This window comes from Chitinophagales bacterium, from assembly GCA_020636495.1.
In the GTDB taxonomy this organism is placed as follows: Bacteria; Bacteroidota; Bacteroidia; order Chitinophagales; family Chitinophagaceae; genus UBA5543.
In genome coordinates this window covers 1-115,343 of sequence record JACJXQ010000009.1, presented here as the reverse complement: position 1 = coordinate 115,343, position 115,343 = coordinate 1, and the positions used below count along the sequence as shown (strand labels likewise).

Annotated in this window: 94 protein-coding genes and 1 tRNA gene (1 of these 95 running past the window's edge); 54 read left to right on the top strand and 41 right to left on the bottom strand. The window is 43.4% G+C overall.

Features of this window, described 5'->3' with window-relative positions; genetic code table 11:
- The 4 genes from H6550_15365 to H6550_15350 all read right to left on the bottom strand — a co-directional run.
- Positions 1 to 538, bottom strand: partial view of a hypothetical protein gene (locus H6550_15365; protein ID MCB9047511.1) — the 5' portion only. It extends 53 nt beyond the left edge of the window; the window shows 538 of its 591 coding nt (coding positions 1-538); its start codon is at positions 536 to 538; its stop codon lies off the left edge, out of view.
- Between the two features lie 122 nt (positions 539 to 660).
- Entirely contained in the window at positions 661 to 1,071 is a 411-nt protein-coding gene (locus H6550_15360; GenBank protein MCB9047510.1) for a hypothetical protein, read from the bottom strand.
- A gap of 8 nt (positions 1,072 to 1,079) precedes the next feature.
- Complete coding sequence (locus tag H6550_15355; protein ID MCB9047509.1) at positions 1,080 to 1,442, bottom strand: hypothetical protein; 363 nt, start codon at positions 1,440 to 1,442, stop codon at positions 1,080 to 1,082.
- A 159-nt stretch (positions 1,443 to 1,601) separates the two neighbouring features.
- A complete protein-coding gene (locus H6550_15350) occupies positions 1,602 to 4,385 on the bottom strand; it encodes a TonB-dependent receptor (GenBank protein MCB9047508.1) in 2,784 nt (927 codons plus the stop codon).
- Positions 4,386 to 4,624: 239 nt separating this feature from the next.
- On the opposite strand from H6550_15350, the gene H6550_15345 reads away from it, so the two are divergent.
- The 3 genes from H6550_15345 to H6550_15335 all read left to right on the top strand — a co-directional run bounded on the left by H6550_15345 (position 4,625) and on the right by H6550_15335 (position 7,836).
- Positions 4,625 to 5,473: an NAD(P)-dependent oxidoreductase gene (locus H6550_15345; GenBank protein ID MCB9047507.1), complete on the top strand. Its 849-nt coding sequence runs from the start codon at positions 4,625 to 4,627 to the stop codon at positions 5,471 to 5,473.
- Between the two features lie 74 nt (positions 5,474 to 5,547).
- Complete coding sequence (locus tag H6550_15340; protein MCB9047506.1) at positions 5,548 to 6,552, top strand: energy transducer TonB; 1,005 nt, start codon at positions 5,548 to 5,550, stop codon at positions 6,550 to 6,552.
- A 651-nt stretch (positions 6,553 to 7,203) separates the two neighbouring features.
- Positions 7,204 to 7,836, top strand: a complete 633-nt coding sequence (locus H6550_15335) for a hypothetical protein (protein MCB9047505.1) — start codon at positions 7,204 to 7,206, stop codon at positions 7,834 to 7,836.
- Positions 7,837 to 7,915: 79 nt separating this feature from the next.
- Here H6550_15335 and H6550_15330 read toward each other — a convergent pair whose 3' ends face one another.
- On the bottom strand, positions 7,916 to 8,503 hold the full coding sequence (locus H6550_15330; protein MCB9047504.1) for a hypothetical protein: 588 nt from the start codon (positions 8,501 to 8,503) through the stop codon (positions 7,916 to 7,918).
- Positions 8,504 to 8,618: 115 nt separating this feature from the next.
- Between H6550_15330 and H6550_15325 the strand changes: the two genes are divergently transcribed.
- From H6550_15325 to H6550_15305, 5 genes are all read left to right on the top strand, one after another.
- A complete protein-coding gene (locus H6550_15325; protein ID MCB9047503.1) occupies positions 8,619 to 9,275 on the top strand; it encodes a hypothetical protein in 657 nt (218 codons plus the stop codon).
- Positions 9,241 to 10,266: a phenylalanine--tRNA ligase subunit alpha gene (gene pheS, locus H6550_15320; GenBank protein MCB9047502.1), complete on the top strand. Its 1,026-nt coding sequence runs from the start codon at positions 9,241 to 9,243 to the stop codon at positions 10,264 to 10,266. The genes H6550_15325 and pheS overlap by 35 nt, the downstream gene beginning before the upstream one ends.
- A 71-nt stretch (positions 10,267 to 10,337) precedes the next feature.
- The gene (locus tag H6550_15315; GenBank protein ID MCB9047501.1) at positions 10,338 to 11,342 is read left to right on the top strand and encodes an NAD-dependent epimerase/dehydratase family protein; all 1,005 of its coding nucleotides are present in this window, start codon (positions 10,338 to 10,340) and stop codon (positions 11,340 to 11,342) included.
- A 208-nt stretch (positions 11,343 to 11,550) separates the two neighbouring features.
- Positions 11,551 to 13,257: a transcription termination factor Rho gene (gene rho, locus H6550_15310; protein ID MCB9047500.1), complete on the top strand. Its 1,707-nt coding sequence runs from the start codon at positions 11,551 to 11,553 to the stop codon at positions 13,255 to 13,257.
- Positions 13,258 to 13,415: 158 nt separating this feature from the next.
- Positions 13,416 to 14,342 (top strand): hypothetical protein, encoded by a 927-nt coding sequence (locus tag H6550_15305; protein MCB9047499.1) that lies wholly within the window; start codon positions 13,416 to 13,418, stop codon positions 14,340 to 14,342.
- A gap of 49 nt (positions 14,343 to 14,391) precedes the next feature.
- On the opposite strand, the gene H6550_15300 is transcribed toward H6550_15305, so the two are convergent.
- Both H6550_15300 and truB read right to left on the bottom strand, forming a co-directional pair.
- A complete protein-coding gene (locus H6550_15300; protein MCB9047498.1) occupies positions 14,392 to 14,847 on the bottom strand; it encodes a nuclear transport factor 2 family protein in 456 nt (151 codons plus the stop codon).
- Positions 14,848 to 15,105: 258 nt separating this feature from the next.
- Positions 15,106 to 15,792, bottom strand: coding sequence for a tRNA pseudouridine(55) synthase TruB (gene truB, locus H6550_15295; GenBank protein ID MCB9047497.1), 687 nt, complete (start codon positions 15,790 to 15,792; stop codon positions 15,106 to 15,108).
- An 86-nt stretch (positions 15,793 to 15,878) separates the two neighbouring features.
- Here truB and H6550_15290 point away from each other — a divergent pair, with 86 nt between their 5' ends.
- Complete coding sequence (locus H6550_15290; GenBank protein ID MCB9047496.1) at positions 15,879 to 16,958, top strand: bifunctional 3-deoxy-7-phosphoheptulonate synthase/chorismate mutase type II; 1,080 nt, start codon at positions 15,879 to 15,881, stop codon at positions 16,956 to 16,958.
- A gap of 29 nt (positions 16,959 to 16,987) precedes the next feature.
- Positions 16,988 to 17,782: a class I SAM-dependent methyltransferase gene (locus tag H6550_15285; protein ID MCB9047495.1), complete on the top strand. Its 795-nt coding sequence runs from the start codon at positions 16,988 to 16,990 to the stop codon at positions 17,780 to 17,782.
- Here the strand turns inward: H6550_15285 and H6550_15280 are convergent.
- Positions 17,777 to 18,514, bottom strand: a complete 738-nt coding sequence (locus tag H6550_15280; protein MCB9047494.1) for a shikimate dehydrogenase — start codon at positions 18,512 to 18,514, stop codon at positions 17,777 to 17,779. The genes H6550_15285 and H6550_15280 overlap by 6 nt on opposite strands.
- Positions 18,515 to 18,570: 56 nt before the next feature.
- Complete coding sequence (locus H6550_15275) at positions 18,571 to 19,332, bottom strand: phosphosulfolactate synthase (protein ID MCB9047493.1); 762 nt, start codon at positions 19,330 to 19,332, stop codon at positions 18,571 to 18,573.
- A gap of 108 nt (positions 19,333 to 19,440) precedes the next feature.
- Between H6550_15275 and H6550_15270 the strand changes: the two genes are divergently transcribed.
- The gene (locus H6550_15270) at positions 19,441 to 19,731 is read left to right on the top strand and encodes a hypothetical protein (GenBank protein ID MCB9047492.1); all 291 of its coding nucleotides are present in this window, start codon (positions 19,441 to 19,443) and stop codon (positions 19,729 to 19,731) included.
- On the top strand, positions 19,732 to 20,835 hold the full coding sequence (gene lpxB, locus H6550_15265; GenBank protein ID MCB9047491.1) for a lipid-A-disaccharide synthase: 1,104 nt from the start codon (positions 19,732 to 19,734) through the stop codon (positions 20,833 to 20,835).
- Here the strand turns inward: lpxB and H6550_15260 are convergent.
- Positions 20,821 to 20,991: a hypothetical protein gene (locus H6550_15260; protein ID MCB9047490.1), complete on the bottom strand. Its 171-nt coding sequence runs from the start codon at positions 20,989 to 20,991 to the stop codon at positions 20,821 to 20,823. The genes lpxB and H6550_15260 overlap by 15 nt on opposite strands.
- A gap of 68 nt (positions 20,992 to 21,059) precedes the next feature.
- Between H6550_15260 and H6550_15255 the strand changes: the two genes are divergently transcribed.
- Positions 21,060 to 21,133, top strand: a tRNA-Ala gene (locus H6550_15255).
- Between the two features lie 103 nt (positions 21,134 to 21,236).
- Here the strand turns inward: H6550_15255 and H6550_15250 are convergent.
- Together H6550_15250 and H6550_15245 are read right to left on the bottom strand one after the other, a co-directional pair.
- On the bottom strand, positions 21,237 to 22,352 hold the full coding sequence (locus H6550_15250; GenBank protein ID MCB9047489.1) for a slipin family protein: 1,116 nt from the start codon (positions 22,350 to 22,352) through the stop codon (positions 21,237 to 21,239).
- A gap of 622 nt (positions 22,353 to 22,974) precedes the next feature.
- On the bottom strand, positions 22,975 to 24,384 hold the full coding sequence (locus H6550_15245) for an RtcB family protein (GenBank protein ID MCB9047488.1): 1,410 nt from the start codon (positions 24,382 to 24,384) through the stop codon (positions 22,975 to 22,977).
- Between the two features lie 100 nt (positions 24,385 to 24,484).
- Between H6550_15245 and H6550_15240 the strand changes: the two genes are divergently transcribed.
- The gene (locus H6550_15240; protein ID MCB9047487.1) at positions 24,485 to 25,522 is read left to right on the top strand and encodes a WYL domain-containing protein; all 1,038 of its coding nucleotides are present in this window, start codon (positions 24,485 to 24,487) and stop codon (positions 25,520 to 25,522) included.
- On the opposite strand, the gene H6550_15235 is transcribed toward H6550_15240, so the two are convergent.
- From H6550_15235 to H6550_15225, 3 genes are all read right to left on the bottom strand, one after another.
- Positions 25,523 to 26,953, bottom strand: coding sequence for a dicarboxylate/amino acid:cation symporter (locus tag H6550_15235; GenBank protein ID MCB9047486.1), 1,431 nt, complete (start codon positions 26,951 to 26,953; stop codon positions 25,523 to 25,525).
- A gap of 146 nt (positions 26,954 to 27,099) precedes the next feature.
- On the bottom strand, positions 27,100 to 27,750 hold the full coding sequence (locus tag H6550_15230) for a PspC domain-containing protein (protein ID MCB9047485.1): 651 nt from the start codon (positions 27,748 to 27,750) through the stop codon (positions 27,100 to 27,102).
- 10 nt (positions 27,751 to 27,760) lie between these two features.
- On the bottom strand, positions 27,761 to 28,093 hold the full coding sequence (locus H6550_15225; GenBank protein ID MCB9047484.1) for a PadR family transcriptional regulator: 333 nt from the start codon (positions 28,091 to 28,093) through the stop codon (positions 27,761 to 27,763).
- 125 nt (positions 28,094 to 28,218) lie between these two features.
- Here H6550_15225 and H6550_15220 point away from each other — a divergent pair, with 125 nt between their 5' ends.
- Together H6550_15220 and H6550_15215 are read left to right on the top strand one after the other, a co-directional pair.
- Positions 28,219 to 29,622 carry an FAD-binding protein gene (locus H6550_15220; protein MCB9047483.1) on the top strand — a complete coding sequence of 468 codons (1,404 nt, stop codon included), beginning with the start codon at positions 28,219 to 28,221 and terminating at the stop codon, positions 29,620 to 29,622.
- Positions 29,623 to 29,727: 105 nt separating this feature from the next.
- Positions 29,728 to 30,381 (top strand): hypothetical protein, encoded by a 654-nt coding sequence (locus tag H6550_15215; GenBank protein MCB9047482.1) that lies wholly within the window; start codon positions 29,728 to 29,730, stop codon positions 30,379 to 30,381.
- Between the two features lie 18 nt (positions 30,382 to 30,399).
- Here the strand turns inward: H6550_15215 and H6550_15210 are convergent, their stop codons facing one another.
- Complete coding sequence (locus tag H6550_15210; protein MCB9047481.1) at positions 30,400 to 30,651, bottom strand: hypothetical protein; 252 nt, start codon at positions 30,649 to 30,651, stop codon at positions 30,400 to 30,402.
- Positions 30,652 to 30,853: 202 nt separating this feature from the next.
- On the opposite strand from H6550_15210, the gene H6550_15205 reads away from it, so the two are divergent.
- From H6550_15205 to H6550_15180, 6 genes are all read left to right on the top strand, one after another.
- Positions 30,854 to 31,465 carry a response regulator transcription factor gene (locus tag H6550_15205; protein MCB9047480.1) on the top strand — a complete coding sequence of 204 codons (612 nt, stop codon included), beginning with the start codon at positions 30,854 to 30,856 and terminating at the stop codon, positions 31,463 to 31,465.
- A gap of 68 nt (positions 31,466 to 31,533) precedes the next feature.
- Positions 31,534 to 32,409, top strand: a complete 876-nt coding sequence (locus H6550_15200; GenBank protein MCB9047479.1) for a HAMP domain-containing histidine kinase — start codon at positions 31,534 to 31,536, stop codon at positions 32,407 to 32,409.
- A 107-nt stretch (positions 32,410 to 32,516) separates the two neighbouring features.
- On the top strand, positions 32,517 to 33,833 hold the full coding sequence (locus tag H6550_15195) for a radical SAM protein (protein MCB9047478.1): 1,317 nt from the start codon (positions 32,517 to 32,519) through the stop codon (positions 33,831 to 33,833).
- 75 nt (positions 33,834 to 33,908) lie between these two features.
- Positions 33,909 to 34,748: a TonB family protein gene (locus H6550_15190; protein MCB9047477.1), complete on the top strand. Its 840-nt coding sequence runs from the start codon at positions 33,909 to 33,911 to the stop codon at positions 34,746 to 34,748.
- A gap of 19 nt (positions 34,749 to 34,767) precedes the next feature.
- Entirely contained in the window at positions 34,768 to 36,105 is a 1,338-nt protein-coding gene (locus H6550_15185) for a bifunctional folylpolyglutamate synthase/dihydrofolate synthase (GenBank protein ID MCB9047476.1), read from the top strand.
- 172 nt (positions 36,106 to 36,277) lie between these two features.
- Positions 36,278 to 37,723: a hypothetical protein gene (locus H6550_15180; protein MCB9047475.1), complete on the top strand. Its 1,446-nt coding sequence runs from the start codon at positions 36,278 to 36,280 to the stop codon at positions 37,721 to 37,723.
- 52 nt (positions 37,724 to 37,775) lie between these two features.
- On the opposite strand, the gene H6550_15175 is transcribed toward H6550_15180, so the two are convergent.
- Genes H6550_15175 through radC form a run of 4 tightly spaced genes read right to left on the bottom strand, consistent with a single transcriptional unit; the run spans position 37,776 to position 41,862 of the window.
- Positions 37,776 to 39,200 (bottom strand): sugar transferase, encoded by a 1,425-nt coding sequence (locus H6550_15175; protein MCB9047474.1) that lies wholly within the window; start codon positions 39,198 to 39,200, stop codon positions 37,776 to 37,778.
- 8 nt (positions 39,201 to 39,208) lie between these two features.
- Entirely contained in the window at positions 39,209 to 40,075 is an 867-nt protein-coding gene (locus H6550_15170; GenBank protein ID MCB9047473.1) for a hypothetical protein, read from the bottom strand.
- Positions 40,076 to 40,134: 59 nt separating this feature from the next.
- Complete coding sequence (locus H6550_15165; GenBank protein ID MCB9047472.1) at positions 40,135 to 41,121, bottom strand: Gfo/Idh/MocA family oxidoreductase; 987 nt, start codon at positions 41,119 to 41,121, stop codon at positions 40,135 to 40,137.
- A gap of 51 nt (positions 41,122 to 41,172) precedes the next feature.
- Positions 41,173 to 41,862 (bottom strand): DNA repair protein RadC, encoded by a 690-nt coding sequence (radC, locus tag H6550_15160; protein ID MCB9047471.1) that lies wholly within the window; start codon positions 41,860 to 41,862, stop codon positions 41,173 to 41,175.
- 419 nt (positions 41,863 to 42,281) lie between these two features.
- Here radC and bshC point away from each other — a divergent pair, with 419 nt between their 5' ends.
- The 5 genes from bshC (at position 42,282) to rsmI (ending at position 46,384) form a co-directional block, all read left to right on the top strand.
- A complete protein-coding gene (gene bshC / locus H6550_15155) occupies positions 42,282 to 43,880 on the top strand; it encodes a bacillithiol biosynthesis cysteine-adding enzyme BshC (GenBank protein ID MCB9047470.1) in 1,599 nt (532 codons plus the stop codon).
- Positions 43,881 to 43,944: 64 nt separating this feature from the next.
- Positions 43,945 to 44,562 (top strand): PorT family protein, encoded by a 618-nt coding sequence (locus H6550_15150; GenBank protein ID MCB9047469.1) that lies wholly within the window; start codon positions 43,945 to 43,947, stop codon positions 44,560 to 44,562.
- A gap of 104 nt (positions 44,563 to 44,666) precedes the next feature.
- Positions 44,667 to 45,431: a CDP-alcohol phosphatidyltransferase family protein gene (locus H6550_15145; GenBank protein MCB9047468.1), complete on the top strand. Its 765-nt coding sequence runs from the start codon at positions 44,667 to 44,669 to the stop codon at positions 45,429 to 45,431.
- A gap of 11 nt (positions 45,432 to 45,442) precedes the next feature.
- Positions 45,443 to 45,694 (top strand): phosphoribosylformylglycinamidine synthase subunit PurS, encoded by a 252-nt coding sequence (gene purS / locus H6550_15140; GenBank protein ID MCB9047467.1) that lies wholly within the window; start codon positions 45,443 to 45,445, stop codon positions 45,692 to 45,694.
- A gap of 21 nt (positions 45,695 to 45,715) precedes the next feature.
- Positions 45,716 to 46,384, top strand: a complete 669-nt coding sequence (gene rsmI / locus H6550_15135) for a 16S rRNA (cytidine(1402)-2'-O)-methyltransferase (GenBank protein MCB9047466.1) — start codon at positions 45,716 to 45,718, stop codon at positions 46,382 to 46,384.
- Between the two features lie 78 nt (positions 46,385 to 46,462).
- Here the strand turns inward: rsmI and H6550_15130 are convergent, their stop codons facing one another.
- Both H6550_15130 and H6550_15125 read right to left on the bottom strand, forming a co-directional pair.
- Positions 46,463 to 46,681, bottom strand: a complete 219-nt coding sequence (locus tag H6550_15130; GenBank protein ID MCB9047465.1) for a hypothetical protein — start codon at positions 46,679 to 46,681, stop codon at positions 46,463 to 46,465.
- Positions 46,682 to 46,882: 201 nt separating this feature from the next.
- A complete protein-coding gene (locus tag H6550_15125; GenBank protein MCB9047464.1) occupies positions 46,883 to 47,131 on the bottom strand; it encodes a hypothetical protein in 249 nt (82 codons plus the stop codon).
- Positions 47,132 to 47,358: 227 nt separating this feature from the next.
- On the opposite strand from H6550_15125, the gene H6550_15120 reads away from it, so the two are divergent.
- The 4 genes from H6550_15120 (at position 47,359) to rpiB (ending at position 50,440) form a co-directional block, all read left to right on the top strand.
- On the top strand, positions 47,359 to 47,931 hold the full coding sequence (locus H6550_15120) for a sigma-70 family RNA polymerase sigma factor (GenBank protein MCB9047463.1): 573 nt from the start codon (positions 47,359 to 47,361) through the stop codon (positions 47,929 to 47,931).
- A gap of 6 nt (positions 47,932 to 47,937) precedes the next feature.
- Entirely contained in the window at positions 47,938 to 49,017 is a 1,080-nt protein-coding gene (locus H6550_15115) for a serine protease (GenBank protein MCB9047462.1), read from the top strand.
- Between the two features lie 168 nt (positions 49,018 to 49,185).
- The gene (gene tatC, locus H6550_15110) at positions 49,186 to 49,974 is read left to right on the top strand and encodes a twin-arginine translocase subunit TatC (protein ID MCB9047461.1); all 789 of its coding nucleotides are present in this window, start codon (positions 49,186 to 49,188) and stop codon (positions 49,972 to 49,974) included.
- A 10-nt stretch (positions 49,975 to 49,984) separates the two neighbouring features.
- Positions 49,985 to 50,440 carry a ribose 5-phosphate isomerase B gene (gene rpiB, locus H6550_15105; GenBank protein ID MCB9047460.1) on the top strand — a complete coding sequence of 152 codons (456 nt, stop codon included), beginning with the start codon at positions 49,985 to 49,987 and terminating at the stop codon, positions 50,438 to 50,440.
- A gap of 9 nt (positions 50,441 to 50,449) precedes the next feature.
- Here the strand turns inward: rpiB and H6550_15100 are convergent, their stop codons facing one another.
- From H6550_15100 to H6550_15090, 3 genes are all read right to left on the bottom strand, one after another.
- Positions 50,450 to 52,714, bottom strand: a complete 2,265-nt coding sequence (locus H6550_15100) for a TonB-dependent receptor (protein MCB9047459.1) — start codon at positions 52,712 to 52,714, stop codon at positions 50,450 to 50,452.
- Positions 52,715 to 52,804: 90 nt separating this feature from the next.
- On the bottom strand, positions 52,805 to 54,163 hold the full coding sequence (locus H6550_15095; GenBank protein MCB9047458.1) for a T9SS type A sorting domain-containing protein: 1,359 nt from the start codon (positions 54,161 to 54,163) through the stop codon (positions 52,805 to 52,807).
- A 106-nt stretch (positions 54,164 to 54,269) separates the two neighbouring features.
- A complete protein-coding gene (locus H6550_15090; GenBank protein MCB9047457.1) occupies positions 54,270 to 55,259 on the bottom strand; it encodes an aspartate-semialdehyde dehydrogenase in 990 nt (329 codons plus the stop codon).
- Between the two features lie 150 nt (positions 55,260 to 55,409).
- Here H6550_15090 and H6550_15085 point away from each other — a divergent pair, with 150 nt between their 5' ends.
- Together H6550_15085 and H6550_15080 are read left to right on the top strand one after the other, a co-directional pair.
- Positions 55,410 to 58,673, top strand: coding sequence for a T9SS type A sorting domain-containing protein (locus H6550_15085; protein ID MCB9047456.1), 3,264 nt, complete (start codon positions 55,410 to 55,412; stop codon positions 58,671 to 58,673).
- 162 nt (positions 58,674 to 58,835) lie between these two features.
- Positions 58,836 to 59,042 carry a DUF2892 domain-containing protein gene (locus tag H6550_15080; GenBank protein MCB9047455.1) on the top strand — a complete coding sequence of 69 codons (207 nt, stop codon included), beginning with the start codon at positions 58,836 to 58,838 and terminating at the stop codon, positions 59,040 to 59,042.
- A 29-nt stretch (positions 59,043 to 59,071) separates the two neighbouring features.
- Here H6550_15080 and gldE read toward each other — a convergent pair whose 3' ends face one another.
- From gldE to mutY, 3 genes are all read right to left on the bottom strand, one after another.
- Positions 59,072 to 60,385: a gliding motility-associated protein GldE gene (gldE, locus tag H6550_15075; protein ID MCB9047454.1), complete on the bottom strand. Its 1,314-nt coding sequence runs from the start codon at positions 60,383 to 60,385 to the stop codon at positions 59,072 to 59,074.
- 134 nt (positions 60,386 to 60,519) lie between these two features.
- Positions 60,520 to 60,951, bottom strand: a complete 432-nt coding sequence (locus tag H6550_15070; GenBank protein ID MCB9047453.1) for a single-stranded DNA-binding protein — start codon at positions 60,949 to 60,951, stop codon at positions 60,520 to 60,522.
- Between the two features lie 45 nt (positions 60,952 to 60,996).
- Entirely contained in the window at positions 60,997 to 62,070 is a 1,074-nt protein-coding gene (gene mutY / locus H6550_15065; GenBank protein ID MCB9047452.1) for an A/G-specific adenine glycosylase, read from the bottom strand.
- Positions 62,071 to 62,170: 100 nt separating this feature from the next.
- On the opposite strand from mutY, the gene H6550_15060 reads away from it, so the two are divergent.
- Positions 62,171 to 63,013, top strand: a complete 843-nt coding sequence (locus H6550_15060) for a transketolase (GenBank protein ID MCB9047451.1) — start codon at positions 62,171 to 62,173, stop codon at positions 63,011 to 63,013.
- 77 nt (positions 63,014 to 63,090) lie between these two features.
- Here H6550_15060 and H6550_15055 read toward each other — a convergent pair whose 3' ends face one another.
- Positions 63,091 to 63,453, bottom strand: coding sequence for a TerB family tellurite resistance protein (locus H6550_15055; GenBank protein MCB9047450.1), 363 nt, complete (start codon positions 63,451 to 63,453; stop codon positions 63,091 to 63,093).
- 16 nt (positions 63,454 to 63,469) lie between these two features.
- Positions 63,470 to 64,681, bottom strand: a complete 1,212-nt coding sequence (locus tag H6550_15050) for an alanine dehydrogenase (protein ID MCB9047449.1) — start codon at positions 64,679 to 64,681, stop codon at positions 63,470 to 63,472.
- Positions 64,682 to 64,968: 287 nt separating this feature from the next.
- Here H6550_15050 and H6550_15045 point away from each other — a divergent pair, with 287 nt between their 5' ends.
- A complete protein-coding gene (locus tag H6550_15045; GenBank protein ID MCB9047448.1) occupies positions 64,969 to 67,038 on the top strand; it encodes a response regulator in 2,070 nt (689 codons plus the stop codon).
- A gap of 307 nt (positions 67,039 to 67,345) precedes the next feature.
- On the opposite strand, the gene H6550_15040 is transcribed toward H6550_15045, so the two are convergent.
- Positions 67,346 to 69,760, bottom strand: a complete 2,415-nt coding sequence (locus tag H6550_15040; GenBank protein MCB9047447.1) for a T9SS type A sorting domain-containing protein — start codon at positions 69,758 to 69,760, stop codon at positions 67,346 to 67,348.
- A gap of 444 nt (positions 69,761 to 70,204) precedes the next feature.
- On the opposite strand from H6550_15040, the gene H6550_15035 reads away from it, so the two are divergent.
- Entirely contained in the window at positions 70,205 to 71,920 is a 1,716-nt protein-coding gene (locus H6550_15035) for a T9SS type A sorting domain-containing protein (GenBank protein ID MCB9047446.1), read from the top strand.
- Positions 71,921 to 72,398: 478 nt separating this feature from the next.
- Here H6550_15035 and H6550_15030 read toward each other — a convergent pair whose 3' ends face one another.
- From H6550_15030 to H6550_15020, 3 genes are read right to left on the bottom strand one after another with little or no spacing between them, the layout of a single operon-like run.
- Complete coding sequence (locus tag H6550_15030) at positions 72,399 to 72,557, bottom strand: hypothetical protein (GenBank protein ID MCB9047445.1); 159 nt, start codon at positions 72,555 to 72,557, stop codon at positions 72,399 to 72,401.
- Positions 72,558 to 72,569: 12 nt separating this feature from the next.
- The gene (locus tag H6550_15025) at positions 72,570 to 72,980 is read right to left on the bottom strand and encodes a hypothetical protein (GenBank protein MCB9047444.1); all 411 of its coding nucleotides are present in this window, start codon (positions 72,978 to 72,980) and stop codon (positions 72,570 to 72,572) included.
- Complete coding sequence (locus tag H6550_15020) at positions 72,980 to 73,666, bottom strand: DUF433 domain-containing protein (GenBank protein MCB9047443.1); 687 nt, start codon at positions 73,664 to 73,666, stop codon at positions 72,980 to 72,982. Before H6550_15020 ends, H6550_15025 begins: the two co-directional genes overlap by 1 nt.
- A gap of 243 nt (positions 73,667 to 73,909) precedes the next feature.
- Between H6550_15020 and H6550_15015 the strand changes: the two genes are divergently transcribed.
- On the top strand, positions 73,910 to 74,833 hold the full coding sequence (locus H6550_15015; protein MCB9047442.1) for an IS1595 family transposase: 924 nt from the start codon (positions 73,910 to 73,912) through the stop codon (positions 74,831 to 74,833).
- A gap of 50 nt (positions 74,834 to 74,883) precedes the next feature.
- On the opposite strand, the gene H6550_15010 is transcribed toward H6550_15015, so the two are convergent.
- On the bottom strand, positions 74,884 to 75,264 hold the full coding sequence (locus H6550_15010) for a hypothetical protein (GenBank protein MCB9047441.1): 381 nt from the start codon (positions 75,262 to 75,264) through the stop codon (positions 74,884 to 74,886).
- A gap of 1,252 nt (positions 75,265 to 76,516) precedes the next feature.
- Between H6550_15010 and H6550_15005 the strand changes: the two genes are divergently transcribed.
- From H6550_15005 to H6550_14990, 4 genes are all read left to right on the top strand, one after another.
- A complete protein-coding gene (locus H6550_15005; protein ID MCB9047440.1) occupies positions 76,517 to 77,089 on the top strand; it encodes a nucleotide exchange factor GrpE in 573 nt (190 codons plus the stop codon).
- A gap of 77 nt (positions 77,090 to 77,166) precedes the next feature.
- Positions 77,167 to 78,333: a molecular chaperone DnaJ gene (dnaJ, locus tag H6550_15000; GenBank protein MCB9047439.1), complete on the top strand. Its 1,167-nt coding sequence runs from the start codon at positions 77,167 to 77,169 to the stop codon at positions 78,331 to 78,333.
- Positions 78,334 to 78,471: 138 nt separating this feature from the next.
- Positions 78,472 to 79,014, top strand: a complete 543-nt coding sequence (locus tag H6550_14995; protein ID MCB9047438.1) for a hypothetical protein — start codon at positions 78,472 to 78,474, stop codon at positions 79,012 to 79,014.
- A 165-nt stretch (positions 79,015 to 79,179) separates the two neighbouring features.
- On the top strand, positions 79,180 to 80,511 hold the full coding sequence (locus H6550_14990; GenBank protein ID MCB9047437.1) for a T9SS type A sorting domain-containing protein: 1,332 nt from the start codon (positions 79,180 to 79,182) through the stop codon (positions 80,509 to 80,511).
- A 263-nt stretch (positions 80,512 to 80,774) separates the two neighbouring features.
- On the opposite strand, the gene H6550_14985 is transcribed toward H6550_14990, so the two are convergent.
- Positions 80,775 to 92,885: a gliding motility-associated C-terminal domain-containing protein gene (locus H6550_14985; GenBank protein MCB9047436.1), complete on the bottom strand. Its 12,111-nt coding sequence runs from the start codon at positions 92,883 to 92,885 to the stop codon at positions 80,775 to 80,777.
- A gap of 271 nt (positions 92,886 to 93,156) precedes the next feature.
- Here H6550_14985 and H6550_14980 point away from each other — a divergent pair, with 271 nt between their 5' ends.
- From H6550_14980 to H6550_14935, 10 genes are all read left to right on the top strand, one after another.
- Positions 93,157 to 94,572: an MBL fold metallo-hydrolase gene (locus H6550_14980; GenBank protein MCB9047435.1), complete on the top strand. Its 1,416-nt coding sequence runs from the start codon at positions 93,157 to 93,159 to the stop codon at positions 94,570 to 94,572.
- Positions 94,573 to 94,749: 177 nt separating this feature from the next.
- Positions 94,750 to 95,295, top strand: a complete 546-nt coding sequence (locus H6550_14975; GenBank protein MCB9047434.1) for a hypothetical protein — start codon at positions 94,750 to 94,752, stop codon at positions 95,293 to 95,295.
- Positions 95,288 to 97,738, top strand: a complete 2,451-nt coding sequence (locus tag H6550_14970; protein MCB9047433.1) for a heavy metal translocating P-type ATPase metal-binding domain-containing protein — start codon at positions 95,288 to 95,290, stop codon at positions 97,736 to 97,738. Before H6550_14975 ends, H6550_14970 begins: the two co-directional genes overlap by 8 nt.
- A gap of 99 nt (positions 97,739 to 97,837) precedes the next feature.
- Positions 97,838 to 98,005 (top strand): cbb3-type cytochrome oxidase assembly protein CcoS, encoded by a 168-nt coding sequence (gene ccoS / locus H6550_14965; protein MCB9047432.1) that lies wholly within the window; start codon positions 97,838 to 97,840, stop codon positions 98,003 to 98,005.
- A gap of 11 nt (positions 98,006 to 98,016) precedes the next feature.
- Positions 98,017 to 100,182 carry a cytochrome-c oxidase, cbb3-type subunit I gene (gene ccoN, locus H6550_14960; GenBank protein MCB9047431.1) on the top strand — a complete coding sequence of 722 codons (2,166 nt, stop codon included), beginning with the start codon at positions 98,017 to 98,019 and terminating at the stop codon, positions 100,180 to 100,182.
- 28 nt (positions 100,183 to 100,210) lie between these two features.
- Positions 100,211 to 100,381, top strand: a complete 171-nt coding sequence (locus H6550_14955; protein ID MCB9047430.1) for a cbb3-type cytochrome c oxidase subunit 3 — start codon at positions 100,211 to 100,213, stop codon at positions 100,379 to 100,381.
- 17 nt (positions 100,382 to 100,398) lie between these two features.
- Positions 100,399 to 101,565 carry a c-type cytochrome gene (locus tag H6550_14950; GenBank protein ID MCB9047429.1) on the top strand — a complete coding sequence of 389 codons (1,167 nt, stop codon included), beginning with the start codon at positions 100,399 to 100,401 and terminating at the stop codon, positions 101,563 to 101,565.
- A gap of 11 nt (positions 101,566 to 101,576) precedes the next feature.
- On the top strand, positions 101,577 to 102,980 hold the full coding sequence (gene ccoG, locus H6550_14945) for a cytochrome c oxidase accessory protein CcoG (GenBank protein MCB9047428.1): 1,404 nt from the start codon (positions 101,577 to 101,579) through the stop codon (positions 102,978 to 102,980).
- 12 nt (positions 102,981 to 102,992) lie between these two features.
- Entirely contained in the window at positions 102,993 to 103,442 is a 450-nt protein-coding gene (locus tag H6550_14940; GenBank protein MCB9047427.1) for a FixH family protein, read from the top strand.
- Between the two features lie 9 nt (positions 103,443 to 103,451).
- Positions 103,452 to 104,159 (top strand): sulfite exporter TauE/SafE family protein, encoded by a 708-nt coding sequence (locus H6550_14935; GenBank protein ID MCB9047426.1) that lies wholly within the window; start codon positions 103,452 to 103,454, stop codon positions 104,157 to 104,159.
- Positions 104,160 to 104,470: 311 nt separating this feature from the next.
- Here the strand turns inward: H6550_14935 and H6550_14930 are convergent, their stop codons facing one another.
- The 3 genes from H6550_14930 to H6550_14920 form a co-directional block, all read right to left on the bottom strand.
- A complete protein-coding gene (locus tag H6550_14930) occupies positions 104,471 to 104,956 on the bottom strand; it encodes a hypothetical protein (protein MCB9047425.1) in 486 nt (161 codons plus the stop codon).
- 443 nt (positions 104,957 to 105,399) lie between these two features.
- The gene (locus H6550_14925; protein MCB9047424.1) at positions 105,400 to 107,175 is read right to left on the bottom strand and encodes a sensor histidine kinase; all 1,776 of its coding nucleotides are present in this window, start codon (positions 107,173 to 107,175) and stop codon (positions 105,400 to 105,402) included.
- Positions 107,168 to 107,872 (bottom strand): response regulator transcription factor, encoded by a 705-nt coding sequence (locus H6550_14920; GenBank protein MCB9047423.1) that lies wholly within the window; start codon positions 107,870 to 107,872, stop codon positions 107,168 to 107,170. The genes H6550_14925 and H6550_14920 overlap by 8 nt, the downstream gene beginning before the upstream one ends.
- Before the next feature lie 341 nt (positions 107,873 to 108,213).
- Between H6550_14920 and H6550_14915 the strand changes: the two genes are divergently transcribed.
- The 3 genes from H6550_14915 (at position 108,214) to H6550_14905 (ending at position 113,255) form a co-directional block, all read left to right on the top strand.
- Positions 108,214 to 110,001, top strand: a complete 1,788-nt coding sequence (locus H6550_14915) for a T9SS type A sorting domain-containing protein (protein MCB9047422.1) — start codon at positions 108,214 to 108,216, stop codon at positions 109,999 to 110,001.
- A gap of 84 nt (positions 110,002 to 110,085) precedes the next feature.
- Positions 110,086 to 110,655 carry an RICIN domain-containing protein gene (locus tag H6550_14910; protein MCB9047421.1) on the top strand — a complete coding sequence of 190 codons (570 nt, stop codon included), beginning with the start codon at positions 110,086 to 110,088 and terminating at the stop codon, positions 110,653 to 110,655.
- A gap of 245 nt (positions 110,656 to 110,900) precedes the next feature.
- The gene (locus H6550_14905; GenBank protein MCB9047420.1) at positions 110,901 to 113,255 is read left to right on the top strand and encodes a T9SS type A sorting domain-containing protein; all 2,355 of its coding nucleotides are present in this window, start codon (positions 110,901 to 110,903) and stop codon (positions 113,253 to 113,255) included.
- Positions 113,256 to 113,612: 357 nt separating this feature from the next.
- On the opposite strand, the gene H6550_14900 is transcribed toward H6550_14905, so the two are convergent.
- Positions 113,613 to 113,960, bottom strand: a complete 348-nt coding sequence (locus tag H6550_14900) for a YrdB family protein (GenBank protein MCB9047419.1) — start codon at positions 113,958 to 113,960, stop codon at positions 113,613 to 113,615.
- A 5-nt stretch (positions 113,961 to 113,965) separates the two neighbouring features.
- Positions 113,966 to 114,625, bottom strand: a complete 660-nt coding sequence (locus H6550_14895) for a hypothetical protein (protein MCB9047418.1) — start codon at positions 114,623 to 114,625, stop codon at positions 113,966 to 113,968.
- Between the last annotated feature and the right edge of the window lie 718 nt (positions 114,626 to 115,343).

Genomic DNA, 115,343 nt, shown 5'->3' with positions numbered 1-115,343 from the left:
AGCATTTTACTGATTGTGCGAATAGCTTGTAACCTTCCTCGTTCATATGGATACCGTCCGGCATAACATATTCCTGTTTCATATAGCCATCGGCAGAAACAAGCCTGTTCAGGTCTATAGTAGGAATACCAAGGCTGTCGATGTATGTATTTACACGAGCCACCATCATGTTGAAGGTATCGGAGCGGGGATAATCTTTACCTACATAGGGCACTTTCACTGCTATCGGGCTACATAAAAGGCTCATGGTATCTATCAGTCGCCTGTAATCTCTTGTTATTTGTGCATAACCTGAATCCCAGTGAATGTCATTTGCACTGCACTCTATAAAACAGGTAGTAGGTTTATACATCCTCACCCTGTCTGCCTGTTTTATAACACCAGCTATCTTTTCTCCGCCAACGCCAAAATTATACGCATGTACACCCAGGCTGTCCCATTGCCCGTGTTTCATATGAGAGTCGCCCAACATGCCAATGTCTCGGTGGTCGCGGTTGCAACCCGCAAATAGTAATATGGCCAGGATGAGTAGTCTCATTGTAATAACAGGATGAAGGTAATAATAAAGGAAGAAAGAGGATAGTTATAGCACACTCAAAAAGCAACAAGCGCCACCCGGAAGGGCGACGCCTGTGCAACAATTAATGAAACAACTATTAACTACTCTTCGTTATTCCTGCCTCCCATACGTGCCTGCATGATCTGCATATCCATGCGCCTTTGTTTGGCTACCCTTTTGCCTCTGAAGAACATATAGAGGTTGAAGAACAACATAATACCCAGGTAAATGCTGAAGCCGCCTATTTTATAACTCAGGGCTTCGATAGTGCTTTGTGTGTCATCTAAGTAGTTGTGTATTTTCAGTATGTACAAGGCAAAGCCCAGGTTCAACAGGTAGAACCCTATTTTGAACAGGCTGTTGGTAGCAACGGCTATTTCCTCGCGGCCGTTGAATATATCGCGCATAAAGACCAGCCCGTTTTTGAACAGTGTATAAGCCACGTACCATGTCAGTACTAAAACAATGGGCAGATATATGAAATAAGCGGTTACAACAAATTGATTAGCCATGATTGAAACTATTTATGTGTGAATGATAAAGATTGTCTTTTTGATAAGTAGTAGATAAGCAGCATGTTGAAGTAGTGGGTCACTGCCAGTATCAGTGTCAGCACTCCTATGTTGGTTCCCAAACTCGATACCAGTATATCAATGTTGGTCACTTCGGTCCAGAAACTCAGCTTCACAAATGCATACCCGATGTTGAAGAGGTAATACGCCAGCAGCAGGATATTGTTCAGGTTATCGGTTTGTGCGGTGTGGCCGTTAAAAAGGTTAAGAATGAACACCCTCCCGTTCTTGTGAAACAATCTGCCGACATAGACAATGATGAACACCATGATGGCCAGGTAGATTCCGTATGCGGGGATATTGTAGTTCATGATCAGAAAACTTTTAGTTCTTTATGATCTCCCTTATTTCCTTTGCTCAACATAAAGGTAAGATGAATGTTTTAAACTTTCAAAATTTTCTGAAAGTTTATTTTAAAAAGAAAGGAAGGCAAAAAACCCTCCTTATTATGTTGTTGAAAAAATACAGTTTTAGTCCCTGCGATGTGGTGGATGCATAGGCATACCCGGTGGCCTGTTGTCGACAGGCATTTCGCCTTTCACAAAGTTCTTTAGAGTATATGTCAGCGTCACCATGAAGTAGCGTTGCAGTACAGTGCTTTGGTTGTCCTGTGTATAGGTAGCGTTCACGGTACGGCTGATGTTGGTGTTCTGTTTCAGTATGTCGAAAACAGATAGCTTGGCTTCCAGTTGCTTTTGTTTCAGGAATTTGTAACCGACGTACGCATTCCATAACTGGTATCCCTGGTTGTAGCTATCTGTCAGCCCGGCGTAAACAGTATAGTTGTAGCTGCTGTTCAGTACTATCCTGTTGCCGAGTATAAAGTTCACGTTGGCGCTGGCCGTGTGTGTGAAGTAGTTATTGTCCGATTGTTTTTGCAAACTATTCTTCACTATGTTGTAGGTGCCGGAATAGCTCAGGTTGAAATCTGCTTTCTCGCTGATGTTACTGCCCAGGTAGGTCCTCAGGCTGAAGGCGGTATTATTTGATATGTTTTCCTGGTCGTTGATGATAGTAGGCGTACGTGTATAGTTCACACCACCACTCAGGTTAATATTTGATTTAAGCAATGATATGGGCGTACCATATACCATAAAAGTATTCAGGCTGTAATAGCCGTTCATATTCACCGGCATCACCATCTGGCTGCCCTTGTTCACCTGTACGTTATTGATGATAGTGTCAGCAGTAGGTATGATGGTCTGAGATGAGATATAGTTGCTGGTATACTTACCCCTGGCCATACTGAAGAAGGTCCTCGATGTTTTAGTGTCCACCGTACGGTAAAATATCATCAGGTTGTGATCGTAACTCTGGTTAAGGTTGGGGTTACCTGTGCTCAGTAATAATGGGTTAGAATAGTCCACCACGTTTTGCAGGTCGGTAATAGCCGGTGCGTTGGTGTTGGTACGATACATCACACGCAGCGATTGCTCTTTGCTTTTCCTGTATGTGAACATAGCCGTAGGCAATACATTCAGAAAGTTCCTGTCCACCTGCCCTGCCGATGGGTATATCAGTTCTCCCTGCAGGTCGGCCGATTGCACGTCCGCACCTATCGAGTAGCTGGTTTTGCCCACGTTCACCCTGTAGGTGGCTCCGCCCCTTTGTGTAGTATAGTTGTTGTTGTATTTGTTGGATAGTATCTTGTTCAGTTGTGTGTAGTCCCCCGTCACACTGTCTTTATCATTGGTTGTCTTATCCGCTACACTTTTTTGTATTGATGGATTGTAGCTGATCATCACCTGCCCCTTTTTGCCCACAGGCTCTGTATAGGTCAGGTTGGCCGAATAGCTGTTCACGTTGTTGTTGTTAGTATATTCCTGGTCCAGCAGTTTATTACCTACCTGGCTTTTATATTCAGTCAGCGAATAGTAGTTGCCCGTACCATCCTGTGTGGTGTTTTTCGACGACAGATCCAGCGATAAGGTCCTGCCGCGTTTGTTGAACTTGTGCCTCAGCAACAGGTTGTTGTTGATATTGTAGCTGGTATTATCAGAATACTGGTTGTTCTGCGTACTGCTGGTCAGGCCATCGCTGGTAGTATTATATACACCATTCAGCGAGGTGCTGTATTTATTTTGTTGTGTGGTGAAGGTAGGCGTGTATATAATAGAGTTCTTATTGTCAATTGCGTATTCAACACGCAGGCTGGCCCTGTGGTTGATATTCTTTGTTTCTGTCAGGCTCTTTTCATTATACAGCAATTGGTCGGCTGTAAAATAGTTACGCACAATGCTTGCCTCATTCACATTATCTGTCGAGTTGAAAAAATAACTACCTGTCAGTTTTACTTTTTTGCCTAACTGGTCAGTATAGTTGATGCCTCCTGCATTTGTGGTGGTATTACCATTGCTGGTTCCTCCATTCACTAAGCTGCGTACATCCAGGCCGCCGCTGTTGCCGCCACCCCCTGGTCCGCGCCTCGGCCCACCACTGCCCATCAGCCCCATTACGTCACTTGTACTGAAGTTCTGTTGATTGATGTTGTTAGACATGCCTAGGATAGAGATACGCTGATCATCATTGAAAAAGTTCAGCGACAATCCCGCATTATATCGCTGGTTCGTACCATATCCTACGTATGCCCTGCCAAACTGCCCTTTGGCCATACCGTCTTTGGTAATAAAGTTCAGCGCCGCATCGGTAGTCCCATCCGAAAAACCTGTAAAGCTTGCCTGGTCGCTCATGTTGTCAAACACCTGCACCTTGCTGATGATATCTGCGGGCAGGTTCTTCATCGCTGCGTTAGGGTCGCTGCCAAAGAATTCTTTACCGTCTACCAATACCTTTTTTACCGTTTCCCCGTTTACCTGCACGCCATTGGGGCCCACTACCACACCGGGCATTTTCTTCACCAGGTCTTCAGCAGTAGCATCGGGGTTGGTCTTGAAAGCGTCTGCGTTAAACTGTACGGTATCTCCTTTTATTTCGGCCCTTGCACGTACGTCTTTCACCACTACTTCTTTCAGCTGGTTCTTGTCCGTACTCATTTGTAAGTCGTCTACAGTAACATCTTTATTGGTCACTTCTATGGTCTTTGTTACCTCCCGGTAGCCAAGGTACCTGTAGCTTATTTTGTATTGCCCGCGTGGCAGGTCTGCAATGGTATAATGACCATCTATATCCGTTATGGCTGCTTTGTCTTTGTCCTGCAGCGTGGTTTTCACGGTCACCCCTACCATAGGCGACTTGTCTTTCCCATCCAGCACACGCCCTTTTATGGTATATAACTGTGCATCAGCCGTTTGCATAAAGCCGACACAAGCGAAAAGAAATATGTATATGTGTAATTTAACTAAGTAGTTGAAGCTCATTATTGTATAGATATACTATGCATTTTGTTGCACACACAACATAGACTGTCCGGCATGCCTTTGGTTTAATCTTTGTTTGGCTTTTTTATTGCGGTGCCGGCAAAGATACATGCCTTGTTAGTATATACGTTCTTGCCGGGGTAAAATGCTAATTTTAGAAGTATAAAACACAGACTATGATAGCATTTTTAGGAACAGGACATTTAGGAGGTAATTTCACGAGGGCGCTTCTGGCAAAAGGAGAGACCGTGCATGTATGGAACAGGACCATAGAAAAAGCGAAAGCACTGGAAGAACATGGTGCTAAGGTGTTTGATAGCCCCGGTGAGGCGGTGAAAGGAGTACACAGGGTGCACATTGTGGTGTCTGATGATGATGCTGTGAACGAAGTACTGGCCCTGGCAGAAGCCAACCTGGAGCCGGGCAGCATAATAATCGACCATACAACCACTACGGTAGAAGGTGCCATCGAACGTACCGTGCAGTGGGCGGCAAAAGGGCATACTTATGTACACGTACCTGTATTTATGGGGCCGTCCAACGCACTGGACAGTACCGGCTATATGCTGATATCTGATAATGGCGATATAGCACAGAAGATCATGCCCTGGCTGGAGACCATGACGGGCAAAGTGCTGAACTTTGGCAATGTTACAGGTAAGGCGGCAGGAGTAAAGCTGATAGGCAACCAGTTCTTACTGGCGCTGACAGCGGGCATATCAGACATGCTTTCCCTGGCCAAAGCGGTAGACGTAACGGGCGAAGACATATTCACCCTGCTCAGCGAGTGGAACCCCGGAGCCTCAACACCGCAAAGGCTGAGGAGGGTGTTGAACGGGCAGTTCGACACGCCATCATGGGAACTGCAGATGGCCCGCAAAGACGCACGCCTGATGATAGAAGAAGCCGCAAGGGGTGGCAGGGAAGTGCCCGGCACCACAGCCACCGCTCAGCAAATGGACAAATGGATAGCCGCAGGCAACGCCAAAAAAGATTGGATGATCATTGCTTCGGGGGAGTTGTAGACATGTGGTATGTACCCTGCGTTTTGCAAGACGGGTAGTTTTGTGTTTTTTTGCACCGAATCCAAGTTCAACTCATGAAGAAACTATTATTCCTGTTAGCCTTTTCGCTATACGCATACAACGCAGACGCTCAATATACAGATACTGTCAGGCAGTACTTGTTAAATAACGTTGATGCTAATGGCCAGATCACAGGCTATAGAGTAGTAAACCCTGACAGCTCGGATTTTACATATTACAGGATCGCAAAAAAGACAGAGCAGGGGGCGTGGCATGTGCAGATTTTTTATGCGGATTCAAAATCGTTGCAATCAGAAGGTATGTACCTGGATGACAGCATGACCGTAAAAGATGGCAAGTTCTATGAATACTACGATAATGGCAAATTAGCAAGTGAACATACTTATTATCAAAACAACCCTGTTGGATTATCCAGGGCATATTATAAAAATGGTGTGTTAGCTGATTCTTCGAGGTATAAATCTACAGGAATGCCCTTTCATAAATCATTCTATTGGGATGAGGAGGGACACTTAGTGCAATATGGTGATTATGATATGAAAGGCACCGGAGCAGGATATTTGACATCATATTATGAGGATAGCTCAGTGTCGGAATATGGCAAATTTGCCGCTGGTCATATTAAAGATAGTGTATGGACTTATTATCATAAAAACCGTAAAGTGAGTTTTACCGGCAATTATGATAGTGGAAAGTTGGCCGATTGCTCATGCTATGACATGAATGGAGAGCAAATTACAATGTCAAAATGTGATTCTGGTCAGGTTGCTCCCCGGCCTACTTACAATCCTTATGAATATTTAGCGAAAAATTGCAAAATGCCTGATGAAGCTAAAGATAAAGGTCTGTGGGGCAGGCATGTTGTAATGGTAAAATTTACGATCAACACTGACGGTAAAATTTGCTGTCCTGAAATTGCAAAAGGAAGTGGTTACAAGTGCTTTGATGATGAAAGCCTTAGGGTAATAGGATTGTTGCCGGCATGGAAACCGGCTAAGTATCGCAATCGCCCGATAAGGGAATATTATGTGTTGCCGGTTAGTTTCATTTTGGAATAATAGCACCTCTTTACTGGTCCTCGTTTGCAACGAGGACCCAACTGTACAGCGTTTGCAACCGATAATACTACACATTTATTACCGCAATAAAATGTAGCAATCCTCAGGCTTGGCAGTGCAGTAGTAATGTCGTCTCATCAAGGCAACTTCCGAAACCATTGGAGCTTATGGTTTCGGCCTCTTTTTCTTTGGTTCGTTTCTTTTGGAGGGGCAACAAGCAATGCGACTCATTGAGGTAATTGAAACGACATGATGCGCGAAATAAAAGAAATGAACGGCAGCTAAATAGAGCTGTAAATGATTGATTAATATTGATTGGCTTAATAGTGATTCATATTAGTAACACGTGAGGATTGTACCTTTACTGGTCCTCGTTCGCATCGAGGATCCAAAGGCATAGTCCTGTGAAGTATCACCAACAATAAATCATGCTGCTAAAAAACGAGTGTTAAGCTATATTTAAGCTTTTTTTGACATAGAAAAACAGGCTTACATCACCCCCCCCCCAAAAAAAAAAATAAAAATACAATAACGACGAATTGAATAAAATAATAATTCAAAATTCTTTTTACCAGGTTCCACAATTCATTTGAGCGATTATATTTGTTTATCAATTTACCAGAAACTCAACTACAGGTAATAAAATAACATATGAATTTTCGTGTTCAAGTATTGTTAATGTTATTGTGTCCAGTGTTCACATTTTCTCAAAGCCATGACTTGACTTCATGTTACTTGTTTAAAATTGAACACTATAATAAAGATCATCCAGAATACTATTCTACAGCACATGCAATTGTTCCAGTAGATAGTTTCGGCTCTTTGATTGATTCAGGGTTTGATTATTCAAATCCGCCATACTTACTCTTAAGATTAACACAAATTGGTGGGCATTTTTTAGCGAATTTTCAGCATATGTCGGCTACATATTCTTGTATGAAATATCATGATGTCACTAAGGCACATGAATTAACGAAAGAAGAGCAGTCAGAGGCTAAAGAGGAGCAATATTTTACTGGCGTGATCGATAGTTTTCTAAGGGGTATGAGAATTTTGAAAATGAAATATTCTTTCAGTAAGTCAGGGTATATTATATCATGCTATAAGGTAAAGGCTATTTATTATGTTTGTAACTATTATATGGGACAGCCAACGCAACCATATGAAAAGAGAGAAGGGGCATTTATTAAAATAATAATACCACAAAAGCAGGTTAAAAAAGACGAAGCTAAAAGAATAAAAGATAAGTTGTCATCTTTTTTCGAATTAGCTACGGGAGAGTAACCCCTGTTAATAACAAGATAACTTCACTGGTCCTCGTTTGTAACTAGGACCCAAAGGCACAGCGTTTGCAACGCAAATATCAAAACCTGTACACATAACCAACACCATTGCCGGTAAAGCTGATACCGCTGACTAATTTCGCCCATTTTTTGTTCTGTGATTGGTGCAGCCCGAACATGGTGCAGTCGAATACCAACAGGGCAATGCCCTGAATAATGAACGACTCGCTGATACCCACAAGATAACTGGGGCGGGATTCGTGCGTAACAATGCCGTATTTGATAAATGCCCCCGTACCTATATACAATACATCCAGCCCTGCATTTACCAGGTACAACCTTTTGTTCGACCGGTATCTTTTTTCCGCGTTTTCAGCATCAAAGTTCATACTGCTTTCTTTCAATGCGCCGCGGTAGCCCATATAACCTATCAGGCCATTCGTTGCGCCCCATATCACATTCATACCGTGGAAATACTTGCGCTCTATGTTGTCGTTAACAAAATATCCTGTTGCACCCGCAACCACATTAGCCGCACCCCAGCCCGTGAGTACCAGCAGCCCTGTTTTATTGGTGTTGATGCGTTGGTTATTCAGGGTCATTATATCCTGCGCGTGAGACAGTGGTACCAGTAGTATAAAGAGTAATATGGTAAGTATCGTTTTCATCGTCCCCGTTTTTCTATTACGAATATACGAATGTATAACGACTCGCAACGCGTATCATTAAAATTGAATTATTGACAATAAATGCGTATATTTGTTATTGAAAATTGCTTATGCCATGACACCTTTATCCCCGCACCATACAGCCCCGGATATCAGCCCCCGTTCTGCCGGATTGTTAAGTATCGAGACCTTCCGCTGTTACTTAACAACTGAGCTTGCGAACTCGTTAAGGCCAAAAATCATCATTCACTTAACAACTGAGCTTGCGAACTCGTTAAGGCCAAAAATCATCATTCACTTAACAACTGAGCTTGCGAACTCGTTAAGGCCAAAAATCATCATTCACTTAACAATACTTAACAATTTGCCACAATTGGATGAAAACCATTGTTTTAAGTATAGTAAATGCCCGTTTTTTGATTGTCGGTTGCTTATTTTACTTAACAAAACACAACAAAATGCACAGATTCCCCTCCTGTTACTAGGAGAGCTTGTCCCGCCTTGGCGGGAGGATATCGGCAAAAGTGCCTACGGCACCAATTTGCCGATCGGGGTGGTTGACTCGCGAAAACGGAACAAATCACTCTTTGGCACTACAAATATGTCCCCCGCCGGCGGGGGTGGAACACTCGCAAATAACACAACAAAACGTAACACATCATCAATAACCTTCAATTATCTAAAATCCAATATCAACTATCTGAAATCCTATTTCCAAACCATTATCTTTGCCCCCTATGCAGTCGTTACAGGAGAAAATACAGGCATTTGAAGCAGAAATAGCAGCTACGCAGCCCCAAAACGCGGCTGAACTGGAGGCTTACCGGATAAAATTCCTCGGTACCAAGGGTATCGTCAAGGATATATTCGGGGAGATGAAGAATGTGCCCAAAGAGCAGAAAAAAGATGCCGGCCAGATGTTGAACAGCTTCAAGCAAATGGCTGAGGCTAAATACGAGGAATACAAGCACCTGCAAGGCGCGGGCAGTAATAAGAACGAGGGCCGGGATATAACCCTGCCCGGTACGCCGTTGCCGGCTGGTACCCGCCACCCTTTAAGGATGGTAGAGAACCAGGTAGTTTCTATATTCGAGAAGATAGGCTTTAGTGTGGCTACCGGCCCTGAGATAGAGGACGACTGGCACAATTTCACATCGCTGAATATGCCGGAAAACCATACGGCCCGCGATATGCAGGATACATTCTACGTATCGCAGAATCCTGATTGGGTGCTGCGAACGCATACATCATCCGTACAGGCAAGGGTACTGGAGCAAAATGAACTGCCTGTTCGCATCATCTGCCCGGGCCGTGTTTACCGTAACGAAACCATTTCTGCCCGCGCGCACTGCTTTTTCCACCAGTGCGAAGGATTGTATGTAGATAAGAATGTTTCTTTTGCCGACCTGAAGCAGACACTGTACTATTTCGTAACAGAGATGTTTGGCGAGGGTACTAAAGTGCGTTTCCGCCCATCCTATTTCCCATTCACAGAGCCGAGTGCAGAGATGGATATCTCATGTACCGTTTGCGGCGGTAGCGGTTGCAGCCTCTGTAAGCATACTGGCTGGGTAGAGATACTGGGCTGTGGTATGGTACACCCTAATATGCTCCGCAATTTCGGTATCGATCCTGAAGTGTACACGGGTTTTGCCTTCGGTATGGGGGTAGAGCGTATCACGCAGATCAAATACCAGGTAAACGACCTGAGGTTATATTCGCAGAATGATGTCCGGTTTCTTAAACAGTTTCAGTCGCTATAAAAATGCAAAGTTCAAAAGGCAAAACTCAAAGAATACATGAAAACCGACTTTTTACTTTTTACTTTTGAATTTTGACTTCTGTCCCAAATATCGTTTTAGTTACCGGTGCCAGCGGATTTGTTGGTAATCACCTGGTAAAACTCCTGTCAGCCAGGGGCGAAACAGTAAAGGCACTCTACAACAGTCGTCCCCCCAAAGAGGACATGCAGAACCTCCCCGGTGTAAGCTGGATTAAATGTGACCTGCTGGATGTGTATGATGTAGAAGAAGTAATGCAGGATGTAACTGAAGTGTACCACTGCGCTGCCGTTGTCTCATTCAAAAAAGAGGATAAACAGCAGCTCTTACATTTCAACACGGAAAGTACTGCCAATGTGGTGAATGAAGCCCTGGAGCGCGGTGTACGTAAAATGGTGTATGTCAGCTCAATAGCTGCGCTGGGTAGGAGTAAAGAAGGGGCGGAGATTACTGAAGAGGAGCAATGGGAGGAGAGTAAATACAACTCGGTATATGCTGAAAGCAAACACCTTGCCGAGCAGGAAGTATGGCGCGGCCAGGGCGAGGGGCTGGAAGCGGTAGTTGTTAATCCCGGCATAATCATAGGTGAGGGCGATTGGGATACCGGTTCCACCAACCTGGTAAAGATCGTGTACAAAGAGTTCCCCTACTATACGGGAGGTATTAATGCCTGGGTTGATGTAGTAGATGTGGTTAGCGCCATGTACATGCTGATGAAAAGTGAAGTAGAAGGAGAAAGGTTTATTTTGAGTGCGGGCAACTTTTCTTACAAAGATGTGTTTACTATGATGGCGCATGCCATGAATAAGAAGCCGCCGCATAAGTTGGCGGGTAGTTTTCTGAGTGGTATCGTCTGGCGGGTAAGTGTATTGAAAAGTATGCTAACGGGCAGCGCCGCGACCATAACTCGCGAAACTGCGAGAACAGCTCAAAGAAAGGCCCTGTACAGTAATGCAAAATTGCTGAAAGCCTTTCCTGGTTTCGCGTATACACCCTTTGAAGAGACGGTAAAAAGGATAGCAAAAGCCTTTTTAAGTGAAGAAAATCTAAAATCTTAAAAAAATATTTGGATTATAATGCAAAACATTTGTAATCTTGCAACAGAGGAATATCCTTATTCCTAATATTAACTAATCAGTTTACTGAGTATTTCCCATTTCTTACTATTTGATCTACGAACATGAAAGCCTTGTTCGAAGCAGATAAATAAGGTCAGGCAAAACAGTACAAACTAAAAATTCTTGTAGAGAAAAATAACTCGCTCGTATGCCATACGATATTTTACAACTTAACGATATGCTCGTTCCCGAGCTGGTAGACATTGCTAATGAGCTGAAGATCAAAGACACTAAATCTTTAGACAAACAAAAGCTAATTTATAAGATACTGGATCAGCAGGCACTGAACGAAAGTGGAGATACTGCTGCAGATGAGAAAAAAACGCGTACCCGCAGAACTAAAAAGGAAGCGGCTCCGAAAAAAGAAGCTCCCGCAGAAAAAGAAGTTGCTGCAAAAAAAGAGACTGTTGAAGATGCTCCGGCAGCAAAAGAAGATTCAGATAAAAAAGAACGTAACCGCAAACCTAAAAAAGATGCTGCTCGCAAAGAGAGGCCGGTTGAAAAGAAAGAACCTGCAGATATTGAAGATGAGGAGGAAGACGATGAGTCTGGTATCATAATGCCTACATCAGATGATGATGCAGAAGGTGAAGAACAAAAGGCTCAGCCGGAAAGCACGGATGATGACGAGCAGGCAGACAATAATGAAAACAATGATCACAGGGGCGACAGAAGAAAACACCAGGTAAGATTCCCGAGTGAGAGAAAGCCCCAACGTAATAATAATTTCAATGTAGAGTTTGATGCAGCCGTAACCAGCGAAGGTGTATTGGAAATGATGCAGGACGGATATGGTTTCCTGCGTAGCAGCGATTATAACTATTTAAGTTCACCGGATGATATTTATGTATCTCCGTCGCAGATAAAACTGTTCGGTCTGAAAACAGGTGATACCGTAAAAGGTACTGTTCGTCCGCCGAAAGAAGGAGAAAAATATTTCGCACTGCTGAAGGTAGAGACCATCAATGGCAAACTTCCTGACGAGATCCGTGACCGCGTTCCTTTTGATTACCTGACGCCTTTATTCCCTTACGAGAAACTGAACCTGTATACAACAGCCGGTAATCTTGGTACACGTATCATGGACTTGTTTACACCGATAGGTAAAGGTCAACGCGGACTGATAGTAGCGCAGCCGAAGACAGGTAAGACCATGCTGTTGAAGGAAGTAGCGAATGCAATTGCAGCTAACCATCCTGAGTGTTACCTGATGATCGTACTGGTAGATGAGCGTCCTGAAGAGGTAACGGATATGATGCGAAGTGTAAATGCAGAGGTTATTGCCTCTACTTTCGATGAGCCTGCTGATAAACACGTAAAAGTGTCTACTATAGCACTGCAAAAAGCCAAACGCCTGGTAGAGGTGGGTCACGACGTGGTGATATTGCTTGACTCGATCACACGCCTGGCACGTGCGCACAATACCGTAGCGCCGGCATCCGGTAAGGTATTAAGTGGTGGTGTAGAAGCAAACGCAATGCAGAAGCCTAAGCAGTTCTTTGGTGCTGCACGTAAAATAGAGAATGGAGGTTCGCTGACCATACTGGCTACCGCGCTGATAGATACTGGTAGTAAAATGGATGAGGTGATATTTGAAGAGTTCAAAGGTACTGGTAATATGGAACTGCAGCTTGACCGTAAACTGGCCAACAAGCGTATTTACCCTGCTATCAATATCACGTCTTCATCTACACGCCGCGACGATCTGCTGTTGGGTAAAGAAGTGATGAACAAAATGTGGATCATCCGCAATCATATTGCCGATATGCATACAGATGAGGCAATGAACTTCTTGATGGGACAGATAAAAGGAACGAAGAATAACGAGGAGTTCCTGATGCAGATGGGACGGTAATTATATAAGACATGTTATAGTCAGTAAAGGCTGCTTCTGAACGGAGGCAGCCTTTATTTATTGTGCTTGTTTCTTTTCTGATAATGAAAACTGATTTTCCGAATCTGAAAATCATTGACTGTTATTTACTGTTGCTTTGTCATCAAATTGTAATACACATGAAAGGGAAATACATCATAAACGGGTTGATAATGCTGGCAGCAACAACCGTAAATGCACAGGAAAAAGGTGCTGAAACAATAAAGAAATTATGCGGATGTTACGATGTAACATTTACGTATGCCGAAACATTTTCGCCGGATAGTAATTATGAATTCCATAAAAGAGAAACCTCGCATGCACGGGAATTGATAACTCCTATAGAAGTTTCGGAAAAGAAAGTTGTGTTGCAACATATGCTTTTGGTGAATGAACATTATATTATCAAACACTGGCGCGAAGACTGGACCTACGAAAATCCGATGCTGCTTACGTATAATGGTAATAATACCTGGATCAAAGAAAAACAACCAACTGAAAAGGTTGTGGGTAAATGGACACAAACCGTATGGCAGGTAGACGATATGCCACGTTACCAGGGCTATAGCTCATGGATAAACAATGACGGGAAAACTTATTGGGAGAGTACTGTATATGCGCCATTGCCCCGCCGAGAGTACACAACGCGTGATGATTATAACCTGATGAAACGTACCAATCGCATCGTACCGGGAACAGATGGTTGGCTGCATGAACAGGATAATGATAAGATCATCAGAACTGATAATGGCGACAAATTGCTGGTACAGGAAAAGGGTATGAATACTTACCATAAAATTGAAGAAAGTAAATGCGCTGCTGCATTAAAAAACTGGGAAGAAAGTAAAGAGTTTTGGGTTGTGGTAAGAAAAGAGTGGGACCATTATATTGATAAACAAGCTGTATTGGTGGTGAAAGATAAGGTAGATGACGAAATGCTATTTCAGCACCTGTATGCCGTAGAGGCTGACTGGAAAGACAAGAAGCTAAACGACAAACAACTGTCCAAAGCAATAAAGGAACTGTTTGCAAAATTCGTTTTTGAAGATGCTACGGTATTGAACTAAACTGTATGAATGAATATGGCGGTGGTACATTATTTGTACCACCGCCTTTTTATGAGCTGTGGTCTGCAATGATCACCCACTTGTCATTAACCTTCCTGAATAGCAACGTGAAGTAGCCATGGGGGTTGTCTTTTTCCCTGGTCAGGCTCCATGCGCCTGTTACATAGTAATATTCATTTGATAATCGTTTGTATTGCAATGATGAGAAATGGAGTTCTCCCATAGCAGCTTTATCAGGGTATGATCTTTGGTAATTTTCCAGGGTTGTTTGGTAGCCGTATTTAGGCCCTTTACTACCTATAAATTGCAGACTGTCATTGTTCCAGTATCCCTGCATATAAGTTGTTATATCGCCGTTATTCCAGGCTGCTACCTGTTCGTTCATCACTTTAGTGATCTCTGCTACATCATTTCCGATGTTATTACTACATGCCTGGAATAGAATGATTATCGTGAAAAGTATGATTATATTTCTCATAGCCCTAAAATAAAAAAAGGTAACCATATACACAGTTACCTCAGTTTACAGGGGCTGATCTGAAGACCAGCTAATTGTTGCGACAGGGTTTAAAAGTGGGTTTACAGGTCGTTTATAGGTTATGATGTAAAGTAACTTATAAAGCACTTAGTTAGAGTAAGCATTGAACGAATAGCATATTTCGTTCGACGAAGGACCATTTTGGTTTGACGAACAGATATTGTGAATCAACGTATATGTGATTCTTAATTTCTAAGCGGAATTGTTATTTGCAGGAATGTTGGCTTATTCAACAGTCTGCCAGTATGCCACCAGTTCAGCAGGACTATGTGCATTGTCTGCACTGAAATCACCAATTTTTGTACGTCTCAATGCCTGCAGGTAAGCACCGCAACCCAATACCTGCCCAAAATCATGCGCCAGTGAGCGTATGTACGTACCTGTGCTGCATGCTACCCTGAAATGTACTTCAGGCAGTTTGATAGCGGTTATCTCAAATTCAGTTATCTGTACCGGGCGAGCATCCAGTTTTATCTCTTTGCCTGCACGTGCATATTCATAGGCTCTTTTGCCATCCTTTTTTATGGCAGAGTGTATGGGAGGTAATTGTTCTATATTTCCGGTAAATTGTGTAGTAGCATTCCTGATATCATCGTCAGACAACCCTTCGTATGATGCAAATCGCTCCGGTTCACTCTCAAGGTCGTAAGTTGGTGTTACAGCACCCAGGTGAAAGATGCCAGTGTATTCTTTTGGTTGTTTTTGGTATTCGGTGATCTTTTTGGTGAATTTGCCTGTGCAGCATATCAAAAGACCCGTAGCTAACGGGTCCAGCGTACCGGCATGTCCTATTTTTACTTTCAGTTGTTTACGCAGTCTGTTCACAACGTCAAAAGATGTCCATTCGTATGGTTTATCTACCAGTATCACACCGCCTTCTTTCAGGTCGGCAAGCAGGGGTAGTTGCTTCATGTCTGCAAAGATACCTTCAATACACGGAATAGTACTATAAATAATTAGTTGTCGTCGGTTCAGCAAATCACGTTTATCTTTGCATTATGTCATTTTTTCAACAAAAAGGCAAACCATTTTTAATTGCAGGCCCCTGCAGCGCAGAATCATATGAGCAGGTTTCGGGTATTGCTTCGGCTTTGCAACAGTTGCCAGTACACCTTTTTCGGGCTGGTGTGTGGAAACCCCGCACACGACCCGGTTCTTTCGAAGGAATGGGAGAAGAAGCCCTACAATGGCTTAGGGATGTAAAAGTGCAATATAGTTTACCTGTGACCATAGAAGTGGCTAGTCCCCAGCATGTGGAGCTGGCATTGAAATATGGTATTGATGTGCTGTGGATAGGTGCCCGAACAACCGTGAACCCTTTCCAGGTACAACGTATTGCAGATGTTCTTAAGGGGGTGGACATACCTGTCATGGTCAAAAACCCTGTTAATCCGGATGTTGACCTGTGGCAGGGTGCTATCGAACGGGTGGCTGCGGCTGGTATTACTGATATTGCAGCTATACATCGTGGTTTTTCTTCCTATAATGCTGCGTCAGTTTACCGTAATCAGCCCAACTGGCCCATACCTATTGAGCTTAAACGCAGGATGCCTGATATGCCTATCATCTGCGACCCCAGCCATATAACAGGAAATCGTAAGCTGGTAGCTGATATTGCACAAAAGGCGATGAATATGGGATTTGAGGGTTTGATGATTGAAACCCATACCGACCCGGATAATGCACTGAGCGATGCCGCACAACAGGTTACCCCGGCTACACTGGCAGATATACTCGATAAACTCGTAGTGCGTGATAATACCGATGCAGGTCAGGCTGAAGGTGTAGAGATGGAATATCTGCGCCAGGTAATGGATGGGGTAGATGCTGAGATAATAGACCTGATAGCCCGTAGAATGGAACTGAGTGAGAAAATCGGCCACCTGAAAAAAGAATATAACATGACGGCCTACCAGCCGGAACGCTGGAGCGACATAGTAAATACCCGCGGTACGCGCGCTGAGCAACTAGGGCTGTCCAAGGAGTTTATTGTTGAATTATATGAAAAAATTCACCACCATAGCATCAGTAAACAATTAGAGATATTGCAAGGTTTGATAAAACAGGTAAAAAGTTAACTTTACTCTCCCTAAACATAAAAGATACATTGGCACTAAAACAACACAAAGACGAAGGCATACGCTACGAGCAGCAAGTAGATAATTCCCGCTCTTATGTATTGCCCTTTATCGCACAAACCAAACCATTGGGTAAGGGCGTAAATGTGCTGGAAATAGGCTGTGGGGAAGGTGGGGTATTAGTCCCATTTGCTGAAATGGGCTGCAATTGTGTAGGAGTAGACCTGAATTGCCTCAGAACAGACCTGGCCAAACAATTCCTGTCAGGGTATGTAAAGACAGGTAAAGCTGAGTTTTTGTGCCAGAATGTTTATGATGACGATTTCCTGCACAGGTTCAAGAATCATTTTGATGTGATCATACTAAAGGACGCTATAGAACATATTCCTGACCAGGAGTTGTTCATTCCGTATCTCAAGAACCTCATAAAAAGGGATGGACAGATATTTTTCGGATTTCCGCCGTGGTATATGCCGTTTGGCGGACACCAGCAGATAGCAACCAGGAAGATAGCCATGATGCCATATTATCATATCTTGCCCAAGAAATTATATAAGCGTGTATTGAAGGCCTTTGGAGAAGACAAAGGTGTTATCACTGAATTGATGGAAATACATGATACGCAGATAAGTATCGAACGTTTTGAACGTATATTGAAGAAGAGTGGGTTACAGACCATGAACAAACAACATTACTTGTTGAACCCGATCTATAAATATAAATTCGGATGGAAACCTATTAAGCAATCCCGGTTGATCTCTGCCATGCCTTACCTGCGTAATTTCCTTACAACCTGTGTGTATTATACCGTAGGCATATCATAAGTTCCATATGGTCCATGATGCCTCCGCCTGAAGCTGCAACATCTCTTTGCCGTTTTTTATCATAGCGCCATGTTTTGCACCTGATTGCAGGAATAGGGTAGCTTCTGGGTTATATATCAAATCGAATAATAAGTGACGGTTGGTAAGGGCTTCATAAGGTATACCCGGACGATCATTGATAGTGGGATACATACCCAATGGAGTTGTGTTGACGATAAGTGTATTTTCGGTTATCATGCGGGCATCCACATCTTTATATGTAATATATCCTGTATTCTTGGTTCTGGACACTACATTGTAGTCTATACCCAGTTGTTGTAATACGAATTTAACCGCTTTTGAAGCTCCCCCGGAGCCTAATACCAGAGCGTGCGTCATATAGGGTTGCAGCAACGGGGACAGGCTGTTCCGGAAGCCAATAACATCTGTGTTGTAGCCTGTTTTTTTACCCCCAGCAAAGCTGATACAGTTGACAGCTCCGATAACTGCTGCATCAGGGTCTAATGCATCCAAAAAAGATAATACAGTTTCTTTATAGGGTATAGTTACGTTTAGTCCTTTCAGGCGAGGGTATTGCTGTAGCAAAATAGGTAAATCCTCAATTGCAGAAATAGGGAACGTCCTATATTCCGCATTGAGGTTTTCAAGCCTGAACTTATCACTGAAATAAGCAGGAGAAAAACTATGCTCTAACGGATAGCCAATCAGACCGTATAAGGCTTTGCTGCTCATTCTGCAAATATGAGGAAATAAAAAGGGTATGCATCGCATACCCTTTTTTAGAAAAATTATTTATCCAGGAACATATGGAAAGTATCTCCCCTCAATCCATTACGCATGGCCTCGAGTGGCAGTACTTCTGATGGTGGAATGTTACCAAGGTTCACATTAGCACCAAGCAATTCCATAAAGTACACCTGTTGTGCTTTCAGCGGAGCTTCCCATATTATTTTTTCCGCCGGGATCTGTGTCAGAATTTCCTGTACCAGCCCTTCACGAACCTCGCCTGATCCACGGTATATGCCTACATTACCAGACTCTCTTGCCTCTGCAATAACATATGAGGCACCTGCACCCAGCTCTGCTTTCATCAACTCGATCCACTTATAAGGCGGAATAATATGAGCAGCGTCTTTTGACCCCACTTCAGAAAGAACTGTTACGTGTTTAGCCAGTTCTGATATATATTCACATTTTTGTTCATGTGGAATAGTAATAGACCCGTCAGATACTTCAACATACTGTAACCCATAATCTTTGATCACTGCCAGGTAGTCGTCAAACTGGTCACGAATAGCAAATGCTTCAAACAACGTGCCTCCGAAGTATACCGGCATGTTGTTTTCTTTGTATATGTTTATTTTCTCGCGCAGGTTATTGGTTACAAATGCAGTACCAAAGCCGAACTTTACTATATCAACGAACGGAGAAGCAACAGACATGAAATTTCGTACATCATCCAGTCCCATTCCCTTATCCATAGCCATTGTCAGCCCGTAAGTGCGTGGCTGTTGGGTACGTTCAGGTATATTTTTTAAAAAGAAGTTCATGTAAACGGTTTTATCAATCTGGATGCAAAGGTAATTCTTTCAACATTGACAGACCAACGTTAGCAAAATGATTTTTTGACTTGTATATTAGCGGTATATTTAACGGCTATGAAACGTAATATATCGATATTAGGCTTGATAATTGGTTTGATCGTACCTATGCTTGGGATGATGATCATGTACCTGGTGAAGTTTGGCGGGCAGTCTTTTAATGCCTTTGTCCAGACCATGACGCATAATTTTGATATGGCAGCATTGGTGCTTAGTTTCAGTATCCTGGCCAACATCATACCGTTCATCTATTATACCAACAGGCGGCTTGACCTCACGGCCAGGGGCATCCTTATTGCAACGGTATTGTATGCTGTGCTTATTGTCTTACTTAAGTTTGTCTGGTAAATGCGCTATTACGTCATAGCGGGTGAGGCGAGTGGAGACCTGCATGGCGGTAACCTCATAACAGCTTTACATAAAAAAGATGCTGCCGCAGACGTAAGATGCTGGGGTGGTGATAAAATGCAGGCTGCCGGCAGTGTGCTGGTAAAACATTACAGGGACCTTGCTTTTATGGGCTTTGTAGAGGTATTGGCCAATCTGGGTACAATTCTTAATAACATAAACTTTTGTAAAAGGGACATCATAGCTTACAAGCCTGATGTGCTGGTGCTGATAGACTATCCTGGATTTAACCTGCGTATAGCCGAATGGGCAAAAAAACAGGGGTTGAAGGTTGTATATTATATTTCTCCGCAAGTGTGGGCATGGAAAGCTAATCGTGTAAAGAAAATAAAGCGCGATGTAGACAAAATGTTAGTCATATTACCATTTGAGGTAGATTATTATAAAGACAAATGGGATTATGATGTGACCTATGTAGGACACCCGCTTACAGAGGCCATTCAGAATGAGAAGGATAATGTGCCTGTGCAAAAGCTGGGTGATAAACCTGTGATAGCCCTGTTGCCAGGTAGCCGGAAGCAAGAAATACTTGTGAAGCTACCTGTAATGCTGGAAATGGTAGAGAAATTCCCGGACTACCAATTTGTAGTAGCACAGGCACCGGCACAACCGGATAGTTTATATCATGGACTTATAGGTGACAAAAATGTACTGATAGCTAATAATCAGACCTATAACCTGTTGAAACAGGCACGTGCAGCTTTGGTGACCAGTGGTACAGCTACATTGGAAACTGCATTGTTTGGTGTGCCTGAAGTGGTGTGTTATAAAGGAAACCCTGTTTCGTTCTGGCTGGCTACAAAGCTTGTTGACGTGAAATATATATCACTTGTGAACCTGATCATGGATAAGGAAGTAATAAAGGAACTGATACAGGAAGATTTCAACCCGGCAATGTTGTATGTTGAGCTGACTAAAATACTGGAAAACGAAAGCTACATTGAAGAACTGAAGGCTGATTACGCCGAACTGTGGGATAAACTGGGTACTTACAGTACGTCGGAACTAGCTGCTGATGAAATTCTGACCTTACTTGGTAATTAATCTTACTATCATAACAATGATGGCTATAAGGAACATGAGTATGGATATGCGGTTCATGCCATGCATGAACTTAAGGTCAATACTCTTAGGTTCGTTGGGGTCGCGTTTACGTATGTAGAGGTATGTTAGTATCTGTTTCCACATAATATTTACCATTGCGTATAATTAAAGTTAGTCAAATTTGGATAAAAACCGGAATGCTGAGTATATTTGCCGTCCCGAACGGGGGGTTAGCTCAGCTGGCTAGAGCGCTTGCATGGCATGCAAGAGGTCACCGGTTCGACTCCGGTACTCTCCACATTCATAAGTCGTCCTTAGGGGCGACTTTTTTTATAAAATACCTTCTGTTTTAATGTGCAAAAATTAATAACCCGCCCTGCGGCTGCAGGGCGGGGCCGCTCCTATTTATTTGTACCTGATTTCGTGGGTACAAATATTTTGCTTAATTGTCCTATCAGGTCACCTGTACCGGAAACGGAGATGCCATTGATCTTCTCTGCTATCTTTTCAACGTATTCCATTTCTTTCAAACGGAACAACATCTCGTTCTCTTCCATCAGCTTTGCGGTGTTCAGCATGCTCCTGGTACCGGCAGTCTCCTCTCTGCGGGTGATAACATTTGCCTGCGCCCTTTTTTCAGCTATCAATACCTGGTTCATGATGTCTTTCATATCGCCGGGTAATATGATGTCCTTTATTCCACAGTCTGTTATGTCTACACCCATGCGTGTTGCTTTGTTACGGATAGTTTCCAGCACTAAACCAGCTATCTCGTTCTTTTTTTCCAGCAATTCATCCAGCGTATATCCGCCTATGTATTCCCGTATGGCCAATTGCAGTATGGTATACAGTTGTCCATTCATGTCACGGTTGTCTACCAATGCCTTCATTATATCTGTCACACGGTATTGTGCGTAGAAGTTTACGCGCAATACTGCTTTGTCTTTGGTCAGTATTTCCTGTCCGTTCACATCGGTCTGTTGCAGGCGCATATCTACCTTCTGTATTAATACAGGAGTTTCATTTTTTATGAAGTAGTACACGCCTGATTCCATCACTTTATCAAACTGACCATTGATGTACAATATCCCTTTTTCATAAGGCTCTATTGTATGTACAGTAACGATACGGGATATCTCAGACTTCATCAGTACTGCCTTGTCTACACCTTCAGGCAGATATACCTTGTTCAGGTCTATACGTACCATTGTATAGTTCACAAATGCGTTCCATAATATGTATTTGCCGGGTTGCAGTATCTGTTTGTACAGTCCGTTGGCATACAGGATGACACGTTCGTTATCCGCAACCTCTGCGATCGTTGCTGCGGCCGCAAAGTCCGTATCCTGCAGCAATACATTAATGTTGTCAGGAGCTACGTATATTTTCGCCTGGTCGTAGGTTACCACCTGTTCATTTGCATACTGCCAGTAAGTACCCTCGTTCAGCATTTTTATATACCGCCCGTTTTTGTATTTCATGCCTATCCAGTAGGCTTTTACTCTTACGCGTTGCATAATTATTCGGTTTAAGTGTTCATGTTTTTAATCTGTTTCAAAAAGAAAGCAACTGTAGCGGCAACCACTGTACACGGAAATAAGCTTGAGTATATCTGCTATCGCAATGGTTATTGTACACCTGTCATCTATCGATATTCTGTAAATGATCCCTGTACGCAAAGCATGGCAATGCACACAAACGGTATTTGCTTATTCCTGGCATATAGCAGTTGTTTTATCAATGTTCTGAGAACCGTTTTAAAACCTGCCGCTACAGGGCTTTCTTTATCGCATATTTCAGAAGCTGCCACTTCATAATCACCGGAACCTGAATCCGTTGCTTTCGTCCACTAAGCTATTCCCTCAAGGGGAAGCAGGATTCGAACCTGCGTTGGTCAACTACTCTACCTGATTGAGCTACTCCGGCAAGCCGGAGGGAGGATTCGAACCTCCAACACGTTGGATCGTGGATGTTGATGTATTAACCCAGCAGCATATTGCCATACCAGTGGCATGCAATACTATGTGGCTATACAGAAACCATTATCGGGTCTGACGCAAACACAAGAGCAACACCTTCTTTTCCTTTTGTCAAAGGAGTCTTTTATATTCAAAGAACATTTTCGTTTTAAACAGCCGCTTAGTCTTCCCGGCTTCCATCGTCTGCCATCCTTACCATTTTAGGCAGGAACCTTGCCAGTACATCTACAAGGTCGGTTTGAGCGGCCATTACGGTATTGATGTCTTTATAGGCACCAGGTGCCTCATCCAGTCCACCTCCTATCAGCATCACATCCTTTTCTCTCAGCAATGTTTTCAACGATTGCCTGTTGAATGTTTTGTTAGCTTGTGTACGGCTCATCTGCCGCCCTGCGCCATGTGATGCTGAGTTGATAGAAGAGGCTTGTCCACGTCCCCTCACCAGGTATCCAGGTTCCGTCATCGATCCCGGTATGATACCCATGACACCCTTACCCGCAGGAGTAGCACCTTTTCTATGTACGATCACATCCTGCCCATTCCACTGCTCTTTCCAGGCAAAGTTGTGGTGATTCTCCACCCTTGCCAGTACCTGTCCACCGGTTGCCAATGCTAGTTTGTCGTGTATCACTTCGTGACAAGCACTGGCATATTTCCCGGCCAGGTTCATAGCCTTCCAGTACTCCTGTCCTTCATGGCTGTCAAGATCAAAATAGGCCAGATTCTGTACCTCTTTAGGTAGTTTGCTCAGGCTTTTTGCCAGTTTGGTATAGTGGTTAGCGATTGTTGCCCCCAAACCCCTGGAACCGGAATGTGTCAGTAGCGCCAAATACTTTCCCATTGGCAGATTATAGCCATTATCTTCTGACAATATCTCTATGATGCCATACTCTGCAAAGTGATTGCCACCACCTGATGTACCTAGTTGAGAGTATGCCTTGTCTTTCAGACTCTTCACCAGGGTATTCATATTGAATGCAGCATCATCCAACACAGCATGCTCACTTTTATATTGTCCATGGAAACCTGCTCCGGCACCAAATTTTGTATGAGCTATCAGGTCCCTTTTATATTGCATGATATTGTCTTTGAAATGTTGCTCCGGTATATCATATATACTCAGGCACATTCTGCAGCCTATATCCACACCTACGCCATATGGTATGATGGCATTGTTTGTAGCCAGCACGCCACCTATCGGCAATCCGTAACCCTGGTGCGCATCAGGCATTAAAGCACCCGCTATGCTGATGGGTAGCCTTGTGGCCAGTTCCATTTGCCTGTGCGCTCCATCTTCAATATGTTCTGCACCATATACAGCGTATTCCAACTGTTCCTGCAGCACAATGTTGTCGTCTTTCACTATCAGTTTACCTGCTAATGCTCCCAGTGCCTCATCTTCAATAAAAGATTCGGGATTGCTCAACACTTTGGCCAGTTGCGTTAACGCAACTTCCTTTTCTTCCTCATTATATCTTTCAGCAGCAAAGGTGATAGCAAAAGCTATAGCTTCCGATTCAGGATACCCCATTGCCAGTAATTCTTTTCCCTTCAGTGTTAATGGTTTCATTTTGGTCTTGTTTTTAAACTTGATGATACAAAGATGCTACCCATGTGCGCAATCTTTCTGCGTAGTAAGAATTATTTTCATTATTTTCAAAAAAAATCTCATGCCTGTAAACAGGAACGCCCTAATACGTTATAAAACTATTGATGCTTGCCTGCGCAACCGAAGGCGTAAATGGACGCTTGATATGCTTATAGACAAAGTTTCTGAAGCATTATATGAATACGAAGGCATAGATAAAGGTATCAGCAGACGTACCGTACAAGCCGATATACAAATGATGCGTAGCGATAAGCTGGGTTATAATGCACCTATTGTAATAGCTGAAAAGAAGTATTATACCTATGAAGATCCTGAATACAGTATTACCAATATACCGCTCAGCCCGCAAGACCTGGAGCGTATGAATGAAGCTGTCGAAGTGTTAAAACAGTTCAAAGGATTTTCGCATTTCTCATCGCTGAATGAAGTAGTGCAAAAACTGGAAGACCATGTGTACACGGCTGCGCATCATACCCGTTCAGTTATTGAGTTTGAAAAAAATGAACAACTGAAAGGATTGGAATATCTTGACCTGATATATAATGCTGTCATTGAACGAAAGGCAGTAGAAATGGAATATCGCTCATTTAAAGCAAGGGAGGCGAATACATTCTTTTTTCACGTATGGTGGCTCAAGGAGTTTAAGAACCGGTGGTTTGCAGTAGGTATCAGAAAGGAGGACGGGGACATTGTGAACCTGGCATTGGACAGGATCGTAAGTGTTAAGATAGCTGACAAGGTAAAATATCTGCCTAATAATCGGGTCGCCGCGGCTGATTTTTATAAGGATGTCATCGGTGTTACAGTTTCCCGTAACCAGCGGCCCAGCACTGTGTTGCTGGAAGTAACCAACCAACACGCGCCATATATTGAAACAAAACCATTGCATCATTCTCAACAGGTACTTAAAAGGTGGAAGAACAGCATATTGGTACAAATTAAGGTACAGCTGAACTTTGAGCTAGAGAAAGAGATCATGGGTTTTGGTGATGGCATACGTGTGGTAGCCCCCAAAAGGCTAAGGAAGATCATTTATAAAAAATACCAAACCTCCCTTGAACGTTATGATAAGGGTTGGGAAGAACATGAACGGGAATAGTTACTCCTCTTTTGGTGGATATTCCATCATTCCCTCAGTGCTGGCTACTATAGTAGCAACAGTTGCATCGCCAGTTACATTGACTACTGTGCGGCACATGTCCAGTATCCTGTCTACGGGAAATATAAGTGCTATCCATGCCGGGTTCAATCCTACAGATTGCAATACTATGATAAGCATGATAAGCCCTGCACTGGGTACGGCGGCTGTGCCTATAGATGCCAGTGTAGCAGTCATCACGATGGTAAGTTGTTGTGTGAGGTTCAGGTCAACGCCATGCAGTTGTGCAAGGAATACTACCGCCACTGCCTGGTACAGGCTGGTGCCATCCATGTTTACAGTAGCTCCAATGGGCAATACAAAGCTGCTTACTTCTTCTTTCACGCCAAGGTTCTTTTGCACGCAATCCATAGTTACTGGCAGTGTTGCTGCAGAGCTGCTAGAAGAAAATGCAAGGAACTGTGCAGGCGCCATTGCTTTGAAAAAGCCACGGTAGTTCAGCTTTTTTACAATTCGTGTTATGAGTAAAGGGTAGAGGATAAATGCCATGATACACAGGCCCGCAATTACTACTACCATATAGGTTGTTATTGCTCCCAGCAGGTTGATGATACGGTCTGTATTGTCATTGGCCATTTGTGTGAGCTTGCCGGCCATGAGTGCGAATACGAAATAAGGCGCACCACGCATAACAATATCCACCATCTTAATGAATATCATGCTGCCTGCTTCAACAAAGTTGATCATGCCTGCCACCTTACTGCGGGGTAGCGATATGAGTGTAATACCAAAAAATATAGCGAAGAATATCACCTGTAGCATGAGGCTGTTGTTGAACGACAGGAAGATATTGCTGGGTACCATCTCAACAAGAAATTGTAAAGGCCCCTTGTCTTTCTGCGAACGGGCGGTCTGCATTTTTTCTTCTATAGTAGCATTGCTTTCTTCTTGCGATAATTTGCTTTTTGCTTCGTTGATATATGAAGTGTATTCTGCGTTGTCCAGGTAATGTTTACCATCTTTTATTTTTACGTTATTATCGCCGGCCCACATTTCGTAAGACAAACGGTTGACGGTCTGCAATTCATCACTTATTCTGTTTCCCGGCTTTATCATATTGACCAGAACGAGTCCTAGGCTTACAGCAGTAACAGTCGTTATGAGGTACATTGCAAGTGTTTTTATGCCCAGTCTGCCCAGTTTTTTTGTATCAGATAATCCGGCTATACCATCTATGATAGAGAACAACACCAGTGGCACTGCAATCAACTTCAACAGGTTGATGAAGATATCACCGAAAGGAGCTATCCAGTTTAGCGTGAAGCTCTTTAACCCCAGGTAGCCTGACAAAAATGCCCATGCTACACCTAAAGCAAGGCCTATAATTATTTGAAAATGTAGTGGTATTCTTCTTTTTTTCAGATCGTTCATCCGTGTGGATTTGTAGCCACTAAAGTAATTAATAACCCTTACGAATGAAAAATGCTTTATTTATCGCATTTACAGGCATTAAAAAACCTGCTTGAAGAAGCAGGTCGATATGCGTGGATACAACAATCTGGTTGCTACCCATTTGGTTACTTTTTATTCCTGAAAAAATCTTTCAGTTCCTGGCTCATCTCTTCCCCTTTCTTTTTCAAGTCCTGTAATTCATCCCCCATATTTTTTTTCATAGTCTGAAAATCCATGGGTGGAGCTCCTTTCATATAGTACATTTCCTGTGGCGTACGTGCCACAGGAATAATGATCCATGCTAAAATGTAAGCCAGTAGTCCTACTCCCATAGTCAGGAACAATATCGCAAATACAAGCCTTACCAGTACAGTATCTATATCAAAATAGTTGGCTATACCGCTACATACACCTCCAAGCATCTTATCTTTGGGGTTTCTGTACAGGCGTCTAGTGCTAGGTTCGTATTGTGATGTGTACTGATAATTTGCTTGCTGACTTCCGGCACCACTGTTTTCATTAAAGTCGCTGGGATTACCAAGAGTAGCTATCACTTTCTGTACATCAGATGTGTCGATAGATTGTGCCCCGTTTTCCAGTCTTATTGCAAACAGCTCGGCAATACGGCTTTCTATATCCAGTATTATCTCATCTCTACCCGGCTCTCCGGAAAATTGCCTTTCTAACAAGGTAATGTAATCGTTCAGACGGGCATAAGCCAATTCCTCTATCGGGATAACGCGTCCGCCAATGGTTATTTGTATGATCCTTTGCATAATTACTTATTTATATAGTGGTGGTTAAATGATTAACTGATGTACTGAGTTCCGTCCATGCGGTTTTTAGTTGTTCATAAGCTGTCTCTCCTGTATCCGTTAGCGCGTAATATTTTCTTGGTGGTCCCGAAGGCGATTCCTCCCAACGGTAACTCAACAGTTCCGCGTTCTTCAATCTCGTCAGCAATGGGTACAAAGTTCCCTCCAATACTACCAACTTGCTGCTCTTCAACTGCTCCAGTATATCACTCGGGTAAGCTTCTTTCTCCTTCCTGATAATACCTAGTATACACAGCTCCAGCAAGCCCTTCTTCATCTGCGATTCTGTATTTTCTATGTTCATCTGTTACTGTTTATGATGCAAACTTAGTAAAAATATAGTACTATGCAAAACAAGGTACTATAAAAACAAAGAAAATTTTGTTAAATAGCTCTTTACTTTCATCGCAGGAATCAGAACTTTGTTACATGAAATTCAGGAAACTTACTGCTGAAGATGTAAGCCATTTCAGGTCGGTATCAGGAGAGGAGAACGTGTTCGATGACATAGAAACCCTTACAATAGCTGCGTCGGACCAGACAGAAGACCTTGTGTTTATGCCTGAATTGGTTATCAGTCCTGTAAGTCCGGTAGAGATAAGCAGCGTATTGTCTTATTGCAACGAGCATAAAATAGCAGTGACTACCCGTGGTGCGGGAACAGGGCTGAGCGGTGGAGCACTGCCTGCATATGGCGGAGTAGTGTTGGATATGCGCAGAATGAACAGGATACTGCACCTGGATACCCAAAATTTCCAGGTAACAGTAGAGCCGGGGTGCATTACACAGGTATTGCAGGAGTATGTACAAGAACATGGATTATTCTACCCTCCGGATCCTGCCAGCAAAGGTTCTTGTTTCATTGGTGGTAATGTGGCAGAAAATTCAGGTGGCCCCAAAGCTGTGAAATACGGTGTGGTAAAAGATTATGTACTGAACCTGGAAGTCGTTTTGCCCAATGGTGAAATAATATGGACAGGTGCCAACGTTCTGAAAAATGCTACAGGCTACAATCTAACACAGTTGCTGGTGGGGAGCGAAGGTACGCTTGGGGTTATTACGAAAATTGTACTCAGGCTGATACCCGCAGTACAATACGACTTATTACTGTTGGTGCCTTTTCGTTCTGCGGCTGAAGCTTGTACGGCTGTGAATAAAATAATGCTTACAGGTATTACGCCATCGGCGCTTGAATTTATGGAGCGAGACGCTTTGCAATGGGCAATACAATATACAGAGAATACTATCATGACCTTACCCGACGATATACAGGCGCACCTGTTGATAGAAGTAGATGGTAATGATATGGATGTATTATATAAACAGGCCGAACAGATAAGTGCTACACTGGAAAGCTTTGATACTGGTGAGATATTATTTGCAGAAAGTCACGAACAGAAACAAATGCTCTGGGCATTACGTCGTAAGGTGGGGGAAGCTGTGAAATCCAATTCTATCTACAAGGAAGAAGATACCGTAGTGCCAAGGGCAGCATTACCATTGTTATTGTCAACGGTTAAGTCGATAGGAATAGAGTATGGTTTTACGTCTGTTTGTTATGGCCATGCCGGTGATGGTAACCTACACGTGAATATTGTAAAGGGAGATATGACTGATGAGGACTGGAATAAGAAGTTACCAATAGCAATAGAAAAAATATTTGCCGAAACAGTGAAACTCGGAGGTACGATATCAGGTGAACATGGTATTGGCCTTGTGCAAAAGAACTATATGAATATCGCTTTTGGTAATGCTCAGATACTACTCATGCAGGCGATAAAGGATGTTTTTGACCCCAATGGTATATTAAATCCCGGCAAGATATTCCCGTAGGATTTGTGAAAAGTTTTACAATTTGGTGTGACTGTAAGGCGTAATATTACAGCCTTTTAACGCGTTTTATGTTAACTTCGTTATAGCCCTTCAATACAGATGAATATGAAACAAATATTGTTGACTTTGACATTCGGCCTGCTGTTAGTACCAGCTATCTATGCGCAGGATGTATACAGCAGCTCAGGCAAACCACTGAACAGGAGCGAGACGAATGTAAAAAGTGATAAGCTGATAGACCCACAGAGGATCATATTCGGAGGATGGGGAATATTCGGTATTGCATCTGGTGTAACCAATATAGGTGCCACACCAATATTGGGTTATAGGATTACCGACCATTTTTCGGCAGGAGTAGGATTTGGTTATCAGTACTTACATATAAAAAATTATTTCAGTGTTATTGTAGATCCGGTTACTGCGAGGGAGGAATTACACCCGCTTAATGCACATTTCTATTCGCCCAGTGTGTGGATGCGCTACGTAATATGGAATAATATATTTGCTCATGTTGAGTACGAGCATAATATTTCAAGCTATAAAGAATATACAAACGACTATACAAAGTCTCCACCTCCTGTAATAACGAAAAATACAACACTAACTGTGCCCAGCTTGCTAGCCGGTGGCGGTATACGTCAACCAATCAGCGACCGAGCATCTATGGTATTTATGGCACTGTATGATGTGCTGCAGGATCAGAATAGCCCGTACCGCAATACTGTTGCTTTCAGATTGGGAATAAATATCGGCTTCTGATATACATAGTTGAATATCTCAAGGGGTTTTCTGGCCGAGCTTTTCTGCTACCAGTTCAGATAGTTCCTGCTCTATCAGCAAAATACTTTTCATAACAAGTACTTTGTTGGCTATCTGCCAGGCTTCTCCGTTTGTTTGTGTCATGAAAAATCCGTTCTTACTGCTGTCATTAGGCAGTACATACAGATAAAATCTGTCGCCTTCTTCATTTACCCTGATAAAATGGAAGGTCTCTCCGTTTACCTCTATTGTAAATCTGTTCCTGGTCATCTTGCAGGTGTGGTTTTTAATTCCGCTGCAATGATAGTCTCCCTGTAATATCTTGTTTGTAGAATTAATTCTACTGTATATGTAAAATTAATTCTACAAATTTGTGTGGTAATTAAGAGAGAGAAATATAAATAGATAATTATAATATAGACGGATAGATAATGTTACTGTCAGCTAAGTAAATATTATCCATTACACCTTTATGCAACCATCCATAATTATTGCCGATGATCACTCAATGATCCGGAAGGGTATGAAACTGTTGCTCCAGGCCAGTTTAGGTTATACAGATGTCAGGGAGACAACAACCTGCAATGCGCTGATGATGGAACTGATGAAGAGAGATTGCAGTCACCTGATACTGGATATTATTTTTTCTGACGGAACAGCTCTCGAGGTGATAGGCAACATCAGGCGCCTGTATCCTTCGCTCAATGTCATGGTCTTTAGTATGCAGTTGGCAGAGGTTTACGCTGAAGCTTTCAGGCAATATGATGTACATTATTTTATGTCTAAGTCATCAAGCGAAGAGATGACGATCATGATGTTGAAGAAGTTCTTGCATAATGAAGCTCCTCCGGTGATCGAAATGAATGCGATCAATCAAAAGAACCCTTTTTCATCTTTATCACCAAGAGAACTGGAAGTGATACACTACCTGCTGAACGGGCATCAAACTAAAGCCATTGCCAAAACACTCAACCTGGGTATGAGCACTGTCTCTACCCTGAAAAAAAGGATATTTGAAAAAACAGAAACAGAGAACCTGAAACAGCTAATGGAGTTGGCATCTCTATACGACATAAACTTCTGAACAAGGCCGGTGCGTGGAGTGCCGGCATATTTATTTGCGAAACAATTTATTGCAAACAGAACAAAACAATGCAGACTATTAAATCGGAGTTATTAACCGGCAACTGGCTATTTGTATTCCTTATTGTTCCGATCATATCTATTCTTTTGTATTTGGTGGCCAGGCTGGCAATAAAGAATATTATCACCAAACAAAAGATACTGAAGATGCTGGTAGAGCGCAAAACGCGCGAGACTAAACAGCAGAATATTGAACTGGAAAAGAACAACCTTATAAAGACAAGGCTTATCTCAATCATCAGTCACGACCTGATCAGCCCGCTCAAGTTCATACATATGACCAGCAAGAACCTGTATGAGAATAAAGATACATTGTCTGAAGATCTTTATAATGAAATGCTGCTGGAGATATCCCATTCGTCAAAAGAACTGGAACTGCTATCTACTAATATTCTGAACTGGATAAAATATCAGAATGAGAACCGCAGGTTGAAAAAGGAAGAGTTTGACCTGCATGATATGGTAAACCAGATATTCAGCATTTTTCATGGCCTGGCACGCCAGAAGAATATCAGGTTTGTGAACAACATCAATAAGGGATTGATATTACACCAGTATATTGAACCATTGCGTATAGTGTTATACAACATCATTCTCAATGCACTTAATTTTACAGAGAAGGGGAACATTACCATTAGTGGGGGCAACAGCGCTAAGGGAATCCTTATCCGTGTGCGCGATGAGGGGGTTGGTATGACTACTGAACAGATAAGCAACATCATGTCTGAGCATTTTATCGTATCGTCTGCCAACCTTAACAACCGTAAGGGAAATGGTTTGGGTTATCTTATTATTAAAGACCTTTTGAAGCTGGTAGATGCCAAGTTCCTGATAAAAAGCAAGAAAGGTAAGGGTACGATAGTGAGTATCCTTTTGCCGGAATAATGTACGTAAATACTATTCTACTCTTTAAACAGTTTAGTTTATACTAATATCTGCCACTAATACCCTAAATGGGGTTAACTTTGCCCATTGATACTGAATATTTTTATATGAGTGCAAGGCAAGCAATAAAGCATCCTGCTGCAAGCCCTTACCTGTTGTACAGCGACGGAGAAGGCAATATTTACGAAGACACAAGCCTGTATGCCATTGGCCGTACAGGTTGGGATGCCATTCCACTGGAACAGGATGACTGGATAGAGATGCCCGATGGTGGCAGCCTTTATGAATTGCCTGATAGGCGAGGTATAGGTATAGATGTAAAAACGGGTGAGATGCGCCTTTGCGACAAAGGCTGGGCGGTAGCTGCTTTTGTACCACCTGCGCATACCAGCTTGTATATGGCGGCTTATGAAAGTTTGCCCGAGGCACAATTATTACCCTTGTATTGTTATACGGCCGCAGGATGGTACGACGATAAGTTTTATGTTACCGCAGTACGTATAGAAGATGATATTCGCCAGGAGCATAGCGGTTTTGATGATGAAAAGGTGAAAGAAGGGGTTGGTAAAATGATGGCCGCCTACCCGCACAACAGACTGGTGAAGCATATTGCAGAAAATTGCGCACTGACCTACAGCTGCCCGGCAGCACGCAACTATTTTATGGGGCGTTGGGAATGTCCGATACCTTCATCCCCCGCATGTAATGCTAACTGTGTAGGTTGTATCTCTTTCCAGCCCGAGGATGAGGAGATATTCTCACCGCAGGACAGGCTGTCGTTTAAACCTACTGCTGAAGAAATAGTTGAGTACACTGTTCCGCACCTTGAAAGTGCGCCATACCCTATAGTGAGCTTTGGTCAGGGGTGTGAAGGAGAACCGCTGCTGATGTGGGAAACTATAAGGGATGCGATCATTGAGATACGTAAGCACACACAGAAGGGTAGCATCAACATCAATACTAACGGCAGCAAACCTGATGCAGTAGAAAAGCTGATGCAAGCAGGGCTGAACAGCATCAGGGTAAGTACCAATTCGGTACGTAAAGAAGTATATACTCCTTATTACCTGCCTAACAACTACCAGATGGAAGATATAATAGAAAGCCTTAGGATAGTGCGTAAATATGGTGGCTGGGCATCTATCAACTATTTTGCATTCCCGGGTATGACAGATAGCGTCGCAGAATATGAGGCACTTCGTGAAGTGATAAAATACACCGACCTGAGTATGATACAGTGGCGCAATTTCAATATTGACCCTGATTGGTACCTTGGCAAAATAGGTGCTACAGATACAGGTGAGTGCCTGGGCATCAAACAGATGATGGAATTGATACACGAAGAGTTTCCTAATGTCAAATTCGGATATTTCAACCCTCCGGCAGAGCGAATGTCAGACTATGACAAAAACTTCGCACACTAAATATTTTGTTAAACAGTTAAAGTATAAAGGCTGACAGGCTTTTTTGAATTTTGATTTTTTATTTTTGAAAGCAAGATGAGTACCGTACAACAGGAACAAACAATAGATGTAAGAGCCGCTGCATGGACGGTAGGTGCGCATATACTGTTATTGCTCCTCTTCTTTTTTATAACTTATAAGGTGCCCGAAATGGAGAGCCCGGGTGATATGGGCATTGAAGTGAACCTGGGTACGGCTGCAGATGGCTATGGAACGGAGCAGCCTATGGCTCCTGAAGAGCCGGCACCTGATAATGAGGCCAGTGCTACAGTAGCCGCGGCATCACAGGCTGATCTGCCGGCAGAAATGGTGGAAAGTAATGATCCTGAATCTCCCGAAGTAAATACTGTAAAGACAAACAAGACTGCAGATACAAAAGGCAAACCCAATACAACCAGGGCAAAGAAAAACGATCGCCCGGCCAACAATAATACAACTCCTGCCCCCAAAGCACGCTATGTATATGGAGGCGCGACAGGCACAGGTGGCAATGGTGCAACGACCGATGCCAAAGGTGGCAGCGAAGGCAATACGACAGGCAACAGCGATCGAGGTGTACCTGGTGGTACGCCCGGTGCTACTAACTATGAAGGCACTCCCGGCGGAGGTAGTGGCATTAGCCACGACATAAGTGGGCGTAATATAGTAGCCTTCCCTCCACGTGATGCTGAATTTAAGGAAGGGGGACAGGTGACAGTGCGTATTACAGTCAACAGGCAAGGAATTATTACTGACAGGCGCATAGTATCGTCGTCCAACTCGCAACTCAGGGAAATAGCATTAAAGAAGATAAGCAGCATCCGCTTCAATAAAAGTGATACAGCCCCTGAAGAACAGTTCGGGAATATTACCTTTGTATTCAAAACCCGTTCATAGGTTCTCTATGCAAGAGCAAATTACGTATCAGCAAACAGTCAATTATTTATATGAGCAGTTGCCCATGTTCACGCGCATAGGTGCGGCGGCTTTTAAGAAAGACCTCACTAATACCATACGCCTGTGCGGGATGCTGGGCAATCCACAGGACAAATTCAAGTCTATACACGTAGCAGGTACCAATGGTAAGGGCAGCGTTACACATATGCTGGCGGCAGTATTCCAGGAGGCGGGTTATAAAACAGGCCTGTACACTTCTCCCCATCTTATCGATTTCAGGGAACGTATACGCATAGACGGACTGCCGGTGAGCAAACAGTGGGTGATAGATTTTGTTGAACGCTACAAGCAGCAAATAGAAGAGATAGAACCTTCATTCTTCGAGATAACGGTGGCTATGGCCTTTGCCGCTTTTGCCGAACAGGAAGTAGATATAGCTATAATAGAAACAGGCATGGGTGGCAGGCTGGACAGTACCAATGTTGTCACACCGCTGGTGTCTGTTATTACCAATATCGGGTTCGATCATATGGAATTTCTCGGGCAGACATTGCCGGAGATAGCTACTGAAAAAGCGGGTATCATCAAACAAGGTGTACCTGTGGTTATAGGAGAGCAGCACCCCGAAACAGAAGGAGTGTTTTTCGAGAATTCGGTACACAAACAAAGTGTAGTGTATCACGCCGAAAGTATGTGGGATATGGTACGCACGAAAAACGACCTGCAATATCAGGTGTTCAAAGCCATACACCGCGGCCGCAGGGAGATGCATGATATTACTACTGACCTGCTGGGCGACTACCAGGCGGCTAATATAAAAACTGTGCTTGCCGTGCGAGATGTGCTCGTGTCGTCAGGTATGGCAGAGCTGCCGCTGGACGTAACATTTGCTGCCTTGTCTAAAGTGAAAAAACTAACAGGCCTGCGCGGCCGTTGGGACGTGCTTCAGCAGGAGCCGCTCATTATTGCCGATGTGGCACATAACCCTGCAGGGCTTACCGGTGCAATGAAACAATGGAACAACATCACTGCAGGTAAGAAACATATCGTTACCGGTTTTGTAAAAGATAAAGATGTAGCCGCCGCACTGGCACTGTATCCCAAAGACAATATCTACTACTTCTGCAATGCGGATATACCGCGTGCCATGCCTGCCAGCCAACTACAGTCAGCTGCAAAAGTAGCAGGGCTGGAAGGGAATATGTATGTATCGGTAGCAGATGCTGTAAAAGCAGCACGCGAAGCACTGGCCAAGAACGATGCCCTGCTGATAACAGGCAGTGTATTCGTTGTAGGCGAAGCTATTCAGTACTTGAACGTGAACAATGGTAAGCTCTTCCCTACCTCTTTAGTGTAGACTATTATTAAGATATCCTCTCTTTGGTCGATGTACTCGACAAACCAATAGTAGCGTATGTGGTTAAATAATTTTATTATTAACTATATGATTTCCTGTTCTAAATGTGTAAGTTTGCATTGATATAGATTATCATCACATGTAAAACATTGTTTCATTAAAACTATCTCTTATGAAAAAGACGCTCTTGCTATGCACAATAGCAGCTACTGCTATGCTGCTCACTCGTTGCTCAGACGAAAAAAAATCAGACGAAAAGACTGACGACTATGCCGCAAACGCGGATACTACTACCAATCCTGACGATCTGTGTATTGTAACACCAAGCTGGTTCCCACACACGCAAACACCGCCCCCTGCCGAAGGAAAAGGAAGTCCTTTTGATGCCCAGAGCACCACGAACCAGATATTCCACCAGTGGGCTTACAATAAGTTTCTGTGGCTGACCAAACCGGATGCAAATGGTAATCCATTGTTCCTTACTTCTTCCGATATTCAGGAGATAACCACCTACATGTCGCCTATAACCATACCGGCAGGTACAATGGTGGTGTTGCAGGATACTAAACAGGCAGGTAGTGGTAGCCCTATTTTGCAGACCAATGCTGATTATGGTGGTACCAGCGAAACGGTGTATTATTCTATACACATGAATGATATAATGTACAAAAGCGGTGTAGCTTTCGCGCAGGAGATCATCAGTGGTAAGTTGCCTGCAGATAATTCATCTACCTACCCTGTAGGTTCTTTTGAACTGAAAGTAGCCTGGGTGCCTGTATCAGCAATACCCGCCGACAAACAGATCAACTATTACACTACAACCGCATCTCTTTCTGCTGATGGTGGTAATACATATAAGAACACTGAAGTAGCGCTGATAGGTATGCATGTCGTGGGTGTGGTTGAGAACCATCCCGAGTTTATATGGGCCACTTTCGAGCATAACGACCTGGCACCTGATTACGACTGGGTTGCCAATTCAGCGAGTGCAACGGAAGATATGCTCCTGTTCAAAAAAGGAAGTGTGTCAGGTATTGATGGTATTCGCTACGACAAGACCACCAAACTGGGTATGACACCATACCAGGTATTCGACCTGTTTGAGTATGGCGTACCTCGCGATGCTGGTGGAGGTTTCATGTCTACCTCGCAGCAGGAGCCTGTCAATTATAACAATACACAGGGTATAAACGTATGTGTACAGGGCAAACTGGATGATGTGTGGGAGAACTACTTTTACAATGGGGCCTTATGGCTGAACATGGACGGTACTACACCTGAACAACAGGCAGCTTTGATAAAAAGCCTGGGCTACAACATAGGTGCTGCTACACCCGGCAGTTCTGCACGTGGTAGTGTCAATTGTGCTAATGTGACAATGGAGAGCTTTATGCAGACCTTCCAGACCAGCATCAGCACCATTAAAGCATCAAACCTGGCCAACTGTTTCTCTTGTCATACAGGTGTATCGTTCAACAGTAGTGACAGTACATCACCGCTCTACCTGAGCCATGTGTTCCAGGATCATTTAGAGAATAACAAAGGCAAATCTGTAGACAAAGTGGAGGCATTGAAAGCAGCACAGGAGGATTTGATACTCAAGCGCCTGAGGAAATAATAATATGGGGCTGATAATAAATACAAAAAAGGAGGGCGCAGGCTCTCCTTTTTTACTTGCCCCTGCCCTGGAAGAGTACAATAAGCGTATAGGCCATGATCTTTACATCCAGCATCAGGCTGCAGTTCTCTATATACAGCAGATCGTATTTCATACGGTCTACCATCTCGTCTACATTCTCAGCATAGCCGAATTGTACCATACCCCACGATGTGAGTCCCGGTTTTACCTTATGAAGGTATTTGTAGTGAGGGTGTGTCTCTATGATCTTATTGATAAAGTATTGTCTTTCGGGCCTGGGGCCTACCAGCGACATTTCGCCCTTGAGTATGTTCAGGAATTGTGGCAGCTCGTCTATGCGCCATTTGCGCATGAACTTGCCCCAGGGGGTAATGCGCTTATCATCTGTGCTGGAAAGGGCGGGCCCGTGCTGCTCTGCGTCGGTATACATAGAGCGGAACTTGTAGATGTAAAAGGGTTCTCCAAACAGCCCTATGCGCTGTTGTTTGTAGATGATAGGCCCTGCTGACGATAGCTTTACCCTGATAGCTGCAAACAAGAGTACAGGAGATAAAATGGTCAGTGCCATAGCAGAAGCGAATATGTCGAAGGCACGCTTGCATACTCGCTGCCAGTGGGGCATCAGGTCGGGGTATATATGTATCAGTACGGCATCGTATACATTGCTCGTTTTTACAGAGCCTGATATGATATCGTATAGGTCAGGCTGAATCTTCACCACAACAGGTCGATAGCTGAGACGGGTAATGATATTCTCCAGCAGGTGGTGTTCTGATGTGTCTACAGCTACTATCACCTCTTCTATTTCGTGCTCGTCTATTATTTGTTCCAGTTCCGATAGGTGTCCCAGTTGTGGTAAGTGCCGACTCATGCCGTTACCATTCTCTTTTGTGCTATAAATAAAACCCTTAAAAATGTTGCCTAGTACTTTGGTGCTGCCGCTAACTTTTTTGTATATATCAATGGCCTTCTGGTTACCGCCGATGATAAGAGTATTGAACCCTACTTTACCTTCTATCAGGTTGTTCTTTACATGGTTCAGCAACAAAAGCCGGCTGAATAAAGTAGCTGCCGTATGAATGAACAGGTATCTTCCGGTAGTGCGTATGAAGTAGGAATAGTCTTCGGCATCATTGGCAAAAATGAATAGGGAAACCAATATGCTACCGAGTATGCAAGAGATGAGTGTACGGTTCACTTCGTCGAGCCTTGACTTGCGATACAGGTCGAAATAAGTACCAGCCAGCATATAGAGTACCAGCCATCCGCCAGGTATGATCACGATGGTCATCAGGTAGTCCCTGGCACCGAATATTTTCCATGAATTCCAGAAGTCTATTTGTTCCAGCAAATAGTGCCTGTAGCCCCAAAATAACAACCAGGCAACCAGCGCAGCGATATAGTCGGATATCACCAGCTTCCTGATAGCAGCTATTTTGGTTTTTGACAGGTTCATTGTTTATATCAGAAGGTTACCACTTTAATATTGTCAATAGCCAGGTGGCCGGATGTCTGCCCTTCTTTTAGTGATGTCATGATCATCACTTTATAGTTGGTTCCTTTATTTGCACCAGTATAAGATGCCAGCTCGATATATATCTTTTTCCAGGTGTCACTTGCATTTACGCCAAAAATTGAATCGTAAGCATCAACACCATTGGTCAATGTGTTGTACAACCCTACTTCAAAAGATATATTTCCTTTGTAGTTGATCTCAATGTAGGCTTCTCCTTGTGGTATATCAAAACCCGTGTTGCTGATGTTTTGTGAATAAGCATGTTCCGATGTAAGGTATATCATACCCGCCCCACCTCCGGTAAGAACGTTATCGGGGTCAGTTGTTCTGAAGATAGAGGTATCGTCAGTAGCTTCAGGTATAAAGGCCTGGAATGAGTTACCTACTTCAAAATCTTCTTTATACGGGAACTTTGCGGCATCAATATAAGAGGTTGTCGGAATAAATTCCTGTACGTTGCCGGGATTGGTTATCAAGGTAGTGGTGTCAAAACGGTAGAATGGATACTGCGGCTGTAGTGCAACCAATCCGTTAAGCTTTATACCCGGGGCGACAGATATCTGTCCTTTCTCACCATCTGTTATCACCGGTACATTACAAGGCAGGTCAAATGCGCCTACGGGGGAGTTATTGTAATATATCCATACATTAGTAATGCCCTGCGATATCGGACCTTCCTTAACAGGGTTATTGGACACAAAATGAAATGAATCTATCTTGATATAGGTGGGTACAGGTTCTGCCGGGTTGATGATATTGCATCCTGTTACAGATAATATCACCGGCACCAAAAACAACAAATTTTTAAGTCTCATCTGTGCAATAATTCTAGATCACCTGCGTTTAAAACGCCTTTTACGCTTCTATTATTGTGTTAAACGTTATGTAGTTCATTGTGGATGCTCATTTTTTTAAGTATCTGGTGAGCTACATCCATGGCCTGGTACCCATCATATACAGATACCCTGACTGGTTTATCTTCCAGAATGGCTTTTGAGAATTCTTCCAACTCCATTCTTATAGCGTTTACGGGTTGTATCTCAGGCATTTGTATAGATATGGTCTTTTGTTCGCCACCCGGTACTTCTATCGGGAAGTCGAAAGCCCCCTTAGCCATATCTTCGGTTTTCAGTCGTATTACTTCTGTCTTCTTTTCCAGGAAGTCAATGCCGATATATGCGTCACGCTGGAACAACCTCATCTTACGCATCTTTTTTATCGATATGCGGCTGGATGTCAGGTTGGCCACACAGCCGTTGTCAAACTCGATGCGTGCATTGGCTATATCTGCAGACTCACTGACAACTGATACACCACTTGCCGAAATGCGTCTTACGGGCGATTTGACCAGGTGCATCACGATGTCTATGTCATGTATCATCAGGTCCAGTATCACAGATACGTCAGTGCCGCGAGGGTTGAATTGTGCCAGCCTGTGCGCTTCAATAAACATGGGTTGCAGCCCCTGCTCTTCTAATGCGAGGTACGCAGGGTTATAACGTTCTACGTGTCCTACCTGGCATTTTACATTAGCTTCCTTTACCAGTTGCACCAGTTTTTGCGCTTCTTCAATAGACTGTGCCAATGGCTTTTCTATAAAGATATGCTTACCTGCCAGCAGGCATTTTTGGGCTATCTCATAGTGGGTGACGGTAGTAGAGACAATGTCCAGCGCACTACATGCCTCTATAAGTTCGTCGATACTCGTGTAGCGTTGTACCCCGAACTCTTTGCTCACAGCATCAGCCTTAGCATCATCAGGGTCGAAAAAGCCCGTCAACTCTATACCGGGTACTTCTTTCCACTGCTGGATATGTATCCTGCCCAGGTGGCCGGCACCAAAAACACCTATTTTTAACATTGATCCCTTGTAATTAGCTTTTGTCGCCGCAAGATAGCAAATAATCAGCCACTAAATAATCCCCTCATCGGCCATGCTGCAATAGTTATTATTACCAACTATTATATGGTCCAGCAGCTTTATATCCATCAAGGTAGCAGCTTCTTTCAGCTTTGTTGTCATGGCGATGTCTTCTTTGCTAGGTTTCAGGTTGCCGGATGGGTGATTATGACTGACTATCAGCCTGGCTGCACTATATAGCAAGGCGTTCTTTAATATGATGCGGATATCGGCTACGGTTCCTGTCAGTCCGCCTTTGCCGATGTTCTCGCAACGTATCACGCCGCCCGACTGGCTCAGGTACAATACATAGAACACCTCGTGTCCCAGGTCGCGCATAAGCGGTATGAATATTTCTGCCGCGTCTTTGCTCTGAGTAATAGACTGCCGTGACAGCCCGGCGGATAGTTGCCGCCTGCGCCCCAGCTCCAGTGCGGCGGCTATGGTTATGGCCCTTGCCTCGCCAATGCCTTTGGTCTGTTGCAGTTCCTGCACGCTGAGCCTGCCCAGTGTATGCAGGTCATTATCTGCCAGTTTCAGAATGTCCCTGGCCAGGTCCAGTGCAGACCGTTCCTTTGTGCCGCTGGATATGAGTATGGCCAGCAGTTCTGCGTCTGAAAGTACGGGTGCACCCTTATGCAGTAGTTTTTCACGGGGGCGCTCATCTTCCGCCCAGTTCTTTATGCTGTTGGTTATGGTCACGTATCAAATATAGCCTTGTTTGGTTGAATATAGTTATATATTAATGTTATTGTTTATGCCGAATGTGCATTGTCAAAAACAGTCCGTTTTGTATCATTTTGTATCGTTTTTTATTGTTTTTGACGGGGGTACTACGTTGTTTAATTTATATGTGCCTTGTTTTAATGTATAATGAGTGATACGTAACCTCAGCTTATGTTTTCATGTCAAAGAACTGTGTTGATAAATCACTTTATCGATAAGTAAATATACGTTAAATTATTGTTTATTTGAAATTTATTTTATTTCATAGTTTCGACAATAAGGGTTCGTAATACAGTTCATCTGCCATTAAATGTTAAACAATCGCCATTGTTTATAGGAGTATAGGGGCAAGTATCATTATGTACCTTTAACTTAGCGTCAAATTATAGTTCCCTTTGGAGTATAAGTGTACATACATACCGTATAAAGAAACAGGTGCATTCTCGTCGTTGGTGACGGATTACCTGGACAAGAACCAGGCGTTATCCCCGTTTTATAAATACACTCCTGACGAAGCAGGAATAGAGGCGGCCATACATGACAGGGCAAAATTTCCCGTAAACAGGAAAGTGCTGGTTGAAACACTGACAATGCAATACAGCAACCTTGTGCAAACGGAAGCTGTAGCTGAGAATATCAAACGGTTAGGGGATGAAAATACATTTACCATATGTACCGCACACCAGCCCAACCTGCTGACAGGCTACTTGTACTTTATTTATAAAATAGCACATGCCATACAACTGGCTCAACATCTTAATGCTCAATACCCCGGCAAACACTTCGTGCCTGTTTACTATATGGGTAGCGAGGACAACGACCTGGATGAGCTGGGTACCTTCCGCTATGGAGGTGAAAAGTATGTATGGGATGCGGACGGACAGGCTGGTGCTGTGGGCAGAATGGACACCCAGAGTCTGAAGCCATTGCTGGATAAACTGTTTAGGGTGCTGGGTCCTCCGGGGCCGAACGCTGACAGGCTTAAAAAAATGTTGACTGAGGCCTATCTTAAACATGATACAATAGGAAAGGCTACCAAGTACCTGGTAAATGAACTATTCGGGCAGTACGGTTTGCTGGTGCTGGATCCTGATGAGGCAGCCTTTAAGAAAGAGATATTAGCTGTATTGGAAGACGATTTGCTGAACCATACGGCTAACCCCATAGTAACCAAACAAGCCGGGTTGCTGGCCGAACAATATAAATCACAGGCATACCCGAGGGATATCAATATCTTTTACCTGGCAGATGGACTGAGAGAAAGAATTGAGAAAGCTGGGGATAAGTGGGTTGTGTTGAATACAGACATTTCGTGGACGAAAGATGAAATGCTGGACGAACTGAAAACACATCCCGAACGTTTCAGCCCGAATGTAATATTACGGGGTATTTTGCAGGAGAGCATCCTGCCCAATGTAGCCTTTATAGGTGGTGGGGCAGAGGTGGCCTATTGGTTACAATTAAAAGAACTGTTCGCTCATTATGGGGTGTTTTACCCGGTGATACTGCTACGCCAGTCGATAATGCTGATAGGGAAGAAAGCAGCAGAGTTGCTGGAGAAAACGGGACATACGGTCAACGATTTGTTCAAGTCAACGGAACAATTGACAAAAGAATATATAGACGAAGAGAGTAGCGGGCACTGGCATACGGATAATGAACAGGAAGGATTTGAAACTTTGTTGAGCAAGTTGAAAGAAAAAGCCATGTCTCTTGATCCTACACTGTCAGCATCGGCAGATGCGGCGTTGGCACGTATCAGGAAACAGTTACAGGTGTTGGAGAAGAAGATGCTACGTGCTGAAAAAAGAAATCATGAGACTGAATTGCGTAGGATAGAGCGACTGAAGACAATATTATTTCCAGGAGGGGGCTTACAGGAGCGAGTTGAGAACTTTATTGAATATTACCCCATATGCGGTATTGAGTTGATAGATATGGTCGTGAAAGAATGCCTGCCCCTGAAAAGTGAATTTCTTGTTATATCTCTTTAACGGTATTAGCCTGTCTGCATAATTCGTTCAGGATTAATATATTTGTTGTACAAAATCAGAGGATATGAAAAAGTTTTTGTTACTGATATGCGCTTTTTTACCCGTATTGGCCTTTGCACAACCGGGGCCTCTTGATGTAAACATCGGTTTGAAGGCGGGAATGAACTTTACCCGTTTACAAGGTAGTACATGGACAGGTGGTTACAGGTCCGGCATACTGGCCGGTGCTTTTGGTAGTGTAGGCGTTAAAAAAATTGCAGGGCAGATCGAAGCCCTGGTGAGTACCACTACATTTACGGGCCAGGGTAGAAGTTTCCAGGATGCAGGATTGTTGCTCAATCCTGTAGATAGCACTTCACAAGGCAGTTTCTCTGCTGTATATCTGCATATCCCGGTATTGCTGAACCTGAAAATGTTTGGCAATGCCAGCATACAGTTAGGCCCGCAATTCAGCAGCCTGCTGTCTGCCAAGGATAAGGATGGTATATTGAATACGCCAACTTCAACAGTTTTCAATACCAGCGATTTTGCTGGTGTGGTAGGTTTGCAACTGAAATTGCCTGCAAAACTCAATGCCGGTATCCGGTATACATTCGGACTTAGCGATCAGAACCTTTCATCAGTAGGTGAAAGCTGGAAACTGGGTACGATACAGATACATCTTGGTTTTTCATTTTTATAAGCGGGCCAGTGCCTGAATTTTAAAAAGATATTTTATTAATGGGGCAATCAGCCCCATTAATTTTTGTCTTAGCTTCCGTAATAAGCTATTATCTTTGCCAACACATGAAGCATTTACCCAATTTGCTGACACTGGCCAACCTGGTAAGCGGGTGTATAGCCATTGCTTTTATACTTAATGCACAACCCTTCGTATCCTCGTTCAACGACAACGAATACTGGGTGATAGGCACGGAGCAGGCCTATATGGGAGCACTGTTCATATTGCTCGCGGCTGTGTTCGACATGCTGGACGGGTTGGCAGCCAGGGCATTACAGGTATTTTCTCCTATTGGTAAAGACCTGGATTCACTGGCCGACGTGGTATCATTTGGAGTCGCACCATCTATGATACTGTTCAAAATGCTGTGGGCCAGCTATATGGCAGAGCCTTATGCTCTGGACGTGAATATGTTTGCCATGGTGCCTGCATTTATTATTGCATGCGCAGCAGCAGTCAGGTTGGCTAAGTTCAACCAGAGTTCTGCTGAGCAGAAAACACATTTTATAGGTATGCCTACCCCCGCTGTAGGATTGTTCATTGCATCATTCCCGCTTATCAACTGGTACAATCCTTTTGGTATGGGTATGTACCTGCAGAACAAGTGGGTTATTTACATCATCATCGTCCTGTTTAGTTGGCTGATGTTGTCTAAAATACGCTTCTTTAAACTGATGCCATCAGGTTTCAGTATCGCTGCTATATGGCCGCAACTTATCTTGATAGTAGCAGGTATAGCAGGCTGGTTTGTACTGCATATAGCTATCATACCTGTAATATTCCTACTCTATATTCTGTTATCATTTATTCATAAACCAAGCGAAGTATAAAATAGTTTTTGATGAAATATATAGCACACATTAATGTAATGCCTCTGAAAGAATTGCTGGATCCTCAAGGTAAAGCTGTGAACAACAGTCTGCACAACCTGGGACTGAATGCAATAGACGGCGTACGCATAGGTAAACACATTACACTGAACATAGAAGCAGGCTCAAAAGAAGAGGCGGAAGCTATGGCGAATGACGCGTGCAAAAAGCTACTGGCTAATCCTGTAATGGAGCAATTCGACCTTTCTGTAATTGAAGGCTAAATTTTGCAGCAGGAAAAGGATATACGATTATACCTCGTGCCGTCCCCGATAGGCAACCTGGGCGATATTACTTACCGTGCAGTAGAAATACTGAACAGAGTTGACGCCATTTTGTGTGAGGATACCCGTACTAGTTCGGTGTTGCTGAATCATTATAATATCCACAAACCGCTGTACCCGCATCACCAGCACAACGAGCACAAAACACTGGAGAAGATAATAGATGAGCTGAAAGCAGGCAAAACTTACGCCCTGCTTACAGATGCCGGTACGCCCGGTATTTCCGATCCCGGCTTTTTGCTGGCAAGGGAATGCATCCGCAATGATATACAAGTAGAGTGCCTGCCAGGTGCCAGTGCATTTGTTCCTGCTTTGGTACAATCAGGATTACCATCCAATCGCTTTTGTTTCGAAGGGTTTCCCCCACAGAAAAAGGGTCGGCAAACCTTCTTTAAAAAACTGGCTGACGAAGACAGGACGATCGTACTATATGAAAGTCCGCACAGGCTGGTAAAAACATTAAAGGAATTAGGTGAATACCTGGCCCCTGAACGACAGGCTGCTGTATGCAGAGAGCTGACCAAAATGTTTGAAGAGACGCTTCGGGGAACCGTTACAGAACTTGCGGCGCACTATGAGGCCAAACCACCCAAGGGCGAGATCGTAATTGTGGTGGCAGGAAAAGAATAACAACCCTGGGTTTTAAAGCATAAAAAAACATCGGCCACTGGCCGATGTTTTTTATTTCTTCTCTTACTAATATAAAAATTAGTGAGCAGCTTCTTCAGTAGCTGGAGCTTCAGCAGGAGCAGCTGTAGAATCTGTCATAGGAGCAGCTTCTTCAGTCATTGGAGCTTCTTCAGCAGCAGGAGCTACTTCTTCAGTCATTGGAGCCTCTTCAGTAGATTCAGCTGATTCGTTGCTACCGCAAGAAGCGATGAACATACCTAATGCCAGAGTGAAGATGCCTAATTTTACGAATTTCATAATTGTAGTTTTTTAAAAATGAATAGTTTACTCATTAATACAAACAACAAAAAAAGGTAACCTGCAATCCGCATATTTTTTTAAAGTTTTTTTATTGTTATTTGAAAAAAATTGATAATGAGTAATTTGTGATTTTTAATTTCATAAAAAAAGCTACCGGAATTTCCGGCAGCTTTTTAGTTTTGGTTAATCCAGTATCGTTTAGTGGGTAGCGTCGTGTGCAGCTTCTTTTACATCTTCAGCAGCGTTTTCCATATTCTCGCCTGCTTCGTGCATAGCTGTGTCTACTTCATTAGCAGCTTCATCCATCATTTCACCAGCATCATCAGCAGCTTCTTCCATGTGTTCTGTCATGTCTTCAGCTTTATCTTCAGCTGTTTCATTGTTACCACAAGAGATAACGAAAAGGCTTAATGCAAATGCGAAAATTCCGAATTTTACAAATTTCATAATAGTTCAGTTTTAAGTTTTGTATAAATGTTTATACCCCGAAAACCAAAAGGTAACCCACTTATGCACAAAATAATACAATAAAATATTATTTATATGTTTTGCGGGCAAGGCATATTAGATTGCCATTCTAATCTTATTGCCCTTAACTTTACAGGTATAATAAGGAATAACAACAAATACGTAAATATTGTTGGGTTACCTTTTGAGCAAAATCATATTAATAATTGGAGAAAGAGCTATACACGGAACAGGAGATAGTAAGGCAGCTGGCTTTGGGCAACCGTTTGGTGATGGAGCAGGTATACCGCGATCATTACCGTTTTATCAGCAAATGGATTGTAAAAGCAGGTGGAGATGAGAATGATGCGGCAGATGTTTGCCAGGAGTCGATGATCGTGTTGTACGAAAAGGCAAAGGGAGGTGACCTGGAGCTGACTTGTAAACTGAGTACGTACCTTTTTGCTATCGCACGCAACCTCTGGTATAAAAAAGTACAGGCAAAGCCAAAGTCGCACATAGCAATAGACGATGAAGAGGAGATTAATATTGAAGGGAATTATGAAGATGACATAAAAGCCCATCACGAAAGGGAGATGCATTATAAACAACTGGATGATGCATTGCAACGACTTGGGGAACCCTGCAGTTCGTTACTCCGCTCCTTCTATTTTAAGAATAATAATATGCAACAGATAGCCTCTGATTTTGGCTATACCAATGCAGACAACGCCAAGACACAGAAATATAAGTGCCTGGCACGATTGAAGAAAATATTTTATACCACACAAGTGAAATGATGATCTGTGATGTTATACGATAACAATATATGGCAAATGGCCGAGGCTTACCTGGAAGGAAAACTTACAGGTGAGGATAAACATGCCATAGAGGAGCGAAAGACAGTAGATTCGGTATTTGCATCTGAATTCCAGGACTGTATTAATATGTTACGCTCACTGAAAGGCAGTGGCGAACAAAAAGAATACAGGCAACTGCTGAAGGATATACACGAACAAGTTATTGCGGAAAAGCATTCACCTCTGGTGACAAAAACTATCTCGCTGTGGCACAACAACTGGCGCACTGCAGCCATAGCAGCAGGTATAGCTATACTTACTTCGCTAACTACTTTTTGGGTAGCACAGCACAACAATAACAAAATAGCCTCGCAATACAGCCTGTTGCGTCGCGACCTGGAAACAGTTAAGCGTTCGCAGAATAAGATAATAGGTGACATTAAGAAACAGACCTACACGCCACAACAGGAGGCAAGGTACACGGGTACCGGCTTTGCTATCACCAACGACGGGTACCTGGTTAGTAGCTACCACGTTATCACAGGTGCTGACTCCATATACATACAGAACAAAGATGGAGAATATTACAAAGCTGATGTAGTAGCATTTAATGAAACGACTGATGTTGTAATTCTTAAGGTAGAATCAAAGAATTTTAAGTTCAGCAAACAGGAAATACCATATAATATAGCGAGGAATAAGAGGAAACTGGGAGCGAGAGTGTTTACTCTGGGTTTCCCACAGGATGAGATCGTGTATAACGAAGGATATATCAGCGCTAAAAATGGTTATGGTGGTGATTCTACACAATACAGGCTGGATATCACTGCAGGACCCGGGCAGAGCGGTGCTCCTGTAGCAGATGCGTCGGGTACGATCATCGGTATTATTACAGGTAAAGAAAGTGAGAGTGAGGGTACTACATATGCTGTAGCTTCCGATGCGATAATAGACCTGTTGAATACGCTGCCGAAAGAAAACAGTATAAAAATAACAGGCACCAACAGGTTGAACCGGCTGAACAGGGAGCAGCAAATAGAAAAGCTGGAATATTATACCTGTTCCATTAAAGTATATAAACGATAAATATTATTTCAATTTATAAGTAGAAGCGGCACGTATGCCGCTTTTTTATTTATAATAGTTTATACACGCAGGTATATATTTATCTAACTTTGCCGCCTGTAAGTTGACAAAGTGAGTAAGCTAAAAAAGGTACTTAACAAACGCAATACTAAGGATCCCAATGCCGAGATGTCCTTTATAGATCATATAGAGGAGTTGCGCTGGCATATTGTTCGCTCCCTCGTGGCAGTGATTATAGGTGCGATATTCATTTTTATCAATACGGACTTTGTTTTCGACAAAATAATAATGGGTCCGGCCAAACCGGAATTCATTACCTACCAGTGGATGTGCAAACTGGCTGATATGATAAAAGTCAGTTCGCTTTGTATGAAGGAGATCAATATTTCCTTTCAGAACACAGAGCTTTCGGGCCAGTTCATGATGAGTTTCTCAGTTTCGTTCATGCTGGGCTTTATTATTGCATTCCCGTACGTATTCTGGGAGTTCTGGCGTTTTGTCAAGCCCGCACTTACAGCAGCCGAGTTGAAACACGCCCGGGGTATTGTCTTCTGGTCGTCATTGCTGTTTTTCATGGGAGTGCTTTTTGCCTATTATATCATTGCACCATTCACTATTAATTTCTTTGCCAATTATACCCTCAGCCCGATATTTAAGAATATCATTACCATGTCTAACTATTACGATACGCTGAGCGATCTTGTATTAGGTGTGGGTATTGTGTTTGAGTTACCGGTGTTGGTATATTTCCTTTCGAGGATAGGGTTGCTGACACCACAGGTAATGCGCGGTAAAAGAAATTTTGCTGTACTGATCATATTTGTGTTGGCGGCGGTCATTACGCCTCCTGATGTATTTTCTTTATTTTTAGTGTGTGTGCCAATGCTGTTGTTGTACGAAGTATCTATTGCTATCAGCGAACGCGCCAACAAAGACTATCTGAAACGCAGAGATTAAAACGATAATTATGCAAGCAGTTTTTAACAATGAATTACCTGTTGCTATAGGCGGCGATCATGCAGGTTTCGAGTATAAATCAATATTAATAGAGGCACTGAAAAAAGCCGGCTGGCAGGTAGAGGATAAAGGTACCTACAGTACTGAAAGTACTGACTATCCTGACTATGCGCATCCGCTGGCAGAAATGGTAGAACAGGGGAAAGCAGCCGCAGGTATCCTGATATGTGGCAGTGGAAATGGAGTATGTATGTCAGCCAACAAACACCAGGGTATACGCGCAGCACTATGCTGGAATGTAGAACTGGCACAGCTGGCCCGCCAGCATAACAATGCTAATGTACTTTGCATACCGGCACGTTTTGTATCTGTTGAGCTGGCAGAAGAAATGATGAATGCATTCCTCAGTACACCGTTTGAAGGTGGCCGCCATGAAAGAAGGGTAGAAAAGATCAGTTGCTCTTAGTGCTTGTGCTTAATTAATTGAGAACCTTACCGAAGTGAAGAAACTCCTGGGTAGGAAGCTGGAGGTGCCGCCACCGTGTGTGCCCGATGATACCCTGCCGCTCACCGTAGCCTGCTGAAAGTCAAACACATTCTTAACGCCTGCTACAACCTGCAACTTGCGGTCGAAGAATTTCTTTTCCAGCGATATATCGCATAACTGAAATGCTTTTTGTACTCCGTTGAAGGATGCACTGCCATCGATATTTGATTGCAGGAATGGTTGTTTGCCACTGAGCTTATAAAAGACATTTACATTCAGTCCGGGCCTCTTCCAGGCATATTGTATAGTAGCGGTAGCTTCGCTGGCCGAAAAAGCAGCATAGCTGCCGGGCTCTGCAAAGGTGTAATTGTATGAATAGCCTACCTGGTAGTGCAACCTGCTGTATTGTCCATCTGCCTGTACCGATGCGATCGTATTGGTCTGGTGAGACAGGTTGGCATAAGTGTAGTCGATGCTGGTAGAATCTTCGGGGTGTGTGGGTGCCAGCGTTATGCCATTAAATACATTGTTATAGTAGCCGGTGAGTATAAGTTGCAGGTAGTCGTTTTCTTTTTCATATGCCTGGTATGACGTAGAAAGTTGGAAATGCTGACTGCTTTCTGCTTTCAGGTTCTCATTACCCAGTATGTGGTGGTTCAGGTCTATAAAGCTCAGGTACATTTCTTTCAATGACGGTGCCCTGTATCCTTCGGCATAAGATGCACGTACCTGTATTTTTTTTACGGGTGTATACAGCAGGTTCACGCTTGGAATAACGGGTGGATTATACAATGAGTTAAGGGAGCCTCTTAAGCCACCTTGTACTTTCAATTTGTCTTTCAGCAGCTCATACGACAAGTTGGTGTAAGCTGCGTAATCTTGTATGGTCTTGTTGTTACCATTTATTTTCAGACTGTAGGCATATTGCAGGTTGATGTCGTAACCGACGGTATAAGAAAACCTGTTAAGGCTGTTGCTATAGCTACCACGCGCATACACATCACTGAATGATGAAGTGTCTTGTGAGCCCTGCTGAGGATTGAGTTCCTGTGTCAGGGTCACCATGTCCTTTTTATAGTTGTTGCGGGTACGGTAATACAACATATAGCCATTCTGGCTTTGCCATGTACCTTTTTTGCCCAGTTTGCCGCTTAATGACAGGCGGTTCATTGATCTTTGAGTATTATAATATTCATCATACGCATAAGCACCATTGAATGGGTCCCATGTTTCGAGATTACCTTTGTTGGTCACGTGCTCATTCAGATAATCGCTGGCAAAATGGACGTTGAACCCCGAAGGCGCTACATATGAATAAGCAAAGTTGCCTAAATATTGTGTGTTGGGCTTGAAAAGAAAACTACGCTGATACAACAAAGTATCTTCGTTATATATTTTGTATTGTGAAATTGGCTTCCAGCCCTGGAAGGCATTAGAGCCGCCACCGAGCGTGATCTGGTTCCTTTTGTTAATGCGTTTGGTAATAGAGGCATCGTAAGTATACCTGCCTATCGTTTCGTAGTAGGCACCCACATTTACAGAAAATGGTTTGGTCTCGGTTTTGGTAATGATGTTGATGATGCCACCCAGCGCATCGGTACCATAAACAACACTCATAGGCCCTTGTATGATCTCAATACGGTCCACATTGTTCATGTTGATCTGGCTCAGGTTGATGTTACCGCCCTCACGTCCGTTGAGTGGTAGCCCATCTATAAGTATTTTTACTTTATCGCCACTCATACCCTGCATCCTCATGCTCGAGCCCAGGATGTTATCGTTGTCTACTCGAACATTCAATTGGTTCTTCATTACCTCGTTCAGTGTAACGGCACCCTGTGCCTGTATCTGTTCTTTCGTAATGATCTTATACATCGACAAAGCATCCTTCTGTTTCATCGGGGTATTCAACCCTGTGATCACAACTTCATTCAGCGAAGAGAACTTTTTGCTCATGTAAATGGTCAGGCGGTTAGCAGCGGGCGAAGTGGGGAATGTTTTCTTTACAGATTCAAAACCCAGCGCATTTATTTCAATGGAAAAAGGATATTGCTCGGGTATCAGTGTTGCATTGCCATTTTCGTCAGTCTGCACAGTATTCATTACAGCATTTGTTACGGCAGACATCATGTTTATATAAGCGAAAGGTATGGTGTTGCCATTGTTCTTGTCTACCAGTTGTACACTGATTGATTGTGCAGCAACAGCAAAAGAACAAAACATAAATCCCAGCAAATAGCAGATCCTTTTCAATTGACTATATATTTCTTTATTATTCAAAAAACCTTGCTACCTGTTGAGCAGGTAGCAAGGTTTGTATTTATTTCTGCATGTACAACCCTATTAGTGCTGTACAGAAACCTTATCACTTACGCTCCAGTTGCTGTTAGCAACAGTTACTATATAGGTGCCTGCAGGGTATGCAGCCACATCCAGTTTGTAAGCATTCAACCCTTTGGTAATGTTCACGCGGCTCTGCTGCATTACTTTACCTGTAATATCTGTCACTACCATCATGGTATTAGCAACTGCTTCTTTTGCATCTACCACAATGTTCACTTCTGTTGCAGATGGGTTGGGGTAAATGCTGTATTGAGCTTTACTTACTCCTGTAACATCATTTACACCTACACTTATCATACCCAGTACCCTTGTCTCAAATATCACTTTACCTGTGTTAGGCGCAAAACCACCATCGAACCTGGTGAAACGCAAGTGGTAGTATGTTTGCTTTCCACCCGCAGTATCAGGAGCTATGATGAAGCTGGTATTAGTATCCAACTCGTACATGAACGTTCCGCCATTGAATGTTTTCCAGTCGTCACCAATGGTGTTGGTCTCTACTGACAATGCGGAAAGTGAAGACGTGTAGTTGCCGCTGTTGATATTGTTAGGAGATACACCTGTGATCTTAGCCACTTTTACATGGTCATTTACCAGTACGCCGGTATAAGCCTGCAATTTGTTAGGATTCTGTCCGCCCGGTTGACCATTCTTCTGGTATTGTTTGAACAACAGGTGCCAGTTTTTGCGAGCAGGTTCCCTGTCTATTATAGTACCGGTAGCCAGGTCGTAATAGGCAAAAAGACGGTCATCATAAGGGCTCACCCTCATTACACTGTCTGAGCGATCGCCTGTGCCATCCCAAAGAGCCACCCTGAACTTGTACCCTACAGAGCCAGGAGAGCCGAAGCTAACATATTGTTTCAGCCACAATTGGTAAAAAACACCGTTGGCCTTAACCAGGTACAACGAGTCGCCATCCAAAAAGTGGGTAGTTGAGTTATATGCACCCCATCCGTAATCAAAAGGATTAGAACCCCTGTTGTTGGTAAAAGCACCGGTACCCCAGCTGGTGTCAATATTTACAAGCTGGTTACTCTGTGTTACCACAGTATCGCTGGCTGTAAGTGTGCCAAAGCTTGTGCTTGCTTGCTTGTGCAGCGAATAAACCTGTACATCGCGTTTGATGTGATTGGCACGAACAGTAGCATTAAACATCGGATCGCCGAAAACGGTCATCTGGAACGCAATATCCCAGTTGTCTGCGGTAGCAGAATAGTCATTCCCGTTAGACAGGTCATAAAATATATCATCTTTGTAGTTAGCACCCATTTCCACGGAGTCAGCGACCCAGGATTGTGCGTTTGCCTGTAAGCTGATTGCTACGGCAAGAATACTCAGTGTAGACTTAAAGTTCATCCAGTATAGATTTTTAGTCTTCAAAGGTACGCACACGCAGGGCTTTGGGCTTGTTGCAAAGCAAGTCTTTACAATCCTGTGACAGAAGATTAATGCCGTGTTAACCTTATATCCAGCCGTTGTTGTGCAATACTTTGGCTATTTGTACTGCATTGGTGGCGGCTCCCTTACGCAGATTATCTGCCACTATCCAGCAGTTCAGGGTATTTGGCTGTGAGTAGTCCCTGCGGATACGGCCAACGAATACTTCGTCTTTGCCGGCAGCGTCCAATGGCATTGGGTAGCTGTTCATTTCCGGGTTGTCTACTACTATTACTCCCGGGAAGTCCGATAGCAATTGTTTTACCTTATGCTCGTCAAAATCATGATGAAACTCAATATTCACGCTTTCGCTGTGGCCTCCGCTTACAGGCACCCTTACAGTGGTAGCAGTTACTTTTATGGTGTTGTCGCCCATTATCTTGTTGGTTTCCAGCACCATCTTCATCTCTTCTTTGGTATAGCCGTTGTCCTGGAAAACATCTATCTGCGGGATGACATTTTTGTCTATTATGTGCGGGTAGACCTGGTGCTCAGTACTGCCATTGCGTTGAGCTTCCATCTCACTTACTGCTTTTTGACCGCTACCGGAAACGGATTGGTAGGTACTTACTACCACGCGTTTTATGCGGTACTGGTCGTGCAGCGGTTTCAAAGCCATGACCATTTGTATAGTAGAGCAGTTCGGGTTCGCTATGATCATATCATCTTTTGTCAGGTCATGCGCATTCACTTCAGGTACTACCAGTTTTTTGGTAGGGTCCATGCGCCATGCCGATGAATTGTCTACTACCCGGCAACCAGCCTCAGCGAATTTTGGTGCCAGTTCCAGCGAAGTAGCCCCGCCCGCGGAGAATATAGCCAGTGCCGGCTTCATTTCAATAGCCGTATCGGCCGATACCACTGTCCATTCTTTACCTCCAAATTGCACCTTATTGCCTACCGACTTCTGAGAAGCCACAGGTATCAGTTCTGTTACCGGAAAATTCCTTTCCTCCATGATCTTCAGAATGGTGCTGCCCACAAGCCCTGTGGCGCCGACTACTGCTACACGCATATTGATTTTTTAAGGTTGCAAAGGTAAGTGAGAAAAGGCGAATTGTAATATTGGCAAAAGGGCTGATGTATTCCGTCCTTGTTTTCTGCATTTTAATATCCCTATTGATGCTTTTTTAATATATTTAACTGGTAAACGATTCTGAATATTATGAAGAAATTATTGGCTGTGCTTTTAATGGCATCAGCGGTTAATACTGTCTCTGCACAGCAGAACCTTGTCCCTAACGGAGATTTTGAATATTATACAAGTTGCCCGACTAACCTTTCACAAACAAATGTTTGCACAGGCTGGTCGCAATTCACTACAGGTACGTCCGATTATTTTAATTCATGTTATACATCCGGCACGTCTGGCGTAGGTGTTCCGAATAATTTTCGCGGATACCAACTTGCAGCCAGTGGTAATGGTTATATGGGCGGGTACAGCAACGCAGGTACCAATCCGTACAAAGAATATGTTACAAGGGCTATTACACCGATGCAGGTAGGATTTACATACGAGGTGTCGCTTTCTGTTAACCTGTCCAATGTGACCCCTTGTGGTACGAATGACATAGGAGTTTATTTTTTTGATGCCGCTCCTTCTTCCTACAGTACGACTACGACACCCGGGGTGACGCCACAAGTAGAATGGACCAATATTGTTGTATCAGACACGCAAAACTGGGTAAGGCTCACTAAGAACTTCACAGCAGATTCAACCTATGACAATATCGCTATTGGCGGGTTTCGCCAGGGTAGTAACCTTACTACTTCATGCAGTACCAGTAATGCAACTATATATTATTATTTTGATTCTGTTGTTGTGAAAATTGCTAAACGCTTTGGTGTCAACTTCACAGACAGTACATTATGTGCAGGAGATACCATTCGCGTACCCTATTATGCTAATACTTCCCCATTGTTCTTCCAGACCAACAATGTATTTACGCTCCAGTTGTCCGATGCATCGGGAAGTTTTGCAAACCCGGTGAATATAGGTACTAAATCGTCTTATTATTCTGATACAATCACAGGCATCATACCAACCAATACCACAACAGGTAGTGGTTATCGTATTCGTATGATATCCAGCAATGGCCAGGATACTACTTATGATAATGGCGTGAATATAGGCATCGGCACGACTGTGCCTGCAAAGCCCGTAGCCAATAACAACAGCCCTGTTTGTAATAATGATACTTTAAGACTGACCGCATCTACGACCACATCGGGTGTCAGCTATCGTTGGACAGGCCCCAACAGTTTTACCTCAGCTGCGCAAAACCCATCTATTCCTAATCCTGTTCCTGCCAATGGTGGCAATTATATCGTCACCGCATACATTTACGGCTGCGAGGCAAAAGATACTACCACAGCAGTAGTATATGCAGGTTCCGGCCCTACGGGCACCACTGCTACTACTAACAGCCCTGTATGTGCCGATGATACATTGAAGTTATTCGGTACGGCCAATGGCTCTTCTAATACCTATAGCTGGAGCGGGCCAGGCAGTTATTCTTCTAATGCACAGAATCCTGTTATTACCGGGGCAACAACAACCATGTCAGGCGATTATGTTTTGTATGCGAACAACGGAAATTGTGTTTCAAGAGATACGGTAACGGTACTGGTAAAACCCCGTCCTGCCAACTTCACCACGTCGGTGAACAGTCCTTTGTGTACGGGCGCAACCATACTATTCTCTGCATCCTCTACCTCAACAGGAGTTACCTATGCATGGTCAGGCCCTAATGGTTTCAATTCTACTAATCCGGGTCCTTTTATCAGCGGTGCTGTCCCGGCTCATAATGGGGATTATTATGTTACCGCTACGCTGAACGGCTGTGCATTGAAAGATACCCTTACCGTACAGGTAAAACCATTGCCTAACAAACCAGTAGCAGGTAGTAATACACCCATATGCTCTGGTGAAACACTGAACCTGACCTCGTCGAGCAGCAGTAGCAATGTAAGCTATAGCTGGACAGGCCCCAACAGCTACACTTCAGCCCAACAGAACCCATCCCTAAGCAATACGACCACAGCTATGTCGGGCAACTACATAGTAACAGCCACGATGAATGGCTGTATCAGCAAAGACACAGCAACCGTGCTGGTGAAACCACTGCCAACAGCCACGACGGCAAGTAACAGTGGCCCTGAGTGTGCGGGCGATACGCTTTACATCAATATAAGCACTTCGAGTACAGGCGCCACCTATACATGGACGGGGCCCAACAGTTTCAGCGCCAATACGCAGAACACATATGTAGCCAACAGTACGGCATCGGCCACAGGCTGGTATGTAGCCACGGTAGACCTGAATGGTTGTTCCTTCAAAGACAGTACCCTTGCTACCGTGTACCCGATACCTGCCGCACCAACGGCAAGCTACAGCAGTCCGCTGTGTTCAGGCGAGACCTTACAGTTACAGGCTGGCAATATATCAGGAGCTACTTACACATGGACAGGCAAGAACAACTACAGTGCTACAACACAGAACCCAACCCGGGCCAATATGCAGTTTGGCGATACGGGTACTTACAAGGTAACGGCAACGGTTAATGGCTGTACATCAGCAGAAGGCAGTACAGTGGTCACCATCAACCCGCTACCATTCGTAGTTATTTTCCCTACACCGGGTGATACGATATGTGTAGGCGACAAAGCAAGCTTCACAGCACTGCCGAATAATTATGCAGGCACACCCACCTACAAATGGTTCGTGAACGGGTTCCCTGTGGGTACGAATACTCCTGCTTACAGCAGTACAACCCTGAATCATGGCGATGTGGTAAGGTGCGACATGACGGAATATACAAAGTGTAGCTCCGCTTACACAGACCAGGGCAATGATGTGGATATGAAAGTATTGCCATGGCTGGCGCCATCGGTTACTATTACTGCCGACCCGAACAGGACCTTACAGATAGATGAGTATGTTACGTTCACCGCGGTAGTAACGAACGGTGGTCCGGCACCTAAGTTCCAGTGGAAGCGCAATGGCCAGAATGTACAGGGGGCAACGAGCTATAAATGGAGTGCGAATACGATCAGTGATAATGATGTGATAACGGTAGAGGTGACGAGCAACTATCGTTGTCCGCAACCCACAACTGCTATAAGCAATGGTATTACAGTAAAAGTGCTTACAGGTATCGGGGATATGGATAATAAGAAAGCTTTGCTGAAAGTCTATCCTAACCCGGCACGCGATTATGTTATTTTTGAATACAGCGAACCAACAACTGCAGGAGCAATAACAGTGGAATTGAATAATATAGTAGGACAAAAAGCAGGATCAGTAAGATTGGATAACAATGGCAAAGCGGTATGGGATACACATGCTTTACCGGCGGGGGTATATATCTATCGTTTGCAGCAAGGCGGTGAAGTAATAGCTGCAGGTCGTGTAACATTGACCCGGTAGAAGAGGCTGTAAATATAATATTCAAAGGGTCGGGAAACATATTCCTGGCCCTTTTGTTATGGTGATATAAATTACCCCTCTGTATGACATATATCATATTATGTAGCAAGTGATGTAGCTACATTTGATAATTGTTTTGAACCTTTATAAAATAACAGGATTATGAAAAGAAACATGGGTACAGCGGATAAAAGGCTGAGAATATTTGTAGCTCTTATTATTGCAGGTTTATACTTTGCTGATATTATTACAGGAACACTGGGTATTGTATTAATGGTTGTAGCAGCTGTTTTTTTACTGACAAGCCTGCTTAACTTTTGTCCCTTGTATACGCTTTTCGGTATTAATACCTGTAAGGTAAAAGAGTAATAATATTCGGGTAGTTCGAAGAAGGATAGCTATTCTTCCGCCTCAGTTTCTTCCTGTGGGCGGTTGATGGTTATTTTTACGCGTTGTATGCGCATTTTGTCCAGGTTCAGTACTGTCAGGTCATAATTCTGGTAGCTGACCATCTCATTCACAGCAGGGAATTTCCCTGCCAGTTCCAGCACTAATCCTGCTATAGAGTCACTTTCGTCCCTTACTTCATCAAAAGTATCTGACGACAGGCCCATGATGCGACAAGCATCATTAATAAGGGTTTTACCCTCAAATATGAAGTTGTTATCATCTATTTTTTTGTACTGGTGTTCATCATCGTCAAACTCATCTTTTATCTCACCAATTATCTCCTCCATGATATCTTCCAGCGTAACGATGCCTGAAGTACCGCCAAACTCGTCAACCACTATGGCAAAGTGAATGCGTTTCGTCTGGAATTCTTTCAGCAGGTCTTCGATCATTTTGCCTTCATGTACAAAATAGGCCTGCCTGATAAGCGTATGCCAGTCAAACGTGGTTTCGTCCATATGTGGCAGAAAGTCTTTAGTATGTATGATACCTACTATCTTATCGAGACTTTCTTTATACACAGGCATACGAGAATAACCAAGCTCTATGGCTATCTTCTGCACCTCTGCAAAACTGATGTCATAAGGTATGCAACCCACATCCATACGAGTACGCATGATCTGCGTAACGGATATATTGCTGAATTTCAGTATTCCTTTGAAGATATTTACCTCCTGCTTGGTTGCCGTGTGCCCCACTGTCAGTTCTATCGCATGCTCGAAATCTTTGCCGCTGATAGCACTGGCTGTTTTTGAGCCGATGCGTTTCTCAATGTAATTGGTAGACGACACCAGCAAACGGCTTACGGGGCGAAACAGCCTGTTGAGTGTTTGCAGTATAGGGGCGGCAAAAAGTGCCGCGCGCATATTGTTCTGTGTAGCATATACTTTTGGTAGCACTTCACCGAATAATACGAGTAAGAATGTTACCACAACAGCATTCACAATGAAAAGCATGGCTTCGCTCATACCGGGAAACAGCTTGTCCATCAGCAGTTTCATGGTGATAACTATCGATATGTTGATGAAGTTGTTACCTATCAGTATGGTAGCCAGTAGCATTTTGGGTTGGTCCAGCAGGCGTATGGTTTGCCTGGCAGCGCCGGTTTCCTTGGTCTTCAGGTAGTTGATGTCCTTGGAGGTAAGTGAAAAATAGGCTGTTTCAGAGCCTGAAGTAATTGCGGTCAGCAACAACTGTACCAGTATGATGATGATGAGTATGGTAACTGCTGAGGCAGGGAACGCCTCATTATTAGCCATCATTAATAGTATTGAAAGGTTCGGATCACCCTCTGCTGCGCTGTCCAAGTAGTTATACGATTTGGTTCTTTTTCAAAAATAAAAAAAGGGAGAGAATTTCAGCAAGTCTTTCCCCTTTCTTTACCATTATTTATTTATCAGAATGGCAGATTGTCTTTGTCGCCTTCGCCTGAATTGTAGCTGATGTCCTGGTCTGGAAAGCTGTCATTACTGCTAACCTCGTCGCCATTGCCGTCCTTACGTTTATCCAGCATTACCAGGTTATCACCCACTATTTCAGTACTGAAACGGCGGTTTTTATCCTTATCTTCCCAACTGCGGGTGCGCAGGCGGCCTTCTATGTATACCAAACTGCCCTTATGCAGGTATTTTTGTGCCAATTCAGCTAATCCTCTCCATAGTACTACTGTGTGCCATTCTGTCTGGGATACCAGGTTACCTGTTTTGTCTTTATAGGTTTCCGTAGTAGCCAGCGGGAATTTAGCTACTGCTATATTGCCTTCCAGGTATTGCAGATCCGGATCTTTCCCCAAATTTCCTATCAATGTAACTTTATTAACGCCTCTCATTGAAACTCATATTTATATGCCAATTAACTGAATTTATTACCCATATTAATAAAAGTATGATTTTTTTTCAAGAAATGATACTACCGACTTCGGAAAGGCGTATTTGTCCAGCTCTGTGAAACTTACCCATAAACCGCCCTTCTGTTTTGTCGCCTGTACGGCAGTAAGCGGGCAGGTGTAAAAACGACAATCAATAATACGGTGCGTGAGTCTTTGAGAGGATGACCCGGCATCAGAAAGCGCTCCCTTTTTCAGCTTCAGGCTGTTCAGTGTGTCATTATTGGCGAGCTTTTCAGCATCAAGCGGGCCTGTGTGTTCTACCAGGTAAGGTTCATACAGGTTTTGCCATATGTCTTTGCCTGTACGTTTATGTATCCACAATTTATGGTTGTGGGTAAACAGGATATAATGAAAATACCGCGTCTGTATCTTCAGTTTTTTACTTTTTACCGGCAGGTCTTTAATGATATCGTGTTGCCGGGCAAAACATTTCTTTTGCAGCGGGCATTCACCGCACAAGGGCCCCGAAGGTTTACAAATGGTAGCGCCCAGGTCCATAATGGCTTGATTATAGCCGGCGCTATCAGTCTTGTCCAGCAGCCGGTCAGCAAGTGCTGTAAATTCTTTCTTTCCTGTAGTACTATCTATTGGTGTATCTATGCCAAAATAGCGCGACAACACCCTGTACACATTCCCGTCTACCACTGCATGCGGCAGCCCGTAGGCAAATGATGCGATGGCTGCTGCGGTATAAGGACCCACACCTTTCAGCGAGGATATTGTTGCATAACTGTCAGGGAAATGGCCACCCAGTTCATTGGCCACATATCTTGCTGTGGCCAGCATATTGCGGCAGCGGTTATAATAGCCCAGCCCCTGCCACAGCCTGAAGACTTCTTCATCATCTGCCGATGCCATATCCTCAATGGTAGGGTAAGCTTCTGTAAAGCGCAGGTAGTAGGGTAGTCCCTGTTGGGCCCTTGTCTGTTGCAGTATCACTTCCGACAGCCATATTTTATACGGGTCGGTCTCTTCTTTCCACGGCAGGTTGCGGTTATTATCCACGCTGTGCCATTGCACCAGTTGTTTTGTAAAGTATTGTTGCTGAGCCTTATTCATTTTCGCAGTATTTGCAATATACACAGGTTGTGCAACAGGCTGCATTTTTTCTCTGAAAAGTCGGCGCTAACCATTACTTTTGATCCTTGAAATACGGAAAATGGACTTAGCACAATTAAAAGATACAGCATCACAGGTTCGCCGCGACATAGTTCGCATGGTACATGCCGTGCAGAGCGGACACCCTGGTGGTTCGCTGGGGTGTACGGAATATATGGTGGCACTATACTTCCACATGATGAAGTATAACACCGATTTTGATATGGATGGCAAAGGTGAAGACCTGTTCTTCCTGTCTAATGGACACATTTCTCCTGTTTTTTACAGTGTCCTGGCACGTGCTGGGTATTTCCCGGTCGATGAACTGAAGACTTTCCGTAAAATTGACTCAAGGTTGCAGGGCCATCCTACAACACACGAGGGGCTGCCCGGCGTTCGTATCGCCAGTGGTTCACTGGGTCAGGGTATGAGCGTGGCTTGCGGTGCCGCTTTAGCCAAAAGACTGAATGGTGATAAACAATTGGTATTCTCACTGCATGGCGACGGCGAACTGCAGGAAGGGCAGAACTGGGAGGCGATCATGTTTGCCGCTCATCATAAAATTGATAACCTCATCGCTACTGTCGACTGGAATGGCCAGCAGATAGACGGTGCTACCAAAGATGTAATGGACCTGGGCAACCTGCAGGCGAAATTCGAAGCCTTTGGCTGGCATGTAATGAACCTGGAACATGGTAACGACATGGCTGCTGTTGTGGATGCCCTTGAAGCTGCCAAAGCTGAAACCGGCAAAGGCAAACCCATCGTTATACTGATGAAAACAGGTATGGGCCATGGTGTTGACTTTATGGAAGGCAGCCACGAGTGGCACGGTATTGCGCCAAACGATGAGCAACTGGCCAAAGCATTGGCCCAATTACCTGAGACACTGGGGGATTATTAAAAAGAAGAATTGATCATAAATAATAAAGCACCTGTAATATCCTTACAGGTGCTTTATTATTTTAAGTTTGAACGTGATTACGCCTCATCAGGCTTCCAGGTATCAAACAGCATGTTCAGGTAATAATTCTCTTCCTGAGTGATCACATTGTCCGCCTTGGTGAGCTCAATGGCAAACTGCAGCAGGTTGTTGCGCTCACTCTCGGTAGAGTCGTCATAGAAGTCATCCATCATTTGACGGTAGTGATTTTCCCACTGGTCTGCACTCAGCGCGCTGATGATCTCCATTTCCTTATCCAGGTCTACTGTAATAGGAAACTCCTGTACCAGGTAATCCCTGATAACGGTATCTTCTTCGGCAATAAATTTGTGGTCCACAGCTGATAGTATCATCAGCAGGTGGTATCCGGCAACGGTCTTGTTGATTCTGTTATTTGGCATATAAATTTATTTAGTCTCAACTCTGCGACGCCAGCAGCAGGTCAAGGTCAGTATATTTCATATTAAATCGCCTGGCTATAGGCGCATTCGTTACACAACCCTTATACAGGTACACACCATTCCTGATGCCGCTTTTCGCCTGTATGATACCTTCTACGCCACCCATATCGGCACAGTCCAGCAGTATAGGCATCAGTACATTGCTTATGGCTCCTGAGGCTGTCCGCGACACGCCCGACGCAATATTCGGCACGCAGTAGTGCACTACATCATGTTTGCGATAAACAGGTTTTTCATGTGTGGTCACACGCGATGTTTCAAAGCATCCCCCACGGTCTATACTCACGTCTACTATCACGGAGCCTGCTTTCATATTAGCCACCATATCTTCATTTACTACTACAGGTGTGATACCGTTCACCGGTTTCAATGCGCCTACGGCCACATCAGCAGTTGCAAGTTCTTCTGCCAGTGTTACCGGTTCTATCACACTGGTAAAACATCTCTGCCCCACATTGTTTTGCAGGCGCATCAGGCGGTATATCGAGTTGTCAAAAACTTTTACAAGCGCGCCCAGCCCTATGGCGGTACGTGCGGCATACTCAGCTACTACGCCCGCTCCCAGTATCAGTACTTTGGCGGGAGGAATGCCCGTTATACCACCCAGTAATATACCCTTGCCATTATGTACATTACTCAGGTACTTGGCAGCATTCAGTATAGCTGTGCTGCCTGCTATCTCGCTCATAGAGCGTACAATAGGGTAAGTGCCGGAATCATCTTTTATTGAGTCAAAAGCAATAGCGATGATCTTTTTCTTCATCAGTTGTTCTATCATCTCCTGCTTCAGCAGGGGCATGTGTATAGGCGATATCACAAACTGGTTGGGCTGCATCAGCGGCAGGTCCTCTTCCGATATCGGTGCTGACTTAATGATGGTATTGGCTTTGAAAACCTCTTCACGTTCGTAAGCTATATGCGCCCCTGCTTCACTATAATCTGCGTCCAGGTAAAAAGATCCTACCCCCGCATTATGTTCTACTATTACCCGGTGACCGTTGTTCACAAGTACGGATACGGCTTCAGGTGTAAGGGCAATACGATTCTCCTGGAAAGATGTCTCTTTGGGTATACCAATAAAAAGTTTCCTCTTCTTCGGTAAGATCTCAAGTGTCTCCTCCAGTGGCACATATGAAAACGAAGGTGAAACGTATGGTTTTTTACTCATCTGCGCGCACTTATACGTAATTTTCAGAAAATTAGTAAAAACACTCCGATAAAGGAAACAAGCAATACATAAATCCGTGTTAACATTGCTCTTGCATCATAATTGTTTGCTATACAAATGCTTATATTGTGATGCTGACGATGAGAGATTTGGGCCGGATAGCTGAATTCACCACATAGCAATGTTGAAAAAACAGGCTTCTGCGTCTTATGTTCTTATTTTAGAATAAAGTACTTTTATCGTTGGCGCTTGGTTGAAAAATCGGGCAACCAAAAACACTTTTTTGTATGCAGGATCAGAACACCTATGGCGATAACGGTGAGATCGTTACTCTCAAACAGATAAGCCTTCAGAACAAATTATTATTTGGCCTTAAAAACGTGCAGGACAGGTTTTACCTGGGCAAATGCCCTAAAGATCTTTTTGTTGAGTTACTGCAACTGGCCATGAGTGTTACGGATAGTCCTGAAGGTTGTATTGCAGAACTGGTAACAGATGCACGTACACCACAACTGGAGATATTGGCAGACTCAGGGCATATTGACGAGCCATTACGTGCCATGCTTACCGCCCATTTATTACAGGACGAAGATGTTATTATTTTTAATGCAGGCGAGAAGCACAATGGTGAAATAAGATCTTTCATCGGATTGCCTGCTAGCCTGGGCGATAACCTGATAGGCCTCATTTGCCTGGCCAACCGCAAGGGTGGTTACGATGCTGCTATGGTCGATTTCCTGGAGCCGATGCAAACCACTTTCAACAGCTTGCTCATATTCCGCCGGCTACACTCAGAAAAACTGCATGCAGAAGGCAGGCAACAGGAGTTGAACAACCATCTGAACGAACTGCTTAAATCAGTAGATGATATCATCTTTGAAATAAATGCCCGCAAGGTGTTCCTTGATGTTTGGGTGCGCGACGAGAGCTTGTTGTTCATGCCCAAAGAGCGTTTCCTGGGCAAAACGGTAAGAGAGGTAATGGGCCCCCTTGCCGACCAGATGGATGCACTGGTAGATAAAGTAATTGCTTCTGGAGAAACAGCAGAAGTAGACTACGCGCATATCGACCCTTCGATAGGCTTGCGGTTCAACGCAAAAGTGTCGCTTATCAACGAGCATAAAAGCCCCGAACACACTAAGCTGGCATTGGTGATAAGAGACATTACCGCACAGCATAAGCTAAAGGAAGAAACTGAGAAGGCAAGGATACTGGCAGAGAAAGAGGCAAAAGCAAAAAGCAGGTTCCTGTCTGTCATGAGCCACGAGATACGCACACCCCTCAATGGCATCATAGGTATTGCCAATTTGCTGGAACTTAATCATACTGATGAGCAGGAAGAGTTGGTGAACAATCTTATGTTTTCTTCCAGGCACCTGCTGCAATTAGTAAATGATATCCTCGACCTCAGTAAGATAGATACGGGTAACCTGGAGTTGATAAAAGAACCCTTCAGCCTATTGCAACTGGTAGGCAATATCAACACACAGTTTGGCACAATGGCGCAGGCAAAGGGGCTGAAGTTACTGGCCCGGATAGACAAAGGTATTCCTGAAATGGTGACTGGCGACCCGATAAGGCTCAGCCAGGTACTCAACAACCTGGTAAGCAATGGACTGAAATTTACTGAAGAAGGATCTGTTACGGTTGATATATCACTTATGGGCAAAACTGCACAGGCTGTCAAATTGCGCATCGCGGTAAAAGATACAGGTATAGGTATTGCAGAGGACGAACAGGCAAACATTTTTGATTCCTTCAGGCAGGTGCAGCAGCGCTCATCACAGCAATATGCGGGTACAGGATTGGGACTGGCTATTACGCGCAGGTTGGTAGCACTGCATGGTAGCGAAATAAAACTATCCAGTACACCGGGTGAAGGAACTGAATTCTACTTCGACCTGGAAATGGAATTACCTGCTGCAGACCACAGTATCAGGGACGTAAAACCGGAACATGATATAGCAGCCTGGCGCGAAAGATTTGCCGCTCTTAGTTTCCTGCTGGTAGAAGACAACCCTGTTAATATCATGGTGGCCCGCAAGCAACTGGAACACTTTGGCATTGTACCCGACTGCGCGCAGAACGGTAGGGAGGCACTGGCGTTAATGAAGGATAAAGACTATGACATAGCGTTGGTAGACCTGCACATGCCGCATATGGATGGTTTTGAATTATCTGCCACTATCCGCAAAGACTATCCCGGGGTACACATTGTAATTTTTACAGCGGATATCCTGGACGAAGCCCGCGAAAAAGTATCGTTGCTGAATATTCATAACATCATCAACAAACCATTTGTCCCTTCAGAGTTGCTGTCTATCCTTATAGGTGTAGTCAAAGAGCGGGGAATGTGATCCACCTTTATTGTTGCTCACATTCAGCAATAATATTTTTACCATTTCCCCTTTGATCGCTGTTATCACCGTACCGATCAGCCCCCATCAAAGCCGTCATGTCGAACGCAGAGAGACATCCCCAGAGAACTTGCAATAAGCTGCATTTATCCACTCATCCAAAGGGCAGCACAAAAAAATAAAATCCTGCCAATCCTCCAATCCTGTGAATCCTGATTCAGACATGCTTCTCTGCTCGCAAAAACCTGGATATTATTTTAGTCTCCCCGGAATATCATCCCGCCAGGCGGGAGGGGGATAGGGGGTCTTACTTCTTAACAACCCTCCCCGCTACACTGCCATTCACTTTAATGATGTACACACCTGCGGCAAGGCTGCTCATATCGGCATGAACTATTTTGCTACCGCCGGTTTGGCTCAACACCTGCTTTCCGACCAGGTCGGTCAGGGTGAGTTGCTCTATGATGGCAGAGGATGTAACCGTAATAGTACCACTCGTCGGATTTGGATAAATACGGATATTATTGTCACGGACAATATCCTCTACACCCAGCCTTATCTCCAGCTTGATGCAGTTGCTCAGTGCCGTATCAGGGCTCGGACAGGCATAGTCGCTGGTAATGAGTACACAGATATTGTCGCCATTGGTGAGGAAATTAGCGTTAGCGCCCCATGTCTTACCCGTGGCGCCGCCTACACTTTGCCCGTTGCGTTTCCACTGGTACTTAGGGTTAGTTCCCGCGTCCTGTGTTGTGGCCGTAAAGTTGATCGGCTCATTAGGGAATAAAGAAGGACCTGCATCTGCTGTTATGGTTGCGCTTGGGGTTTTCAGGTCCTGCACCACCATTTTTATAGCGTTGCTGGTATCGGTAAAGGTGGTGGCACAAGTACCTATGCTCACCATCAGGCAGGTCACTTCGTCACCATTCTTTAAGCCGGTGGTAGTATAGCTGGCTGTTGTTACTCCTTTGCTGGCTCCGTTCACCCGCCAGTCATAGCCCACGCTGCCACCGTTGGTAGGTATGGCCGTAAAAATTGCTTTTTGCCCGTCACATATCGTAGTGCCGGGTGTGGGGTAAATGCTCACATTCGGGTCGGTATTGACTACCACTACCACGCTGTCGGTATCTGATATACAGCCATTCAGGTTGGCGAATACATAGTAGGCGCCGGCATAGTTCAGCTGCATGTAGTTGCGGGTTGGGTTTTGTGTGTACTCATAATACCCTGCCGGGCCATACCAAGTGTAGTTAGCACCATTGATGGTAGTAGCAGTTAGTTGCAGATCCTGGTGGGCACATAGCGGGCTGTTAGGCGCAGCCGCTGTAGGTTTGGCAGGTTTGGGCAATACGCTCACCGTTACCGTATCTCGGTTGCTGCAACCATTAATGGTTACCGTGCTGATATAGTCTCCTGCATGTGTACTTGCTGCATTGGTGGTCACCGTCGGGTTTTGTGTAGCCGAACTATAGCCCGGGCCAGTCCATGCATAACTTACCCCATTTGTGGTGGTGCTGGTTGACAGGTTAATGGTCTTTGTTTCGCACACGGGGCTGTTGCTGCCTGCCGTTGGTTTGGCAGGTGTCTGGTGCACCGTTACCGTAGTGGTATCTTTCAGGCTGCAGCCCGTACTGTTGAGCGTTGCCGTGAGTATATAGTTACCCGCATGGCTCATGGCGGTATTGGCTATCACCGTATCCTCAGCCGAGGAGGTAAAGCTATTCGGCCCTGTCCATGCCCAGGTAATGCCTGTGCTGGTACTGCTGCCGTTCAGCCTCAGGGTATCTGTTGTACACACAGGGCTGTTGCTGCTGTTGCTGAAACTCTGCGGCGATGCTTTGATGCGTATATTCACCTGGTTGTCCAGCGAGGTATCTGCAGGATTACTGCTCACTATACGTACCCTGTAGCCATTACCCGACGTAGTGTTTACCGGTATGGTACACCATATGGTATCACCTGTGGTATCTGTACGGCTGCCAATATTTACAGGGTTGGCAAAACTGCCGCTGGCGTTGCTTAGTTGTGCTGTAAATGTATTGTTGTTCTGAAATCGGTAGTTAGTAATATACGACAGAGGAAAAGAATCCCCTGCACAAAACAAAGTGTCATAATATGGTTGTGGTATAAATACTGTTGTATCCTCTACAAAATAAATACCTAATGCACTACCTGACATTTGATAATTATGACTGATTTCCAATGAATAAATACCAGAGTTAAAAATATCAACTTTTAAACATCCATTTATATTGTGATTACCAGTATCTAGTAGATCACCCTGTGTATTTATTACAAACATAGTATCGGTACCGGCACCACACCCACAAGTTGTTGTTGGTATGGCACTTAGTTCATTATAGCTAAGGTAATGATGCTGGTTATTTATCTTAAAACTGAACAGTTCAGTTGTTTCAGACCACCCTATTGTAATAGTAACATGTTTTGTTGGTACCGAAAAATCAAATTTATAATCCCTGGCAGCATTGGTAACAGCTGGTTTGGATATCCAATATCGACCGTTACAATAAGTGGAGGTTTGGACAGTACCAGTAGACGTTATTAACACTCCCGTATTTCCATAATACACTGTGCCAACTGTGTGCTGCACATGGTAGGTAACCTGTGCTGTACTTACATTAACAAATAAGCATAATATAAAAGAAACATAGATACTTAAAGCTGTTCTAATCTGGTGATAAAAAGCTGTTCGGCGCTTCATATGTTGAATTTTAAGTTCTAAAGTTACTGAATTATTGCTTCATATAATAGGGTGTTTTCCCCCTATCATTAAATATTAATCTAATGCATTAATAAAAATGGGTGAAAACACCCTTTTTTATTAAAAAAAACAAGAATATTTTTACGTAACAACGTCTATCACTATGCTCATTTATACCCCCACATCCTTTTTTATTTTTCAATCTTCCCTGCATCCGCCATAACTATTCTACATATTCAACATACCTGCAATCCTCACTCTTGGGTTGCATATTTTTAATAATCCTAAAAAACTACAAAAATGAAAATCAATATTAATAAAACAACAAATACAATACTGATCATTCTTTTGTTAGCAACAACAAATTTATCAGCACAACAGATACAACCTGCTGGAAACACAAGCGGGGCATTAACAGTTTGCAACTGTAGTACATATAGTTTTTTGACATCTACCTTAAGCACTATAAATGCAGATATGATATCGGTGGACGTGGTCAGCGGCAGTGCTGTACCCTACGGATTTGGTAGTGGCACACCAGACCTGTTGTATGGTGTCGCATTTTCAGGTGCAAGCAATGCTTATCCTGTAAGCAATTACTCGGGCTTTACTATAATGTCTAATATAAATGGATCAATACCGCCAAGTCCATTACCTATGTCAGGCAGTGGTCTTAGCGGCGGCACAGCAAACGACCCGGATATTGCCATAGGTAGTTATTATGATAATACACTTGGTACTTTAAAATTCTTTGCGCTGCTGGTGTATGAATATAGCGGCAGGATATACCTGGAACATTATGATATTACTTCAACTACTTCTAATACACTTATCATAACTCCCAGCCCTACCAACAACCCGGTGGAGATAAGCATTAACTCTAACGCGGCCAACAGCAATAACGATAAAGCCGGGTACCCGCATATTGCATTATGGCATGCTTATGGCACACCCTCTCTAGGAGGGGTAACTGAAACCATAGCTTACGCAGTTACCTGGCATCACGAAACCAGTACACCGGGCGTATATGAAGTATGGGCTTACCAGGCTGTAATAGATCAAAACGGGGTAAATCACCCCATACCGTCTACTAACAGTGATTTTAAAATAGATGATGGTAAATATCCTGATGTCACAGCTGTAACTGCTTCAAACTCTGGCGGATCAGGCTATTCAAACATGGGTTATGTAACCTACCTTGCCAATACAGGTGATGACCTGTACCTGGGAGAATGGGATTACAACACTAAAAGTGTAAGTGCAGCCAAAACATTAAACACTAATACGACTACAAACAATGACGAACTGAAATACCCAAGAATATCCGGCCCTATGTATCATGACTACAGTGGTACATCTACTACCGACCCTGTAGCCTCTGTTGTAGTGGCAGAGTCAGATAATAGCAGTTATTCCAAGATCAATACCTATACCTATTTCCCGGGACTGTTAAATAATATTATTGAAGAAGTTGATGCTTCTGATTTTAATAGTTCTAACGGTTTTTCCAGCAATTCTTACGAAGCTATTATGCCGGTTGTTACAGGTGTAGGTTCGGCTGCTGCTGCTTATGGCAGTGGTTATTACAGTTACCCTGTGGCATTCTATTCCGACTATAACAATCCTACCTATCCCTATTCTTATACTTCCAGTGGTGATTTTTATGCTTTTGGCCTGGATAATAGCAACTCAGCTACCCAGCCTATACTCACCGGGTCTAATTATTATTGGGAAGCTAACCCGGATGAGTTACAGATAGGCTCTCCATTCAGTATGGGAGGCACAAGGCCGGCTATTGCCATTGCTACCGCAAACAATACCGGGTACGGCCAACTGGTAGCCTATTTTGATGGTACATTTCTCAGGTACAACCTGCTAACTAGTGCATATTCTTACAAACCGGGCAGACCTGAAAGTGTCGCAAGCACTTTAGGAACAAATATTGCCACATACCCCAACCCTGTACAAAATCAACTGTATGTTACAAATGCAAACGGTGTTGATTACATAATGCGGGATATGACAGGCAGAGATATCGTTGCCGGCAAAGTATCAGGCAATAATGCAGTGATCAATGCATCTTCTTTAGCTTCCGGCATGTACATGCTGCAACTCAGCAAAGATGGCCATACAGAACAAGTGAAATTTGTAAAACAATAACACAGTTCTCGTTTACCATTAAAAGCCGCCCTTACGGGGCGGCTTTCCTTTTTATATACCATTCCCCCTTTGGTCGGTGTTGTCACTGCACCAATCAGCCCACATCAAAGCTGTCGTACTGAACAAAACACCGTGCAGTGAAGTATCCGCCCCCTCTCGCGTCATTGCGACAGAGTATTTGCCACGACAAATACGACGGAAGCGATCTTGCCCAAACGTGTATTGTATTTCCCCTTTGATCGCTGTTGTCACCGTACCGATCAGCCCACATCAAAGCCGTCATGTCGAGCGCAGAAACTAACGACAGGCAATTACCTTCCCCTCTTGAGAGGGGAACTATATACGTGTTGGGACTAGATAAGGGAAATAAAAAGCCCACCCGACAATAGACTTGTTAGTTTATAATCGGGTGGGATTCGAACCCACAACCAATCCTTCGACAAAGGATTGCTCTATCCATTGAGCTACCGCAAAACGGTTAGTTATTATTAGTCTCTTTCTTTTCTGATTTCTCCTTTGCTTTCTTGTCAGCATCTTTCAGGGATATTTTAACCATATCCTCAAAAGTACCGTCAAAGGTTACTTTCTCTTCGTACTTGTCAGCACGCTTTTTGCCTGTATCTTTCTTATCAGTCATAGTATAAAGTTACTAAAAATCATATGTCTGTATCCCACCAGTCTTAGAAATAATCAAAGCAAATGGCTTTTCAATTTCACTTATTCTTTGTTTCACGTCCTCCCAATTTTTGATAAATGATTTAACCTTATCCCAATAAACATCTTTACTTGGTAATGAATAAAGCACAACACCTATATTGTATTCTTTGTAAAGCGTGAAATAGTGTTTTTTGCTTCTAAAGTCCTTATCCTGTGTAATTAAAATACCATCCAATTCACCCACCTTAACAATTAAATCCTCATCGGGAGCTCCTTTTTTACCCATTACTTCAATAGCATATTTAGCCTCAACTTTATGCGGACTTCTAAGATTTGCTTGTTCAAGCATGTCTAATCCTTTACAAAGCTGTTGTGGTAAATTCTCGTCAAAGACAAAAAGCATTAAGCTGATTTTCGGTGAAAATTAATTGCATCTTGCACCTGGTTTTCGGTCAGGTCATACAATATACAAATATTTTCATTTGTTTCTCCACCGTTATGCAAACTATATATTGTTTGCGTTTTTATGTTTGTACCTTCAACTATAGGTTGTCCGAATTGATGCTTTGGGTCAACAACCACATTTTTATCTTTGCCAAGAGGGAAAAATCTTTTCGCAACATTGTTATCTCCAAATTCTACCTTTTCTAAAAACTCATCGAGGTAAAACTTTAAGTATAGTTTTTTCTTCCCATCATTTTTCAGCAACCCATCGATAATGTCAATTATTACAAACTTCTTTTGCTTCCTGCTTTCTATGTAGTAATCGTATGCGAAAGCGAATGGATATGGCGTTTTAAAGTTTATTGACAAATCTTCATGTAGCTTTCTTATAGCTGTAGCACCTATCCCTTTTTCTCTTAATTTATAAAAAGTATAAAACTCAATTAAGCTGTAGAAGTTTATAGCTCTATTACGTTTTTCTCCAAATACGTAACTAAAATTTTCTTTAAGGCTACTATCCCAATATCCCAGTATCCATCTACGACATAGCTCATAATCAAGGTTTAATATTTGTGATACGTCCTTAACTAAATATATTCCTTCACCAATATGTGGCTTGATATTTTCTTGCTGTGTTGCTGTCATAAATATTTTTTGAATATAAACAATATCATGGTAACTTTGCAATAGGTCAATATACAGCAAAGCAAATTTTATCAAAAAATATCTAAATAGTAGTGTTCTCAGCACTACTATTTTTCATTTATACAAATGTACAATAATGATGCCAATCATTGATATACATTAACAAAATAAATGCAAAATAATCATTGTAATATTAGGTAGAATGTGGGACTAATTGTATATTTGTATCACAAGCCGCAAAACATGACCAACTTCAAAAATTTACAAACATTACTCGATTTCTTTAAGGATGAAGAAACATGCAAAGCATGGTACGCACAACAGCGTTGGGGTGGTACACCTGCATGTCCTCATTGTGGTAGTATCAAAGTGTACACTACTAACAGGGGTTATAAGTGTGGTGAAAAAGAGTGTAACAAAAAGTTCTCTGTAACAGTAGGTACAATCTTTGAAAATTCTAAAATCGGTCTTAGAACATGGTTTGCGGCTATGTTCTTATGTACTACCTCAAAGAAAGGTGTTAGTTCTGTACAATTATCTGAAACATTAGGTATCACTCAAAAATCAGCATGGTTTGTTTTACACCGTATTCGTGAAATGTTAAAGGACAATAGCACCGACCAATTGACTGGTGAGGTTGAGATTGATGAAACGTACATAGGAGGCAAGGAGCGCAACAAACATAAATCTAAGCGTAATAAAAAGGGCGCTACTGGTATGGTAGGTAAAACTCCTATGGTAGGTCTTTTGCAACGTAACGGTAATATGGTATTACGCCCAATACTTACAGGATATGCAACAGGTGCATCTATTAAGCCTATTGTACGTTCAATAGTGAGTAAAGAGGCCGTAATCATAACAGATGGTCACGGTGCATATAAAGACCTGAATAAGGAGTTTAAGGGTCACGAGATAGTTAACCATGACAAAGACGAGTATGTACGTGGCAACTGGCACACAAACTCAATAGAGGGCTTTTGGTCAATCTTAAAGCGTGGCATCTATGGTATATATCATAGCGTGTCTGTAAAGCACTTAGATAACTATTGCAGTGAGTTTGGATATAGGTATAACACCCGCCAACTAACAAGCGTAGAACGCTTTGAAAGTGCTGTATTAAAGGTTTCAGGTACAAGATTGAGATATAGCGAATTAATTGGGAAATAAAAAAAGCCTACCGGGTTGGTAGGCTTTTAAGTTCGCATATAATATAATACCTATGGTATATCCTCTACGTTCAAATCAGGTCTGGTAATAAGATACTTATCTCGTAAATACACTCCCATAACGGCAGCCATATTATCTGTATCTACATCTAATTCACGTGGTTCACCATTATATTCATACTTATACTTGGGATTATTGAATATATAGTCTTTTATCGGTTTAAAGTTTTCATCTGGCATATGCTCTATAATAATGTACCTCGCCAGTCTTTGAGAGTCTAATGCTGATTTAATACCCAATTCATTCATGTGTTCAATTAGCATATCCAAATTGTCATCTACGTACTTTTTGCCTCCAGACTTTAGTAATAAGTCCTTGCCTGCGGGGCTCAATGTTAATGGGCTATTTACGGTAAATAATTGGGAATCCATATCATTATGCTTTGTCTTTAAATAGACAATAAGTTTATTAATGGATTGATCTATATTCGTAAGTCTTGGGAGTATATCTGTATCTATACGCGTTCCGTGCTGTTCATTAGATTTGACCCGTGAAGTCCAATGAAAATATGCCCGTGTAATCCTCCATGTCACCCAAATAGCAGCAAATAGTAATGCGACAATAATACTAATGTGGGGGATGTGCGATTTGCACCAATCAATAAGAATATTTTCCATATATAAGGTAGAAAGAATGTGATTTATATGGCTTCGCCATTGTCAGTCACATTCATACTGACTCCTTTTGGCAAAGTTACGCTATAGGAATGTAATTAGTGAAAAATAAATGCTAATCCTATATAAGGTGCAATTATAACATTGTTTCACTTATAAAACAACGTGAAAAACACTCTATATAATATACGACAAAATACTTACATTCCGTTGCAATCTATTTGCAAGTTTCATTTAGTCCCAACACGTATATAGTTCCCCTTGAGAGGGGCAACCGAACACAGTGAGGTGGGGTGTGTATTTCCCCCTTTGGTCGCTGTTGTCACCACACCGATCAGCCCCCATCAATGCCGTCATGTCGAACGCAGAGAGACATCCCCTGAGAACTTGCAATAAGCTGCATTTATCCACTCATCCTAAAAGCACCCCAACTTCTTATCCTGCTAATCCTCCAATCCTGTGAATCCTGATTCAGACAAGCATTACTATCTACAAAATATAATTGTAATAATGAATAAAATAACGTATATTTGTTATAATAAAAACGAATGAAATTACGAAGATCCCGCCATGGCGGGACATTAATAAAACTATAAGCCAATGCCCTCACCCCAACATATACGCAACAAAACCGGTCCCGCCTCTGCGGGACTTTTTTATGCATTGTTAAGTACAACGACTATACTGTTTTACTTAACATTACTTAACAGTTTTCACTGCAAGACATTAATTATCAACAACTTAACGAAACTGAATATTAACTCATGGTTAAACCCCAAAACGGAATTACTTAACAAACGAACCTATGTGAGCTCATTAAGGCAAAAAATAGCAAAGTCACTTAACAATATCAGGAGCCAAATCACTTATGCTAACATGAAACATTGTCCCCTATACCATTATCAAATTGTCAGATATTCCCATGTGTGTCCGACATTTTGTCCCCTTTTAGCCGGTGGCAAACTTATTGCTATTAACTTTGCGGATGATTTTCAAAAAAAAGAACAAAATGAGCGATAAAGCTGCAGAACAAGAAGATATACTGAACGAAGGTGCTGAAGGTGTGAACCCTGAAGAAATGGAAGGTGCTGATAGTGAAGAGTTTACAGGCGAAGAAGTGGCTGGCGAAGTAGATGAAACGGAAAAGATGCGTGCAGAACTGGAAGAACTGAAAGATAAGAACCTGAGACTGGTAGCCGAGTTTGACAACTTCAGAAAACGCACCGCCCGCGAGCGCCTGGATACCATTGCAACGGCAGGAAAAGACATCGTGCAAAGCCTGCTGGACGTGGTAGACGACAGCAACAGGGCCATGAAGCAAATGGAAACGGATAATGATCCCGAGCAGATAAAAGAAGGTGCCAGGTTGGTTTTCAATAAGTTACAGCATGTTTTGCAGCAAAAAGGCCTCAAAGTAATGGACTGCATAGGTAAAGATTTTGATGCAGATCTGCACGAGGCAATAACAGAAATACCCGCCCCAACCGAAGAGATGAAAGGCAAGATCATCGACGTGGTACAACAGGGTTATTACCTGAATGATAAGCTCATCCGTCACGCCAAAGTTGTGGTTGGTGCTTAATTAACAATTATAAACGCATTATAAAACCCCGCTATACCGCAGGAAAAAGGATAGAAACCGGGAGTTATTCATATTCTATGGCAAAAAGAGATTATTACGAAGTACTGGGAGTAGGCAGGAGTGCAAGTGCAGATGAGATAAAAAAATCGTACCGCAAAATAGCGATGCAGTATCACCCCGATCGTAACCCCGGCGATGCTGCTGCTGAGGAGAAGTTCAAGGAAGCGGCAGAGGCCTATGACGTACTGAGCGATAGCGAGAAGAAAGCCCGTTACGACAGGTTCGGCCATGCCGGTATGGGCGGCGCTTCCGGTGGCGGTGGCGGCTTCGGCGGTATGAATATGGATGACATATTCTCCAACTTCGGTGATATTTTCGGCGATGAAGGCTTTGGCTCTTTCTTCGGAGGTGGCCGCCAGTCTGGCCCGCGCAGGGGTACCCGTGGTGCCAACCTGAGGGTAAAATTGAAGCTTAACTATTCAGAAATTGCCAATGGTGCCAATAAAAAGATAAAGGTCAAAAAATATGTAGGCTGTAATACCTGTCACGGCAGTGGTGCAAAAGATTCTGCTTCGGTACAGACATGTAGCACCTGCGGCGGTAGCGGCCAGGTACGCAAGGTCACAAGCACCTTCCTGGGACAGATGCAGACGGTAGCCACTTGCCCCTCGTGTAACGGTGAGGGTACACAGATAAAAGCTAAATGTACTGCTTGTAAAGGTGAAGGCAGGGTATATGGCGAAGACACGATATCAATAGATATACCTGCTGGTGTATATGATGGTATGCAACTGAGCATGAGCGGCGCAGGTAATGCGGGAGAGCGCGGTGGTGCCAAAGGCGACCTGCTGATACTGATAGAAGAAGAAAAACATCCGCACCTGAAACGCAACGAACTGGATGTGATATATCACTTACACCTTTCCTTTCCCGATGTAGTGAACGGTACGCAGGTTGAGGTACCTACCATAGATGGCAAGGCCAAGATAAAGATACCTGCGGGTACGCAGGGCGGTAAGATATTCAGGCTGAAAGGCAAGGGCTTCCCGGCTTTCCAGTCATACGAAAAAGGCGACCAACTGGTAGAAGTAAATGTCTGGACGCCACAAAACCTGACACCTGAAGAGAAAGCGTTGATAGATAAGTTGTCCTCATCTCCTAATCTTCAGCCCGGCGAAGAGGCAGTGAAGGAAAGGGAAGAACGCAGCTTTTTCGATAAAATAAAGAACGCCTTCGGTGGGTAGATAAGTATAGTTCTTTTTGTTAATGGGTGGTTATTGATTTGCAACTTGTTTGTTAATAACAACCTCTGAATGAAAATATGTGAACAATGTATTATTTTTGGTTTAATACATATCATATACACAAAAAAACAGAGGATTATGAAGAACAAACTTCTATTAGTGGCGTTTGCCGCAGTACTGCTCGCGTCTTGTAGCAAAAGCGAGGATTCAATTGTTTCTACAGTAAGCCAGGAGTCATTGGCCAAGCAGGGGCCGCAGGCCAGGCCGTTCAGTGGTTCTATGTCTTACGCGTTTGCCCCCAACGCAAATCTCCCTTGCGATTGTGGTGATTATTTTCCGGTAGGCACTTTTTCCGGTTCGGGCAATCTGAGCCACCTGGGTCTTTCCACCTCGATGATAAAACCCTGTGTTGCGCCCATTATCCAGGATGGTAACTATGTGGGAGATCATGTGGGAGTAGAGTGTGCCTATTTCGAAGCCGCTAACGGCGACAGGGTATATTGCTATACTCATCCTTACGACATCTACTTTACCCCGGTTGGTGCCGTTGGTGTTGCCACTGTAGATTTTACGGGTGGTACGGGCAGGTTTGCAAATGCTTCGGGTAGTTTCACCGGTACTGTTACTGTAGGGCAGAATGGTGCAAGTTTTACCGGTTTGAGCGGTACAATAATATACTGATGAACATTTAGCAGGATATCAGTCAATATTACTGACAGTCAATAGAATACAGGGGGTAGGCAGGTTTATGTTTATCCCCTGTGTTATATTAATATTTTATGTAAGGGTAATTTATTTATTGCGTTTAATTAAAAAATAATTAAATTAGATGAAAATATTAGCCTTATGAATTATAAAGTTACTTTAACAATGCTCTTGTGCCTGACGGTTGCAGCCAATGCTGCTTTCGGTCAGAGTCAGAAGTTGATTGCAAAAACACACGCTACATATCGAACAAATGGTAGCTACACAGAAGACAGTACACAGTATTTCCACTCCGGTAACAAGACCGTCTCTATCGGGAAATACAAAATACCCGAATTTGAGGACATGGCGGATTCGATATATGTATTCAAATACAACACAACCAGCAAAACGCTTGAGATAGATTCCAAGACCCTATGTTATTATACTGGTACAGATTTCGATTCCAGTATCACATATGTACCCAATGGTAGCCTGGGCTGGAAATACAGCTTAAGAACAAAAATAAAATATTCAGGTGGTAAGCCTGATACTGTTACGTACGAAACATACAGTTCCGGCGGCGGTGGCGGTGGTGGTGCCGGTTGGAGAAACAGTAGCCGTATCATTTACACCTGGTCAAGTAATAACGTAGCAACACGCCTGAGGCAGACATATAGCTTTGGTGGTGGCGGTGGTGGCGGCGCCGGCTGGAAAAACAACCGTATGTGGACGTATACTTATTCCGGTAACAATGAAACATCATATATCGATCAAAAATGGAGCAGCAGTGGTGGTGGTTCATGGACAGATTCTTTCAAAAGAGAGACCACGTATGCAGCAGGTAAGATATCTGAAGTTAATACTTTCAAATCTTCAGGTAGTGCATGGACTCCTGATACCAAAAACGTATACAGCCGCGACGGTAATTCACGCCTGATACAGATCAAGCAAGATATATATACAGGTAGTGCATGGGAAGCTAACCGCGTAGATACAAATATCTACCTGGCTAACAATACTACAGCTTTCCCTGATACAGCAGTAGCTTTCGCATTCCTGTTCGGTAATATCAACAACATTGGTAAGTGGTACTACAGCTACCTGAGCAAAACTGACGGCAGGTATACAAACGAGACTTCTTTGTCTTGGGATGGTACAACCGCATGGAGGCAAACAGATGGCCAGGACAGTATCAATTATTGGTATTATGGCTGGAACCTGTCTGTTGATGAGGTAAGTTCAAAAACTGATATGGTTGAGATTTATCCTTCTCCGGCATCTAATACTATCAACATTAAGTTAGACGGTATTAAAGACGAGCAAGTTCATTTTGTTATACTGGATATGCAGGGTAAACTGATGAAAAACTGGATAGGCAAAACACAACCTGTAACTACAATGTCTATTGACGAATTACCGGCAGGTAACTATGTATTACATATACAAGGTGATACGCAAGTTGCCAACAAGCGTTTTGTAGTAACTAAATAGATAATCAACTTCTCAAATAATGAGGAGGTCCTTTAGGACCTCCTTTTTTTATGCGTCAAATAGGAGGTATTCAAGCTGCAAAAAAAATCGTGCATTTTGGGTTTTCTGTATTGTAAGCTGATCAATATTCTTTATATCGAATAATAATTCAATAAAAGATTTCATCTGCCGCACGACCCTATTGGTTACTAAGCGTTGTGGGGATAGACGAAATAGCATAGCCAAACATTTTGTTGACTATGCTATCAAAATGTACCGATCCATTATCTTATCAGCACCACCTCTCCTTTTTTCTCAAATACTTCTGATGTGGTGCATGTATATTTGATGTAGTAATAATAAGTGCCGAGCTCCTGCGGTTCGCCTTTGTATGTACCATCCCAGCCCTCAAGCGGGTTGTTTGTTTCGAACAGTTTTTGCCCCCATCGGTTGACTATTATGAATGAACCAATTTTCTGGTTGCCATTCGTAATGATCCTGAACCTATCGTTTAGTCCGTCGTTATTTGGCGTGAATGCATCAGGCAGAGCAATTGCGCAACAGCTATGCGCTGTAACCGATATTGTATCATAGCTGAGGCATCCCCACTGGGTGCTAACTTTCAATGTGATCAGGCCGGGTTCGGTAACAATGCTATAAGCTGTTTGTGCAGCAGGATTTAAAATTGTATTAATTCCTGACCAGTTATACTCATAGTTTCCTTCCCCTGTTCTTAATACAATGGTATCACCCGCACACACGTCATGGCTGCTGACATATTCTATACGCGAATCGGGATTTTCATGAACTGTAACCATATGCGTATTGGGCGCGGACATACACCCGTCTTTTGAAATGGCTACCAATACGATCACTTTATCACCCGGGGTATCCCAGCTTGCTCTAAATGTATTATCCTGTGTACTCCAGGTAATAACACCACCGTCAAGTGTCCATGAGTACTCTGCTCCAAATCTCCAGTTTGGATTCAACTCCAGTTCCTGTAGTACACATATATCACCATCTGCAATAAATGAACCATCAGGAATAGGAGAGACATATATGACAGCAGAGTCGGGGTGTGCGCAAAGTGTATCAGGGATCGACACCTTTATCAGTTTATTGCCTGAATCATTCCAACTTAAGGAGTACGGTCCTTTGCCTGTACCTGACGATACATCTGCACCATCAAATTCCCAAACATATTTCAGGCCTGTAGCGGTGAGACTATTGGTAGCTTCAATTGTTTCGTATTGGCATATCGTATCATCGGTCACTAGTAGTTTCGAAGTGACATTTGGTATGATGGTCACAGTTATTGAGTCCATATCACTTTCACATCCATTCGCATCTGTTTGTGTCACATACCATCTTTTTTGAATAATGATGGCAGAAGAAGGGGTTGGTGCTATGGAACTGCCGTTAATACCATTGTAGTTGTTATACCACGTTAACGAAGTACCGGTTGCTGTTAGCGGAGTTGTAACAGCAAACTGGCAATAACTGATGTCAGTGGCTGCAACAGGAGGAGCAGGTTTAGGATGAATAGTTACGTTAATCGCAGACCGTGGACTTTCGCAGCCATTGACCGTCTGACTTACATACCAGGTATACATACCAGGTACAGAAGTAGAAGGTATAGGTGCAACAATGTTTCCAGTACCACCTGTAGCAGTGGTATACCACTGCAGGTTAGCACCATTGGCCGAGAGTGCGGGGACGGTGATATCCTGGCAGTAGAAGTATGCCGGAATTACGCCGGGCGCAGGTGGTGTAGGGTTAACAACAACATTGGTAAATCCTTGTTTGGAAGGGCAGCCATTTACCGTAGCAGTAACTGTATATGTTCCTGAGTGAGTAGGTTGTGCACTTAATATTACGGGCGTACGTGCTGTATCCGTAAAGCCGAGTGGGCCTGTCCAGGCGTAGCTAGCTCCGCTGATAACTGACGCTGTCAGGTTGAGTGTATTGCCCGGGCACAACGGACCGTTGTTGCTTGTAACAGGTGTTGCAGGGGTTGGGTGTATCAATACAAACGTGCTGTCGGGTGCAGATGTGCAATTGCTCTTTGTGACGGTAAGGTAATAGTACCCAGATTGTGTTGGCAGAGCCCCGGAAATGGTTGGGTTCTGCACTGAAGATGTATAAGACAATGGTCCTGTCCACGACCATGATACGCCAGTGGAATCACTTTGACCCGTAAGCGCAACTACGTCACCTTCGCATACAGGTGTGTTGTTGGATGCAAAGGCATGAGGTCCTGTAGGGTCTATCAACGTTACCGGGCCGAGAATATTGGAAGGGCAATTGTAATAAGCCAGCCGGATGCTATCATAGATACCTGCATTGAGGCCTGTAATGATCAATGTACCGGAGCCATTGGATGCAAATAACCCTGCCGTTTGCGGAACGCCGTTCTTCTTATAAGTTACGGTAAAGGATGAGTTGATCAATAAGCCTGTAACTGAGATTGAACCCTGAGTGCCACCGCAACTTGTAGGATTTGAATATGAGGCCAGGGCTATTGTTGGGGTATGATATACCATAACAGCCGTTGTGTCAGGAGCAGATACGCAGCCATTGACAGTAGCCGTAACAATATAATTACCTTTTCTAAAGGTGTCTACATTAGATATGACTGGGTTTTGATTGCCAGATGTAAATGCTAATGGTCCTATCCATGAGTAGGTAGCTCCTGTAATACTGATCGATGATAGCTGAAGATTATCACCCGAGCACAAAGGCCCGTTGTTTGATGCTGTTGGTGTTGCCGGTGTCGGATAGACGGTTACGTAAGTTGTGTCAGTACCCGTACAATTGTTTTTAGTTACAGATAGTTGGTAAATTCCGGACATGGATGGGATTGCATTAGTTACCAACGGACTTTGTGATGATGAAGTGTACGACAAAGGCCCTGTCCATGCCCATGATACGCCTGCAGAGTCAGCAAAACCTGTAAGCTGGAAGTTGTATCCCTGGCATACTGGTGAGTTGTTCGTTGCAGTGACTGTCGGGGCGTTGGGGTCATTCAGTATGATTGTAGCGTTTATTGAGTCTGAAGTACAATTATTTTGTGTAACAGTAATTCCGGTATATATACCCGCAGAAAGCCCTGTTATTGTCAAACTACCTGTTGTATTCGTTGTGGCAGATACGGTAGATTGAGAATTACCATTACGTTTATAATCGACAAAGTAGCTAACAGCATTTTTCAGTCCTGTTAATGTAATAGTGCCCTGGGTACCTCCACAGGTAGTTGGGTGTGTATAAGTATATGTATCAATTATCGGAACATCATAAACGACTACTATTGCGGTATCCGGCAATGACGGGCAATTGTTTTCGGTGGCTATTACTACGTAATTACCTGTGTGAGGAGTATCTACATTATTGATCGAAGGGTTTTGTAATGACGATGTAAAGCTCAGTGGTCCTGTCCAGCTATAGGTGGCTGCACCTATTGTTGAAGAAGTGAGCTGTAAAGTATTACCTGAACAAACGGGGCTATTACTTCCGGCTAAAGGTGTCGAGGGTGTCGGATGTACTACCACTGTTGTGCTGTCTGGATCAGAGGTGCAATTGTGTTTTGAAGCCGTTAACGTATATACTCCGGACATGGCAGGTTGTGCCAGGACAACAATCGTATCCTTGCTGGTAGTACTGAAACTGTTTGGTCCTGTCCATATCCAAGTAACACCAGTAGAATCACTGCCTCCGGACAACTTTAGTGTATCATCCTGGCATATGGGTGTGTTATTAGTCGCTATAGCTATGGGTGCGGGTGGGTCTGATAAAGTAATGTCCTTTAACGGAACGGAAGCACACCCGTTCTGCGTCAGAGATATCTCCTGGTAGATGCCTGCACTCAGACCGGTTATCACCAAGGTGCCGGAACTGTTAGTAGCTAGTTGGAAAGGAGCTTGTGTAATATTATTCTTTTTATGATTGACGGTGTAATTGGTACTTACTTTCAGCCCTGTTAGCGTTATAGTACCTTCAGTTCCGCCGCAGGATGTGGGGTTGGTATGAGATGATGTAGCAACAACGGGTACGTCGTATACGATGACATGTGTCGTATCAGGCAATGAAGGACAGTTGTTTTCAACGGCTATAACCACATAGTCACCCGTGTGCGGCGTATCTACTAAAACGATCGTCGGGTTCTGTTGTACTGAAGTAAATGATAGAGGCCCGGTCCATGAATAGGTGGCTGAACCTACAGTAGACGACGTGAGTTGTAATGTATTGCCTGTACATAAAGGTCCGTTATTGCCCGCTACAGGAGTTGCTGGTGTTGGATGAACAATGACAGTTGTGGTGTCAGATGCTGATGTACAGTTATTTTTTATTGCCGTTAAAGTATATACACCGGATTGTGCAGGGACTGCATTGGCAAGAACCGGGTTTTGTACTGATGAACTAAAACTATTGGGTCCTGCCCAAACCCATGTGACATTTGCAGAGTCGCTATTGCCATACAGGTTGACTGTTCCATCCTCACAAACAGGTGTATTGTTAGTAGCAGTGACGACAGGAGCATCGGGGTCGTTAAGTGTTACAGAGACCAACGTATCAGAAGTACATCCATTTGACGTAACCCTTATACCCGAATATATACCGGCTGATAGACTATTGATATGTACATACCCTGAGTTGTCGGACGTAATTGATAGCGTTGATTGTGCAACACTATTTTTGCTGTAGTCAACTGAGTAGGTAATATTATGCTTCAGTCCTTTTAATGTAATAGTCCCGTTTGTTCCATTACATGTTGTTGGGTTGGTGAAAGAATAAGTGCCAATCAGGGGCACATCATAAACGATAACAAATGTAGTGTCAGGCAGAGACGGGCAGTTGTTTTCAGTTGCTATGACAATATAGTTACCCGTGTTGGGCGTGTCTGAATTGATGATGGTGGGATTTTGTAATGAGGAGTTGAATGCCTGAGGCCCTGTCCATGAATATGTTGCAGACCCAACAGTAGTAGAAGTGAGTTGTAATGTGCTGCCTGAGCATAGCGGCCCGTTGTTGCCTGCAAGCGGTGTTGCCGGTGTTGGATATACTGTAAGGGCAGTTGTATCGCTGACAGATGTACAGTTGTTTTTCTCGGCAAACAATGTGTATATGCCTGACTGTGCAGGTATTGCGTTAGTGATAACAGGATTCTGAACTGATGAAGTATAACCAAGCGGTCCTGACCAATGCCAGTTAACCCCCGATGAATCACTGCTGCCATATAAATGAATGTTGTCACCCTGGCAAAGCGGGGTGTTGCAGGATGCAGTAACAACGGGAGGGTTGGGGTCTGACAGTACAGCCGGTCCTGTATAGTTGGAGTAGCAATTATAGATCTCCACCTGGAAACTATCATAATTTCCCTGTGTAAGTCCCGGCAATGTCAGTGTCCCGGATGTATTGCTGGCAAGCGATACTGCAGTTTGTGAAACAGAATTTTTTGAATACCTCAACAAGTAAGTGGTGCTGGACTGGAAGCCATCCAGCACAATGTAGCCATTGCTGCCTGAGCAGGTTGTAGGATCTGCTTTACTGATAATACTGATAACCGGAGGTACAGGATCTGCTAAAATGAATGCAGGTAATGTGTCTGAAGTACATCCGTTTACAGATGTTACTGTTACATAGGAATATGTGCCTGCAGTAAGGTTGGATATGGTAAGTATGCCAGTACTGTTGGTTGTGATATTAGCGGTTGACTGAGGAATATTATTTTTCCTGTAGTTAACTCCGTAGGTAGCACTGTTATCAAGTCCGGCAATTATTATTTGTCCGTCGCTACCATTGCAGGTAGATGGATGAATGATGGTTGTTACACCTGCTATTGGTGCCGGTAGCGGATAAACAGTTACTGATGTTGAATCTAATGGAGAAATACAACCATTGATAGTAGTAGTAACATAGTAGGTGCCTGAAGTACCGGTGGTTACACTTGATAGTGCGGGATTTTGTACTGATGAATTAAAACTGTTGGGTCCTGTCCAGTTGTAGGTTGCATTGCTGAATGTATCGGCAGAAAGGTTCAGTGTATTGCCTGAACATAAAGGCCCGTTATTATTTGCATTGGGTAGTGCCGGAGTAGGATGTACGACCACGATGGTACTGTCGGCTACTGAAGTACAATTATTCTTGGTAGCCGTGAGATAGTATGTGCCGGACTGTGCAGGTTGTGCATTGGCAAGAATAGGGTTCTGTGTGGTTGATGTATAGCTGAGCGGCCCTGACCATGTCCATGTAGTACCCGTTGAATCAGCAGAAGCGAAGAGCCTTACGGTATCATCCTGGCACACAGGTGTATTGTTGGTTGCTGTTACGACGGGCGCATTGGGGTCAATCAGTACTACAGGCGTAATGATGGTGTCAGAAGTACAGTTGTCCAGTGTTACACTGATTCCGGTATAAGTACCTGCAGCCAATCCTGTTACTGTCAGCAGGCCTGAGTTGTCGGTAGTAGCGTTCACAGCAGACTGGCTGACCGCATTCCTGTTCATGTCAACTGTGTATGTCCTGTTGTGTTTCAACCCTGTCAGCGTAATAGTGCCTTCTGTACCGAGACAGGTAGTGGGGTGAGTGAAGGAGAAAGTATCTATCTGCGGAACATCATGCACGATGACATAAGTTGTATCAGCGAGAGAGGGGCAGTTGTTCTCGGTAGCAATAACATAGTAGTTGCCTGTATTGGGAGTATCTGTATTGTTTATGGTAGGGTTTTGCAAAGCAGAACTGAAAGCGAGCGGCCCTGACCATGAGTAGGTAGCGGCTCCAACTGTAGAAGAAGTAAGTTGAAGCGTACTTCCTGAACACAACGGCCCGTTGTTGTTAGCCACAGGAGTAGCCGGTGTTGGATGAACGACCACAATGGTGCTGTCAGTAATGGAAGTACAATTGTTTTTGGTAGCTGTAAGATAGTATGTGCCGGACTGTGCAGGTTGTGCGTTAGCAATAACCGGGTTTTGAGATGTGGAGCTATAGCTGAGGGGCCCTGACCATGTCCATGTAGTACCCGTTGAATCAGCAGAAGCGAAGAGCCTTACGGTGTCATCCTGGCACACAGGTGTATTGTTGGTTGCTGTCACGACGGGCGCATTGGGGTCAATCAGTACTACAGGCGTAATGATGGTGTCAGAAGTACAGTTGTCCAGTGTTACACTGATTCCGGTATAAGTACCTGCAGCCAATCCTGTTACTGTCAGCAGGCCTGAGTTGTCGGTAGTAGCGTTCACAGCAGACTGGCTGACCGCATTCCTGTTCATGTCAACTGTGTATGTCCTGTTGTGTTTCAACCCTGTCAGCGTAATAGTGCCTTCTGTACCGAGACATGTAGTAGGGTGAGTGAAGGAGAAAGTATCTATCTGCGGAACATCATGCACGATGACATAAGTTGTATCAGCGAGAGAGGGGCAGTTGTTCTCGGTAGCAATAACATAGTAGTTGCCTGTATTGGGAGTATCTGTATTGTTTATGATTGGGTTTTGCAAAGCAGAGCTGAATGCCAGTGGCCCTGACCATGAGTAGGTAGCGGCTCCAACTGTAGAAGAAGTAAGTTGCAGTGTACTTCCTGAACACAACGGCCCGTTGTTGTTAGCCACAGGAGTAGCCGGTGTAGGATGTACGACCACGATGGTACTGTCAGCAACGGAAGTACAATTGTTTTTGGTAGCTGTAAGATAGTATGTACCGGACTGTGCAGGTTGTGCATTGGCAAGAACCGGGTTCTGCGTGGCTGAGCTATAGCTGAGCGGCCCTGTCCATGCCCATGAGGTACCTGTTGAGTCAGCAGAAGCGAACAGCTTTACCGTATCATCCTGGCACACAGGTGTGTTGTTGGTAGCTATTACAACGGGTGCGTTGGGATCAACCAGTACTATAGGCGTAACGACGGTATCAGAAGTACAGTTGTCCAGCGTTACGCTGATACCAGTATAGGTACCTGCAGCTAATCCTGTTACTGTCAGCAGGCCTGAGTTGTCGGTAGTAGCGTTCACAGCGGATTGGCTGACCGCATTCCTGTTCATGTCAACCGTGTATGTCCTGTTGTGTTTCAACCCTGCCAGGGTAATAGTACCTTCTGTACCGAGACATGTAGTAGGGTGAGTGAAGGAGAAAGTATCTATCTGCGGAACATCATGCACAATGACATAAGTAGTGTCAGGCAGTGACGGGCAGTTGTTCTCGGTAGCAATAACATAGTAGTTACCTGTGTTAGGTGTATCTGTATTGTTTATGGTAGGGTTTTGCAAAGCAGAACTGAAAGCGAGCGGCCCTGACCATGAGTAGGTAGCGGCTCCAACTGTAGAAGAAGTAAGTTGCAGTGTACTTCCTGAACACAACGGCCCGTTATTATTAGCTACAGGAGTAGCCGGTGTTGGATGAACGACCACGATGGTGCTGTCGGCTACTGAAGTACAATTATTCTTGGTAGCCGTGAGATAGTATGTACCTGACTGTGCGGGTTGTGCATTGGCAAGAACCGGGTTCTGCGTGGTTGATGTATAGCTGAGCGGCCCTGACCATGTCCATGTGGTACCCGATGAGTCAGCAGAAGCGAACAGCCTTACCGTATCATCCTGGCACACAGGTGTGTTGTTGGTAGCTGTTACAACGGGCGCATTGGGATCTTTTACTGTAATAACGTTTACAGCATTTGATGTACAGTTAATAACAGTTACCGATATGTTCTGGTATTGTGCGGCCTCCAGGTTAGTAATAGTTACAAAACCCGAAGTATCTGCTGTAAGATTGACAGGAGTTTGCGTAACATTATTCTTGTCGAAATTGACAGCATAAGTTGTATTATAAACAAGCCCGCCGATAACAAAAGCACCATCGTTTCCTTGGCATGTGGTAGTATTGATTATCGTATCAATATAAATATATGGAGGTGTCGGGTCTGATAACACCACTAAAGCTAATGGTTGAGAGGTACAGCCACTTCCGGAGGTAACTGTAATATTAGCATAAGCTCCTGCGGAGAGATTTTGCAGAATAATTACACCGTTGGTATCTGATGTGTATGCTGCAGGAGATTGGGGTACTGAATTTTTTGTGTAATTGACAGTATAGGTAGTACCGGTATCCAGGCCGTTCAGAGTTATGCTTCCATCCGTACCGTTGCATGTTGTAGGATGAGTGACTGATGATCCGCCGATGACGGGTGCGGGTATGGGATTAACTATTACGATGGTTGTATCAGGCAGTGATACACATGAGTTAGCGGTTGCTGTAACTATGTATGCGCCTGCAATCGATGACTGCACGTTGGTAATGACAGGGTTTGTCGCATTGCTGGTAAATGAATTAGGTCCTGTCCATGACATGGTTGCCGATTTAGTAGAGGTAGACGCTGTTAGTTGCAACGTGTTACCTGTACATAACGGACCATTGTTGCCTGATGTCGGCGTTACAGGAGTTGCGTTCACGGTGAATTTGGTATTGGCTTGCGGTGATTCGCAACCATTAACACTTGCTATGACCAGGTAAGTGCCACCCTGGGTAGGAGTAGCATTGAGAATAACTGGGTTCTGGTTGGTATCGGCAAAACTGTTAGGCCCTGTCCATGAGTAGGTAGCACTAACGGGCATTGTAGCATATAGCTTTATTGTGTCGCCTTCACATATCGGTGTGTTGCTGCTTAAAACAGGTAGTGCCGGAGTTGGATAAACTGTTACGTTAGTAGTGTCAGCCAATGAGGGACAGCCATTTATTACAGATACAACGGAATAAGTTCCCGTTGCCGATGTGGCAACATTCAAGAGAACCGGGTTCTGTTGTCCTGATGCAAACGACGCAGGCCCTGTCCAGGAATAGGTAGCGCCTGTAACTGTTGACGCAGTGAGCAAAAGCGTATCGCCTTGGCATACCGGCCCATTGTTACCTGCAGCCGGTGTAGGTGGTGTAGGGTGCACAGTTACAAGTGTGCTGTCTACAGCAGACGTACAATTGTTTTTTACTGCAGTGAGATAGTATGTGCCTGATTGAGACGGAATGCTGTTGGTTACGGACGGATTCTGACTTGAAGAACTAAAGCTGTTGGGCCCGGTCCATGTCCATACAACCCCCGAGGAATCGCTGCTGCCATACAAATGTAATGTAGCTCCTTCGCATAGTGGCGAGTTTGACATCGCGGCTACAACAGGGGCAGTAGGATCTGTAATTGTCACGCTCGTCGCAGTGTCTGAGATACAACCATTAAGCGTAACGCTCATATGACTGTACACTCCTGCCCCCAATCCGGATAGCAGTATTTTCCCGTTGCCATCTGTGGTCTTATTTACCGGACTTTGAGAGGTGCCGTTCTTTTTATAGTTAACTATATACGTTGTGTTGTTCCGCAAGCCCCAGATAGTAAGTGTACCTTGCGTGCCCGAACAACTTGTGGGATTGGTATAAGATATGCTGTCTATTGCAGGAATGTGGTTGATCACTACAACAGTAGTGTCCGGTTCTGAAGGACAACCATTGATCGTCGATGTCGCAGTAATGATATAACTACCGGACTTTGTTGTGTCTGCATTACTGATAACAGGGTTCTGTAATGCAGAACTGAAACTATTGGGCCCTGTCCAAGAATAGGTAGCATTGCTTATTGCATTACATAACAGGGTCAGTGTACTCCCTTCGCACAGTGGCCCATTGTTAGTAGCAACAGGTTTGACAGGCCTGGGCAGAATGGTGGCGTAGGTCGTGTCCGGAAATGAAAGGCAGCTGCCACGAGAAGAATGAAGCAAAAAATTTCCGTTGAAGGAATATGCGACATTACTTATAAATGGATTTTGTTGTATTGATTTAAAGCCATTGGGTCCGGTCCACTGGTAGCCGTTGCCCGATGGGGCTGTTGTACCGAATAACTTAAGTGTATCGCCTTCGCAAACCGGGCTATTGTTTGTGGCCTGTAGCGTGTCGTACCTGATGTCTATTACTGTTACTGTTGCAGTGTCTTTGTTCTTTGCACAGTATTGAGCAGTACCGTTGCTTACAACATACTGGGTGGTGAGTGTTGGGTAGACATTTGGCTCCTTGCAGGAGGTACAACTCATGGATGAGATAGATGAACCTCCGGACAGAACGGTCCAGGTGAAGTTAGATCCACCTACTGCTGTTAGTTTTACTGTGTCGCCATAGCATATCGTAGTGTCTTTTATGATGTCGGTAATAGGCCATATGTAAATTGGTAAGACAAATGTCTGGGAGACAAGTACTCCGGGTGAATTACAGGTTGAGTCTTTTACGGTTACGGTAAATACCCTGAGTCCTGTGTCTAATGAACTGGGAGTCCAGGAAAAACAACCTCGTATAGAATCAGTTTGTTGTCCTACATATGATACACTTGCGCCGGGTGTAGCAGCTGAGTGGTTGTCTGTCGCAACCAGTATTGCCGAACTATTGGTAGATACCATATCAAAACAGAAACTCAGTTGTATTCCGGCACAGGCTTCTATTCTGCCATTCACATAGGTTGCTCCTGATATCGTAGAAGATACTGTGTTGACCACAGGTGCAGGATTGGTACATGCTATTACCTGTACTTGTATGTCGCGCATAACCGTACCAATGAGGACACCGTTACGGTATTCTTTAATACGGGTAGTAAGTGTAGCCGCGCCGGTAAGTGTTGGTTTGAATGACATTTGCCCTGTCGTTGTGTCCAACACGAAGGAATTAGTAGTCTGGATAGGGTTGTTCGTTGTGTTGTATGCCGGTGACCCGGATTGGAATGCCAGGGTAGATGTTGTATAAGGGCAGCCACCGCTGGCTGTAACAGGGCGTGCCATCTCAAATACCAGTGAATCTGAATTAGGATCTACACCACCATTATTATATGTGTATGGTTGGTTGATACATACAGAAGGCACAGGCTTTACAGAAAAATAAGGGGAAGAGTTACCTTGTGCAGCCACATTATTCAATGTCGCTTCAACATATAAAGAGCCGCCGGCAATATTTACACTGGGATTGCGCGCACTGACAAATGCGCTGAAGGTCCAATAGTTGCAACGGTAAGGCAAGGTGACAGTTGCCATATACCACCATTCAGCATAACCGGGAACGGGAGATGTTGAACTGGTACATTTCGTTCCTACACTCGCACAGCCTGTACTAACAGGAGAGCCGTTGTTACTGCTGTCCGGTAGTTTGGTGATCTTGGTCATGGTAACAGTGTTGCTGTATGAGTTGCAGCTATTGAAATAACATAGAGGTACGCTGGCGGGTGCCGCCGCACCACCACAATCCCTGTAAAATTTGAAGTAAACCCTGTAAGTTGAATCACTCACCCATTCGTATGAAATCTCCCCCCCAGCAGCATGTGAGGCTTTTGAGACATAAGGAGTCAGTGCAAAAATGAAAATTGCACAAAAAGCCAGAAGTAATTGTTTGTTCATTGTTGTATATGCACGACATTTATGCCTGTAATACTACTTTACAGGCATTGACAGTTATACAATTTAATGCTTTTCTACAGTATTAATGCCATATATATCGGATAATATTATTTTAATCTGCTGTTAATCCCATTCATACTGAATATGGTAAAAAAATCATTAATCAAACGTCGCCCGTGGTGTTACATATGTTACCCCGATATGTGACAAAAGTCACTGTTTAGGCTTTCGTCCTTCTCTACTTTTGTTCAGAATCTAAAAACAATCAATTATGATACTTGAACAAATTTATACGGGCTGCCTGGCACAAGGCGCATATTATATCGAATCGAATGGAGAGGCTGTCGTAATCGATCCGCTCAGGGAAATACAGCCTTATATCGATCGTGCTGAAAAAAGTGGAGCAAAGATCAAGTATGTATTGGAAACACACTTTCACGCAGATTTTGTTTCGGGGCACATAGATCTGGCAAAAGCTACCGGCGCAAAAATAGTATACGGGCCAACTGCTCAGCCTGGCTTTGATGCTGTTGTAGCCGAGGACAACCAGGTATTCAAAGTAGGTAATGTAACATTTAAAGTACTGCATACACCAGGGCATACTATGGAAAGCTCTTGCTTCTTGCTGGCCGACGAACAGGGTAAAGATATGGCACTGTTTTCAGGTGATACATTATTCCTGGGTGATGTGGGCCGTCCCGATCTCGCACAAAAAGCTGCGCATATGACACAGGAACAACTGGCTGGTTTGCTGTTCGAGTCATTAAGGAATAAAGTGATGCCACTGGCTGATGACGTAATAGTGTATCCCGCGCACGGAGCAGGTAGTGCCTGTGGTAAGAAAATGAGTACCGATACGATGGATACACTTGGCCATCAAAAGAAGACGAACTATGCTTTAAGGGCCGATATGACCCGTGATGAGTTTATTGAAGAAGTAACTACCGGACTCGTGATGCCTCCTCAGTACTTCCCAATGAATGTAGGTATGAATAAAATGGGCTATGAAAGTATTGGTAATATTCTCGAAAGAGGTACTACGCCGCTTTCAGCACAGGCTTTTGAGGCGGCTGCCGAAAGTGACGCCCTGGTTCTGGATACTAGGAAAGCCCAGGATTTTGCAAAAGGTTTCATTCCCGGTTCTATAAATATTGGTATTGATGGCAACTTTGCCCCATGGGTAGGTGCTTTGATCACTGATATCAAACAAAACATACTTATTGTGGCTGACAAGGGTCGTGAAGAAGAAGTAGTAACACGACTGGCACGTGTAGGATACGACAACAGCCTGGGCTACCTGGATGGTGGTATTGACGCCTGGACTAATGCAGGGAAAGCACTGGACACTATTGAGTCAATTACAGTGGAAGAGTTGAAGGAAAGAATGGGGAATGACCCCCTTACTCCGCTGCTGGATGCAAGGAAGAAAACAGAATTTGACTCTGAACATGTGATTGGTGCCATAAATCTGCCTTTGGATTTTGTTAACGAAAACATGCAACAAATAGATCCTGGTACACAATATCATGTGTATTGTGCGGGTGGATACAGGTCTATGGTGTTCATATCTATACTGAAGGCGAGAGGTTTTAATAACCTCGTAGATATACAAGGTGGATTTACTGCCATTAAGGCCAGTAAGGGTTTTAATATCAGTAATTACCAGGAGCCAGTAAGCATGCTGTAAAAAAGCAGAGGGTGAGTTGATAGATATAAAGCGGTATGCCTGCACAGGCATACCGCTATTTTGTTATGGCATCATTAGAAAAAGGTGACGAAAGTCATCTTTTGTTACCTGAACAGTCATTTTTTAGGCTTACATCTGCCGGTACTTTCGTATATCATTCATAAAGTAACAGGCACTATGACTAACATTTTGTTTTCCAGGTATAGAAACTGCAACCTTGACGAACTGGCCGAAAGACTGGGTAAAGATTATTATGAGATGTTGGCTATCGTATGTACAAATGTCGCAGCACTGGCCAACGAGCTTGAGGAGGATACCGCACATCCATCAACGGTACTGTATACAGGCATGGCGGTGAAGCTGGTAGAACAAGTGGAACACCTGGTAGGAGACAGACAAAAAAACCTGATGCCGTATTTGTTGGAACTGGATGCTAAAAAGAAAGAGGGTCACAATTGCCTTAATTGTAGTGGTAGGTGTCATGTTGGACATGCTGAAAGGCTGATGAACCTGAGGGCATCGCACGATAGTATTAAGAGATTGCTTACACAATTGGATATGGAGGCTATGCCACTACACAGGGATATTGAATACCCTAAAGCTTACAAGATACTACGGAATGAGATGAAAGAAATTGATAACATGCTTAATGAGGTATTTTATATAGAAGAATTGTATCTTGTTCCTAAAGTATTCGAAGCACAAAAAGCTATTAATGCCTGATACACTTCAACAAAAGAATACGCTTATCATCAAGAAGGAGGTGCAACCCTCTGAAAAGATATGTTATCACTGTGGTACTGAATGTGCTACAGATAAGATAGCTATTGATGATAAGCTATTTTGTTGCGAAGGATGTAAGCTGGTATACAAGATCATTAATGAAAATGGCCTGTGCAACTATTATGAGTTGCAGAATCATCCCGGGCTCTCGCAGATAAAACCCATACGTAACGATAAGTATGCCTACCTGGATGATGAGTCGATAGCGCAAAAACTTTACCAGTTTACAGATGGTAACAATACTATCGTAAACTTCTACCTGCCGGGTGTGCACTGCAGCTCCTGTATGTGGCTGCTGGAGCATATGCATAAACTGAACCCCGCTATTACAGACAGCAGGGTGAACTTTACTAAAAAAGAAATTACCATCACCTTCAGGAAAGAAGAGATCAGTCTCAGGAAAGTAGTGGAGCTGCTGACGACACTAGGTTATGAGCCGTTGATAAGCCTGGAAGAAACAAGCAAGGAGGGTAAAAGCAGCTTTGATAAAAAGAGGATATATAAACTTGGTGTTGCAGGATTTTGCTTTGGCAATATCATGCTGATGAGTTTTCCCGAATACCTGTCAGTGGGTAGCGATATAGAACAGCAATACGCCAGTCTGTTTAGGGTACTTAACCTGGTACTGGCTATGCCTGTTTTCTTTTACAGTGCTTCCGAATTTTTTACCAACGCATGGGCGGGCCTCAGGCAGAAAATGCTGAATATTGACGCGCCTATCGCACTGGCACTCATCATTACATTTGCCCGCAGTGTGTACGAAATAGGCACGCAAACAGGGGCCGGGTACCTGGATAGTATGACAGGTGTCGTGTTCTTTATGTTGGTAGGGCGTATCGTTCAGGATAGAACATACCAGTCTATTTCTTTCCACAGAGATTATAAGTCATACTTCCCGATAGCTGTAAATGTGGTAACGCCTTCAGGTGTTGTCAGCAAGCACCTGCAGGACCTGAAAGTAAAGGATGTCGTTCAGCTGCATAACGATGAGATAATACCGGCAGATGCTATAGTCGTAAAGGGCCGCGGACAGATAGACTACAGTTTTGTAACGGGCGAAAGCGAGCCGATAACAGTTGAGGCGGGAAAAACAGTATATGCGGGCGGCAGGCAGACAGGTGAGCAACTGACCATACAGATCACCAAACCTGTAGCGGGTAGCTACCTTACTTCCCTATGGAATCATAATGCCTTTAAAAAAGATAAGGTCGCTCAAAACCGTACCAACAGTGTGATACACCTGCTCAGCAAGTACTTTACCATTATTCTGTTGGTGCTGACAGGAATTACAGCAGCATATTGGGCCATAGCAGATGCTTCAAAGCTCATCCCCGCTGTTACAGCTATGCTTATAATAGCTTGTCCCTGTGCATTACTGCTGGCGGTAACATTTACGAATGGCAATCTGCTCAGGTTGTTGAGTAACAATGGGCTTTTTCTGCGAGATGCATTTGTTATAGAGCAGTTGGGGTATATAGACCATATTGTATTTGACAAAACAGGTACTCTTACCGATGGTGGACATGAATATATACTGACAGGTGATGAATTGACCGAAGAAGAAAAAGATGCGGTTTATGCCACGGCAGTGTCCAGCAGTCACCCTTACAGCAGGGCTATTGTTGCGCATATAGGTACAAGGCAGACATTGCCGCTGCAAGATTGGAAAGAACACGTAGGCAGAGGGGTAGAGGCTCATAGCAACAAGTATGATGTCTTGATCGGTTCTGCTGTGTTTACAATGTGTCCTGCCGAGCTGCAAAACGAAAAGGCTGCCTGTTACATACGCATTAACGGGAAGTATGCTGCGCTTGCGATAGAGCCTAAACTCAGGCCACATATCCCCTTGGTTATTTCAAAGCTGAAGGATAACTACTCGTTGTCCCTGCTGTCCGGGGATAACAACAGGCAGAAAGATTCATTCTCAGCTCTTTTCGGGCAGAGCAACAACTTGTTATTTGAACAAAAACCGGTAGATAAACTCAATTACATCAGCGGACTGCAATCTGAAGGGAAGAAGGTGCTGATGGTTGGTGATGGACTGAATGACGCCGGGGCATTACAGCAAAGTAATGTAGGTATTACTCTGGCATCCGATGTGAATAATTTCACACCTTCCTGCGATGCCATTCTTAACGCAAAGAAATTCGACTCATTGCCCGGCTTGATGAAGCTGGCAAGGTCGGGCAGGTTTATTATTAACCTGACATTTGTTATCTCGATTATTTATAATGTAATAGGTCTTGCTATATCTATGAAAGGGTTGATGAACCCTATGATAGCAGCGGTTTTGATGCCGGCCAGTACGCTTACAATAGTGTTGTTGACAACAGGTCTCAGCAGTGTGATGGCATACAGGTATGGTTTGCAACAAAAAGGCTGACAAAAACATGACATTAATCATGTTTTGCAGTGAGTAAGGTCATAGCAAGGCCATAAGTGCGGTGATAATTTTGAGTATTAAATCAATAAACTACATCAAATGAGTGCTTTGTATTTACTGGTTCTGGCAAGTATAGGGGTAGCCATATTTTTCCTGGCTGCTTTTATATGGAGTGTACGCTCCAACCAGTTCGAGGACCAACAAGGTTCGGCTATGAGAATGTTGTACGATAATGACACGACACAATCCAAAACTAACAAATCTTAAAGACAGAATACATGAGTAACGCTTCGCAACAATCATTGCACGGTCATGACGTAGCGCTGGACAAATTCTATTACGACAATAAGATCGTAAAGTGGTTTGCATATGCTACAATTTTTTGGGGATTAGTAGGTATGACGGTAGGTCTGCTGGCAGCTTTTCAGCTGGTTTTCCCTGTTTTGAACTTAGGCGTGGCAGAAACTACTTTCGGCCGAGTACGCCCGGTGCACACCAATGCTGTAATATTCGCATTTGTGGGTAACGGTATCTTTATGGGGGTTTACTACTCGTTGCAGAGACTGGTAAAGGCCCGTATGTTCAACGATTTTCTCAGTAAACTGCATTTCTGGGGCTGGCAGCTTATTATTGTGCTGGCAGCTGTCACTTTGCTGGCGGGTTACACTACCGGTAAAGAATATGCAGAGCTGGAATGGCCGCTGGATATTATGATAACACTGGTATGGGTGGTGTTCGGTATCAACATGTTCGGTACCATAATAAAACGTAGAGAGCGACACCTGTATGTGGCAATATGGTTCTATATAGCAACTTTCGTTACGGTAGCTATGCTGCATATCGTTAACTCATGGGAGATACCTTTCTCTTGGTTGAAATCATACTCATGGTATGCCGGTGTGCAGGATGCTTTGGTGCAATGGTGGTATGGTCACAACGCGGTGGCGTTCTTCCTTACAACTCCGTACCTGGGCCTGATGTATTACTTCCTGCCTAAGGCGGCCAATCGCCCGGTGTACTCGTATCGTCTTTCAATTATCCACTTCTGGGCACTGATATTTATATACATATGGGCTGGGCCTCACCACTTATTATATACAGCATTGCCAGACTGGGCACAATCATTAGGTACAGTTTTCTCAGTGATGTTGATCGCTCCGTCATGGGGTGGTATGCTTAACGGTTTGCTGACACTGCGTGGTGCATGGGATAAGGTGCGTGAAGATGTGGTATTGAAGTTCCTGGTGGTAGCTGTTACGGCATACGGTATGGCCACATTTGAAGGCCCAATGTTGAGTCTCAAAAATGTAAACGCCATCAGCCACTTTACTGACTGGACAATTGCCCACGTACACGTAGGTGCGCTTGGTTGGAACGGTTTCTTAACGTTTGGTGTATTATACTGGTTGATACCAAAGATCTTCCGTACCGAATTATACTCGCAAAAATGGGCCAATTGGCACTTCTGGATAGGTACATTGGGTATAGTATTCTATGCAGTGCCTATGTACTGGGCTGGTTTTATGCAGAGTCTTGCATGGAAAGAGTTTACTCCTACTGGCCAGTTGAAATACCAGTTCATGGAAACTGTTGAGCAGATGAAGCCGTTCTTTGCAATGCGCGGTATTGGTGGTACGCTGTACCTGTTGGGCGCTATTTTGATGACCGTTAACCTGGTTAAAACCATCCGTAAAGGTGTAGCACTGAATGATGAAGCTGCAGAAGCTGCTCCGTTGCCAAAAACATACGCACACCACGGTTCTGAACACTGGCACAGGTGGATAGAGCGTCGTCCTGTACAGATGTTGGTATTGAGTCTGGTAGTAGTTGCCATCGGTGGTTTGATAGAGATCGTTCCGACATTCATGATCAAATCAAATGTGCCTACTATAAGCAGTGTGAAACCATATACCCCGCTTGAATTACAAGGACGTGATATATATGTGCGCGAAGGTTGTTATACCTGTCACAGCCAGATGGTTCGTCCGTTCCGTAGTGAAGTAGCTAGGTATGGAGAATACTCTAAAGCAGGTGAGTTCATTTACGATCACCCGTTCCAGTGGGGTAGTAAACGTACTGGTCCTGACCTGGCACGTGTAGGTGGTAAATATCCTGACAGCTGGCACTTCAATCACATGTATGAGCCAACCAGTATGTCTCCGGGTTCTATCATGCCAAACTATCCCTGGTTGTTCAAAAACACGATAGATACGGCGATAACACCTGCCAAGATACGTGCTATGCAAACACTTGGCGTGCCTTACGAAGAAGGTTATGACAAGATTGCTAATGCCGACTTGATGAAACAGGCAGATGCGATTGCGGCAAGCCTCGCGAAGGATAAGATTGAAGTAAAGAGTGATAAAGAGATCATAGCCTTGATCGCTTACCTGCAGAGGATTGGTACTGACATCAAACTCGAGCAAAAAACAGCAGGTAATTAATAAGACCAAACAGTAAAAACATTATACAATGAAATTCAGGCATTATTTAGAAACAATAGCAGGTGTCGATGTATATCCGATGATATCGCTGATCATATTCTTCACCTTTTTTGCCGGGCTTACTGTATGGGCTTTCAGGGCAAATAAAAAATATATTAACGAGGTGAAAAACCTGCCATTAGATAACGACATCAACTAATGATAAACAAACAAGTCATGCGTAAATATTTCAATAAACACACTCTTTTATCAGCAGTCGTTGCGCTGTCACCCACTATGGTGTTTGGAGCAGATGCTGCTGCTGGTGGCAGTACATTCAATCCTGTATTGATAGGCTTGCTGACACTTATTATCGTTCTGCTGTTTGTAATAGGCATGATGGGTAGTACCATTGTGCAATTAGGATATGCCTATCGCAACAAGATGCGTAAAGAAAGAAGCAATAATTCGGGCGCAGTAAAAACGTTGCTCTTGTTACTGGCAGCAAGTACCTTGTCATTCAGTGCTATGGCGCAGGATGCAGTAGAGGCTGCGGCGCCGAAAGTAACATCAATAGGGGGACTGCCTGTGGTAGAGTTCTATGTGCTCATATCAACAGTAATACTGGAATTGCTCATTATCATGACGTTGATTCTCATCACCAACATTCTGATAAAGGCCATTACACAGAAATCAATCGATGAGGTGTATGTTCCTAAGGCGGCTCATAAAGTGTCTTTCTGGGATAAGTTTAATAATGCTGTTGAAATTGAGAAAGAACAAGACATTCTGCTGGATCATAACTATGACGGTATTGAAGAACTGGACAACAGTTTGCCACCCTGGTGGAAGTATGGCTTTTATCTTACAATAGTTATCGGTGTGATATACCTTTGGTATTATCATGCAGGTGGCAACGGTCCAAGCCAGGTAGAGGAATACCAGGCAGAAGTGAAAAGAGGTGAGGAGCAAGTGGCTGCTTACCTGGCCAAATCTGCAAACAATGTAGATGAGAACAGCGTAGTAATGCTTGACGCGGCTGGTATAGCTGAAGGTCAGAACCTGTTTTCTAAAAACTGTATAGCCTGTCACGCCGCAGATGGTGGTGGTAATGCGGTGGGCCCCAACCTGACTGACCAGTACTGGCTGCATGGTGGTGGAGTTCAGAATATCTTCAAATCTATCAAATACGGATGGAAAGATAAAGGTATGAAGAGCTGGAAGGATGACTTTTCACCTAGGCAAATTGCCGAACTGGCAAGCTTTGTGTGGTCATTACAAGGCACTACACCAGCGGCGCCCAAACCTAAACAGGGAGAATTGTATATAGAAGCAGAAGATAACAATAATACAGATAGTACACAGGCCGATAAACCAGCAGATAAGGAAGTAGCAGCAGAATGAAACAAGCAGACATGAACGACAGTGTAAAGGGCTCATCCTTCAGGGATAAAGTAGCGACGGTAGATAAGTCAGGTAAGAGGCTTTGGGTTTTTCCTCATATGCCAAAGGGTAAGTTTACGAACGCCCGTACCTGGTTGAGTGTGGTGTACCTGGTTGTGTTCTTTTCGCTGCCGTTCTTTAAGTACAATGGGCATCCGCTATTCCTGATAAACGTACTGCAACGGAAGTTTATCTTATTCGGACAGATATTCTGGCCTCAGGATTTCTTCATATTCGGCTTGGGTATGATCATATTTATCGTATTCATTGCTTTGTTCACCGTTGTTTTCGGCCGTGTGTTTTGTGGCTGGATATGTCCCCAGACCATTTTTATGGAGATGGTTTTTCGTAAGGTAGAGTATTGGATAGAAGGAGATGGTCCGGCGCAAAAAGTACTGGCACGCAAACCATGGAACAGCGATAAGATATTTAAGAAGGTAATGAAGTGGACCGTATTCTGGGCTATAAGTTTCATTATCGCTAATACGTTCCTGGCTTATATTATTGGCATTGATGAGTTGCGTACTATCATATCAGAGCCTGTAAGCCAGAATATGGGTGGGTTTATCGCATTGCTCATTTTTACAACTGTATTCTTCCTTGTGTACTCATGGTTCAGAGAGCAGGTATGTACAGTTGTTTGTCCGTATGGCCGTATGCAGGGTGTGTTGCTCGACCGTAACTCTATAATTGTTACATATGATCATGTGCGTGGTGAGCAAAGAGGTAAGTTCAAAAAGAATGAAGAGCGTACCATCGGTGATTGTATAGATTGTCACCAGTGTGTGAATGTATGCCCCACGGGTATAGATATTCGTAATGGTACCCAACTGGAGTGTATCAACTGTACGGCATGTATTGACGCCTGTGACAGGATGATGGAAGCCGTGAATCTGCCAACCGGTTTGATACGTTATGCATCTGAAGCTAACATTGCCGATAAGAAGCCTACTACTTTTACATGGAGGATGAAAGCATATACCATAGTTATGGTGGTACTGCTGGGTGTAGAGGCATTCCTGTTGATGAGCAGAACCGATGTAGGTATATCTATACTGCGTGCACAGGGGCAGTTGTACCAGGAGCAACCCAACAACCAATTCAGCAACCTGTACAACTATAAGTTCCTGAACAAGACCTACTCTGAGAAAACGATAGAGTTAAAGCCCGAAAATTTTGAAGGCAGGATAGAGTTGGTTGGTGAAACAAAACTGGTAGTGCCAAAAGAAAGTGATGTAGCGGGTACCATGTTCATCTACATTGATAAAAAGAATATTACCGATAGAAAAACAAAACTCAAAATTGGTGTTTATGAGAATGGTGAAAAGATACACGTGGTCAGTACATCATTCCTGGGGCCATTTACCGGAAACTAAAAATAGATCAGTATGAGTACAATGAAATTAGGATGGGGAGGCAGGATAGCTGTATTGTATGGTGGCTTTGTGGTGTTGATAGCCATACTTGTTACAGGAAGTATGCGACAGGAGATAGATCTTGTAGCTGATGATTATTACCAGCAGGAGTTAGCCTACCAGGATGTGCTGGATGCAGGTAAGAACCAGGCTTTACTTAGTGCGCCGGTAAGCATACATGCTGACGAAACATCTGTAACATTTGAATTCCCTGGTGAGTTTAATAATAAAACTATCAACGGCACCATACAATTTTATTCAGCTAAAAACTCTGCATGGGATAAGAACGTGCCTATAGAAAATGCACAAGCCGTTGTAAATGTTGAAAGGTCAGTATTACAGAATACACAGTATAAGATAAAACTGAACTGGGATGCAGATGGTAAAAAATACTACCAGGAGTCAGATATCAACCTGTTTTAAAAGGACACAATGAATACGTTAGGCATTACAATGACATTTCTTATGGGGCTTACGGGCAGCCTGCATTGTGCAGGTATGTGCGGGCCTATCATATGGGTCATGCCTTTTCAGCAACTGAGCGGGTTTAAGAAATGGCTGGGCATTACATTGTATCACATTGGGCGTATTACAGTATATGCCGCTTTGGGTGTTCTGTTATTCTCGTTCAAATCGATCTTTAACCCGCAGGTGCAGCAATATGTATCTATTGTGCTGGGTGGAACACTACTGATAGCAGGTATCATCTCATTCTTCCCCGGTAAGCTTACTATCAGGTTGCCGTGGACGGGGTTTGTGCAAAGAGGCCTGGCGGGTTTTATGCGCCACCCGGGTATGACGAGCTTGTTCTTTACAGGTATGCTCAATGGTTTGTTGCCCTGCGGACTGGTGTATATGGCGTTGTCAGCGTCGGTAGTGGCACCTACTGCACTTAATGCGGCTGTGCTTATGTATGCCTTTGGGTTTGGTACGGCGCCGATGCTTATAGCGCTAACCATTGTAAAAGACAGGGCACGTTTAATGCACGCCGGTCATTTCAGGAAGTTTGTGCCGGTAGTGATGTTGTTTTTTGGCAGCCTGTTTGTGCTACGCGGCATGAACCTGGGTATACCTTACCTGAGCCCGAAGGTGCAGATGCAACAAAATGAAGTAAAAGCGCAGTGTTGTCATAAAAATTAGAAAAGATGATGATAGTCATTGTGATAAAAATATTGTCGACGTAGTTTTATAAAGTTTTCATGGTGATAAGGTTTATAGGGGCTGAGTGTTTCTACACTCAGCTTTTTTATTTGTCCTGACGCGTTCACCAGGTTCGGTTGTTAAGTTTTGTTAAGTAATTCACTGTGCGTCTGAGCATCAGTCCTGCAACTGATTGATGATCAATAGCTGTACTTCTTGTTTCCCGGTAATGTCAAAGAACTGGTCGTAATAAGTGAATTTTTAATAGTTTATAAGGTGTAATATACATAAAAAAGATGTAATTGTGAAATCTATTTATCGACTCCTGACTCCAGTTGCCTGATCCACCTGCGGGTGATGAGGAGCGGGATAATGCCAATGATACCGAAAGAGCAATCGATAAGGATATGATACCAGGGTATATCGCGTACTGGGCCTGCTATTACCGCCAATGGTAGCACACAGATACAGGCGAGTATTGCCCAGTCTATCACCCATTTGTTGCGCACAGGGTCTTTGTATGGGCCTATGAATGCCAGGCCTATGACTATGTGTGCAAATGCCAGCCAGTCGTAACCATAGAACAGGAAAGGGTAGGCAGTGTTCATATAATCTACACCGTGCCATACTTTAAGCAGCCATGCGCCTATGAGCGAATGGGGCGGGAATACCTGTTGCTCTATAAGCCATTTCAGCTCGGTATACACAGGGAATGCTGTAATACCGCTGAGCATGAGCGTAATAACAAATACCACGATCATGGTACGGATGCGTATGGTTAGTTGGCGGGCTGTCATAATACTATTGTAATGTAGTTATATATCGACTAAAAACGGTATGCGATATAACAGTTGTTCCTTTTTGTGTCATTCTGTATCGTTTGGTATCGAAAAATGAGGTGGTGCGAAAAATTCGTTTTGTAACCTGTTGATATTCAATACTTATGTTTCGGGCATTTATTAGTGAATTATGCATGATGGTTGAGCGTTATATATAACTGTGTTTCCGGTGATGTTAAAGAGCTGGTCGTTATAAAGTAATATTTGTTACTTTAACAGGTGTAATATACATAAATATAGCGTATTTATGAAATTTATATTTTAGCACTTTTTTATTGCAAAATATGTGCAGCGTGGTGTGGTGGTTCGGTCACAAGACCGACCACATGGGAAGTCGTTGTTATGTTCCTGTGCTTTAAAAAAAATAAATAACGTTAACAGGTTTGCATCATAGCATTTATTTACAAACTTAGCTCAATAGCATAATGAACACCACCATCAGAGTTGACGTTCATTTCGCCTTCCAATTGCATCACCATAGTATTGATAACAAAAGAGCCAAAGCCTTCTTCTGCATTGCTGAACCCAGGGCCATTGTCCCTATAGTTGATCATTATTTTGTCTTTTGCTGCGTTTAGTTTTGCATCTATATCAATGTTGAGATGTTTGCCCGGCTGTATGGCATATTTTATTGAGTTGGTTATCAGCTCATTTATAATAAGCCCGATTGGTATCAGTGTTTCCAGTCCTGTTTCAATATCTTCTTTACAGTCAATTTTGATGGTAGCCCCCAATTGGCTCTCTTCAGGAAAATGGCTCAGTAGTTCATTCAGGTACTCATTGAGGGATAATTCGCCTTTTATATCATCCTGGTAGAGCAATTCGTGCCCGGCGGCAATGCTATGTATCTGTTGCCCTATTGACTTTACTACTTCGCTTTTCTCTTCCTGTAATTCCAGCAAACCGATAATTATCTGCAGGTTATTCTTTACCCTGTGGTGCAGTTCTTTTTGCAATATATTTTGCTTTTGTAATGAATCGTTCAGGTCTGCATTAATAGCCTCTATTTCTTCTTTTTGCTTCTGGTTCTTTTTAAGCAATCGTCTTGTACGCCTGTTATTGTCATATAGCGATATGGTGAAAATTACAAGGATGACTGATAGAGCGATCCAAAGCTGAACTTGTCTTTTTTTTGCTTTCAGCTCTATTTGTTGGCTTTCCAGTAGTAGTTTGCGACTGACGTTCTCGTGCTCTGCTTTTAGTTCAGTTATTTCAAATGAAGATTGTACAAGCGCGGCCTCAATACCATACAGGGTTGCTAGCTTTTGATACGCTAATGCAGAGTCCAGCATTCCTATATTTTCGTATAATTCGCTTATAGAAGATGTGATATAGCTGCCATGCTTATTAGTTGCGTTATGTTGCCTTACAATATCTAAACATTTTTCGGCTATGTATAGCGCACTGTCCGTCCGGCCCAGTCTTGAATGAAGTTTTATAAGAGACGAACTTGCAGACATATAGATGCTTTTATCATCAACTATCAATGCATAGTGTATTGATCTGTACAATGAGTTTTTTATTCTGTCAGGCAGTGCATCTTCTTCTCTAGCCAACAATACACCATCAACAAAGTAGATATGGCTCAGCCAGTATGGATTTTTATATTTGTTGCCATAGTATATCGCACTATCTATATGATACCTGGCTTCACCTTCTACCCTCGGCCTTGCTATGTATGCCCTGTCAAAAACTCTGATAGCCGAGCCTCTTCTAAGGTGGTAGAATGTTTTGATAGAATCGAGGTTGTATTTTGCTATGATATTCCTGGCACGGTCAAGCTCCATCATGCAGCTATCGTAGAGGCCCAGTTTTTCATATATCAATGAGGTTTCTATAGGAATCATCGCCTGTAGTGAAGGAGGAAGCTCTTTACTTCTTTTAGATAACTCTATCAGCAATAAAATTGCTTTATTGAACTTGTCAAACTTTTCGTAGACTATCGCTTTTTCAAATAAGGCACTGTAATATTCAATGTCTTCTTTACCATTAAGTTGTTCTGCTTGTTGCAGAAATGAATCTGCATAAATGATGGCAGTGTCAAAATTAAACCTGATGGTTTTTTTACGCAGCATATCTACATTGTACTTCTGGGCGTATAAGCTTGTAGTTTTGAGCAGCAATGCTACTAATATGATACCTAGCGTGTTTTTTCCCCTCACGGCTATATTATTCAATGTTCAGTTTTTGAGATAGTATGCCAACTACCTCATCTTTTTTAGATTTGCTGATAGGTATGATAACGTCATTGATGGAAAGTTCATTACTGTTATATGCTGTTATTTTATTAATGTTGATGGCGTAAGAACGGTGTACCTGTATGAATTGTTTTTCGTTGAGCAAGCTCAGCATGTTTTGTAAAGAATTCCTTAACTGATATGGCCGTTCTTTGTCTGCTACCTGAATCAACACATACACGTGATTGGTCTGAATGTACAGGATATCATCCTGCTTTATCCTGTAAACATCTTTCCCCTCTTTATGTACCAGGTACTCGTTGTTAGAGGATATGTTCAGGTCAATCATTTCCAATGTAGTGAATAAGGTGTCTTTATTTATTGGCTTGGTGATATAACCGCGTGGCCTTGTGTGCTTGGCCCCCTGTATGGTCTCGCTATCCATATGAGAGGTGACGAATACAAATGGTAGTTGATGATGCTCATTGATATAAACTGCCACATCAATGCCTGACTTGACCCCTCTTAGTTTTATATCCAGTAGAACAATATCAAAGTTACATGTCTGCAATTGCTCGACAGCCTTATCATAATTGATAGCTATTTCTGTAGCATAGCCTTTACTGTTCAGGTATTTTGCAAAGGTCATGGCAATGATCAGTTCATCTTCTACAATAAGTATTCTTGCTTTGTTCAACAGCCGGGATTTTTACGGATGCTAAACTATAAATAAAAATATTCTTATTGTCCACATTTAGCGCTCACTCCTTGTCCATTCAGAACATATAGCTATCCGTTCAGAACATTTTTGCTGTTTGATTCATAATAAATAAATCTAACTCCATTTATTTACATTATAGAAAACATGATACTGATTTAATAGCCACTTTCGGTAACTAAAAATAAATGATGAAAAAACTTTACACTTATTTATTGCTTTCGATTAGCCTAATGGCGGCTAACTCATTTACTACATATGCCCAGCAAAAATGGCGCACAGTAGGTAGTGCGGGGGTCTCTCAACCAAATATTCATTACTTGAACTTAGTATTTGACGTGAATGGTACACCCTATTTGGCTTATTCAGATGGGGGCAACAGTTATAAAGCTACCGTGCAGAAATATGATGGAACTAATTGGATAGCAGTAGGCAATGCCGGGTTTACCGTTGACGAAGTTGGTTATACAAGTCTTGCCATTGATGGTAACGGCACACCATATGTGGCATTCGAGGATTGGGATAATTTTAAATTTGCTACGGTGATGAAATACAATGGTACGGGCTGGGTAATAGTAGGTAGTGCAGGATTTTCTGCAGGAACTGCACAACACGTAAACATGGCCATAGACGCCAATGGTACTCCATACGTTGCATATGAGGATGGTAGTAATAGTGATAAGGCTACAGTAATGAAATATAATGGTGCCAATTGGGTAGCAGTAGGTAGTGCAGGCTTTTCTGCAAGTAGCATTGATGATATAAGCCTGGCCATTGATGGTAATGGCACCCCCTATGTAGCATTTGTAGATTTTGCTAATAGTAATAAAGCTACAGTGATGAAGTACAATGGCACCAACTGGACAGCAGTGGGCAGTGCCGGTTTTTCTTCGGGTGCTGCACATAATATAAGGCTGGCAATAGATGGCAGCGGCGCAGCCTATGTTGTGTTTTCTGATGGGAATAATAATAATAAAGCTACTGCAATGAAATATACTGGTACAAGCTGGGTAACGGTAGGTTCTGCCGGTTTTTCTGCCGGAGGTATAGATAATACGAGCATTGCTATAGATGCCGGCGGTACACCCTACGTGGCGTATCAGGATGGCGGCAATAGCAGTAAAGCTACATTAATGAAATATGACGGCACTACCTGGGTAACTGTAGGTACTGCAGGATTTTCTGCAGGCATAGCTGCTTATACCAGCTTGGCTTTAGACAAAAACGACATACCCTATGTAGCATATGCTGACGGAGCCAATAATAATAAAGCCACTGTGATGAAATATGACTGCCTGAACACCACTCCTGCACAACTTTGCGGTGTATTAACCGATGCTACCACAGGTAATAATGTAATAGCATGGAACACTGCAGGTATACAACATGCTGACTCATATCGTGTATATCGCGAAAATGGGGGTAACTATCAGCCTGTAGGCACAGTATCTGCATCGGCAGCAGCTATGTATACGGATGCTACTGCTACGCCTAATACACAGAGTTATAAATACAAAGTAACAGTAATGGATAGCTGTGGTACAGAAACATCTTTAGACTCCTGTACTGTTCATGAAACGGTAAGGTTGTCTTTCGATCAGCGTAAGGGTAATGAGGCATACCTGTCGTGGAATGCATACACGGGTATAGCATCGCCATCGTATATGGTGATGCGCAGCGTAGATGGTGGTGTTTATACCAGCCTGGCAACTGTAGCTACTACAAGCTATACTGATATGAATGTACCTGCTACCGGTAATGTAACTTACCGCATAGATATGACAGCACCTGCATGCCTGTCAGGCTTGGGATATAGCAGCATTACGTCTAACGTAGCTAATGCATGGGCGGCTACTATTAATGGCATAGAAAACACCAACAACATAAGCATAGTGCCCAACCCTGCGCAGGACAATGTCACTATCAGCTTCAAAAAAGCTACACAAGTAAACATCATCAGCCTTACAGGCCAGGTAGTACATACAGAGAATCTAATGCCAGACGACAGCAGTACAATCGTATCTGTTGGTGAATTTCCGGCAGGAGTGTACATGGTACAGATACTGGCAAACGGGCAAAAACACACGGCCAGACTGGTGGTACAATAAAACATTTCATTTCAATATATAATAACAGGAGGTAGCTGAAAATCCTGTAAAGAGTAGGCACTACTATGAAAAAAGTTAATAACAATGAAAGTTAAAAGTTTGATTTTGCTTGCAAGTATCTTATTGAGTACTAGTGCTATGATGGCCCAGGAGCTTAACGGGAGAGAATTTGTTCTTAAAAACAACAAGTATAAATTTCCGGATGAAAACAAGGGCAGAGTACTTGACGCAGATTCTAAAAATTTAGGTAAAAACGGAACTACCCTATATGTAATCCAGAATAATAATATACATGGAGATGCAGTAAAACACCAAAAATGGCAGTTTGTGTTTGCAAATAAAGGTGCAGATGTTTACTACATCAAAAAAACAGACTCGAGGGCCGGTAATGTTGTATACTTAGACGCAAGCTATATAGACCTGGGCAAAAGTCCGGCAGTTGTCCAGCTATGGTCAGATAATAGAAATGCAAAAGGACAAGGAGAGCCTAACCAACTTTGGAAAGTTACTAAAAACGCCGACAGTAGTTCTTATCGCATCGCTTCTGCTCACCCAAGAGCTAAAGGTGTTTGCCTTGATGGATCTAATACAGGTGTAATGCTGATTTTACCTAATAATGAAGATGCTCAGGCCTGGACATTATTAGAAAAATAATAAGACCGACAAAAGGCAATACCAGACATAGTTGATCGGTAAAAGACAGGTATTATTGCGCTGTTATCTACACAAAGGCACCCGAATGGGTGCCCTTTGTTTTTGCGATGCATCCCTGCAACAAGCTTTCCGTTCAGAACATATAAGTGTTCATTCAGAACATTCTTGCTTTTATATAAACATAAATGAGTTAGATACATTTAATTTATGCTGTAACTATTGTAGAATATAATACAACAATCTTTATGAAAAAGAATCTACTCCTTTTATTGGTAGCAGTACTCACCAGCATAGCAGCACAAGCCGCCAAGTGGAACACAATAGGCAGTGCCGGCTTTTCGGTTGGTGCTACAACTTATAACTCATCGGCACTGGATGGTACCGGCAACCCCGTGGTGGCTTTTAGCGATGGTAGCAATAGCTATAAAGCCACAGTAATGCGGTACAACGGTAGCAGTTGGGTAACAGTAGGTACAGCCGGCTTTTCGGCGGGTTTTGCCAGTTATGTTTCATTGGCACTGGATGGTACCGGCAACCCCGTGGTGGCGTATCGGGATGGTAGCAATAGCCAAAAAGCTACCGTAATGCGGTACAACGGTAGCAGTTGGGTAACCGTAGGTACAGCCGGATTTTCGGCGGGTCCTGCTGGTTATGTCTCATTGGCACTGGATGGTACCGGCAACCCCGTGGTGGCTTATAGCGATGGTAGCAATAACAATAAAGCTACCGTAATGCGGTACAACGGTAGCAGCTGGGTAACTGTAGGTACAGCGGTCTTTTCGGTGGGTTCCGCTTGGCATGTCTCATTGGCACTGGATGGTACAGGCAACCCCTTTGTGGCGTATCAAGATTGGGGTAACAGCCAGAAAGCTACAGTGATGAAATACGACGGTACCAGCTGGGTAACGGTAGGTACAGCCGGCTTTTCGGCTGGTCTTGTTGATTATGTCTCATTGGCACTGGATGTTACCGGCAACCCCGTGGTGGCTTATAGCGATGTTAGCAATAGCGATAAAGTCACCGTAATGCGCTACAACGGTAGCAGTTGGGTAACCGTAGGTACAGCCGGATTTTCGGCTGGTGCTGCTTTTTATACCTCATTGGCACTGGATGGTACCGGTAACCCCGTGGTGGCTTTTCAGGATGGCAGCAATAGCAACAAAGCCGCCGTAATGCGGTACAACGGTAGCAGTTGGGTAACCGTAGGTACAGCGGGCATTTCGGCGGGTGCTACTTTTTATACCTCATTGGCACTGGATGGTACCGGCAATCCTGTGGTGGCGTATCGGGATGTCAGCAATAGCGATAAAGCCACCGTAATGCGCTATAGAGGAGAAAAATTTGTGAGCGCGCAAAGCGGTAACTATACAGCAAGCAGTACATGGCTAGGTGGTATGGTGCCTCCCACCAATGTAATAGATGATACAGTAGTTATTAATACAGGGCATACTGTTACATACAGTTCAGGCGCCCTTATCATGGAATCTAATACGGTAGTAGATATTAGTGGTACGCTGGTGCTTGACCAGGCAGATGCTGTAATAAACGACAATAGTATATTTCAGTATACAAACACTACCGCAAGCGACAAAGGGTTAACGTTTAACAATGCCAACGGTTATCGCGTTTTTGCATATAACAGGACAAAACCTTTAGATCTGATATTGAATAAGAATATAATACCAACTACCTGGCCCAGTTCATTAGAATATCATGCCAACGGGAAAGGCAATGGTCTTTTACTTTACGGTAGTGTAGCTTTTGATACGTTTAGGGTGAGTAATACCGCGGTCGGCATGGGAAAAGATATTACTCAAAACAGTTATACCCAATGGTACAGTACAGGTTTGATAGAAACAGACCCGCTGTATGGGGTATCTCTCTACGAAGATTCACGTTTGTCTATTATCCATAAAAATGGAGAAAAGACCAAGGTGACAATGATCGACCCTGCTACAAAGAAAGAGAAAGTATTGGAGCTGAGCAGTAATACGGGCAGTAACTATGAGATTTACCAGGAAGATGGTATAAAAGATGGCAATAATGTGGACATATCACTCACCCGCCCTGCTGTAACGGGTACGATACATATTAGTACAGGTAATGGTACCGGCGATGCCAATATAGAGGTGTGTTATGACCCTGCTATGGAAGTAAATAGCTTTGATGATACCAAGGGCTATATTAGCCATTATGATGGTAACACAAAAACATGGGATTCCCAACCTCCACAAGCGGTAACTACATCCGGTGGTAAGAAATGCCTCACTCGCAACAACGTGACTACTTTTAGTCCGTTTGCCATATTTGATGTCAACACAAGACCTAACAATCTTTCCGTTAGTGAGCTGACAGAGCGTATCTCAACATCAATAAGCCTGTACCCTAACCCGACTACAGGTATCCTGAATGTGATGTATACAGGTAAAACCAAAACGGTTGAGGTGTTGATCTACAATGTAGCAGGTAGTTACATAGGCAGCTACACAATGATGAATGGCGTGGCATCTATTAATGTATCTGCTTTCAATGCAGGTAATTACTACCTGGTGTTGAAGGACGAAGGACAATTGAGAACACAACAATTCATCAAGCAGTAAATTTTTCTCGTTCTGCTACTCCTTAAAGGCACTCGCAAGAGTGCCTTTATTTGCGATGCACATCTGTGTCCACAGGCACAAACCTGCCATTCAGAACCTATACAGATCCATTCAGAACATCAAGCTGCGCTGCGATATATTGTTCATGTTTGTCAGTGAAACTTACGTTCATACTGTTATCTCTTTACTCTATGAAGATGCAATAATTGTTTATATTTAGCAAATTTGGACATATAAAGGTGTGCGTGCAATGGTGCACTATCGTGATAAGATGTTTCGTGAAATTTAATTTTGGTGTGTATGGTTTGTGTGGTTGTCACCAACGCAAATAATGGTATTTTTACTTTGAACAAATACTTACTTTAATAACTTGTCGCCTAGCAAATAGATTATTATGTGGTGTACTACTGAGATGCTAGCCAATATTATTCCCGGGAGTATTTTGCCGTAAAAATACAATACATACGCAGCGCCGAGACTAATGGCCATTTCTTGCAACAGCCTTAGTGTTTCAGCATATTTACCGAATTGACGAAAATCGAACCATCCCCAGAAGCCAAATACAAGTATTGGTAATGCAATACACAAAATAGTACGGATTAGTGTACCTGAGCTAAGTTGATAGCCCCAGTATGCTATTGCGATAATTATGCCTGCTTCCATCAAACCTCGCAATACCACATTTATCCATTTGAGTATTGACATGTCGCTCAGCTTGTTTCATTCTTAGCAATGCGATTGTAGTCTACCCAATATGCCCAGAGTACAAGTATCCACTGCGACATTGCACCCCATGCCACGGAATTAGCATTAGCGGGCGGCGGACCAAAGATGTTGCCCGACTGTATCAGTAGTAAAAATAGCACCAATCCCCAGAAACCATATTTGCCCGATTTGTTTTTAGCAGTAGTGATTTGTAAGTACGATGCTATGCCTGCGAAAAAGATCAAAAGTTCGACAATAATTGTTGCAGCAGGTATATTCCAGAGCCCCATGCCTACAAGGGGGCCGCCGGGGTATAATGGCAGGTCTGGTATGTGCACTATCAAATCGAGTATCCAATGAGAAATAACGCATAAGGCAAGCACTAATGCAGCTCCTTTATTACGTTTGATAATAAAGTGCACAATGCCTACAGCTAATGCCCATACACATGCCATTAACAGGCTATGGGATATCGGATAATCCGTAAAGTGTAACGGATTCATTTTAGTAATACCCGGCTCAATAGAAAAGTGCTCGTACCCCAATAGTACCAATACTGGCCAAAGCAGATCCAGAAATTGTGCGGCTACGAATAAAGTTCCTAAAGAGACTTTAGGTGCGATTTTTTTTGCGGCGAGTCCAATGCCAAAGTGACCTATGAACATAACAACATCAGTTTTAGAAAGTGAACAATACTGAAGTGTAATTACGAAGCTATGAAAAGATCAAGGCGAAACAAAATGAGAGGAAGTATCAAAAAAAGGCTTCGAAACTCGAAGCCTTTTTTCTGTGGTCCCACTAGGACTTGAACCTAGGACCCCCTGATTATGAGCTGGCATTCGAAAGCTTATTTAAAGGCCATTTGAGCCAATTTTTGGAAGCTGTATACATTGCCAATAAAGCATTTCAGGGCATATGACTCAACGAAAAGTAATGCAGGAAAGAAACACACAATTTTTAGTGTAGGTAAGCCTTTTTATGACCTTTAGTGCGACTTATAGTGCGAGAAATATATGCGAAGTTCAAAAAGCAAGGAGTAGAATATATAATATTTTATATGTCAAAATAACTTTATGATTTGTAACTATATCTCGAATTATTGACATTGAATTAAGTTATTGATTATCACTAAAGAATAATAATATGATAAATAAAAGTGAGGTCTGTTGACCTCACTTTTGTCAGACAGTGTTTTTGGGTGAAAGTGTTAATAGTTTAAGAACACGGTTCAAGTACTTTCCAGTTCACAAAAATATGAAAGCCGTTACTGTAACGGCTTTACGTTTTTATCTCTATAGGATATCGAAACAACTGAGTCGGCAATGAAAATAGTTCTAATAAATACTGTAAATAGTCTCTAAAAAACACTAAATTTATTGGCAT

Excerpts from the sequence above, each read along its gene's own strand:
- H6550_15360 (MCB9047510.1), bottom strand. The coding sequence starts at position 1,071 with ATGGCTAATCAATTTGTTGTAACCGCTTATTTCATATATCTGCCCATT.
- H6550_15355 (MCB9047509.1), bottom strand. The coding sequence starts at position 1,442 with ATGAACTACAATATCCCCGCATACGGAATCTACCTGGCCATCATGGTG.
- H6550_15350 (MCB9047508.1), bottom strand. The coding sequence starts at position 4,385 with ATGCAAACGGCTGATGCACAGTTATATACCATAAAAGGGCGTGTGCTG.
- H6550_15345 (MCB9047507.1), top strand. The coding sequence starts at position 4,625 with ATGATAGCATTTTTAGGAACAGGACATTTAGGAGGTAATTTCACGAGG.
- H6550_15340 (MCB9047506.1), top strand. The coding sequence starts at position 5,548 with ATGAAGAAACTATTATTCCTGTTAGCCTTTTCGCTATACGCATACAAC.
- H6550_15335 (MCB9047505.1), top strand. The coding sequence starts at position 7,204 with ATGAATTTTCGTGTTCAAGTATTGTTAATGTTATTGTGTCCAGTGTTC.
- H6550_15330 (MCB9047504.1), bottom strand. The coding sequence starts at position 8,503 with ATGAAAACGATACTTACCATATTACTCTTTATACTACTGGTACCACTG.
- H6550_15325 (MCB9047503.1), top strand. The coding sequence starts at position 8,619 with ATGACACCTTTATCCCCGCACCATACAGCCCCGGATATCAGCCCCCGT.
- pheS (MCB9047502.1), top strand. The coding sequence starts at position 9,241 with ATGCAGTCGTTACAGGAGAAAATACAGGCATTTGAAGCAGAAATAGCA.
- rho (MCB9047500.1), top strand. The coding sequence starts at position 11,551 with ATGCCATACGATATTTTACAACTTAACGATATGCTCGTTCCCGAGCTG.
- H6550_15305 (MCB9047499.1), top strand. The coding sequence starts at position 13,416 with ATGAAAGGGAAATACATCATAAACGGGTTGATAATGCTGGCAGCAACA.
- H6550_15300 (MCB9047498.1), bottom strand. The coding sequence starts at position 14,847 with ATGGTTACCTTTTTTTATTTTAGGGCTATGAGAAATATAATCATACTT.
- truB (MCB9047497.1), bottom strand. The coding sequence starts at position 15,792 with ATGAAGCAACTACCCCTGCTTGCCGACCTGAAAGAAGGCGGTGTGATA.
- H6550_15290 (MCB9047496.1), top strand. The coding sequence starts at position 15,879 with ATGTCATTTTTTCAACAAAAAGGCAAACCATTTTTAATTGCAGGCCCC.
- H6550_15280 (MCB9047494.1), bottom strand. The coding sequence starts at position 18,514 with ATGAGCAGCAAAGCCTTATACGGTCTGATTGGCTATCCGTTAGAGCAT.
- H6550_15275 (MCB9047493.1), bottom strand. The coding sequence starts at position 19,332 with ATGAACTTCTTTTTAAAAAATATACCTGAACGTACCCAACAGCCACGC.
- H6550_15270 (MCB9047492.1), top strand. The coding sequence starts at position 19,441 with ATGAAACGTAATATATCGATATTAGGCTTGATAATTGGTTTGATCGTA.
- lpxB (MCB9047491.1), top strand. The coding sequence starts at position 19,732 with ATGCGCTATTACGTCATAGCGGGTGAGGCGAGTGGAGACCTGCATGGC.
- H6550_15260 (MCB9047490.1), bottom strand. The coding sequence starts at position 20,991 with ATGGTAAATATTATGTGGAAACAGATACTAACATACCTCTACATACGT.
- H6550_15250 (MCB9047489.1), bottom strand. The coding sequence starts at position 22,352 with ATGCAACGCGTAAGAGTAAAAGCCTACTGGATAGGCATGAAATACAAA.
- H6550_15245 (MCB9047488.1), bottom strand. The coding sequence starts at position 24,384 with ATGAAACCATTAACACTGAAGGGAAAAGAATTACTGGCAATGGGGTAT.
- H6550_15240 (MCB9047487.1), top strand. The coding sequence starts at position 24,485 with ATGCCTGTAAACAGGAACGCCCTAATACGTTATAAAACTATTGATGCT.
- H6550_15235 (MCB9047486.1), bottom strand. The coding sequence starts at position 26,953 with ATGAACGATCTGAAAAAAAGAAGAATACCACTACATTTTCAAATAATT.
- H6550_15230 (MCB9047485.1), bottom strand. The coding sequence starts at position 27,750 with ATGCAAAGGATCATACAAATAACCATTGGCGGACGCGTTATCCCGATA.
- H6550_15225 (MCB9047484.1), bottom strand. The coding sequence starts at position 28,093 with ATGAACATAGAAAATACAGAATCGCAGATGAAGAAGGGCTTGCTGGAG.
- H6550_15220 (MCB9047483.1), top strand. The coding sequence starts at position 28,219 with ATGAAATTCAGGAAACTTACTGCTGAAGATGTAAGCCATTTCAGGTCG.
- H6550_15215 (MCB9047482.1), top strand. The coding sequence starts at position 29,728 with ATGAAACAAATATTGTTGACTTTGACATTCGGCCTGCTGTTAGTACCA.
- H6550_15210 (MCB9047481.1), bottom strand. The coding sequence starts at position 30,651 with ATGACCAGGAACAGATTTACAATAGAGGTAAACGGAGAGACCTTCCAT.
- H6550_15205 (MCB9047480.1), top strand. The coding sequence starts at position 30,854 with ATGCAACCATCCATAATTATTGCCGATGATCACTCAATGATCCGGAAG.
- H6550_15200 (MCB9047479.1), top strand. The coding sequence starts at position 31,534 with ATGCAGACTATTAAATCGGAGTTATTAACCGGCAACTGGCTATTTGTA.
- H6550_15195 (MCB9047478.1), top strand. The coding sequence starts at position 32,517 with ATGAGTGCAAGGCAAGCAATAAAGCATCCTGCTGCAAGCCCTTACCTG.
- H6550_15190 (MCB9047477.1), top strand. The coding sequence starts at position 33,909 with ATGAGTACCGTACAACAGGAACAAACAATAGATGTAAGAGCCGCTGCA.
- H6550_15180 (MCB9047475.1), top strand. The coding sequence starts at position 36,278 with ATGAAAAAGACGCTCTTGCTATGCACAATAGCAGCTACTGCTATGCTG.
- H6550_15175 (MCB9047474.1), bottom strand. The coding sequence starts at position 39,200 with ATGAACCTGTCAAAAACCAAAATAGCTGCTATCAGGAAGCTGGTGATA.
- H6550_15170 (MCB9047473.1), bottom strand. The coding sequence starts at position 40,075 with ATGAGACTTAAAAATTTGTTGTTTTTGGTGCCGGTGATATTATCTGTA.
- H6550_15165 (MCB9047472.1), bottom strand. The coding sequence starts at position 41,121 with ATGTTAAAAATAGGTGTTTTTGGTGCCGGCCACCTGGGCAGGATACAT.
- H6550_15150 (MCB9047469.1), top strand. The coding sequence starts at position 43,945 with ATGAAAAAGTTTTTGTTACTGATATGCGCTTTTTTACCCGTATTGGCC.
- H6550_15145 (MCB9047468.1), top strand. The coding sequence starts at position 44,667 with ATGAAGCATTTACCCAATTTGCTGACACTGGCCAACCTGGTAAGCGGG.
- purS (MCB9047467.1), top strand. The coding sequence starts at position 45,443 with ATGAAATATATAGCACACATTAATGTAATGCCTCTGAAAGAATTGCTG.
- H6550_15130 (MCB9047465.1), bottom strand. The coding sequence starts at position 46,681 with ATGAAATTCGTAAAATTAGGCATCTTCACTCTGGCATTAGGTATGTTC.
- H6550_15125 (MCB9047464.1), bottom strand. The coding sequence starts at position 47,131 with ATGAAATTTGTAAAATTCGGAATTTTCGCATTTGCATTAAGCCTTTTC.
- tatC (MCB9047461.1), top strand. The coding sequence starts at position 49,186 with ATGTCCTTTATAGATCATATAGAGGAGTTGCGCTGGCATATTGTTCGC.
- rpiB (MCB9047460.1), top strand. The coding sequence starts at position 49,985 with ATGCAAGCAGTTTTTAACAATGAATTACCTGTTGCTATAGGCGGCGAT.
- H6550_15095 (MCB9047458.1), bottom strand. The coding sequence starts at position 54,163 with ATGAACTTTAAGTCTACACTGAGTATTCTTGCCGTAGCAATCAGCTTA.
- H6550_15090 (MCB9047457.1), bottom strand. The coding sequence starts at position 55,259 with ATGCGTGTAGCAGTAGTCGGCGCCACAGGGCTTGTGGGCAGCACCATT.
- H6550_15085 (MCB9047456.1), top strand. The coding sequence starts at position 55,410 with ATGAAGAAATTATTGGCTGTGCTTTTAATGGCATCAGCGGTTAATACT.
- H6550_15080 (MCB9047455.1), top strand. The coding sequence starts at position 58,836 with ATGAAAAGAAACATGGGTACAGCGGATAAAAGGCTGAGAATATTTGTA.
- gldE (MCB9047454.1), bottom strand. The coding sequence starts at position 60,385 with ATGATGGCTAATAATGAGGCGTTCCCTGCCTCAGCAGTTACCATACTC.
- H6550_15070 (MCB9047453.1), bottom strand. The coding sequence starts at position 60,951 with ATGAGAGGCGTTAATAAAGTTACATTGATAGGAAATTTGGGGAAAGAT.
- mutY (MCB9047452.1), bottom strand. The coding sequence starts at position 62,070 with ATGAATAAGGCTCAGCAACAATACTTTACAAAACAACTGGTGCAATGG.
- H6550_15060 (MCB9047451.1), top strand. The coding sequence starts at position 62,171 with ATGGACTTAGCACAATTAAAAGATACAGCATCACAGGTTCGCCGCGAC.
- H6550_15055 (MCB9047450.1), bottom strand. The coding sequence starts at position 63,453 with ATGCCAAATAACAGAATCAACAAGACCGTTGCCGGATACCACCTGCTG.
- H6550_15050 (MCB9047449.1), bottom strand. The coding sequence starts at position 64,681 with ATGAGTAAAAAACCATACGTTTCACCTTCGTTTTCATATGTGCCACTG.
- H6550_15045 (MCB9047448.1), top strand. The coding sequence starts at position 64,969 with ATGCAGGATCAGAACACCTATGGCGATAACGGTGAGATCGTTACTCTC.
- H6550_15040 (MCB9047447.1), bottom strand. The coding sequence starts at position 69,760 with ATGAAGCGCCGAACAGCTTTTTATCACCAGATTAGAACAGCTTTAAGT.
- H6550_15030 (MCB9047445.1), bottom strand. The coding sequence starts at position 72,557 with ATGACTGATAAGAAAGATACAGGCAAAAAGCGTGCTGACAAGTACGAA.
- H6550_15025 (MCB9047444.1), bottom strand. The coding sequence starts at position 72,980 with ATGCTTTTTGTCTTTGACGAGAATTTACCACAACAGCTTTGTAAAGGA.
- H6550_15020 (MCB9047443.1), bottom strand. The coding sequence starts at position 73,666 with ATGACAGCAACACAGCAAGAAAATATCAAGCCACATATTGGTGAAGGA.
- H6550_15015 (MCB9047442.1), top strand. The coding sequence starts at position 73,910 with ATGACCAACTTCAAAAATTTACAAACATTACTCGATTTCTTTAAGGAT.
- H6550_15010 (MCB9047441.1), bottom strand. The coding sequence starts at position 75,264 with ATGGATTCCCAATTATTTACCGTAAATAGCCCATTAACATTGAGCCCC.
- H6550_15005 (MCB9047440.1), top strand. The coding sequence starts at position 76,517 with ATGAGCGATAAAGCTGCAGAACAAGAAGATATACTGAACGAAGGTGCT.
- dnaJ (MCB9047439.1), top strand. The coding sequence starts at position 77,167 with ATGGCAAAAAGAGATTATTACGAAGTACTGGGAGTAGGCAGGAGTGCA.
- H6550_14995 (MCB9047438.1), top strand. The coding sequence starts at position 78,472 with ATGAAGAACAAACTTCTATTAGTGGCGTTTGCCGCAGTACTGCTCGCG.
- H6550_14990 (MCB9047437.1), top strand. The coding sequence starts at position 79,180 with ATGAATTATAAAGTTACTTTAACAATGCTCTTGTGCCTGACGGTTGCA.
- H6550_14985 (MCB9047436.1), bottom strand. The coding sequence starts at position 92,885 with ATGAACAAACAATTACTTCTGGCTTTTTGTGCAATTTTCATTTTTGCA.
- H6550_14980 (MCB9047435.1), top strand. The coding sequence starts at position 93,157 with ATGATACTTGAACAAATTTATACGGGCTGCCTGGCACAAGGCGCATAT.
- H6550_14975 (MCB9047434.1), top strand. The coding sequence starts at position 94,750 with ATGACTAACATTTTGTTTTCCAGGTATAGAAACTGCAACCTTGACGAA.
- H6550_14970 (MCB9047433.1), top strand. The coding sequence starts at position 95,288 with ATGCCTGATACACTTCAACAAAAGAATACGCTTATCATCAAGAAGGAG.
- ccoS (MCB9047432.1), top strand. The coding sequence starts at position 97,838 with ATGAGTGCTTTGTATTTACTGGTTCTGGCAAGTATAGGGGTAGCCATA.
- ccoN (MCB9047431.1), top strand. The coding sequence starts at position 98,017 with ATGAGTAACGCTTCGCAACAATCATTGCACGGTCATGACGTAGCGCTG.
- H6550_14955 (MCB9047430.1), top strand. The coding sequence starts at position 100,211 with ATGAAATTCAGGCATTATTTAGAAACAATAGCAGGTGTCGATGTATAT.
- H6550_14950 (MCB9047429.1), top strand. The coding sequence starts at position 100,399 with ATGCGTAAATATTTCAATAAACACACTCTTTTATCAGCAGTCGTTGCG.
- ccoG (MCB9047428.1), top strand. The coding sequence starts at position 101,577 with ATGAACGACAGTGTAAAGGGCTCATCCTTCAGGGATAAAGTAGCGACG.
- H6550_14940 (MCB9047427.1), top strand. The coding sequence starts at position 102,993 with ATGAGTACAATGAAATTAGGATGGGGAGGCAGGATAGCTGTATTGTAT.
- H6550_14935 (MCB9047426.1), top strand. The coding sequence starts at position 103,452 with ATGAATACGTTAGGCATTACAATGACATTTCTTATGGGGCTTACGGGC.
- H6550_14930 (MCB9047425.1), bottom strand. The coding sequence starts at position 104,956 with ATGACAGCCCGCCAACTAACCATACGCATCCGTACCATGATCGTGGTA.
- H6550_14910 (MCB9047421.1), top strand. The coding sequence starts at position 110,086 with ATGAAAGTTAAAAGTTTGATTTTGCTTGCAAGTATCTTATTGAGTACT.
- H6550_14905 (MCB9047420.1), top strand. The coding sequence starts at position 110,901 with ATGAAAAAGAATCTACTCCTTTTATTGGTAGCAGTACTCACCAGCATA.
- H6550_14900 (MCB9047419.1), bottom strand. The coding sequence starts at position 113,960 with ATGTCAATACTCAAATGGATAAATGTGGTATTGCGAGGTTTGATGGAA.
- H6550_14895 (MCB9047418.1), bottom strand. The coding sequence starts at position 114,625 with ATGTTCATAGGTCACTTTGGCATTGGACTCGCCGCAAAAAAAATCGCA.